General features: G+C 64.2%; 105 protein-coding genes, 2 pseudogenes and 1 riboswitch (2 of these 108 cut by a window edge). Of the genes and pseudogenes, 44 read left to right on the forward strand and 63 right to left on the reverse strand.

From position 1 onward, the window contains the following. The 5 genes in view from narI to QAZ47_RS28230 are tightly spaced (at most 14 nt apart) and all read right to left on the reverse strand, a layout consistent with a single transcriptional unit that may run on beyond the window. Positions 1-675, reverse strand: the 5' portion of a protein-coding gene (gene narI / locus QAZ47_RS28210; RefSeq protein WP_278204181.1) for a respiratory nitrate reductase subunit gamma. Its footprint begins 105 nt before the window's first position; the window shows 675 of its 780 coding nt (coding positions 1-675); its start codon is at positions 673-675; the stop codon falls past the left edge of the window. A 12-nt stretch (positions 676-687) separates the two neighbouring features. Next, positions 688-1,389, reverse strand: a complete 702-nt coding sequence (gene narJ / locus QAZ47_RS28215) for a nitrate reductase molybdenum cofactor assembly chaperone (protein WP_278231548.1) — start codon at positions 1,387-1,389, stop codon at positions 688-690. Continuing rightward, positions 1,389-2,915: a nitrate reductase subunit beta gene (gene narH, locus QAZ47_RS28220; protein WP_278231549.1), complete on the reverse strand. Its 1,527-nt coding sequence runs from the start codon at positions 2,913-2,915 to the stop codon at positions 1,389-1,391. Before narH ends, narJ begins: the two co-directional genes overlap by 1 nt. After that, positions 2,912-6,652, reverse strand: a complete 3,741-nt coding sequence (locus tag QAZ47_RS28225; RefSeq protein ID WP_278231550.1) for a nitrate reductase subunit alpha — start codon at positions 6,650-6,652, stop codon at positions 2,912-2,914. The genes narH and QAZ47_RS28225 overlap by 4 nt, the downstream gene beginning before the upstream one ends. Positions 6,653-6,666: 14 nt before the next feature. Next, positions 6,667-9,408 carry an MFS transporter gene (locus tag QAZ47_RS28230; RefSeq protein ID WP_278231551.1) on the reverse strand — a complete coding sequence of 914 codons (2,742 nt, stop codon included), beginning with the start codon at positions 9,406-9,408 and terminating at the stop codon, positions 6,667-6,669. Positions 9,409-9,561: 153 nt separating this feature from the next. On the opposite strand from QAZ47_RS28230, the gene QAZ47_RS28235 reads away from it, so the two are divergent. The 5 genes from QAZ47_RS28235 to QAZ47_RS28255 all read left to right on the forward strand — a co-directional run bounded on the left by QAZ47_RS28235 (position 9,562) and on the right by QAZ47_RS28255 (position 13,777). Continuing rightward, positions 9,562-10,287 carry a helix-turn-helix domain-containing protein gene (locus QAZ47_RS28235; protein ID WP_278231552.1) on the forward strand — a complete coding sequence of 242 codons (726 nt, stop codon included), beginning with the start codon at positions 9,562-9,564 and terminating at the stop codon, positions 10,285-10,287. Positions 10,288-10,551: 264 nt separating this feature from the next. Then, positions 10,552-11,097 carry an iron transporter gene (locus tag QAZ47_RS28240; RefSeq protein ID WP_278231553.1) on the forward strand — a complete coding sequence of 182 codons (546 nt, stop codon included), beginning with the start codon at positions 10,552-10,554 and terminating at the stop codon, positions 11,095-11,097. A gap of 66 nt (positions 11,098-11,163) precedes the next feature. Beyond that, entirely contained in the window at positions 11,164-11,520 is a 357-nt protein-coding gene (locus QAZ47_RS28245) for a cupredoxin domain-containing protein (RefSeq protein ID WP_278233899.1), read from the forward strand. Further along, positions 11,517-12,365, forward strand: a complete 849-nt coding sequence (locus QAZ47_RS28250) for an FTR1 family protein (protein ID WP_278231554.1) — start codon at positions 11,517-11,519, stop codon at positions 12,363-12,365. Before QAZ47_RS28245 ends, QAZ47_RS28250 begins: the two co-directional genes overlap by 4 nt. After that, positions 12,362-13,777 carry a 4Fe-4S binding protein gene (locus QAZ47_RS28255; RefSeq protein ID WP_278233900.1) on the forward strand — a complete coding sequence of 472 codons (1,416 nt, stop codon included), beginning with the start codon at positions 12,362-12,364 and terminating at the stop codon, positions 13,775-13,777. The genes QAZ47_RS28250 and QAZ47_RS28255 overlap by 4 nt, the downstream gene beginning before the upstream one ends. Position 13,778: 1 nt before the next feature. On the opposite strand, the gene QAZ47_RS28260 is transcribed toward QAZ47_RS28255, so the two are convergent. After that, positions 13,779-14,942, reverse strand: coding sequence for an NnrS family protein (locus QAZ47_RS28260; RefSeq protein WP_278231555.1), 1,164 nt, complete (start codon positions 14,940-14,942; stop codon positions 13,779-13,781). Between the two features lie 277 nt (positions 14,943-15,219). Between QAZ47_RS28260 and QAZ47_RS28265 the strand changes: the two genes are divergently transcribed. Further along, on the forward strand, positions 15,220-15,597 hold the full coding sequence (locus QAZ47_RS28265; RefSeq protein ID WP_278204197.1) for a hypothetical protein: 378 nt from the start codon (positions 15,220-15,222) through the stop codon (positions 15,595-15,597). Positions 15,598-15,618: 21 nt separating this feature from the next. Here QAZ47_RS28265 and QAZ47_RS28270 read toward each other — a convergent pair whose 3' ends face one another. Genes QAZ47_RS28270 through QAZ47_RS28280 form a run of 3 tightly spaced genes read right to left on the reverse strand, consistent with a single transcriptional unit; the run spans position 15,619 to position 17,998 of the window. Beyond that, positions 15,619-15,891, reverse strand: a complete 273-nt coding sequence (locus tag QAZ47_RS28270; RefSeq protein ID WP_278231556.1) for a DUF2249 domain-containing protein — start codon at positions 15,889-15,891, stop codon at positions 15,619-15,621. Between the two features lie 11 nt (positions 15,892-15,902). After that, entirely contained in the window at positions 15,903-16,496 is a 594-nt protein-coding gene (locus QAZ47_RS28275; protein WP_278231557.1) for a UbiX family flavin prenyltransferase, read from the reverse strand. Continuing rightward, complete coding sequence (locus QAZ47_RS28280) at positions 16,493-17,998, reverse strand: UbiD family decarboxylase (RefSeq protein WP_278231558.1); 1,506 nt, start codon at positions 17,996-17,998, stop codon at positions 16,493-16,495. The genes QAZ47_RS28275 and QAZ47_RS28280 overlap by 4 nt, the downstream gene beginning before the upstream one ends. 300 nt (positions 17,999-18,298) lie before the next feature. Here QAZ47_RS28280 and QAZ47_RS28285 point away from each other — a divergent pair, with 300 nt between their 5' ends. The 5 genes from QAZ47_RS28285 (at position 18,299) to mog (ending at position 21,588) form a co-directional block, all read left to right on the forward strand. After that, entirely contained in the window at positions 18,299-18,592 is a 294-nt protein-coding gene (locus QAZ47_RS28285) for a hypothetical protein (RefSeq protein WP_278231559.1), read from the forward strand. 73 nt (positions 18,593-18,665) lie between these two features. Beyond that, complete coding sequence (locus tag QAZ47_RS28290; protein WP_278231560.1) at positions 18,666-19,187, forward strand: SCP2 sterol-binding domain-containing protein; 522 nt, start codon at positions 18,666-18,668, stop codon at positions 19,185-19,187. Beyond that, complete coding sequence (locus QAZ47_RS28295) at positions 19,184-20,182, forward strand: peptidase U32 family protein (RefSeq protein WP_278231561.1); 999 nt, start codon at positions 19,184-19,186, stop codon at positions 20,180-20,182. Before QAZ47_RS28290 ends, QAZ47_RS28295 begins: the two co-directional genes overlap by 4 nt. Before the next feature lie 3 nt (positions 20,183-20,185). Further along, entirely contained in the window at positions 20,186-21,085 is a 900-nt protein-coding gene (locus tag QAZ47_RS28300) for a U32 family peptidase (RefSeq protein ID WP_278231562.1), read from the forward strand. A 5-nt stretch (positions 21,086-21,090) separates the two neighbouring features. Then, the gene (gene mog, locus QAZ47_RS28305; RefSeq protein ID WP_278231563.1) at positions 21,091-21,588 is read left to right on the forward strand and encodes a molybdopterin adenylyltransferase; all 498 of its coding nucleotides are present in this window, start codon (positions 21,091-21,093) and stop codon (positions 21,586-21,588) included. 135 nt (positions 21,589-21,723) lie between these two features. Here the strand turns inward: mog and QAZ47_RS28310 are convergent, their stop codons facing one another. The 5 genes from QAZ47_RS28310 to QAZ47_RS28330 form a co-directional block, all read right to left on the reverse strand. Next, positions 21,724-23,970, reverse strand: coding sequence for a molybdopterin cofactor-binding domain-containing protein (locus tag QAZ47_RS28310; protein ID WP_278231564.1), 2,247 nt, complete (start codon positions 23,968-23,970; stop codon positions 21,724-21,726). Beyond that, positions 23,967-24,836, reverse strand: a complete 870-nt coding sequence (locus tag QAZ47_RS28315; protein WP_278231565.1) for an FAD binding domain-containing protein — start codon at positions 24,834-24,836, stop codon at positions 23,967-23,969. The genes QAZ47_RS28310 and QAZ47_RS28315 overlap by 4 nt, the downstream gene beginning before the upstream one ends. Continuing rightward, positions 24,836-25,285 carry a (2Fe-2S)-binding protein gene (locus tag QAZ47_RS28320; RefSeq protein ID WP_278231566.1) on the reverse strand — a complete coding sequence of 150 codons (450 nt, stop codon included), beginning with the start codon at positions 25,283-25,285 and terminating at the stop codon, positions 24,836-24,838. The genes QAZ47_RS28315 and QAZ47_RS28320 overlap by 1 nt, the downstream gene beginning before the upstream one ends. Positions 25,286-25,453: 168 nt before the next feature. After that, entirely contained in the window at positions 25,454-25,729 is a 276-nt protein-coding gene (locus tag QAZ47_RS28325) for a DUF2249 domain-containing protein (protein WP_278231567.1), read from the reverse strand. Between the two features lie 278 nt (positions 25,730-26,007). Next, the gene (locus QAZ47_RS28330) at positions 26,008-26,517 is read right to left on the reverse strand and encodes an anthrone oxygenase family protein (RefSeq protein WP_278204216.1); all 510 of its coding nucleotides are present in this window, start codon (positions 26,515-26,517) and stop codon (positions 26,008-26,010) included. A 308-nt stretch (positions 26,518-26,825) separates the two neighbouring features. Between QAZ47_RS28330 and QAZ47_RS28335 the strand changes: the two genes are divergently transcribed. Beyond that, positions 26,826-28,538 carry an HAD family hydrolase gene (locus QAZ47_RS28335; RefSeq protein ID WP_278204218.1) on the forward strand — a complete coding sequence of 571 codons (1,713 nt, stop codon included), beginning with the start codon at positions 26,826-26,828 and terminating at the stop codon, positions 28,536-28,538. Positions 28,539-28,565: 27 nt separating this feature from the next. On the opposite strand, the gene smc is transcribed toward QAZ47_RS28335, so the two are convergent. The 3 genes from smc to QAZ47_RS28350 all read right to left on the reverse strand — a co-directional run bounded on the left by smc (position 28,566) and on the right by QAZ47_RS28350 (position 33,526). Next, complete coding sequence (smc, locus tag QAZ47_RS28340) at positions 28,566-32,024, reverse strand: chromosome segregation protein SMC (RefSeq protein ID WP_278231568.1); 3,459 nt, start codon at positions 32,022-32,024, stop codon at positions 28,566-28,568. 60 nt (positions 32,025-32,084) lie between these two features. Next, positions 32,085-32,828: a DsbA family protein gene (locus QAZ47_RS28345; RefSeq protein WP_278231569.1), complete on the reverse strand. Its 744-nt coding sequence runs from the start codon at positions 32,826-32,828 to the stop codon at positions 32,085-32,087. 197 nt (positions 32,829-33,025) lie between these two features. After that, positions 33,026-33,526, reverse strand: coding sequence for a DUF721 domain-containing protein (locus tag QAZ47_RS28350; RefSeq protein WP_278231570.1), 501 nt, complete (start codon positions 33,524-33,526; stop codon positions 33,026-33,028). A 32-nt stretch (positions 33,527-33,558) separates the two neighbouring features. On the opposite strand from QAZ47_RS28350, the gene mutY reads away from it, so the two are divergent. Beyond that, a complete protein-coding gene (gene mutY / locus QAZ47_RS28355) occupies positions 33,559-34,686 on the forward strand; it encodes an A/G-specific adenine glycosylase (protein WP_278231571.1) in 1,128 nt (375 codons plus the stop codon). A 10-nt stretch (positions 34,687-34,696) separates the two neighbouring features. After that, complete coding sequence (locus tag QAZ47_RS28360) at positions 34,697-35,308, forward strand: HAD family phosphatase (RefSeq protein ID WP_278231572.1); 612 nt, start codon at positions 34,697-34,699, stop codon at positions 35,306-35,308. Positions 35,309-35,353: 45 nt separating this feature from the next. Here QAZ47_RS28360 and QAZ47_RS28365 read toward each other — a convergent pair whose 3' ends face one another. Beyond that, positions 35,354-36,487, reverse strand: a complete 1,134-nt coding sequence (locus QAZ47_RS28365) for a site-specific DNA-methyltransferase (RefSeq protein ID WP_278231573.1) — start codon at positions 36,485-36,487, stop codon at positions 35,354-35,356. Positions 36,488-36,660: 173 nt separating this feature from the next. Between QAZ47_RS28365 and QAZ47_RS28370 the strand changes: the two genes are divergently transcribed. Further along, the gene (locus tag QAZ47_RS28370; RefSeq protein ID WP_278231574.1) at positions 36,661-37,350 is read left to right on the forward strand and encodes an HAD family phosphatase; all 690 of its coding nucleotides are present in this window, start codon (positions 36,661-36,663) and stop codon (positions 37,348-37,350) included. A gap of 32 nt (positions 37,351-37,382) precedes the next feature. On the opposite strand, the gene QAZ47_RS28375 is transcribed toward QAZ47_RS28370, so the two are convergent. Further along, a complete protein-coding gene (locus QAZ47_RS28375) occupies positions 37,383-38,126 on the reverse strand; it encodes a hypothetical protein (RefSeq protein ID WP_278231575.1) in 744 nt (247 codons plus the stop codon). A gap of 128 nt (positions 38,127-38,254) precedes the next feature. On the opposite strand from QAZ47_RS28375, the gene thrC reads away from it, so the two are divergent. The 4 genes from thrC to QAZ47_RS28395 all read left to right on the forward strand — a co-directional run bounded on the left by thrC (position 38,255) and on the right by QAZ47_RS28395 (position 44,566). Then, the gene (gene thrC / locus QAZ47_RS28380) at positions 38,255-39,652 is read left to right on the forward strand and encodes a threonine synthase (protein WP_278231576.1); all 1,398 of its coding nucleotides are present in this window, start codon (positions 38,255-38,257) and stop codon (positions 39,650-39,652) included. A gap of 14 nt (positions 39,653-39,666) precedes the next feature. Then, positions 39,667-40,959, forward strand: coding sequence for a pitrilysin family protein (locus QAZ47_RS28385; protein WP_278204235.1), 1,293 nt, complete (start codon positions 39,667-39,669; stop codon positions 40,957-40,959). A gap of 118 nt (positions 40,960-41,077) precedes the next feature. Next, positions 41,078-41,674 carry a GNAT family protein gene (locus tag QAZ47_RS28390; RefSeq protein WP_278204237.1) on the forward strand — a complete coding sequence of 199 codons (597 nt, stop codon included), beginning with the start codon at positions 41,078-41,080 and terminating at the stop codon, positions 41,672-41,674. Positions 41,675-41,677: 3 nt separating this feature from the next. Then, entirely contained in the window at positions 41,678-44,566 is a 2,889-nt protein-coding gene (locus QAZ47_RS28395) for an EAL domain-containing protein (RefSeq protein WP_278231577.1), read from the forward strand. A 238-nt stretch (positions 44,567-44,804) separates the two neighbouring features. Here the strand turns inward: QAZ47_RS28395 and QAZ47_RS28400 are convergent, their stop codons facing one another. Further along, positions 44,805-45,413 carry a YqgE/AlgH family protein gene (locus QAZ47_RS28400; protein WP_278233901.1) on the reverse strand — a complete coding sequence of 203 codons (609 nt, stop codon included), beginning with the start codon at positions 45,411-45,413 and terminating at the stop codon, positions 44,805-44,807. Positions 45,414-45,540: 127 nt separating this feature from the next. Here QAZ47_RS28400 and QAZ47_RS28405 point away from each other — a divergent pair, with 127 nt between their 5' ends. From QAZ47_RS28405 to QAZ47_RS28415, 3 genes are all read left to right on the forward strand, one after another. Then, positions 45,541-46,347 carry a protein-disulfide reductase DsbD domain-containing protein gene (locus tag QAZ47_RS28405; RefSeq protein ID WP_278231578.1) on the forward strand — a complete coding sequence of 269 codons (807 nt, stop codon included), beginning with the start codon at positions 45,541-45,543 and terminating at the stop codon, positions 46,345-46,347. Positions 46,348-46,430: 83 nt separating this feature from the next. Beyond that, positions 46,431-46,913 (forward strand): peroxiredoxin, encoded by a 483-nt coding sequence (locus tag QAZ47_RS28410; RefSeq protein WP_278073290.1) that lies wholly within the window; start codon positions 46,431-46,433, stop codon positions 46,911-46,913. Next, entirely contained in the window at positions 46,913-47,389 is a 477-nt protein-coding gene (locus QAZ47_RS28415) for a DUF2938 domain-containing protein (RefSeq protein ID WP_278231579.1), read from the forward strand. The genes QAZ47_RS28410 and QAZ47_RS28415 overlap by 1 nt, the downstream gene beginning before the upstream one ends. Before the next feature lie 12 nt (positions 47,390-47,401). On the opposite strand, the gene QAZ47_RS28420 is transcribed toward QAZ47_RS28415, so the two are convergent. The 12 genes from QAZ47_RS28420 to coxB all read right to left on the reverse strand — a co-directional run bounded on the left by QAZ47_RS28420 (position 47,402) and on the right by coxB (position 57,115). Continuing rightward, the gene (locus tag QAZ47_RS28420) at positions 47,402-47,995 is read right to left on the reverse strand and encodes a histidine phosphatase family protein (protein ID WP_278204246.1); all 594 of its coding nucleotides are present in this window, start codon (positions 47,993-47,995) and stop codon (positions 47,402-47,404) included. A 33-nt stretch (positions 47,996-48,028) separates the two neighbouring features. Beyond that, complete coding sequence (gene rnhA / locus QAZ47_RS28425; RefSeq protein ID WP_278204248.1) at positions 48,029-48,559, reverse strand: ribonuclease HI; 531 nt, start codon at positions 48,557-48,559, stop codon at positions 48,029-48,031. Then, entirely contained in the window at positions 48,556-49,518 is a 963-nt protein-coding gene (locus QAZ47_RS28430) for a homoserine kinase (protein ID WP_278231580.1), read from the reverse strand. The genes rnhA and QAZ47_RS28430 overlap by 4 nt, the downstream gene beginning before the upstream one ends. After that, on the reverse strand, positions 49,519-50,523 hold the full coding sequence (ispH, locus tag QAZ47_RS28435) for a 4-hydroxy-3-methylbut-2-enyl diphosphate reductase (RefSeq protein WP_278204252.1): 1,005 nt from the start codon (positions 50,521-50,523) through the stop codon (positions 49,519-49,521). 75 nt (positions 50,524-50,598) lie between these two features. Then, complete coding sequence (locus QAZ47_RS28440) at positions 50,599-51,354, reverse strand: SURF1 family protein (protein WP_278231581.1); 756 nt, start codon at positions 51,352-51,354, stop codon at positions 50,599-50,601. Then, complete coding sequence (locus QAZ47_RS28445; RefSeq protein ID WP_278073297.1) at positions 51,351-51,737, reverse strand: DUF983 domain-containing protein; 387 nt, start codon at positions 51,735-51,737, stop codon at positions 51,351-51,353. The genes QAZ47_RS28440 and QAZ47_RS28445 overlap by 4 nt, the downstream gene beginning before the upstream one ends. An 85-nt stretch (positions 51,738-51,822) precedes the next feature. Beyond that, complete coding sequence (locus QAZ47_RS28450) at positions 51,823-52,704, reverse strand: cytochrome c oxidase subunit 3 (protein ID WP_278231582.1); 882 nt, start codon at positions 52,702-52,704, stop codon at positions 51,823-51,825. Position 52,705: 1 nt separating this feature from the next. Continuing rightward, positions 52,706-53,338 (reverse strand): cytochrome c oxidase assembly protein, encoded by a 633-nt coding sequence (locus QAZ47_RS28455; protein ID WP_126101448.1) that lies wholly within the window; start codon positions 53,336-53,338, stop codon positions 52,706-52,708. A gap of 7 nt (positions 53,339-53,345) precedes the next feature. Further along, positions 53,346-53,528, reverse strand: a complete 183-nt coding sequence (locus QAZ47_RS28460; protein ID WP_278231583.1) for a hypothetical protein — start codon at positions 53,526-53,528, stop codon at positions 53,346-53,348. After that, positions 53,525-54,469, reverse strand: coding sequence for a heme o synthase (locus QAZ47_RS28465; protein WP_278204263.1), 945 nt, complete (start codon positions 54,467-54,469; stop codon positions 53,525-53,527). The genes QAZ47_RS28460 and QAZ47_RS28465 overlap by 4 nt, the downstream gene beginning before the upstream one ends. Positions 54,470-54,542: 73 nt before the next feature. Further along, on the reverse strand, positions 54,543-56,192 hold the full coding sequence (ctaD, locus tag QAZ47_RS28470; protein ID WP_278204265.1) for a cytochrome c oxidase subunit I: 1,650 nt from the start codon (positions 56,190-56,192) through the stop codon (positions 54,543-54,545). Positions 56,193-56,230: 38 nt separating this feature from the next. After that, the gene (gene coxB / locus QAZ47_RS28475) at positions 56,231-57,115 is read right to left on the reverse strand and encodes a cytochrome c oxidase subunit II (RefSeq protein WP_278204267.1); all 885 of its coding nucleotides are present in this window, start codon (positions 57,113-57,115) and stop codon (positions 56,231-56,233) included. Positions 57,116-57,443: 328 nt separating this feature from the next. Between coxB and QAZ47_RS28480 the strand changes: the two genes are divergently transcribed. The 4 genes from QAZ47_RS28480 to QAZ47_RS28495 all read left to right on the forward strand — a co-directional run bounded on the left by QAZ47_RS28480 (position 57,444) and on the right by QAZ47_RS28495 (position 60,638). Continuing rightward, complete coding sequence (locus tag QAZ47_RS28480; RefSeq protein ID WP_278073304.1) at positions 57,444-57,986, forward strand: invasion associated locus B family protein; 543 nt, start codon at positions 57,444-57,446, stop codon at positions 57,984-57,986. Between the two features lie 127 nt (positions 57,987-58,113). Further along, a complete protein-coding gene (gene tldD / locus QAZ47_RS28485) occupies positions 58,114-59,526 on the forward strand; it encodes a metalloprotease TldD (RefSeq protein WP_278231584.1) in 1,413 nt (470 codons plus the stop codon). Between the two features lie 33 nt (positions 59,527-59,559). Beyond that, complete coding sequence (locus QAZ47_RS28490) at positions 59,560-59,835, forward strand: AbrB/MazE/SpoVT family DNA-binding domain-containing protein (protein ID WP_278231585.1); 276 nt, start codon at positions 59,560-59,562, stop codon at positions 59,833-59,835. A 65-nt stretch (positions 59,836-59,900) separates the two neighbouring features. Then, the gene (locus tag QAZ47_RS28495) at positions 59,901-60,638 is read left to right on the forward strand and encodes a transglutaminase-like cysteine peptidase (RefSeq protein WP_278231586.1); all 738 of its coding nucleotides are present in this window, start codon (positions 59,901-59,903) and stop codon (positions 60,636-60,638) included. A 135-nt stretch (positions 60,639-60,773) separates the two neighbouring features. Here QAZ47_RS28495 and QAZ47_RS28500 read toward each other — a convergent pair whose 3' ends face one another. The 3 genes from QAZ47_RS28500 to QAZ47_RS28510 form a co-directional block, all read right to left on the reverse strand. Next, positions 60,774-63,482 (reverse strand): caspase domain-containing protein, encoded by a 2,709-nt coding sequence (locus tag QAZ47_RS28500; RefSeq protein ID WP_278231587.1) that lies wholly within the window; start codon positions 63,480-63,482, stop codon positions 60,774-60,776. 170 nt (positions 63,483-63,652) lie between these two features. After that, complete coding sequence (locus QAZ47_RS28505) at positions 63,653-64,894, reverse strand: class I SAM-dependent RNA methyltransferase (protein ID WP_278231588.1); 1,242 nt, start codon at positions 64,892-64,894, stop codon at positions 63,653-63,655. Beyond that, positions 64,891-65,664, reverse strand: a complete 774-nt coding sequence (locus QAZ47_RS28510; protein ID WP_278231589.1) for a TlyA family RNA methyltransferase — start codon at positions 65,662-65,664, stop codon at positions 64,891-64,893. The genes QAZ47_RS28505 and QAZ47_RS28510 overlap by 4 nt, the downstream gene beginning before the upstream one ends. Positions 65,665-65,778: 114 nt before the next feature. On the opposite strand from QAZ47_RS28510, the gene QAZ47_RS28515 reads away from it, so the two are divergent. After that, complete coding sequence (locus QAZ47_RS28515; RefSeq protein WP_278231590.1) at positions 65,779-66,174, forward strand: GFA family protein; 396 nt, start codon at positions 65,779-65,781, stop codon at positions 66,172-66,174. A gap of 58 nt (positions 66,175-66,232) precedes the next feature. On the opposite strand, the gene QAZ47_RS28520 is transcribed toward QAZ47_RS28515, so the two are convergent. The 6 genes from QAZ47_RS28520 to QAZ47_RS28545 all read right to left on the reverse strand — a co-directional run bounded on the left by QAZ47_RS28520 (position 66,233) and on the right by QAZ47_RS28545 (position 71,226). After that, positions 66,233-66,508, reverse strand: a complete 276-nt coding sequence (locus tag QAZ47_RS28520) for a hypothetical protein (protein ID WP_278231591.1) — start codon at positions 66,506-66,508, stop codon at positions 66,233-66,235. A 150-nt stretch (positions 66,509-66,658) separates the two neighbouring features. Then, entirely contained in the window at positions 66,659-68,572 is a 1,914-nt protein-coding gene (dxs, locus tag QAZ47_RS28525) for a 1-deoxy-D-xylulose-5-phosphate synthase (protein ID WP_278231592.1), read from the reverse strand. 231 nt (positions 68,573-68,803) lie between these two features. Further along, positions 68,804-69,724, reverse strand: coding sequence for a pirin family protein (locus QAZ47_RS28530; protein ID WP_278231593.1), 921 nt, complete (start codon positions 69,722-69,724; stop codon positions 68,804-68,806). 9 nt (positions 69,725-69,733) lie between these two features. Beyond that, complete coding sequence (locus QAZ47_RS28535; RefSeq protein ID WP_127426349.1) at positions 69,734-70,000, reverse strand: DUF2277 domain-containing protein; 267 nt, start codon at positions 69,998-70,000, stop codon at positions 69,734-69,736. Between the two features lie 44 nt (positions 70,001-70,044). Continuing rightward, complete coding sequence (locus QAZ47_RS28540) at positions 70,045-70,296, reverse strand: exodeoxyribonuclease VII small subunit (RefSeq protein WP_278204284.1); 252 nt, start codon at positions 70,294-70,296, stop codon at positions 70,045-70,047. 3 nt (positions 70,297-70,299) lie between these two features. Beyond that, complete coding sequence (locus tag QAZ47_RS28545) at positions 70,300-71,226, reverse strand: histone deacetylase family protein (RefSeq protein ID WP_278073315.1); 927 nt, start codon at positions 71,224-71,226, stop codon at positions 70,300-70,302. A 115-nt stretch (positions 71,227-71,341) separates the two neighbouring features. Then, a riboswitch (cobalamin riboswitch) is annotated at positions 71,342-71,520 on the forward strand. A 42-nt stretch (positions 71,521-71,562) separates the two neighbouring features. Between QAZ47_RS28545 and bluB the strand changes: the two genes are divergently transcribed. Next, a complete protein-coding gene (bluB, locus tag QAZ47_RS28550; protein ID WP_278231594.1) occupies positions 71,563-72,300 on the forward strand; it encodes a 5,6-dimethylbenzimidazole synthase in 738 nt (245 codons plus the stop codon). A gap of 27 nt (positions 72,301-72,327) precedes the next feature. Here the strand turns inward: bluB and QAZ47_RS28555 are convergent, their stop codons facing one another. Further along, the gene (locus QAZ47_RS28555; protein ID WP_278231595.1) at positions 72,328-73,308 is read right to left on the reverse strand and encodes a hypothetical protein; all 981 of its coding nucleotides are present in this window, start codon (positions 73,306-73,308) and stop codon (positions 72,328-72,330) included. A 218-nt stretch (positions 73,309-73,526) separates the two neighbouring features. Beyond that, positions 73,527-73,796: pseudogene (locus QAZ47_RS32160) on the reverse strand (TetR/AcrR family transcriptional regulator); the annotation flags it as partial. A 1-nt stretch (position 73,797) separates the two neighbouring features. Between QAZ47_RS32160 and QAZ47_RS32165 the strand changes: the two are divergent. Next, positions 73,798-74,122: pseudogene (locus QAZ47_RS32165) on the forward strand (MFS transporter); the annotation flags it as partial. A 1-nt stretch (position 74,123) separates the two neighbouring features. Here the strand turns inward: QAZ47_RS32165 and QAZ47_RS28565 are convergent. The 3 genes from QAZ47_RS28565 to aroC all read right to left on the reverse strand — a co-directional run bounded on the left by QAZ47_RS28565 (position 74,124) and on the right by aroC (position 76,880). Further along, entirely contained in the window at positions 74,124-74,546 is a 423-nt protein-coding gene (locus tag QAZ47_RS28565) for a hypothetical protein (protein WP_278231597.1), read from the reverse strand. Positions 74,547-74,562: 16 nt separating this feature from the next. Further along, positions 74,563-75,663 (reverse strand): 3,4-dihydroxy-2-butanone-4-phosphate synthase, encoded by a 1,101-nt coding sequence (gene ribB / locus QAZ47_RS28570; RefSeq protein ID WP_278231598.1) that lies wholly within the window; start codon positions 75,661-75,663, stop codon positions 74,563-74,565. Between the two features lie 107 nt (positions 75,664-75,770). Further along, entirely contained in the window at positions 75,771-76,880 is a 1,110-nt protein-coding gene (aroC, locus tag QAZ47_RS28575) for a chorismate synthase (RefSeq protein WP_278231599.1), read from the reverse strand. Between the two features lie 215 nt (positions 76,881-77,095). On the opposite strand from aroC, the gene QAZ47_RS28580 reads away from it, so the two are divergent. Next, on the forward strand, positions 77,096-77,356 hold the full coding sequence (locus QAZ47_RS28580) for a DUF1344 domain-containing protein (protein ID WP_278204289.1): 261 nt from the start codon (positions 77,096-77,098) through the stop codon (positions 77,354-77,356). Positions 77,357-77,608: 252 nt separating this feature from the next. Here the strand turns inward: QAZ47_RS28580 and QAZ47_RS28585 are convergent, their stop codons facing one another. The 4 genes from QAZ47_RS28585 to QAZ47_RS28600 all read right to left on the reverse strand — a co-directional run bounded on the left by QAZ47_RS28585 (position 77,609) and on the right by QAZ47_RS28600 (position 80,689). Further along, positions 77,609-78,196 (reverse strand): histidine phosphatase family protein, encoded by a 588-nt coding sequence (locus QAZ47_RS28585; protein WP_278231600.1) that lies wholly within the window; start codon positions 78,194-78,196, stop codon positions 77,609-77,611. 53 nt (positions 78,197-78,249) lie between these two features. Next, positions 78,250-79,068 (reverse strand): enoyl-ACP reductase FabI, encoded by an 819-nt coding sequence (fabI, locus tag QAZ47_RS28590; protein ID WP_278073325.1) that lies wholly within the window; start codon positions 79,066-79,068, stop codon positions 78,250-78,252. Between the two features lie 108 nt (positions 79,069-79,176). Next, entirely contained in the window at positions 79,177-80,106 is a 930-nt protein-coding gene (locus QAZ47_RS28595; RefSeq protein ID WP_278204291.1) for a J domain-containing protein, read from the reverse strand. 118 nt (positions 80,107-80,224) lie between these two features. Then, positions 80,225-80,689: an RT0821/Lpp0805 family surface protein gene (locus QAZ47_RS28600; protein ID WP_278231601.1), complete on the reverse strand. Its 465-nt coding sequence runs from the start codon at positions 80,687-80,689 to the stop codon at positions 80,225-80,227. Positions 80,690-80,729: 40 nt separating this feature from the next. On the opposite strand from QAZ47_RS28600, the gene pdxH reads away from it, so the two are divergent. Beyond that, positions 80,730-81,347, forward strand: a complete 618-nt coding sequence (pdxH, locus tag QAZ47_RS28605; RefSeq protein WP_278231602.1) for a pyridoxamine 5'-phosphate oxidase — start codon at positions 80,730-80,732, stop codon at positions 81,345-81,347. A gap of 51 nt (positions 81,348-81,398) precedes the next feature. Continuing rightward, a complete protein-coding gene (locus QAZ47_RS28610; protein ID WP_278231603.1) occupies positions 81,399-82,031 on the forward strand; it encodes a LysE family translocator in 633 nt (210 codons plus the stop codon). 48 nt (positions 82,032-82,079) lie between these two features. On the opposite strand, the gene QAZ47_RS28615 is transcribed toward QAZ47_RS28610, so the two are convergent. Both QAZ47_RS28615 and QAZ47_RS28620 read right to left on the reverse strand, forming a co-directional pair. Then, on the reverse strand, positions 82,080-82,829 hold the full coding sequence (locus QAZ47_RS28615) for a crotonase/enoyl-CoA hydratase family protein (RefSeq protein WP_278231604.1): 750 nt from the start codon (positions 82,827-82,829) through the stop codon (positions 82,080-82,082). A gap of 26 nt (positions 82,830-82,855) precedes the next feature. Next, positions 82,856-84,625, reverse strand: a complete 1,770-nt coding sequence (locus QAZ47_RS28620; RefSeq protein WP_278231605.1) for an acyl-CoA dehydrogenase — start codon at positions 84,623-84,625, stop codon at positions 82,856-82,858. Positions 84,626-85,060: 435 nt separating this feature from the next. Here QAZ47_RS28620 and QAZ47_RS28625 point away from each other — a divergent pair, with 435 nt between their 5' ends. Continuing rightward, positions 85,061-85,297: a hypothetical protein gene (locus QAZ47_RS28625; RefSeq protein WP_278231606.1), complete on the forward strand. Its 237-nt coding sequence runs from the start codon at positions 85,061-85,063 to the stop codon at positions 85,295-85,297. Positions 85,298-85,425: 128 nt separating this feature from the next. Then, complete coding sequence (locus QAZ47_RS28630) at positions 85,426-86,535, forward strand: glycoside hydrolase family 25 protein (protein WP_278233902.1); 1,110 nt, start codon at positions 85,426-85,428, stop codon at positions 86,533-86,535. Here the strand turns inward: QAZ47_RS28630 and QAZ47_RS28635 are convergent, their stop codons facing one another. Further along, positions 86,536-87,378, reverse strand: a complete 843-nt coding sequence (locus QAZ47_RS28635; protein WP_278231607.1) for an AraC family transcriptional regulator — start codon at positions 87,376-87,378, stop codon at positions 86,536-86,538. A 250-nt stretch (positions 87,379-87,628) separates the two neighbouring features. Between QAZ47_RS28635 and QAZ47_RS28640 the strand changes: the two genes are divergently transcribed. From QAZ47_RS28640 to QAZ47_RS28665, 6 genes are all read left to right on the forward strand, one after another. Then, complete coding sequence (locus tag QAZ47_RS28640) at positions 87,629-89,095, forward strand: alpha-glucosidase/alpha-galactosidase (RefSeq protein WP_278231608.1); 1,467 nt, start codon at positions 87,629-87,631, stop codon at positions 89,093-89,095. A gap of 103 nt (positions 89,096-89,198) precedes the next feature. Then, positions 89,199-91,283, forward strand: coding sequence for an ABC transporter substrate-binding protein (locus QAZ47_RS28645; protein WP_278231609.1), 2,085 nt, complete (start codon positions 89,199-89,201; stop codon positions 91,281-91,283). A gap of 114 nt (positions 91,284-91,397) precedes the next feature. Then, on the forward strand, positions 91,398-92,405 hold the full coding sequence (locus tag QAZ47_RS28650; RefSeq protein WP_278073336.1) for an ABC transporter permease: 1,008 nt from the start codon (positions 91,398-91,400) through the stop codon (positions 92,403-92,405). Between the two features lies 1 nt (position 92,406). After that, a complete protein-coding gene (locus QAZ47_RS28655; protein WP_278231610.1) occupies positions 92,407-93,555 on the forward strand; it encodes an ABC transporter permease in 1,149 nt (382 codons plus the stop codon). A gap of 9 nt (positions 93,556-93,564) precedes the next feature. After that, positions 93,565-95,235, forward strand: a complete 1,671-nt coding sequence (locus tag QAZ47_RS28660; RefSeq protein WP_278231611.1) for an ABC transporter ATP-binding protein — start codon at positions 93,565-93,567, stop codon at positions 95,233-95,235. 20 nt (positions 95,236-95,255) lie between these two features. Continuing rightward, positions 95,256-96,626 carry an alpha-glucosidase/alpha-galactosidase gene (locus QAZ47_RS28665; protein ID WP_278231612.1) on the forward strand — a complete coding sequence of 457 codons (1,371 nt, stop codon included), beginning with the start codon at positions 95,256-95,258 and terminating at the stop codon, positions 96,624-96,626. Between the two features lie 47 nt (positions 96,627-96,673). Here the strand turns inward: QAZ47_RS28665 and purD are convergent, their stop codons facing one another. Together purD and QAZ47_RS28675 are read right to left on the reverse strand one after the other, a co-directional pair. Continuing rightward, positions 96,674-97,954, reverse strand: a complete 1,281-nt coding sequence (gene purD, locus QAZ47_RS28670) for a phosphoribosylamine--glycine ligase (RefSeq protein ID WP_278231613.1) — start codon at positions 97,952-97,954, stop codon at positions 96,674-96,676. Positions 97,955-98,132: 178 nt separating this feature from the next. Next, positions 98,133-98,927: a phytanoyl-CoA dioxygenase family protein gene (locus tag QAZ47_RS28675; RefSeq protein ID WP_278231614.1), complete on the reverse strand. Its 795-nt coding sequence runs from the start codon at positions 98,925-98,927 to the stop codon at positions 98,133-98,135. Positions 98,928-99,017: 90 nt separating this feature from the next. On the opposite strand from QAZ47_RS28675, the gene QAZ47_RS28680 reads away from it, so the two are divergent. Next, on the forward strand, positions 99,018-99,929 hold the full coding sequence (locus QAZ47_RS28680; protein WP_278231615.1) for a LysR family transcriptional regulator: 912 nt from the start codon (positions 99,018-99,020) through the stop codon (positions 99,927-99,929). 51 nt (positions 99,930-99,980) lie between these two features. Then, positions 99,981-100,964, forward strand: coding sequence for a 4-hydroxybenzoate octaprenyltransferase (gene ubiA / locus QAZ47_RS28685; protein ID WP_278233903.1), 984 nt, complete (start codon positions 99,981-99,983; stop codon positions 100,962-100,964). A gap of 164 nt (positions 100,965-101,128) precedes the next feature. Here the strand turns inward: ubiA and QAZ47_RS28690 are convergent, their stop codons facing one another. The 3 genes from QAZ47_RS28690 to QAZ47_RS28700 form a co-directional block, all read right to left on the reverse strand. Further along, positions 101,129-101,695 carry a DUF6101 family protein gene (locus QAZ47_RS28690; protein ID WP_278204309.1) on the reverse strand — a complete coding sequence of 189 codons (567 nt, stop codon included), beginning with the start codon at positions 101,693-101,695 and terminating at the stop codon, positions 101,129-101,131. A gap of 184 nt (positions 101,696-101,879) precedes the next feature. Beyond that, positions 101,880-103,322 (reverse strand): FAD-binding oxidoreductase, encoded by a 1,443-nt coding sequence (locus QAZ47_RS28695; RefSeq protein ID WP_278231616.1) that lies wholly within the window; start codon positions 103,320-103,322, stop codon positions 101,880-101,882. 19 nt (positions 103,323-103,341) lie between these two features. Then, positions 103,342-104,304, reverse strand: coding sequence for an L-threonylcarbamoyladenylate synthase (locus QAZ47_RS28700; protein ID WP_278233904.1), 963 nt, complete (start codon positions 104,302-104,304; stop codon positions 103,342-103,344). A 287-nt stretch (positions 104,305-104,591) separates the two neighbouring features. On the opposite strand from QAZ47_RS28700, the gene QAZ47_RS28705 reads away from it, so the two are divergent. Further along, positions 104,592-105,053, forward strand: coding sequence for a hypothetical protein (locus QAZ47_RS28705; RefSeq protein ID WP_278231617.1), 462 nt, complete (start codon positions 104,592-104,594; stop codon positions 105,051-105,053). Positions 105,054-105,147: 94 nt separating this feature from the next. Here QAZ47_RS28705 and QAZ47_RS28710 read toward each other — a convergent pair whose 3' ends face one another. The 4 genes from QAZ47_RS28710 to QAZ47_RS28725 all read right to left on the reverse strand — a co-directional run bounded on the left by QAZ47_RS28710 (position 105,148) and on the right by QAZ47_RS28725 (position 110,134). Further along, positions 105,148-105,456 (reverse strand): ATPase, encoded by a 309-nt coding sequence (locus QAZ47_RS28710; RefSeq protein WP_278231618.1) that lies wholly within the window; start codon positions 105,454-105,456, stop codon positions 105,148-105,150. Between the two features lie 268 nt (positions 105,457-105,724). Beyond that, positions 105,725-108,181, reverse strand: coding sequence for a glycine--tRNA ligase subunit beta (glyS, locus tag QAZ47_RS28715; protein WP_278231619.1), 2,457 nt, complete (start codon positions 108,179-108,181; stop codon positions 105,725-105,727). Between the two features lie 68 nt (positions 108,182-108,249). Continuing rightward, positions 108,250-108,651 carry a DUF559 domain-containing protein gene (locus QAZ47_RS28720; RefSeq protein WP_278231620.1) on the reverse strand — a complete coding sequence of 134 codons (402 nt, stop codon included), beginning with the start codon at positions 108,649-108,651 and terminating at the stop codon, positions 108,250-108,252. A 430-nt stretch (positions 108,652-109,081) separates the two neighbouring features. Beyond that, positions 109,082-110,134 carry a glycine--tRNA ligase subunit alpha gene (locus QAZ47_RS28725; protein WP_278231621.1) on the reverse strand — a complete coding sequence of 351 codons (1,053 nt, stop codon included), beginning with the start codon at positions 110,132-110,134 and terminating at the stop codon, positions 109,082-109,084. Between the two features lie 168 nt (positions 110,135-110,302). Between QAZ47_RS28725 and QAZ47_RS28730 the strand changes: the two genes are divergently transcribed. Further along, positions 110,303-110,764, forward strand: a complete 462-nt coding sequence (locus tag QAZ47_RS28730; RefSeq protein WP_278231622.1) for a GNAT family N-acetyltransferase — start codon at positions 110,303-110,305, stop codon at positions 110,762-110,764. A gap of 486 nt (positions 110,765-111,250) precedes the next feature. Here the strand turns inward: QAZ47_RS28730 and QAZ47_RS28735 are convergent, their stop codons facing one another. Next, positions 111,251-111,814, reverse strand: partial view of a tetratricopeptide repeat protein gene (locus tag QAZ47_RS28735; protein ID WP_278231623.1) — the final stretch only. Its footprint extends 1,212 nt past the window's final position; 564 of the gene's 1,776 nt are visible here — the last part of the coding sequence; its start codon lies beyond the right edge, outside the window — the gene reads right to left on this strand; it ends in the stop codon at positions 111,251-111,253.

Genomic DNA, 111,814 nt, shown 5'->3' on the forward strand with positions numbered 1-111,814 from the left:
GCGCACGACCTGGTAACCTGGGCGGCCGAGATACCAGACCGGCGCGCTCCAGACATGAACCAGCCTGGTGAACGGGAAGACCAGGAAGATCGTCATGCCGAGCAGGAGATGCGCCTTGAAGATCGGGTTGACGTCGGCGACATAGGCCGCGGCCGCCGGCTGCAAGGTGAGAATGCCCTGCGCCCAGTTCATGAATTTCACCATCTCGTGGCCGTCCATGTGACCGAGCGAGACGAAGATGGTTGAAAGGCCAAGCGTGAGCTGCAGCCAGAGCAACAACAAAATCGCGATGTCGCCGGGCGCCGAGGTGTTGCGGATGCGCGGATCGAACAGCCGGCGATGGGCAAGAAGCGATATGCCGATGAAGCAGGCAACACCGGCGATTCCGCCGGCGGTGATGGCAAGACCCTGCTTGAAGCTGTGGGAAACGCCGAGCGCATCGAAGACCCAGATAGGCGTCAGCAGGCCGACGAAATGACCGCCGAAGATCACCAGTATGCCCACGTGGAAGAGATTGGAGCCCCAGCGGAGCTGGCGCCGCCGCAGCAGCTGGGAGGAGCCCGTCTTCCAGGTGTACTGCTCGCGATCGAAGCGGATCAGGCTGCCGAGCAGGAAGATGGTCAGGCAGAAATAGGGATACCAGCCAAAGAGCGCGTCGTTGATTGTGTCGGACATAGCTTCCCTCCGTCAGGCCGCATTGTTGCGCGCATCGCGATTGGCGGCACGCATCTGGATTCTCAGCCGGTCGACGGAACAGCCGTCGGTCGCATTTCCGGGACCGAATGCGACGGCGGTCTCTTCCCAGGCGGCATCGATGGTCGCCAGGTCGTCGGGCTCGTCGATTTCGGCGGCGGCGGCGACCACGGCAGGCACGCTGGCAATCGAGCGTAGCGCCGTGAACACGGCGGCATAGCCTGCGTTGCGCTTAGCGAGCCGCTCTTCCAGCAGCGAGAAGATGTGAGCGGTTTCATCGAGCAGGCCGCGCGCCTCCTCAAAGGGACGGGCGGAGAGGAACTCGAGGAAAAGCGGGATGAAGTCGGGCAATTCGTTTGCCGCGACGAGAAGCCCGCCACGCCGGTAATGTTCGACCAGATCGACCATCGCCTGGCCGCGATCGCGGCTCTCGCCATGGATGTGCTCGAAGAGGTGCAGCGAGTGACGGCGCGTCTTGTCGAACAACTCGACGTAACGCTCCTGCAGATCGTAAAGGTCGAGCGTGGCCAGATCGGCAAGCAGGAGCTGCAGGTGCTTGCCTGCTTCGTCCGATACCAATCCCTCGGCCGCGATCGCCGCGGCGATTTCCGGGATCGCCGCGCAAAGCTCCTCGGTCGGATAGGAAAGGAGGGCCGAGAGCGCCTTGAAGGTCCTGTTCGAGAGCGGCGCCACCATCACGCGATCTCCATCGGGTTTGTCGGCCGCTTGGTCTGCTTGGTGCCGAAGAGGTTGGTCTCCGTGGAACCGCCCGAGCAGCCATTGCCGAAGGAGAAGCCGCAGGAGCCGCGCATATCCTGGGCGTCCTCGCTCCATTCGCGGTGCGACGTCGGGATGACGAAACGATCCTCGTAATTGGCGATCGCCATCACCTTGTACATTTCGTCGATGGCCGAGCCGGTCAGGCCGACCCGCGCCGCGATCGATTCGTCGAGGCGGCCGTCGATCGTCTTTGCCCGCATATAGCTTCGCATCGCCAGCATGCGTTCGAGCGCGAGCGCCACAGGCTCCTCATTGCCTGCCGTCAGCAGATTGGCGAGATACTGGAGCGGGATGCGCAGGCTACGCACGTCGGGCATGTCGCCGTCCAGCCCCATCTTGCCGGCGGCGGCCGCCGACTGGATGGGCGAGAGCGGCGGAACGTACCAGACCATCGGCAGGGTGCGGTACTCAGGGTGCAGCGGAAAGGCGATTTTCCACTCCATCGCCATCTTCCAGACCGGCGACAATTTGGCCGCCTCCAGCCAGTTGTCGGGAATCCCGTCGGCACGGGCCTGGGCGATGACGGCCGGATCGTTCGGATCGAGGAAGACGTCGAGCTGCGCCTGATAGAGGTCTTCCTCACGCGGCATGCTGGCGGCCGCCTCGATGCGGTCGGCGTCGTAGAGGATCACGCCGAGATAGCGGATGCGCCCGACGCAGGTTTCCGAACAAACGGTCGGCTGGCCCGCCTCGATGCGCGGGAAGCAGAAGATGCACTTCTCCGATTTGCCCGACGACCAGTTGTAGTAGATCTTCTTGTAGGGGCAGCCGGAGACGCACATGCGCCAGCCGCGGCACTTGTCCTGATCGATCAGGACGATGCCGTCCTCCTCGCGTTTATAGATGGCTCCCGACGGGCACACCGCCGCGCAAGCCGGGTTGAGGCAGTGCTCGCAAAGCCTCGGCAGGTACATCATGAAGGTGTTTTCGAACTGGCCGTAGATGTCCTTCTGGACGCCCTCGAAGTTCACGTCCTTCGACCGCTTCTCGAACTCGCCGCCGAGGATCTCCTCCCAGTTCGGACCCCATTCGATCTTTTCCATCCGCTCGCCGGTGATGGCCGAGCGTGGGCGGGCCGTGGGGAAAGCCTTCGATTCCTTCGCCGTGTGCAGGTGTTCGTAGTCGAAAGTGAACGGCTCGTAATAGTCGTCGATCTCGGGCAAATCAGGGTTCGCGAAGATGTTGGCAAGGATGCGCCACTTGGCGCCCATCTTCGGCTCGATCTTGCCATTCTTCTTGCGGCGCCAGCCGCCGTTCCATTTCTGCTGGTTCTCCCACTCCTTGGGATAGCCGACGCCCGGCTTGGTCTCGACATTGTTGAACCATGCGTATTCGACGCCTTCCCGGTTGGTCCAGACGTTCTTGCAGGTAACCGAGCAGGTGTGACACCCGATGCATTTGTCGAGGTTCAGCACCATCGCGATCTGAGCGCGGATCTTCATTCTGCTGCCTCCCTGGGAGCATTGGCTTGCAAGGGTTCCTCGAGCCAGTCGACGGCCGCCATCTTGCGGACCACGATGAACTCGTCGCGGTTGGAGCCCACGGTTCCGTAGTAGTTGAAGCCGTAGGACTGGTGGACATAGCCGCCGATCATGTGCGTCGGCTTGAGCACCGTGCGCGTCACCGAATTGTGGATGCCGCCGCGGTTGCCGGTCAGTTCGGAGCCCGGCGTGTTCACGATCTTCTCCTGCGCGTGATACATCAGCATCATGCCCTGCTTGACACGCTGGGAGACGACGGCGCGGGCCGTAAGCGCCCCGTTGGCGTTGAAGACCTCGACCCAGTCGTTGTCGACTATGTCCGCGGCCTTGGCGTCGGTCTCCGAAATCCACACGACCGGACCGCCGCGATTGAGCGTCAGCATCAGGAGATTGTCGCTGTAGGTGGAGTGGATGCCCCATTTCTGGTGGGGCGTGATGAAGTTGAGGACGATTTCCTTGTTGCCGTTGGGCCTCAGTCCCTTGACGGCGGGAATCGTCTTGAGGTCGACCGGCGGCTTCCACGTGATGAAGCCTTCGCCGAAGGCCCGCATCCACAGATGATCCTGATAGAGCTGCTGGCGCCCGGTCAGGGTGCGCCACGGGATCAGTTCGTGGACGTTCGTGTAGCCGGCATTGTAGCAGACCTTCTCGCTCTCGATGCCGGACCAGGTCGGCGAGGAGATGATCTTGCGCGGCTGGGCCTGAACGTCGCGGAAACGGATCTTCTCGTCTTCCTTCGGGATGGCGAGATGGGCGTGGTCGCGGCCGGTCGCCTTGGAGAGCGCCTCCCAGGCCTTGACCGCGACCTCGCCATTGGTTTCGGGCGCGAGCATCAGGATGACTTCGGTGGCGTCGATGTCCGTCTCGATCCTCGGCAGCCCCTTGGCGGAGCCGGCGGCCTGGACGCCGTTGAGCGCGCCGAGCGCCTCGACCTCATGCGCCGTGTCCCAGCCGATGCCCTTGCCGCCATTGCCGATCTCGGTCATCAGCGGGCCGAGCGCGGTAAAGCGGGCGTAGAGGTTCGGATAGTCGCGCGTGACGACGCTGACGGCCGGCATCGTCTTGCCGGGGAGCGGTTCGATCTCGCCGCGCTTCCAGTCGGCGACATCGAAGGGCTGGGCGATCTCGCCGGGTGTGTCGTGCTGGATGGGAGTGAGGACGACGTCCTTCTCCACGCCCAGCACCTCCGGCGCGACCTTGGAAAAGGCCCTGGCAAGGCCCTTGTAGATATCCCAGTCCGAGCGCGCTTCCCAGGCAGGGTCCACCGCCGCCGACAGCGGATGGATGAAGGGATGCATGTCGGAGGTGTTGAGATCGTTCTTCTCGTACCAGGTCGCGGTCGGCAGCACGATGTCGGAGTAGACGCAGGTCGTCGACATGCGGAAGTCGAGCGTGACCAGAAGATCGAGCTTTCCCTGCGGCGCCTCGTCGTGCCAGACGACCTCCTTGTTGCGCACCTTGCCTTCGGCGCCGAGATCCTTACCCATGACGCCGTGCCTGGTGCCGAGCAGGTGCTTGAGGAAGTATTCGTGGCCCTTGCCGGAGGAGCCGAGGATGTTGGAGCGCCACACGAACATGTTGCGCGGCCAATTGGCCGGATCGTCCGGGTCCTCGCAGGCGAGGTCGAGCTCGCCCGACTTCAGCGCTTTCGCCACATAGTCCTTGACCTCGAGGCCAGCCGCCGAGGCGCGCTTGGCGATGTCGAGCGGATTCTGCTTCAACTGCGGCGCGGAAGGCAGCCAGCCCATGCGCTCGGCGCGAACATTGTAGTCGATGAAGCTCTGGTTCCAGTCCCCTTCGGGCGCTGTCGGCGACAGGATCTCCGCCGCCGTCAGGGTCTCGTATCGCCATTGGTCCGTGTGCGCGTAGAAGAAGGACGTCGAGTTCTGGTGGCGCGGGGGGCGCGCCCAGTCGAGCGCGAAGGCGAGCGGCGTCCAGCCGGTCTGCGGGCGCAGCTTTTCCTGGCCGACATAATGCGACCAGCCACCGCCGGACTGGCCGATGGCGCCGCAGAACACCAGGAGGTTGATGATCCCCCGGTAATTCATGTCCATGTGGTACCAGTGGTTGAGGCCAGCCCCCAGGATCACCATCGAGCGCCCGTTGGTCTTTTCGGCATTGGTGGCGAACTCGCGCGCCACGGTGACGATGGCGTCGCGCTTGACCCCGGTGATGCGCTCGGCCCAGGCGGGCGTGAACGGCACGTCGTCGTCATAGGAAGATGCGACATTGGCGCCGCCGAAGCCGCGGTCGAGGCCATAGTTGGCCATCAGCAGGTCGTAGACCGTGGCGACCTTCACCGGCCCATCGATGGTCTTTACCGTGCGGACCGGGATGTTGCGGGTCAGGATCTCGCCGTGCTCGGTGGCCACGAAATGCTCGCTCGCGCGGCCGCCGAAATACGGAAAATCGACGGCCGCGATGTCGGCGCCGTCGCCGGCAAGGGTGAGCTTCAGCCGAACATCCCGCCCCTTGCCGTCCTTTTCCTCGAGATTCCACTTTCCGTGCTCGCCCCAGCGGTAGCCGGCCGATCCGAGAGGCGCCACCAACGCGTCCTTCGCCTCGTCGATGGCGACCGTCTTCCATTGCGGATTGTTCTTTTCGCCGAGGGCTCCCCTGATCTCGGAGGCGCGCAGCAGGCGCTCGGGGACGAACCTGCCGTCGCGCTCCGCAAGCCGCACCAGGAAGGGCATGTCGGTGTAGCGTCGGGCATAGTCGTCGAAATAGGCGACGCTGCGTTCGAGGTGGTATTCGCGCAGGATGACGTGGCCCATGGCGAGCGCCAGCGCGGCGTCGGTTCCCTGCTTCGGATTGAGCCAGATATCGGCGAACTTCGTCGCCTCGGCATAGTCCGGCGAGACGACGGCGCTCTTGGTGCCCTTGTAGCGCACTTCGGTATAGAAATGCGCGTCAGGCGTGCGCGTCTGCGGCACGTTGGATCCCCAGACGATGATGAAGCCGGCATTGTACCAGTCGGCGCTTTCAGGAACGTCGGTCTGCTCGCCCCAGGTCTGCGGGCTTGCCGGCGGCAGGTCGCAGTACCAGTCGTAGAACGACATGCACACGCCGCCGAGCAGCGACAGATAGCGCGAGCCGGCCGCATAGGACACCATCGACATGGCCGGGATCGGCGAGAAGCCGATAATGCGGTCCGGGCCGTGCTTGCGGGCGGTGTAGGCATTGGCGGCTGCAACGAGCTCGTTCACCTCGTCCCAGGTGGCGCGCACGAAGCCGCCATGGCCGCGGATCGAGATGTAGGACTGGCGCTTGTTCGCATCCTCCACGATCGAGGCCCAGGCCGCGACGGGCGTCATCTTGGCGCGGGCGGCCCGCCACAACTTCAACAGCCGGCCGCGGATCATCGGGTATTTCACCCGGGCGCCGGAATATAGATACCAGCTGTAGGAGGCGCCGCGCGCGCAGCCGCGAGGCTCGTGATTGGGCAGATCGGGCCGCGTGCGCGGATAGTCGGTCTGCTGCGTCTCCCAAGTGACGATGCCGCCCTTGACGTAGATCTTCCACGAGCAGGAGCCGGTGCAATTCACACCATGGGTGGAGCGCACGATCTTGTCGTGCTGCCAGCGCTTGCGGTAGCCGTCTTCCCAGGAGCGATCCTCATTGGTCACGATCCCGTGGCCGTCGGAGAAACTGTCGACGGTCTTGCGAAAGAAGGTTAGCCGGTCGAGAAAATGCGACATTGCTTTGTCCCTGGTTATTCGGCTGCGGCCGGATGGACGGGCGCGCCGCGCTTGGCGCGCTCGATGTCATGGAGAAGGCCGCCCTTGCGGGTATAGACAGCCCAGGTGATGGCCAGACAGCTCACGTAGAACAGAAGGAAGGCCCATAACGCGGCGTTCGGCGAGCCCGTGAGCGCGATCGAGGTGCCGTAGCTCTTCGGGATGAAGAACGCACCGAAGGCCGCGATCGCCGAGGTGAAGCCGGTAATGGCTGCGGACTCCTTCTCCGCCTGCTGGCGACGCACTTCGGCGTTGGCCTTGGGCAACAAGCGGCCCATCTCCTTGGCCATGATCACCGGGATCATCTGGAAGGTGGAGGCGTTGCCGACGCCGGTGGCGAAGAACAGGAGCAGGAAGGCCGCGAAGAAGCCGAAGAACGCGCCCGGCTGATCCTTGATGCCGATGAACCACAAGACTCCAGCGACGCCTGCGATCATCAGCACGAAGGCCGAGAAGGTGACGCGCGCGCCGCCGTATTTATCCGCAAGCCAGCCGGAACCTGAACGCGAGAGGGCGCCGACGAGCGGGCCGAGGAAGGCGAACTGGAGCGCGTTGACGTCCGGAAACAGCATCTTGGTGAGCAGCGGGAAGCCGGCCGAATACCCGATGAAGGATCCGAAGGTGCCCGTGTACAGCCAGCACATGATCCAGTTGTGACGGCGCTGGAAGATCACGGCCTGCTCGCTGAAGGATGCCTTGGCCGAAGCGATGTCGTTCATGCCGAACCAGCTCGCGAAGGCCGAGACTATGATGAACGGGACGAAGACGAAGCCGGCATTCTGCAGCCAGAGCGGCGCATCGCCGGTCGGCCCCTTGACCATGGCCGGATCGCCGCCGAGCCAGCCGAATATCCCTGTGGTGATCGCCAGCGGCACGACGAACTGGACGACGCTGACACCGAGATTGCCGAGGCCGGCGTTGAGCGCGAGAGCATTTCCCTTCTCCGCCTTCGGGAAGAAGAAGGAGATGTTGGCCATGGAGGAGGCGAAGTTGCCGCCGCCGAAGCCGCAGAGCAGCGCCAGGATCAACAGCACGACATAAGGCGTGTCGGGGTTCTGCACCGCATAGCCGATGCCGACAGCCGGTATGATGAGCGACCAGGTCGTCAGCGTCGTCCAGAGCCTGCCGCCGAAGATCGGCACCATGAAGGAATAGAAGATGCGCAGCGTCGCCCCGGAGATTCCGGGCAGAGCGGCGAGCCAGAAGAGCTGATCGGTGGTGAAGGTGAAACCGACGAGCGGAAGCTTGGCGACGACGACCGACCACACCTGCCAGATGGCGAAGGAAAGCAGCAGCGCCGGGATCGAAAGCCACAGGTTGCGCTTCGCGATGCGGCGGCCGGTTTCGGCCCAGAAGGTCTTATCCTCCGGACGCCAGTCGGTAAGGGCGCCGCCCGTCCGGGTCTTTGCCACAGGCTCCGGCATTTGCTGCATTTCGGGGAAAGGCGGCAGCTTGGCGAGAGCCTCGCCGACAGTTCCACGTTCCATCTGGCGGATGGCCATATGCATCCAGAGCAGCGCGCCGGAGACCAGCAGGAAGAGCGCCATGAAGCAGCTCGTCCAGAGGCCGGTCAGGTCGAGCAGCAAGCCGAACAGGATCGGCAGCACGAAGCCGCCCAGGCCGCCGATCATGCCGACAAGCCCGCCGACCGAACCGACATGGTCGGGATAGTAGACCGGGATGTGCTTGTAGACGGCGGCCTTGCCGAGCGCCATGAAGAAGCCGAGCACGAAGATCGTGACGATGAAGCCGAAAAGGCCCATCTCGATGTGGAAGGAGGTCGTCGTGCCGTTGACGCCGTGGACGATGTAGTCGGTCGGCGGATAGGATAGAATGAAGGTCGCCACGACCGAGACGAAGAAGGTCCAGTAGAGCACGCGGCGCGCGCCGAAGCTGTCCGAAAGGTGTCCGCCATAGGCGCGAAATAGGCTCGCCGGCACCGAGAAGAAGGCCGCAATCATGCCGGCGGTCTTGATGTCGAGGCCGTAGACATTGATGAGATATTGCGGCAGCCAGAGCGCGAGCGCGACAAAGGCGCCGAACACGAAGAAATAGTAGAGCGCGAAACGCCAGATCTGGACGTTCTTCAGAGGCTCGAGCTCGAGCCAGGCGCTTTTCGGCTTGATGCCTGAGCGCCGGCGTTCGACGATGACCGGATCATCGTCCGTCGTGAGCCAGAAGATGACGGTCATGACGACGAGGGCCGCTGCCCAGACCTGCGCCACGGCCTGCCATCCGAAGGCGACGAGCACGAAGGGGGCGAGAAATTTGGTGACCGCGGCACCGACATTGCCCGCGCCAAAGATGCCGAGCGCCGTACCTTGTCTTTGCGGCGGAAACCAGCGTGACACATAGGCGACACCGACCGAAAAGGAACCGCCGGCGATGCCGACGCCGAGGGCGGCGACCAGCATTTGCGGATAGGTGTGGGCATAGGACAGAAGGAAAGTCGCGACCGCGGCCGCCAGCATGTTCACCGTGAAGACGATCCGGCCGCCGTAGCGATCGGTCCAGATGCCAAGCGCGACCCTGATCAGGGAGCCCGTCAGGATCGGCGTGCCGACGAGCAGGCCGAACTGCGTCTCGCTCAGGCCGAGTTCCTGGCGAATGCGAATGCCAATAATGGAGAAGATGGTCCAGACCGCGAAGCATACCGTAAATGCGGCCGTGCTCGCGCCCAGGATTTGACCGGACTTCTCATTCACGGTCGTTTTCATTGTCGGCAGCCCCTTTGACAGTTGGCCTCAAGATCGGAGGCCAACATGGCTAAGCCGGCACCGCGCAGCATTGATCCAAATCAAGGCGCGGCGTGACATTTGTCACAGATGATGCGGGCGGTGATGGAAACGCCGCTAATCGGAGAAGAGTCCTTGTTGGATGAAATGACGCATGAGGGCGTGGCGCCGGAAGAACTGCCGCTGTTTCGGGGGCTGCCGGCATCCCGCCGGAGCGAACTGCTGCGGCATGCCATGGTGCACAGCGTTTCCCCAGGCACCGTCCTGTTCGAACAAGGCGACGTGCCGAACTTCCAACTGATCGTGCTGGCTGGATCCGCGCAATTGTTCGGACGATCGGCCGAGGGCCGTGAAGTCTTGATCGAGGCTGTCCGGGCCCCGGATCTCGTCATCCCCGCCGCCGTCCTGACCGGTGCGCCTTATCTCATGCAGGCCCGGGTGCCCGAACCTTCGCGATTTTTGTTGATTCACGCGGCAGCGTTTCGAGCGGCCGTCGACGAGGATCCTTTGCTGGCGCACGCCGTGATCGGAAGCCTCGCGCACCAATTTCGACGCATGGTCCGTCAGATCAAGAACCTCAAGTTGAGAACCGCGACCCAGCGTGTCGGATGCTATCTCCTGGCCCTGTCGAAGCGGCAAGGCACGCCGGACCGAGCCGTTCTGCCATTCGAGAAGACGCTCATAGCCTCCGAGCTCGGCATTACCCGCGAGTCATTTTCGCGCGCATTGTCGAGCCTGGGAACGTCGGGCATCCGCGTCGACGGCCAGACGATCGAAATTCTCGATGCATCCCGCCTTGCCGCCGAATGCAGGCCCGACCCGCTCATTGACGGAGCGGACGCCGAGGACTTTCTGGTCTAGAGATCAGACGATTTCGGCCGCCTGCATCCGATCCAAATCACTGCCTTCCTTTCCTCGGTCACTGGTTTCGAAAATGCGACGCCCAGAAAACGTCGCGCTCTTTGCGCTGGCGCAAAGAGCCGATCGATCCGGCGAATAAGTAGACAAACAGGATCATGTTATCGATCTGTCGATCCGGAGCAGGTCGAGATCCGTTTTTCAATGCCAATCCGGAGATACCCTCTGAAGGCACAGGTCCGTGCCATCGGCAGCAAGGAGGCCGGCATGTCACGTCAGTCGATTTTGTTCTCATCCGTCGTGGGCCTGCTGGCCGGCGCCTCGGGCGTTTGCGCGATGGAATATCCCATCGGCAAGCCTCAGCTCACGAACGGCATGGAAATCGGCGCCGTGTACCTGCAGCCGATCGAGATGGAACCGGCCGACATGATGAAGCCGGCGGCCGATTCCGACATTCACCTCGAGGCCGATATCCACGCAGCGCGCGGCAATGCCAACGGCTTCGCCGAGGGCGATTGGATCCCCAACCTCAAAATCGAATATGTGCTGACCAAGCTCGGTGATAATCGGCAAACCGGCGGCGTTTTGATGCCCATGGTCGCCAGCGACGGCCCCCACTATGGCGACAACGTGAAGCTGATGGGGCCGGGCAAATACAGCCTGAACTACACGATTTCCTTTGGCGCATCTGGCGGCCACGCGCAGTTCGGGAGGCATGTCGACAAGGAGACGGGCGTGGCGGCGTGGCCCGCGCCCTTCCGCGTCGACTATGAATTCACCTTTGCCGGCGTGGGCAAGAAGGGCGGCTACTAGCGAGGCGGAACCCGCATCACACAGATCCCTCGTCTCGTGTCGGCCCCGAAACGCAAAGGAAATTCGATGGATAGCGCTTCTACCGGTCTGGCGGCGATTGTTGTCGGAGCCTGCCTGCTGGCGACCGCCGCGATCGCGGACGAAAGCCCCACCTTCGTGGTCGACCTCAAGGACGGGGTGATCACGCCGCCGTCCCTCGAAGTGCCAGCCAACTCCCAGTTCAGATTGGAGCTTCGCAATAGCGGATCCAACCCCGTGGAATTCGAGAGCATCGAGTTGCGCAAGGAGAAGGTGCTGGGGCCTGGGGCGGCTTCGTTCGTCGTGATCCGACGCCTCGATCCCGGCGAATATCGCTTCTTCGACGATTTTCATCCCGGCATGCCGCCTGCCACGCTTGTCGCCAAGGAACCGGCGGTTCAATGACTGCTCTGTTCGGACAGATCGCCTTCGTGGTCTGGCGGGAAAGCACCGAAGCAATCCTGGTTGTCGGTATCCTGCAAGGATGGCTGGCGCATCACGCGGGCGCCAAAGCCGCGACAGCGCGGTCTTTCCTGTGGACCGGCGTCGCCGCGGGACTTGGCGGAGCCTTTCTCCTGGCCGGGATCATCCTGTTCCTGGAGAGTCTGCTCGACGGAGAGCGGGCGGACTATTTTCAGATCGGCATGGCCGCGCTCGCCGCCTTGCTCATACTGCAGATGGTGGTCTGGATGCACCGGCAAGGCAGAGGGCTCAAACGAGATCTCGAGCACGGCGCCGAGCGGGCCCTGATCGCCGGCAATTGGGTGGGACTGTTCCTGTTGGCGGCAGTCGCCGTGATGCGGGAAGGAAGCGAAACCGTCATATTCCTCTACGGCCTCCTGGCATCCGCCAGGCAAACGACGCTTCCCGGAACGCTGGCCGCCGTCGCCGCCGGGTTTGCCTTCGCCGCTATATCCTACTGGCTGATCCACATTGCCGCCAAACGCTTTCCCTGGGTCGTTTTCTTCCAGGTGAGCGAATTTCTTCTGCTGTTCCTGGCGGGATCGCTTTTGATGACCGCGCTCGACCGCGCCATCGGGTTGGAGCTGGTCCCGCCGCTGTCCAGGGCAGTTTGGGACACGTCCTGGCTGCTGGACGATACAGGCAGGCTGGGCGGCCTGGTTGCGACCATGACGGGCTATCGTGCCCGTCCCGACCTCGCAACCATCCTGGCCTATGCGATCTACTGGATAGCCGTGCTTGGGCTGCTGCGTTCACCGCGCCCGCATCGCACGCAACCATGTCCATGACGACAACGATCGTTCCTCGGCACGCCCCTTCAGTTCGACCCGATCAATCCGACGACGTCTGGCGGAAGGCCGGCGATTGGCTCCAACGCCATCAGGCAACGATCCGGATGGTGCAATGGACGATGGTGCTCGTGTACGCCGTTCTCCTGATCGTGCCTGTCTTTCTGCCGCTTCCGGACAACGCGGCCTATCTGTGGTCCAACTTCACGCGCTTCGCGCAATTCGTGTTCTGGGGCGTCTGGTGGCCGCTCGTGCTCCTGGGCACCGCGCTGGTCGGTCGGATATGGTGCGGCATCTTCTGCCCTGAAGGAGCGATAAGCGAATTTGCCAGCGGACGCGGGCGCGGCAGGGCTATACCGCGCTGGATGACATGGCCCGGCTGGCCGACCGCCGCCTTCGCCTGCACGACGCTCTACGGCCAGATGACGAGCGTCTACCAGTACCCCGCTCCGACGCTCCTGATCCTCGGCGGCTCGACCCTGGCGGCCGCGCTGATCGGCTTTCTCTACGGGCGCAACAAGCGCGTGTGGTGCCGCTATCTCTGTCCGGTCAGCGGCGTCTTCGGCCTGCTGGCAAAGCTCGCCCCGCTGCATTTCCGCGTCGAGCCGCCGCTCTGGCAGCTTTCGCAGCTCTCGGGAACCAAGCCAAAGGCGATCAACTGCGCACCGCTCGTGCCGATCCGGACCATGCGTGGCGCCAGCGACTGCCACATGTGCGGGCGCTGCAGCGGCTTTCGCGGGGCAGTTCGTCTGGCTCGCCGCTCGCCAAATCACGAAATCGTCCATGTTGCAGGCGCCGTCGCCAAGCCTTGGGAAACGATCCTGATCGTGACGGGGCTAATGGGTCTCGCCGCAGGCGCGTTTCAATGGTCGGTCAGCCCGTGGTTCGTGCAGGCGAAGACATGGGCGGCTGAACGGCTGATCGAATATGGGGTGACGTGGCCGCTCGAAGCCACGGCACCGTGGTGGATCCTGACGAATTACCCTGGCGACGTGATGACGCTTCTCGACGGAGCGTTGCTCGTCGCCTATGTGCTCGCGGCTGCCATCGCCAGCGGCGCGTCGACGTTTTCCTCGCTGGCTTTGGCCGCGCGCTGCCTTGGCCCCTGGCGAACGCGGAGGCTTCACCATCTTGCCCAGTCGCTCATTCCTTTGGCGGGCGCCGGAGTCTTGCTCGGCCTTTCCGGCCTCACCGTCAGCCAATTGCGGTCGGATGGAATCGTGCTGCCGTTCGTCGACCCGCTGCGCGCTGCTGTCCTGACGATGGCGACCTTCTGGTCCGGGGTTCTGTGCTGGCAGGTGACGGGAATCTACAGCCGGCAACCGGTCCGACGAATGCTCGCTCTATTCCTGGTCGGGCTGGCGATGATGCCAGCCGTGGCGGGGTGGGTCCTGCTTTTCTGGATCTGGTAGCCTATTTCATGCCAACTCCGAGCAAGGCCCCGCGATAGGCAGTTAGAAACAGGCCAAACGAGATGATCCATAAAGTTCCTGAAAAGCTTGCCAGCGGGCCGACATAGCCGGGCAGCACTTCGATCAGGAGGCGGGACAGGCAGCAGGCGGTCATCGCCGCGAGCGCCCCGGTCGCAGGAGCCGAGGGCACAAAGGCGAGACGGCTATGCTTGCGGATCATGCTCGCCATAATGGCCAGGACCATGGTTCCGATAGTGCCGATGGTCCATGCATGAACAGCGGTCGCCTGGCCCAGCATCGCTGGCGCAAAGATATGGATCGCCAGGAATGCAAAACCCGCAACGATCCATCCGTAGCCTATGTGAAGGCCAAGCACCGTCGGCGACGACAGGCTGCGCCAGCCTTGCCATTGGGCGGCCCGGATCGCTTGGCTAAAGGCGGCAAGAGCGCAGGCAAGGCCGCTGAGCTGCGTCTCCGGCGCCGCAACCCACAAACACAATGCACACATTGTCAGCAGCGCTGCCGCGTGCTCCCTGGAAGCGGAGCGGCGCACGACAATTCGGCCGCCGGCGCTCTCGATATAGGCCACGGTCAAGGCCGGCACGACACGCCCTCCGATGATGATGACGAGGCCGATGATCGAGGCGAGCGCCAGTCTCAATGCAAATTCGACCTCGCAGGATACCGCGACAAGTACATTGCTGCCGAAAAAGGCGGCCAGGAGAAGCAGTATCTTGAGATTGCGGCGATCCCGACCGGCGATCACCACTCTGGCCGCGATCAACAAAAGCGCGAGAATCCAGATCGCCGAACACGCAAGTCCGAAGGACGGTGGCAGCAACAGGAAGGCTAACCGGCCGCAGGCCCACAAGACAATGAGCAGGCATGTCGTGCGCGGCAGCACTGCCTGACGTCCAGTCCAGCGCGGCAGCGCGGTCAGCAGGAAGCCAGTCAGTACTGCCGGGACCATCCCGAACAGGAGCAAGTCGCGATGCCAATCGCCGGCAGAGATCGCGGTTGCGCCGAAGGCTTGTGTTCCCAGCACTGACGGCAACCAGCCACCGGCGCCCAACATGGCGTCGACCGCGGCCGCGAGAAAAAACGGCCGAAACGGCAAATGCGCCGGCTTCGTTTTGAAGGCGTTGAAGTTGCCGTCGGCGCTCATGCGACCCGTCCTCCGGAATGGCGATACATCTCCTGCGGCGTCGCCCGACCGGCAAGAAGGACAAGTATGGCGCAATAGGCGCGAGGATCGGTTTGGTGTTTGCTCCAGCGCAAACATCCTTCAGAAGTATCGACTATCTTGAGGATTGTTCTTGAAGCAGTTCAGCGATCTGGTTCCCGGCATGGGACGGTCTCGTTCTTCTCGGCCAGGCTGCTCAGGGCGCAGGTCAACTGCACAGCGCCTCCAGGCGGCCTGTCTGCGACGGGAGAAGAAGAAGATGAAGCACGGCCTTCCCGAAAACAGCGCCGCGGAAATGGCGATCACCGTTGCCCGGCTGGCAGGGCTGATCGACGAGGCGGGGTTGGATTGCCGGTGCCGCTCCAAGCTTGACGAGACGTTGTCCCGTTTCGCCCGTTTGGAGATAGGGCCGGCGGCCCGCGGGCATCTCACCAACGCGCGCCATCAACGCGCGCATATCGAGGCCATTCTATTGTTTTTGCAGGATCTCGACGAGATAGGAGAGGCCGAACGGGATAGCAGTGTCTACCACGACTTCGCCCTTCTCTTTGACGACATCGCGACGATCGCAAGGGATGGCGCGCTTTCGATGCGACAGCTCGGTCAATTTGCCGCTCTCACCGCAATTGTACGCTAGTTGAGACCTTGAGCCGGGCGGTCATTGAGCTGGTTTTCTTTTCCCGATTTCGATCAGCCATTCCGGTGGCCCAATCTCGAGACAAACCCAGACGAAGTCGCCGGCGAAGGACGACTCGAGCTGACGCTTCAATCGGCGGGGATCGAAGTCCAGGATCACCGAGAACGCCTGCCCCGGCTCGAGGCTGTCGAACATCGACATGACGGCCGACTGTTTCCTCGCCGGATGAAGCCGCCTCACGTCAAATGGCTCGGCCTTCTGCTCCGGAAGATTCGTCCGGGCCTTTCCTCTCATTGAACGCTCCATCAGAGTGATCGACGGGTTGCGGCGTTGTCTTCGCCCCATCTCGTCAACTTGTCGCCAGGGTCCACGCCCGCCCAGTTGACGAGTCGAGCGGCCATCTCGACGACCATCGCCTCGATCGAAGCCGGCTTGACATAGAATGGCGGCACCGGCGGCGCGATGATCGCTCCCATCCGCGTCAACCTCAGCATCGCATCGAGATGCCCTTCATGCAGAGGTGCTTCACGCGGCACAACCACCAGCCGGCGCCGTTCCTTCAGGACGACGTCGGCCGCCCGGGTAAGAAGGTTGTCGCCCAGGCCGTGCGCCATCGCCGCCAAGGTCCGCATCGAGCATGGAACGACGATCATGCCGTCCGTCCTGAAGGAGCCGCTGGCAATGGGCGCGGCCAAGTCCTGGTGGGAGTGAGCATGGTTGGCGAGCGATGTAAGCTGAGACAGTCCGTCGGCGCCGATCTCGTAGGCAATGGTCATTCGCGCGCTCTTTGAGGTGACGAGATGGGTTTCCACCCCACCTCTGACCAGTTGGCGTATGGTCTCGAGAGCCAGCACGGAACCAGATGCGCCGGTAACCCCTACTATTATGCGTTTGGTCATTTCTGCGCCGAACCGGTTGGTTGCGGAAAAAGCTCGGCCCAACGCCCCGAAACTCTTTCGACGATCTGCGATGACATCTTCAGCTCCTTCCCCCATTCGCGAGACGTCTCGGATCCGATCTTGCGCGTCGCGTCGAATCCGATTTTCCCTCCAAGCCCTTCCAGTGGCGACGCGAAGTCGAGGGAGTCGATAGGGGTCCGATCCAGCTTCATCAGATCGCGCGAGACATCCATGCGCGTGGCCACCGCCCACATCACGTCCGACCACGACCGGATGTCGATGTCTTCGTCCACCACGACGACCATCTTGGTCATCGAGAACTGCGGCAGCAGCGACCAGAATCCCATCATCACGCGCCGCGCCTGTCCGGCATATTTCTTGACGATCGATATGACCGCAATTCTGTAGGAGCAGGCTTCCGGCGGCAGCCAGACGTCGAGAATTTCCGGTATCTGCTGTCGCAGCAGCGGCTTGTAGACGTCGAGCAGCGCCTCGGCGAGGACGGACGGCTCGTCGGGCGCGCGCCCGGTGAACGTCGTGAGATAATTCGCGCCGTCCTTCACGCGAATGCGCTTCAGCTTGAAGACGGGAAAATGCTCCACGCCGTTATAGTATCCGGTGTGGTCGCCGAAGGGACCTTCCTGCGCCGTTTCGTTGGGTGAAACGGTGCCCTCGAGCACGATCTCGGAACTGGCGGGAACATGGAGCTCTATGCTCTTGCATGGAGACAATCCGACCCGTCGATCGTTGATCATCCCAGACAGCGACAGTTCCGATACGCCCTCGGGCGCCGGCATCACCGCCGCTATCAAGGTCGCGGGGTCCGCGCCGATGACGACGGCGACGGGCATCTCGAGCCCCCTCGCCTGCCACATGCGATGGTGGGCCGCACCGCCTCGCATGGGCAGCCATCTTATGATCGCCCGGTCCCGGGCGATTACCTGCATCCGGTATATGCCCAGATTGTACTTGCCGGGATCGTCGTCGCCCGGCGGCCGGGTGACGACCACCGGCCATGTGATGAGAGGACCGGCGTCCTCCGGCCAGCAGGTCTGGATGGGAAGGATCGCGAAATCCGGCTCCGCATCCCTCCATATCCTTGACGAAACGATCTTCGGGCGCGCCGCCAACGCGCCGCGCGCAGCGGAGAACATGTGGCGGGCCTGACGCAAGTTCTGCGGAACTTGGGGGGACCTCATCCATGCCAGCAGGGCGCCGAGAGTCTCGAGTCCGCGAATGTCCGTGCCCAGCCCCCACGCGACGCGCTCCCGCGTCCCAAAGATGTTTGCCACGACCGGAAAGCGCGAACGACCTCCCTGGTCATCCACCGGCATGGCCATGCGCAGCGCCGGCCCCTGCTCCGCAATCACCCTCTTGTGTATCTCCGTCAATTCGAACCGGGTCGACACCGGGGCGCGGATTTCTCGCAGTTGGCCCTTCGCGTCCAGGTACGAAAGAAAGGAGCCGAGGTCGGAGAATTGGGGAAGAAGGCGATAATGCATGGCGAAATCCGGCACGACCGGTCCGTCGGCTACGCCGTTCTCTCACGGCGGCCGCTCGAAAACATTGCGCTAGGTCAAAGAGCGGGCTGTTTGCGCGCTGTACGTTAAAGCCAACGGTCCGCCCGCCTCAGGGGCAGGCCGGCATCGAGGCAGTGTCGGGGAGACGTTCAGATGGCCAGCAACCTAATCAACGACACTTTTGAAGCATGCCGGTCCGCGATCGCCGTTTTCAAGGATCGTAGGCGGAGCAGGACCGCGAGAAGGGAGTTCTGGGCGCTTGGGCCAGAGGAATGCAGGGGCATGCTGAACGACATCGGCATGTCGGCCAACGAATTCGATGACGCCATGCATCTGCCTTATGCAGCACAGGATTTCCTCACGTTGGCGATGCTTTCGGTCGGGATCGATCCCGACGACTTTCATACGCTGGAGTTCGCGCATGACCACTTCATGTCCCGGACCTGCATCACCTGTCCGCATCGCCGCATATGTTACGATCATATGCAGGCCTTCGATTTCGAAAGCCACTATCGGGATTTCTGCCCCAACAGGGATAATTTTTCGAAGCTGCTCGGCAAAAGATGCGATGCCTAGCCGGCCGTAAAATCTTCATGATCGAACGCAGACCGGACAGCGCTTGAAAATGCGGCCTCAAAACGCCGAGCCAATGTTGCCAGGATTTGTTCGCCACCTGTTTCCGACGGTCGCAGGGCTGCCGGCCGGCCCGTTGCTGACATTGTCCTTGCGCTCGCTTGCCAGGCGGCGTCCCGGCCTTTTCGAGCGCCTGGGCGAATACCGGTCGGCCTGCTTCGGCATCGATCCCGTGGATCTCGCATTCGCATTTCGCGTGGTCCCGGACGGACTGAGATCGAGCGTCCGCGTCGTGAGCAAGGATGGGGCCGCCGGGTCGGACGTGCTGATCAGGGGACCGCTTTTGACCCTGTTGAGCCTGCTTGACGGCACGCTTGACGGCGATGCGATGTTCTTCAGCCGCATCATCTCGATAAGTGGGCGCACGGAAGCGGTGCTCGCCTTGAGGAACACGATAGAGGATGCCGAGCTTCGTCCGTCGGACCTGCTCGGACTGCACGGCATCCTGGCTCGTTGTGTCGATACGGGTGTCCTCGGCGCCCTGGGCGCCGCACGGCGATTGGCCGACAACAGCCCAAGCGAGGCGCGGAAAGCATGACCACGACACGCATGGAACTTGTCTGTCCGGCGGGAACTCCGGCGACGCTGAGGGCAGCCGTCCAGGCGGGAGCGGACGCGGTCTATTGCGGATTTCGCGATGAAACCAACGCCCGTAATTTCCCCGGGCTCAACTTCTCCCGGGACGAACTCGCCGAGGGCGTGCGCTTCGCCCACGACCACGGCAGCAAGGTTCTGGTCGCGATCAATACATTCGCGCGCGTCGACGATGTCGATATCTGGAAGAAGGCAGCGGACATGGCGGCGGAAAGCGGCGCGGATGCCATCATAGCCGCGGACTTCGCCGTGCTCGACCATGTGGCAAGGAACCACAAGCAAATCCGCCTTCATCTGTCGGTGCAGGCCGCCGCGGCGACGCCGGAAGCGATCGGATTCTACGCGGCTCGGTTCGGCATCCGGCGCGTGGTGCTTCCAAGGGTTCTGTCGCTCCAGGAGATCGCCGCGCTGAACCGTGCGATCGACGTGGAAACCGAAGCCTTCGTTTTCGGCGGCCTTTGCGTGATGATCGAGGGACGCTGCTATCTCTCTTCATACGCGACGGGGAAATCGCCCAATCTCAACGGCGTCTGCTCGCCACCCGAAATGGTGAGCTACGACGAAGAGCCGAGCGGCACGGCGGCACGGCTGTCGGGCTTCACGATCGACCGGTATGGGCGCGGCCAGCCGGTGGGATATCCCACCCTGTGCAAGGGCAGATTCAAAGCCGGCGGCAAGACCTCTCATCTGTTTGAGGATCCCGTCAGCCTGAATGCCGGCGGGATGATTTCGGGCCTGAAGGCCGCCGGGGTGACTGCGTTGAAAATCGAGGGACGCCAGCGCGGCAAGGGCTATGTAAGCGAGGTCGTGCGCGCCTTCAGGAAAGCCGTCGATGCGGTCGAAAAGGGCGGCGAGGCCGTTGACATCGACCGGCTTCTCGCCGGCCAGTCGGAAGGGGCTCGGCAGACGTCCGGCGCTTACGAGAAGAAATGGAGATAGCCGGTGTCCGAAATCGCACTGACGCTTGGACCGGTCTTCTTCCACTGGTCTCCCGACCGTCTCCTCGATTTTTACCGCAGGATAGCGGACGAGGCCCCGCTCGACCGGGTTCACGTCGGTGAAGTCGTCTGCGGAAAACGCATGCCGTTTTCGGACCCCGTCTGGCCGGCGGTCATCGAAAGGCTGGAACGCGGCGGCAAACAGGTGGTGCTGTCCACGCTGGCGGCGCCGGCGACCGTTCGGGAACGCAGAAGCGTCGGGGATCTTTGCGGGGACGAGAGGATGGTGGAGATCAACGATGTCTCCGGCCTGCCGTCACGTTCCGGCAAATCCTTCGTCGCGGGTCCGTTTGTGAATGTTTACAACGAGGCTTCGGCAAAGTTCCTGATCCAACTCGGCGCGCAAACGATCTGCCCGCCCGTGGAATTGTCGTTTGCCGCGATCGGCGCCATGTCCGTGAAGTGTCCGGAGGCTGAGTTCGAGATTTTCGCTTTCGGTCGGCTGCCGCTCGCCCTCTCCGGACGGTGTTATCATGCGCGGATCCATGGCCTTCACAAGGATTCGTGCCAGTTCACATGCGAAAAGGATCCCGACGGTCTCTCGGTCGATACGCTCGACGACCAGCAGTTTCTTGCGGTCAACGGCGTGCAGACCCTTTCCAACCAGGTTCAGGCCTTCTGCCCCGCGCCTGACGCACTCGCCGCAAAGGGCGTCAGACGCCTCCGTTTGTCCCCCCAGACATGCGACATGGTCGAGGTGGCGAGGATCTACAGACGACTTGCCGACGCCAAAGAGGAACCCGAAGATGCCCGCTTCGCCCTGTCGTGCCTCGATCTGCCCGGCACGCTGGTCGACGGCTACGTCCACGCCAAGCCCGGATGGCAGGTAACCGCCCCGGTCTGACGGAAATGACCCAGATTGCAATCGTGACCATTTCCGATCGCGCGAGCCGCGGCGAGTATGAGGATCTTGGCGGACCGGCGATCGAGCGCTGGCTCAGTAGTGTCCTGGCGGAGCCGTGTGGTTTTGTCCGTCGCATCGTTCCCGACGGCCTGGAGAGCGTCCGTGACGTGCTCATCGAGCTTTGCGACCAGGCGGGCGCCGACCTGATCCTTACGACGGGCGGAACCGGCCCCTCCCCGAGGGACCTCACTCCGGAAGCCATGCGGCAGGTCATCACCAAGGAGTTGCCCGGTTTCGGCGAACTCATGCGGCAAGCGAGCTTGCAGCAGGTGCGAACGGCCATCCTCTCCCGTCAGACTGCCGGGGTGCGCGGCCGATCGCTGATCATAAACCTGCCCGGAAAACCGTCTTCCATCGACGTGTGCCTCAGCGCTGTCTTCCCCGCCGTGCCTTACTGCCTCGAGCTCATCGGCGCGGGCTCGATCGTGGTCAATTCCTCTTAAAGCGCGTCGCGCTGAAACGGATTCAGGCGACGCGCTTTAAGCCTTGTTTGATGCATGTCGTTGTCCCAGAACCGCTGCACACTTCTGGGCGACATGCATGATCCGCCGAGCAAGCCGGCGCAGTCGCTTGCTTTCTCAGTCTATCGCCGCAAGGACGCGCTCGGGCGAAAGCGGCAGTTCCGTGAGCTCAGTGCCCAAAGCGCTGTTGACGGCGTTGACCACCGCCGCCGCCACCGGAATCGTCGCAATCTCCCCAACGGCCTTGGCGCCGAATGGGCCGGTGGGCTCACCCTCTTCGACGAGCAGCACGCGTATCGGCGGCATCTCGGGCGCATTGGCCAGCGTGTAGCGGCTGAAACTGTCACCGCGCATCCGGCCCGTGGCGCGATCGATTGCAACGTCCTCATACAGCGCGTAGCCGATGCCGATCTGGATCCCCCCGTGGATCTGGCCCTCCACCAGCATCGGGTTGATCGCCCGCCCGACGTCATGAACGGCGAGATAGTCGGTCACCTTCACGCGACCGGTGAGCCTGTCGACCTCGACCTCCGCGAAATGCGCCGCATACGAGCCTGGATTGGCCTGGGCGCGATAGGTTTCGGTCGCCGCCGGCAGTCCGATCCCGCGGCTGACCAAGCGGGCAGCGAGGTCCGCGAGCGCGATGCCGGCGTCATCCCGACAAAGTACCGTGCAGGCTTCCAGGCGCAAATCATCGGCCGGCATGTTCAGTTCCAAACCGGCGGCTGCGCGGATCGACTTTGCAAGGCCGACGCCGGCGCGACGGATGGCTTCCCCGCAGATATAGGTCATGCGGCTGGCCCGTGTGCCGAGGTCGTAGGGACAGGTGTCGGTATCGGCGGGAGCGATGACGATGTCGCGCGTCCTTAACCCCAGCGTCTCGGCCGCGATCTGCGCCAGCGTGGTGTCGGCCCCGCAACCGAGATCGTGCAGCGCGCAGACGAGCTCGGCCCGCCCGTCCGGCAACAGCCTCAACGAGGCCGTGGTTTCTTCATGGAACCCGGGATAGCAGCCATTGATGTGAGTAGCCGAGGCGACCCCGACTCCCCGGCGCCACCGCCCCCGCTCAACGCCCTTCTGGCGGCGCCCGGCCCAGCCGAACGCCTCGGCGCCACGCGCCAAACACTCTCTTGCGCGGGCGTTGCCAAGGTCGAGCCCCTGCCAAGGTTCAATCGCGCCAGGGCCGACGAGGTTTCTCTGGCGCAAGGCCACCGGATCCATTCCCATCCGGCGGGCTGCTATATCCAGCGAGATTTCCGCTATCGTGTGAATTTGCGGCGAGCCATAGCCGCGGAAAGCGCCTGCCGGCACGGTGTTCGTATAGACGGCGCGGCCGCTATAACGCTCCGCCGGAACGTCATAGAGCCGCACCAGCCGCTGAAGCATCGAACCGGGCAGATAGTTGCCGCCGGTGCAGTAGGCGCCAATGTCGACGAGCGTCTCGGTTTCGCGCGCCAGCATGCGGCCGTCGGACCTGAATGCGATCCGCATCCGCCCCGTGACGCTGGAACGCGTACGGGTTGCGGTGAATGTCTCATTCCGGTCGTAGCGAATGATGACCGGCCGGCCGAGCTTCAGGGCGAAGAAAGCGCACAGAGGGTCGAGGATCGGCTCCGCCTTTCCTCCGAACGAGCCGCCTATCGGGGTTTTTTGCACCCTTATCTTCTCGGAAGGCAGGCCGAGCGCCTGGCCGACGACCGCCTGAACGGCAAAGACGCTCTGGCACGGCGACAGGATCAGGATGCGACCGTCCGGCTCGGGCCTGGCGATACAGGCATGGGTCTCCACCGCACAATGATGACTGCGCGGGGTCGTGACGCGGGTTTCGACGATCAGATCCGCGGCGGCGAAGCCAGCCTCCGGATCGCCGTGCACGAAAGTCTCACCGGCTACGGGATTCAAGAACGTCGGGGTATCGTCCTCGCGCAACGGCAGTCCGGCGTGACCGAGCGCGACTTCGGGATCGAAGATGGCAGGAAGGTCCACATAGTCGACCTCGATCAGCCGCGCGGCATGGCGCGCGGTTTCTTCCGTATCCGCAACGACCGCCGCCACTCGATCGCCCACGTGGCGAACGATTTGCGGAAACATCTGCTCGTCCGCCAGCGCCTTCTGCCCGGAAAACCATATCGAGCTGTTATAGAAATGAGCCGGCGTGTTGCCATGCCAAAACACCTCATGCACCCCTTCGACCGCCAGCGCGGCCGTGGTGTCGACGCGAGAGACTCGAGCATGGGCACGCGTGCTCAGCACGAGCGCGCCGTGCAGCAGGTTTTCGATATCGAGGTCGGCGGTGAAGCGCAAAGCGCCCGTGACTTTCGCGACGCCGTCAACCAGCGGCACGCGGCGGGATAGCTGGTTCATTCGGCTGCGTCCTCGAAAAGCTGCCCGCGCGGGTTCAGCCCCAGCGCTTGCGCGACCAGGTCGAGCCCCAGCCCCGCGATCGCGCGACGCTTGTAGGCTTGCGAATTGCGACCCGGGATCGCCGCATCGACCTCGCCGGCCAAAGCCGAAAGAAACGCGCGCAGCGCGGCATGTTCCAGTTTGCTGCCGGCGAGTGCCGCTTCGGCGAGAGGTAGGCGCAGCGGTCGAGGACCCAGCGCTCCGGCGGCGATTCGCACATCGCCAAAACGACCATCCTGAAACTCGGCCAGCAGCGCGATGTTGAGACGCGAGATGCTCAAGGCCCGCCGGGGTCCGAGTTTGACAAAAGCACTGCATGGAAGGAGGCCGTCGCCCGGCAGTATCACTTCCGCGATCAGGTATCCGCGGTCAGGTGCATAATCGCAAATTGCGAGCTCGCGCGACGCGCCATCACGGCCGATGCATCCCAGGCGGGCTTTTGCTGCGACCAGCACGGGCACAAGATCGGCGGCCGGGGCGGCATTTGCGATGTTGCCGCCGATGGTGGCCCGGTTGCGGATCTGAACGGACCCGCATTGCGCGGCGGCCTCGGCAAGGGCAGGCAGCCGCATTGCGAGCCCACGATGGGCGGCAATCGCGGCGACAGTCGTGGCGCCTCCGATGCGGATACCGCCGTCGTCGGCGGAGATGAAGGCCATGCCTGCCATGCGTGAGAGATCAATGAGCAGGCCGCCGGTTGGCATCGTACGGCCCGCGATCAACATGTCCGTCCCGCCGCCGATGAAATTTACCGGTCCCGCCGCCGCGGACAACAACGTCCGCAACTCCATCGTGTCGATCGGCGTGGCCACTGACAGCTCGCCCATCAACGAGCCACCTCACGAGCGGCAGCATGGGCGGCAACAGCTTGAATGATGATCTCGAAGCCCGTGCAGCGGCAGACATTGCCCGCCAGCGCGTGGCGGATTTCGACTTCGAGCGGGTTGGGGCTGGCGCGCAAGAGACCCTCGGCAGCCATCAAGATGCCCGGCGTGCAATAACCGCATTGCACCGCGCCCAATTGCAGGAACGCATCTTGCAGGCCGCTGCTTTCGCCGAGTCCCTCGACGGTGATAATTTTGTGCCCCGCGGCCTGGAACGTCAGCATCAGGCAGGAGTTGACCGGCTTCCCATCCAGCAGCACGGTGCAGGATCCGCACTCCCCTTCGCAACAGCCTTCCTTGACACCTGTCAGGCCAAGGACATCGCGAAGAAACCTGCTCAGCCGCGAGACGGCCGAAGCCTCTGCCTCGACCGCCTGACCGTTGACTTCCAAAGAAATTCTCATGGCGAGGAATGCTCTCGCATCCGATGTCTAGATGGCCTGCTCTAACTATTTGTTTTTACGCAATTCCGGACGGAAAACCGTTCACACTTTTCCTGGAATTGCTCTAAGTGGCGGCTCATACCAGCAGGTCGTGCCGTCGAGCATTGATCTCGATCATCAGCCGCCGCAGCAACAATCGCAGCCGGACTGCAATCTCTTGATCTCAACGCGCCAAATGTCCGGCCCTTGCTGCAGGTATTCCCAATCGAACAGGCCAGGATACCTGGCTTCCATCTGATAGCGTAAAGGTCGCGGATCGTGATCGTTCACAATGACGAAGGATTGGCCCTCGGCTAGTGCCTGGACAATCCCGAAGATCCGAGGGTGGCGCTCCACAGGCGGGATGGCGCGCACGTCCAGTTGGGGCTGGGATACGACTTCGGTTTCAGACATGTTCAACAAATTCCCGACTGCTGCCACAAAGTGACTCCGGGCCGGCGCGCCCGGCTCAAAGATTTATCGCGGTCCGGGCCGGCTTATTTGTCGAAGCGCAAACAACTCGCGGAATGTGCTGCGGCCGGCAGGGGTCGACGCCACGATATCCGGCCGTGTGGGCAAGGACCGAAACTTATGATTGCCGGCGCTGCCAAACGAAGGCCAATCTCAACGAGACGATCGGCCACCCCCTCTCTTGAAGCCTCCTTTGGGTAGATCGGAAAGCCTGCCGGACATCAGGCACTGCGGATGGCGATTGCCATGGTCAGCAGGATCAGGCTCAGCATCGCCAACACCGCGCGGAGAACATGCGAGAGTTCCCAGCGGTTACGAAGCGCCGTCCACTCTTCCGCTGACGGGAGCGGGGTTCCGTCATTGCCCTCGGTTGCGAAGAAGCGCTTAGCCGGAGAGCTCAATTCCACCTCTTGCAGCCAGTGTTTGTTGACCGGCTGGGTCATGACCCAGAAAACAAGCTGCATGATGAGGAGCGCAGCCAACGCGCCGGCGATCAGCCGGAAATGGACAGGGCCGCCCGAGGTCAGCATCAACGCAAACGTCGCAATGATCCCGCCGATTTCGGCGATGCCGCCTCCGACCGTAAAGCCCGGATAGTAGATGCGTTGGACGACAAAATACTCCTCTCTGCCAAGCCGCAATTTGCCCGGCAACTCCAGCGCATGGGCGAGCGCCATGGCCATCGCGCTTGCCACCAGGATGACGGTCAGGACTTCCAGGAAAACATACATCGGATGGGCCTCTCACTCGGCTGAGCGCTTCCGCGGAAGCAGCCTCGACGATTTCGAGCGACGCTCCAGATCGAACGCGGCCGACCTGACCGGGTTCCGTCGAGCAGGAAAGGCCTGCTAGCGAGCAATGGTGGAAGGGCCTTGCCACGGGTTTCCCGCATCGGTCACGCATGGCGCGCTGGATGCGTCGTGAGCTCGGCCAAACGCCCCGATCGTTGCGAGGCAAGACGCCGGGCTAAACCTTTTCCGCCGACAGACGTTGTTCGTTCGAGAGGACCGAGCGAACCGCCAGCGGAGAGGATCACCCGATGTATTTCATGGCATTGGCCACCGATTACGATGGCACGCTGGCGCATAACGGCCTGGTTGCCGCAAGCACGCTCTCGGCGCTGGAAAAGCTGAAGCGGTCCGGCCGTAAGCTCATCCTGGTCACCGGCCGCGAACTGTCCGATCTGAAGGAATCGTTTCGCGAGATCGGCCTGTTCGACAAGGTCGTCGCCGAAAATGGCGCGCTGATCTACACGCCGGCGAGCGAAGAAGAGCGCACCATTTCTCCCTCCCCTTCCACCGACCTGGTCAACAGGCTGAAGAAACGCGGCGTCAAGCCGCTCTCGGTCGGCCGCTCGATCGTCGCCACCTGGGAACCGCACCAGGCCACTGTGCTCGACGTCATCAAGAAGCTCGGGCTGGAGCTGGAAATCATCTTCAACAAGGGCGCGGTGATGATCCTGCCCTCGGGCATCAACAAGGCGACCGGGCTCGCGGCGGCGCTAGCCGATCTCAGGCTGTCGCCGAACAATGTGGTGGCTGTCGGCGACGCCGAAAACGACCACGCCTTCCTCAGGGCGGCGGGCTTGAGCGTGGCAGTCGCCAATGCCTTGCCGTCGGTGAAGGAGACAGCCGACCTCGTCACGAAAGGCGCGCGCGGCAAGGGCGTCGAGGACCTGATCCGCAAGCTGATCAAGCTCGACCATCTGATCGTGCGCAAACGCTCGCGCGGCATCCTTTTGGGAACCGCCCACGGCAAGAAGGTTTATCTGTCGCCCGTCGCGACGGTTCTGATCGCCGGAAGCTCCGGCATCGGAAAATCCACATTGGCCACGGCGCTGACCGAGCGGCTTGTCGAAAAAGGTCTGCAATTCTGCATCTTCGATCCGGAAGGCGACTATGACGGACTGCAGGGCGCGGTGCCTCTCGGCGATGCTTCAAGCCCGCCGAGCAAGGACCAATTGCTGGAGCTGATCGACAAGCCGGGCACCAATATCGTGGTCAACGGGCTAGCGCTGCAGGTCGACGAGCGGCCCGATTTCTTTGCCGAATTGCTGCCCGGCCTCGGCAACGTCCGCTATCGCACGGCAAGGCCGAACTGGCTGATCATCGACGAGGCGCATCACCTCTTGCCGAAGAAGCGTGAGGATACGCGCGCAGTGCTTTCGCTGGAGCTGCCCGGCACGGTGCTGATCACCGTGCATCCGGAGGCGATCTCGACGGGTGTCCTGCGGCTGGTGACGGTAGTCATCGCGCTCGGTCCGAAGGCGAAGGGCGTCATCAAGACCTTCTGCAAAGAGGCCGGGCTGGAGGTGCCCAGGAGCATCCCCACACCCAAGGGCGATCGGGTGCTGCTGTGGCGGCCGCGGGACGACAAGAAGCCCTTCACCGTCAAGCCGATCGAACCCGACCAATCGCTGAAGCGGCACAGCCGCAAATATGCCGAAGGCGAGCTCGACGAGGCGGGCAGCTTCTATTTCACCGGGCCGAAAAAGGCGATGAATCTCAGAGCCCACAATCTGATCATCTTCGCCCAAATGGCGGAAGGCATCGACGACGAGACCTGGGAATACCACCTGCGCGCAGGCGACTACTCCAAATGGTTCCGCCAACAAATCAGGGACAAGGACCTGGCGCGCGAGACGGCCGAGGCCGAGAAGGACAAGCGTCTGTCGCCCGAGGAGAGCCGCAAGCTGGTGCTTGAGGCGGTGCGCCGTCGCTACACCGCGCCGGCGACCGCGCCGGAAAAGTAGTTTGGTCGATACGGGCGGCCAGCTGCCTCAGCTCGCCTCGCGCATCGCTTCGGCCGCCTGCAGGTCGACCGAAACCAGCTGGCTGACGCCCTGCTCGGCCATGGTGACGCCGAACAGCCGGTCCATGCGCGCCATGGTGATCGGGTTGTGGGTGATGATGACGAAGCGCGTCTCAGTGGTCTTCGCCATCTCTTCCATCAGATTGCAGAAGCGCTCGACATTGTGGTCGTCGAGCGGCGCGTCGACCTCGTCGAGCACGCAGATCGGCGCAGGATTGGTGAGGAACACTGCAAAGATCAGCGACATCGCCGTCAGCGCCTGCTCGCCGCCGGAAAGCAGCGTCATGGTCTGCGGCTTCTTGCCGGGCGGGCGGGCGAGGATTTCGAGCCCCGCCTCCAGCGGATCTTCCGATTCGATCAGCTGCAGTTCGGCGGTGCCGCCGCCGAACAGATGCGAGAACAGCCGCTGGAAATGGCCGTTGACGACCTCGAAGGCCGAAAGCAGCCGCTCGCGGCCCTCGCGGTTGAGGTTCTGGATCGCCTGGCGCAGCTTGCGGATGGCCTCGATGATGTCCTCGCGCTCGGAAACGATGGTTTCCAGACGCTCGGACAGCTCCCTCTGCTCTTCCTCGGCGCGCAGATTGACGGCGCCGAGCCGCTCGCGCTCGATCTTCAGCCGGTCGAGCTGGCGCTCGACCTCGGCCATGTCGGGCATCGGATCGTCGGCCTCGAGCCCGGTATGCTTGATGACGAGATGCGGCGGCGTGTTCAGCGCTTCCTGGATGCGCGCCTCGACCTCGGCGCGCCGCTCGTCGGCCGCGGTCAGCCGCTCCTCGGCGCGGACGCGGGTCTCGCGCGCCTCGGCAAGCGACTGGATGGCGGCGGTCGCCGCCTTGTCGAGCTCGGCCTGCTTGGTCTCCGCCTCCTGCAGGCGGTCGCCGGCCGCCTGGCGCAGCGCCTCGGCTTCGGAAAGCTGCGTCAAGAGCGCGCGGCGCTTGGCGTCGATCTCGTCCGGAGCGTCGGCCAGCCTCTCGCGCTCGGCCTCGGCTTCCGCCTTGCGCTCGCCGAGAGCGGCGATCTGCGTCGAGGCGTTTTCGGCCCGCTCCAGCCAGTTCTTGCGCTCGAGCCCGATGGCGTCGAGCCGGCGCATGCGCGCTTCGGCCTCGCGCCGCAACCCTTCATGCACGGCGCGCGCGTCGGCGAGCGTGGCACGGTCGCGCGCGACATTAGCGGAAGCCTGTTCGAGCTGCAGCTGCAGGTCGCCGAGGTCGGGCGCGTCCTTCAGCATCTCCTCGGCTTCGAGGAAAGCGGCTTGCGTTTCCTCATGGCTGTCGACGATGCGCGCGCGCGCCTCGTCGAGTGCGGCGCGGCGGCTTGCCAGCTCGCCGCCGGCCTTCTCGGCCCCGGCCAGCGCGTTGCGGGCGGCATCCAATCCGTGCTGTGCGTCACGGCCGGCCTGGCGCGCGTTGCGCTCGGCCTCGCTTGTCTGGCGCATCGCCTGCTCGGCGCGCGCCAGCGCCTCTTCGGCCTCGCGCACGACGCGGGTCGCCTGCACTGCCTCGGCATCGAGCTCGGCCAGGCGGTTTTTCTGCGCCAGTCGCTGCGCGGCGGCGGTCGGGGCGTCGGCGCTGGCCGTCAATCCGTCCCAACGCCAGAGCGCGCCGTCACGGCTGACCAGCCGCTGGCCGGGCGCGAGCAGCGCCTGGAAACGGCGGCCGTCGGCGGCATCGACGATGCCGATCTGCGCCAGGCGGCGGGCAAGCTGCGCCGGCGCGCGCACCACACTCGCCAGGCTCTTCACGCCCTCCGGCAATGCCGCATCGGCGGGCTGGATCGCGCTCTCGCCCCAGTGCACCGGGGCGCTGCGGTCGAGCGGCACGTCGAGGTCCTCGCCGAGCGCGGCGCCCAATGCCGTCTCGTAGCCGCGCTCGACGCTGATCTGCTCCAGCACCGAAGGGAAGAGGTCGCCGCTCGCGGCGTTGAGGATCTTGGCCAGCGTGCGCGCTTCCGTCTCGATGCGCTGCAATTCCGCCTTGGCATCCTGCAACGGCGGCCGCGCGGCGCTTTCGGCGGCGCGGGCCTCGGCGACCGCCTGCTCGGCGGCGATGGCGCCTTGCTCGCTCTCTTCGAGACGGGCGAGCGCATCCTCGACCAGCAGCCGCTTCTCGGCCGGATCGGGCAGGCCGGAAATGCGCGCGACGATGTCGGAAAGCTCGCGGTCGACCTCGGCGAGCTGGCGAGCGAAGCGGTCGCGGCGCTCGGCGGTCTCGCGCAGCGTGCGCTCGATCTGATGGCGCGAGGCGGCGGCCTCGGCACGCTCGGCGGTCAGCGCGGCAAGCCTCGCTTCGCTTTGCGACAGCGTCGCGCCGGCCTGCTCGAAGGCGGCGCGCGTCGTGGCCTCGCGCTCGGCGGCGCCCGCATTTTCCGAATTGAGCTCGGCTTCCTCGGTGCGCAGACGCTCCAGGATGTCGGCGTTGTCGCGCACCATCCGCTCCTCGCGGGCGATGTCGGCGTCGAGCTGCTGCAGCCGGCGTTCGAGCTCCGCCTGGCGCGAGCGGATGCGGCCGGCTTCCTCCTCGATCTGCGTCTTGGCGATCGACAGGCGCTGGAAGGCGGCCGCCGCGGCGGCTTCGGCGTCGCGCAGGTCGGGCAGCCGGTGTGCGGCGATGCCCTGCTCCCTGGCAGCCGCCATCTGGGCGGCGGCGCGATCGCCGACCAGCGTGGTGGCTACGGCAAGGGCCGAACGCGCCTCGCCTTCCTGGGTCTTGGCCAGCGTCCAGCGCAGATGCAAGAGCGTCGCCTCGGCCTTGCGGATATCGGCCGACAGGTTCTTGAAGCGGGAAGCCTGCCGCGCCTGGCGCTTCAGGCTTTCGATCTGGCTTTCCAGCTCGCCGACGACGTCGTCCAGCCGTTCGAGGTTCTGCTCGGCTGCCTTCAGTCTGAGCTCGGCCTCGTGCCGGCGCGTGTGCAGGCCGGAAATGCCGGCAGCCTCTTCGAGAAGGGCGCGGCGGGCCTGGGGCTTGGCCTGGATCAGTTCGCCGATGCGGCCCTGCCCGACCATGGAGGGCGAGCGCGCGCCGGTCGACTGGTCGGCGAAGAGCAGCTGCACGTCCTTGGCGCGGGCTTCCTTGCCGTTGATGCGGTAGAGCGAGCCGGCCTCGCGCTCGATGCGGCGCGACACCTGCAGTTCGTCGGCATCGTTGAAGGCGGCGGGCGCGGTACGGTCGCTGTTGTCGAGGAAAAGCGTGACTTCGGCGGTGTTGCGCGCTGGCCGTGCGCCGGAGCCGGAAAAGATCACGTCGTCCATGCCGGACGCGCGCATGTTCTTGTAGGAGCTTTCGCCCATCACCCAGCGCAGCGCCTCGACAAGGTTCGACTTGCCGCAGCCGTTCGGCCCGACGATGCCGGTCAGCCCGCGTTCGATGACGAACTCGCCGGGCTCGACGAAGGACTTGAAACCGAGGAGGCGAAGGCGCGAAAATTTCATTCGCGCCGCCCCGCAGAGCCTAGAACGCCGAGGCGCGATTGCTTCGGCGCGGCCTGGACGTCAGAGCAGAGGGTCGATGATGGCCGACATTTCCTCAATCGACATCGCCCCTTTGTAGGTCTTTCCGTTGATGAAGAAGGTCGGCGTCGAGTCGACCTTGAACTCGTCCGCTCCGCGTTTCTGGACAGCTCTCACATCGTCCAGAAGTTTCTGGTCCGTCAAGCAGGCCTCAAAGGACTCCTGTGTAAAACCGGCGAGCTTGGAGATCTGCAGCAGCGCTTCCTTGGTATTGCTGACGCCGACCCAGCTCGGCTGCTGCTTGAACAGCACGTCGACCATGGCGAAGTAGTTGTCCTTGGCGCAGCGCGCCAGCATGAAGCCGGCTTCGGCGCTCGGGTCGAAGGGGAATTCGCGCAGGATGTAGCGCACCTTGCCCGTGTCGATATATTTCGACTTCAACTGAGGGAAGGTGGCATCGTTGAAATGCGCGCAATGCGGGCAGGTCATCGACGCATATTCGACGATGGTGACCTTGGCGTCGTCCTTGCCAAGCTGCTTTTCCGGCAAAGCGCCGGGCTTGAGCAGTTCCGCCATGTCGACCGTGCCCTGCGCTTCCGGCACCTGCGCGGCCGCCGGCGTTGCCGGCTTGGCAGGCGTCGACGGGTCGGCGGGTTTCACATTGGCCGCCTTCGCCTCCTCGCCCGAGTCGCTGCATGCGGCAAGCAGCGCCACAGCCGGAATGGCAGCCAGCGTGGTCAGAAGGTTCCTGCGGGACAAGCTTTTGCCAAAAGGGGCACGGTTCATGCGAATCACCTGATATCGGTTGGATTTTGCAATGCAAGGGCTAGAAAAGGCGAGAGTTGGCGCGAATTAAGGCATCGCCGTCCCCAATCCAATCGCCAATTTTTCGGGCGCGATCACGAATACGCGACATTGACGACAATTTTGCAGCACGCTGCATGTCTCTTCCCGAGACCGTTGCGCATGTTTGGGAGACATGCTCAAGGCCTTTTTTGTCCTATGATGGTTGCTCCAAGCCGCTCGAGCGAAGCGCGCAGGCCATCGTCCTCGATCTTGCCGACCGTGCGCGCCAGCTTCGATTTCTCGGCCTCGCTGAGCGGCCTCGGCGCCGGTTTCGGACGGGCTTGTGCCGAAAGGACCGGCTTCTGCAGGATCTTGATGCGGCCGATGGCGTTGAAGCCCAGAAAAGCGTTGACACGGTTGATGACCTCGCCGGCCTCATGCTGCAGATGCAGCGCCGCCATGCCTTCGCAGGCGACGATCAGCACCGCCGGCTCGAACGGATCGTCTTCGTGTAAGCGGCGCGGCCACTGGATTTTTTCCGGGCGCGAGTGGCTGGCCAGTCGCGGCCCGGCGATCTCCTCCCAGGATTGCACCAGCCCGATCGAGATACCGGCGCGCTTCCTCAGCACCGGATCGAGGATCTCGGTCGCGAGATCGCTCACCGGAACGGGATTGCCGAAGGGCTTTTTCCCTGCCATGTGCGTTCTCCGATCCCCAGCTCACCCGATCAATGGCACCGCAAGACCAGACCCGCAAGGCCGTGAAGGTCGCATCCGGAGATAGCAGCATCGCCGCCCGCCTGCTTGCCTGGTATGACGCGCATCACCGCGACCTGCCCTGGCGCGTGACGCCGGACGCGTTCGCGCGCGGGACAAGGCCCGACCCGTATCGCATCTGGCTCTCCGAGGTCATGCTGCAGCAGACCACGGTCGAGGCGGTGAAGGCCTATTTCCGGACTTTCACGGAGAAATGGCCGACCGTCGAGGCGCTGGCCGCCGCGCCCGCCGAAGACGTCATGAAGGCCTGGGCCGGGCTCGGCTACTATTCCAGGGCGCGCAATCTCAAAGCCTGTGCCGATCTCGTGGCGCGGCAGGGCGGCCGCTTTCCCGACGCCGAGGCCGGCCTGAAGGCATTGCCGGGTATCGGCGCCTACACGGCGGCGGCCATCGCGGCGATCGCCTTCGACCAGCCGGCGGCCGTCGTCGACGGCAATGTCGAGCGCGTCATCTCGCGGCTCTATTCGATCGAGACGCCGCTCAGCGAGGCCAAGCCCGAGATCCGCACGCTGGTCGAGAAACTGGTGCCGCAGGCGAGGCCCGGCGACTTTGCGCAGGCCATGATGGACCTTGGCGCGACGATCTGCACGCCGCGCCGGCCGCGCTGCATGCTGTGCCCGGTACGCGAGGATTGCAGCGCCATTCTCGCTGGCGATCCTGAACGCTTCCCCGTCCGGCTGCCAAAGGACGACAAGCCGCTCCGGCGAGGCGCTGCCTTCGTCGCCGAGCGCGACGACGGCGCCATCCTGCTGCGCAAGCGGCCGGACAAGGGCCTGCTCGGCGGCATGACCGAGGTGCCGACGACGGCCTGGACGGCTCGGGTCGATGGGGCGACCACGGAAGATGCCGCACCTTTCCCGGCGGACTGGCGACGCGCCGGGCGGATCGGCCATGTCTTCACGCATTTCGCGCTCGAACTCGAAGTCTTTCATGCCCACATCGAAGGTGACGCGCCTAACGGGCATTTCTGGTCGCTGGCCCATGAAATTTCCGGGGAGGCGCTGCCCACCGTCATGAAAAAGGTAATCGAGGCGGCGATACCGGGCGCGACCAAAAAGCAACGCCCGCAGCGCCCGCATTGAAAGGACCGCAATGACCGAAATCCGCCACATCGTGTTCGACATCGGCAGAGTTCTGATCCACTACGATCCGAACCTTGCGTTCAGCCGCCTCATCCCCGATGCGGACGAACGGAAATGGTTCTTCGACCATGTCTGCACCAGCGAGTGGAACATCGAGCAGGACCGCGGGCGGACATGGGAAGAGGCCGAGGCGCTCTTGATCGCCGAGCATCCCGATCACGCCGAGAACATCCGCAATTTCCGCCGCCACTGGCACGACATGGTGCCGCATGCCTATGACGACAGTGTCGCCATCATGGTCGGCCTGATCGAAAGCGGCCGCGACGTGACGATGCTGACCAATTTCGCCGCCGACACTTTCACGGAGGCCCGCCAGCGTTTCGGTTTCCTCGACCGCCCGCGTGGCGTCACCGTCTCGGGCGAGATCGGCCTGATCAAGCCCGATCAGGCCATCTACGACCATCACGTCGCATCGTTTGACCTGGAGCCGGCCGCCACGCTGTTCATCGACGACAGCCAGAAGAATGTCGACGGCGCCAAGGCCGCCGGCTGGCAGGCAGTGCTGTTCACCGATGCCAAGACGCTTCAAGCAGACCTTGAGCGGCTTGGGATTGCGGCTTGATCTGAATCGCTTGCGGCGATCCGCTGAAGTCTTGATTCAAGCGGATCAGCCCCCTGCCCGCTCCATGCCGAGGCGTGCGATGCGGCGCAGCTCATCGATCGGGGTGAGGCCGCCGCTGCGCTCATAGTGCCAAAAGGTCCAGCCATTGCAGGCATCGAGCCCCTGCACCTCGGCGCCGATCTTGTGGATGGAGCCGGCGCTGTCGCCGATGGCCAGCGTGCCGTCGGCGCGCACCTTGGCAGCCCAGCGCTTCTTGGCGTCGTAGAGCGTGGCGCCCGGCGCCACCAGGCCTGTGTCGAGCAGGCTTATGAAGGCGACGCGCGGCTCGGCGCGCTTGCCGGAAAGCACGGTGAGGTCGGCGCCATCGAGCGGGCTAACGGCCGCGATGCGCTCGTTGGCGGCGTCGATATAGGCCTGCTCGCGCTCGATGCCGACGAAGTGACGGCCGAGCCGCTTGGCGACGGCGCCGGTGGTGCCCGAGCCGAAGAAGGGGTCGAGCACGACGTCGCCCGGCTTGGTCGAGGCCATCATGATGCGGGCAAGCAGCGCTTCGGGCTTCTGCGTCGGATGCAATTTGTTGCCGTTGTCGTCCTTCAGGCGTTCGGCGCCGGTGCAGATCGGGAACAGCCAGTCGGAGCGCATCTGCAAATCGTCGTTCGAGGCCTTCAGCGCTTCGTAGTTGAAGGTGTAGCCCTTGGCCTTCTGGTCGCGCGAGGCCCAGATCATCGTCTCGTGCGCGTTCTGGAAGCGGCGGCCGCGGAAGTTCGGCATCGGGTTGGTCTTGCGCCAGACGACGTCGTTCAGGATCCAGAAACCGAGATCCTGCATGCGGGCGCCGACGCGGAAGATATTGTGGTAGGAGCCGATGACCCAGATGGTGCCGTTGGGCTTCAGCACCCGGCGCGCCGCCAGCAGCCAGGCGCGGGTGAAGGCATCGTAGGCCTCAAAGCTCTCGAACTGGTCCCAGTCGTCGTCGACGGCGTCGACCTTGGACTGGTCGGGCCGGTGCAGGTCGCCGTCGAGCTGCAGATTGTAGGGCGGGTCGGCGAAGATGACGTCGATCGACTTTTCCGGCAGCCGGTCGAGGGCGGCGACGCAGTCGCCCTTCAGGATCGTGTCCAGCCATTCGGACTTAAGGGGAGTGTGGGAAAGCTCGTCGAGAAGACGCACGGCAGACATCAAAACACCCAAGGCACGCGTTACGGTTTACTGGCCGTTATGGTTACCGATCAGCGTAAACATTCGGTGAAGGCCGGGCGAGCCCGCCCCGGCGGTTTGCGAAGACCGGCCCATTGGTGTATGCCGCGCCGCCTGAGGCCAGCCAGGCCATTCCTTTCACGCTTCGGATTGCCATGCCACAGCCAGACCTTGTCATCTTCGATTGCGACGGCGTGCTCGTCGATTCCGAAATCGTCGCCGCGCGCGTCGAGGCCGAGCTTCTGACGTCGGCCGGGTTCGAGATCTCGGCGGAGGAGATTTTCGAGACCTATGCCGGGCTGACCTTCAAGGACATCATGCTGCGGCTCGAAGAGAAGTCCCACATCCCGTTCCAGGCCTCGCTGATCGACCGCGCCGAGGAGCTCGTCGACCGCAAGCTGCGCAGCGACGTGCGCGTCATCGACGGCGCCCGCGAGGCGGTGGCTGCCGTCACCGCGCCGCGGGCCGTCTGCTCGAATTCGCGCAAGGAACGGATCGAGTTCATGCTCGACAAGGTGCGCCTGCTGCCCTTCTTCGCCGGCCGCATCTTTTCGGGCCTCGACATCCCGAGCAAGAAGACCAAGCCGGCGCCGGACGTGTTCCTCTTCGCAGCCGAACAGCTCGGCGCGAACCCGAAGAACACCTTCGTCATCGAGGATTCCGTGCACGGCGTCACCGGCGCCCGGGCGGCAGGCATGCGCGTCATCGGCTTCACCGGCGCCGGGCACAGCTATCCCGGCCACGCCGACGCGCTGACCGAGGCCGGCGCCGAAACGGTCATCCGCCGCTTCGCGGAACTCGGCAGCACGATTGCGGCGCTGTCAGAGTGGTCGGAAGACGCCTAGGGTTCGCTGGAAACTCTAGCCAACACCCTTGGCTAGTTCGTCGCAGCCGCGGCGACGCGCTTCTTCCGCTTGCCTTTCGACTTGTCCGCCGCGGCAGGCGCGTTTTCGTCGTAGCCGGCATAGGCCTGATAGTCGGTCGCACTGGGCTCCGGCACCACGACATTGGCGTCGGTGAAGACGAACTGCGTGGCGGCCGAAGGATCGGTGACCTGCACCTGATACTGATGAAGCTGCGAATAGAGCACGTCGGGCCCGTGCTGGACCGCGACGCGGATCGGCATGGTGACGGTACCGGGCGCAAACAGCGGCCCCGGCACGACCTTGCCGGCGACCGCGATCTTCATCGTCAGCTGGCCGTTTTCGTGCGTGCAGTCGCGCGTCACGTCGGTGATCGAGGCCTGGTAGATGATCTTGGCGGGATCGCGATTGGGGTCGACCGGCTGACCGTCGGGGCTGGTCTGCGCCGCCGCGGCGGCCGCAGCCTCGGCATCCGCCGCGGCGTCAGCCTTCTTTTTCTTCGGCTTGGCGGCCGTGCCTTTGGCGTAGGTGTTGAAGAAGGCGGTGCCGTCGCGCAGCGTCACCTTCGGGCAGTAGGCGCGCAGCTGGCTGGCAAGCACTTTCGGGTCCTGCGGCGGTGGCGGCGCCGTCGGGTCCTTCTTGCCGAGACCGAAGTTCAGAATGCCATTGTCGCTCGATTGGCAGCCTGCGGCGGCAAGCATAAAGCCGGTTAGCGCCAGACCCGCGACAAGACGACGGTTGACCGAATAAAACGCCATGAACTGCACTTCCCTCTCACAAAGCCGGTGACGTATATCAACGCCGCGGCGAAAATGCGACTGAGCCGGCTCGGAAAATTAACCAATTTGCCGTGGATGATGCGGCCGGCAGCTATGGGCTTTTGACGATGCAATATGTGAGTACCCGCGGGGATGCGCCCGTGCTTGGATTTTCCGACGCGGTGCTGGCCGGGCTGGCACGCGACGGCGGGCTTTACGTGCCGCGCGAATGGCCGCGGTTCTCGGCCGCCGACATCCGCGCCATGCGCGGCCTTGCCTATCCCGATCTTGCCATCCGCGTCTTGACGCCCTTCCTCGGCGGCGAGATCGCCGCGCCCGTCTTCGAACGGCTGGTGCGCGAAGCCTATGCGACTTTCCGCCACGAGGCGGTCTGCCCGTTGGTGCAGACCGGCACCAACAGCTTCGTCCTCGAACTCTTCCACGGCCCGACGCTCGCCTTCAAGGACGTGGCGATGCAGCTGCTCGCGCGGCTGATGGACCATGTGCTTGCCGAGCGGGGCAAGCGCGCCACCATCGTCGGCGCGACCTCGGGCGATACCGGCGGGGCTGCGATAGACGCTTTTGCCGGCCGCGACCGCACCGACATCTTCGTCCTTTTCCCGCACGGCAAGGTCTCGCCGGTGCAGCAGCGGCAGATGACGACCTCCAGGGCCGCCAATGTCCATGCGCTGTCGATCGAAGGCAATTTCGACGATTGCCAGGGCCTGGTGAAGGACATGTTCAACGACCACGGCTTCCGCGACCGTGTGTCGCTGTCGGGCGTCAATTCGATCAACTGGGCCCGCATCATGGCCCAGATCGTCTATTATTTCTCGTCGGCGCTGTCGCTCGGCGCGCCCGACCGGCCGGTGTCCTTCACCGTGCCGACCGGCAATTTCGGCGATATTTTCGCAGGCTACGCCGCCAAGCGCATGGGGCTGCCGGTCGAGCGGCTGATCATCGCCACCAACGACAACGACATTCTGGCGCGCACATTATCGAGCGGCGAATACCGCACCATGGGCGTGTTCGCCACCACTTCGCCGTCGATGGACATCCAGGTGTCGTCGAACTTCGAGCGCCTGCTGTTCGAGGCAGCAGACCGCGATGCCGCGACGGTCAGGCGCTACATGAACGGGCTGAAGCAATCCGGCGCATTCACCATCGAAGCGGACGAACTGGCGCGCATCCGCGCCGAATTCGACGCCGGCCGCGCCAGCGTCGAGGAGGTCGCCGCGACCATCCGCAAGACGCTTGAGCGGAGCAGCTATCTCATCGATCCGCACACGGCCGCCGCCGCGCATGTGGCGGCAGCCCACGCCTCGGGCGCCGTGCCGATGGTGGTGCTCGGCACCGCGCATCCGGCGAAGTTCCCGGCGGCGGTCCAGGCCGCCAGCGGCGTTACCCCGGCGCTTCCCTCGTGGCTGGGTGACTTGATGACAGCCGACGAAAAGTACACCATACTTCCATCCGAGCTGAAAATGGTGGAAGATTACGTGAGCCGCCACACGCGGGCGGCCCGTTAGGGAGTAGTTGCCATATGGGTGTTGAGGTAAGCCGTCTGTCGAACGGCCTGACGGTCGCCACCGAAACCCTTCCAAGCCTCGAATCCGTTGCCCTTGGCGCCTGGGTGAAGTCGGGCGCCCGCAATGAACGCGATGAAGAGCATGGCATGGCCCATCTGCTCGAGCACATGGCGTTCAAGGGAACCAAGCGGCGCAGCGCCTTCCAGATCGCCTCGGAAATCGAGAATGTCGGCGGCGAGATCAATGCCGCCACCAGCGTCGAGACGACGTCCTACTATGCCAGGGTGCTCTCCGACGACGTGCCGCTGGCGGTCGATATCCTGGCCGACATCCTGCAGGAGTCTGAATTCGACCCCGAGGAGTTGGAGCGCGAGCAGCATGTGATCCTGCAGGAGATCGGCGCCGCGCACGACACGCCCGACGACATCGTCTTCGACCGTTTCACCGAAACCGCCTTCCGCCACCAGACCATCGGCCGCTCGATCCTCGGCACGCCGGAGACGGTCAAATCCTTCACCTCCAGGCAGTTGCACGACTTCATCGAACGGCAGTATGGAGCCGAGCGCATGGTGATCGTGGCCGCCGGCGACATCAAGCACGACAATTTCGTGCGCGAGGTGGAAAAACAGCTCGGCGGCTTCCGCGCCAAGGCTACCAGCAACATCCCGCAATATGCGCAATATGTCGGCGGCGACTTCCGCGAGGACCGCGACCTGATGGACGCGCAGATCGTGCTCGGCTTCGAGGGCCGCGCCTACCACGTGCGCGACTTCTACGCCTCGCAGGTGCTGTCGATGATCCTGGGCGGCGGCATGTCGTCGAGGCTGTTCCAGGAAGTGCGCGAGAAGCGCGGCCTGTGCTATTCGGTCTATGCCTTCCATTGGGGCTTCTCAGACACCGGTATTTTCGGCGTGCACGCCGCGACCGGGCAGAGCGACATCGCCAAGCTGGTGCCGGTCATCATCGACGAGCTGCAGAAAGCCGGCGAGAGCATCCAGCAGGATGAGCTCGACCGCGCACGTGCGCAATATCGCGCCGGCCTCATCATGTCGGCGGAAAGCCCGGCAAGCCGCGCCTCGCAGATCGCCAGGCAGTTGCTCCTGTTCGGCCGACCGATCGCCAAGGAGGAGCTGATGGAGCGGCTGGCGGCGCTGACCGTCGAGCGGCTGACCGACCTCTCCTCGCGGCTGTTCTCGACCAAGCCGACGCTGACGGCGGTCGGCCCCGTGGGCACGCTGGCGCCCTACGAGGCGATCCTCGAATCGCTTGCTGGCCCGCAGACGACGGCCCGCAGGCTCGCCGTCTAACCCTAAGCAGGTTTCGCAAAAGTGTCCCACGGTTTTGCGATCAAAACCTGCGAGAAACCAGGGAATCTAAGCAGATATTCGTGGGGCATCCCACGAATATCTGCTTAGTTCCAGAGCCGTGTTCGCGCTCCCTTTCTTTCGCCGCGACCTGCCGGCACTGAAGGGCGAAAAGGTCACGTTGCGCGTGCCGCTGACCAACGACTACCGCGAGTGGTCGGCGCTGCGCGGCGAAAGCCGCGCCTTCCTGGAGCCATGGGAGCCGCGCTGGCAGCCGGACGAGCTCGACCGCACCGCCTGGCGGATGCGCATCAGCCGCTACCGCGAGGACTATGCGCAAGGCACGGCCATCGCCTTCTTCATCTTCGAGAAGTCGAGCGGCAAGCTCGCCGGCGGCATCACGCTCGGCAACATCCGCCACGGCGTCGCGCAAAGCGGCCATATCGGCTACTGGATCGGCGAGCGCTTCGGCGGCCGCGGCCTGATGACCGACGCGGTCAAGCTGGTGTCGCGTTTTGCCTTCGATACGCTGAGGTTGCACCGGATCGAGGCTGCCTGTATTCCCGACAACGCCCGGTCGATCCGCGTGCTTGAAAAAGCCGGATTCCGGCGCGAAGGACTTCTGCGATCCTATCTCAGGATCAACGGCATCTGGCAGGATCACTACCTCTACGCCCGGATAGCGGACGATCCGCCGGGCGATGGAACGAAGGGCTGATATGTGACGAATTTTCCGCGAATCGCGTCGCTGTTCGCCCTCATCCTGGCGATCTTCGTCGCGCTCTCGGCAGCCGCGCCCGCGCTCGCCGTCGAGCCGATCAAGATCGCCCGCGACGACAAGGCGCTCGACCTTTCGGGCGCCGTCGAGATCTACCGGAACCAGGGCGACAATTTCCAGGTCTCGACCGCGCCCGGCCCCGACGGCATCGTGCGGCGCATCGAGGTCGAGGCCAAGGACGCGCGCTCGACCGGCGACTGGGCGGTGTTCGCGCTCGCCAATACCACCGACCAGCAGCTCGACCGGCTGATCGTCGCGCCGCATTTCCGGCTGGTGAATTCCGGCATCTTCTGGCCGGACCTCGGCTCCACCCGCATCGCCGCGATCACGCCCAGCGAAGGCTTCGCGCTCGACCGCCAGACCAGCCCGGACGCCGACGTTTTCCGGGTGACGCTGAACCCCGGAACGGTCGTCACATTCGTGGCCGAGCTCGCCTCGCCGAAGCTGCCCCAGGTCTATCTGTGGGAACCTGAATCCTACAAGGACTCGGTCAATTCCTACACGCTGTTCCGCGGCATCGTCATCGGCATCGCCGGGCTTCTGGCACTGTTCCTGACCATCCTGTTCGTGGTCAAGGGAACCTCGATGTTCCCGGCCACGGCCGCTCTCGCCTGGGCGGTGCTCGCTTATATCTGCGTCGATTTCGGCTTCCTCAACAAGGTCATCGAGATCTCGCCCGGCAACGAGCAGATGTGGCGGGCGGGCACGGAAGTGGCGCTGGCGGCGACCTTCGTGGTGTTCCTGTTCGCCTATCTCAACCTCAACCGATGGCATGGCCATTTCAGCTATGGCGCCCTGGTCTGGATCCTCGGGCTGCTCTTGATTGCCGGTGTGGCCATCGTCGATCCGGCGGTCGCCGCCGGCATCGCCCGCATCTCGTTCGCCGCCACCGCGCTCACCGGTCTCGGCCTCATCATCTTCCTCGGCATTCGCGGTTATGACCGCGCGATCATGCTGGTGCCGAGCTGGGTGATGGTGCTGCTATGGCTATGCGGATCGTGGATGGCGATCACCGGCATGCTGGACAACGACATCGCCCAGCCGGCGTTGGGCGGCGGCCTGATCCTGATCATCCTCCTGATCGGCTTTACCGTCATGCAGCACGCCTTTGCCGGCGGCGCGCTGCACCAGGGCCTGTTCTCCGATCTCGAGCGCCAGGCGCTCGCGGTCGCCGGATCGGGCGACACAGTGTGGGACTGGGACGTGCTGCGCGACCGCGTCGTGACCAAGCCCGACATCAGCCTGCAGCTCGGCCTTGCCCCCAACAGCCTGTCGGGTGCCGCGCGCAACTGGCTGCCGGTGCTGCATGCCGACGACCGCGACACTTTTCGCACCACGCTCGACGTGGTGCTGGAACACCGGCGCGGCCGGGTGGCCCAGAATTTCCGCCTGCGCGGCGCCGACGGGCACTATCACTGGTTCTCGCTGCGCGCCCGTCCGGTGATCGGATCGGACGGCGAGGTGATCCGCTGCGTCGGCACGATGGTCGACGTGACCGAGCAGAAGAAGTCCGAGGAAAGGCTGCTGCACGACGCCGTGCACGACAACCTCACCGGCCTGCCCAACCGCGAGCTGTTCATGAACCGGCTGGAGGCGATCATCTCGATCGCCCGCACCGAGGACAAGGTGCGCCCGACCGTCTTCGTCATCGACATCGACCGCTTCAAGCAGGTCAATGACGGTCTCGGCATCTCGGCCGGCGACACTATCCTGCTGACGATCGCGCGCCGGCTGCACAGACTGCTGAAGCCAAAGGATTCGCTGTCGCGCTTTGCCGGCGACCAGTTCGCGCTGATGCTGCTCTCCGAGCAGGATCCGGCGCGCATCGCCGCCATGGCCGATGCCATCAAACACGCGATCAACAACCCGATCACCTTCGCCAAGCGCGAGATCGTGCTCACTGCCTCGATCGGCTTGATCACCTGGACGACGGCGCAGACCTCGTCCGAGGACATGGTCAAGGACGCCGAGCTTGCCATGCACCAGGCCAAGCGTTTCGGCGGCGACAGGATCGAGCCGTTCCGGCCGGCCTTCCGCACCGTCGGCACCGACCGGCTGCAGTTCGAATCCGACCTCCGGAGGGCCATCGAGCGGCGCGAGTTCACGCTTGCCTACCAGCCGATCGTGCGGCTGGAGGACGGCAGCGTCGCCGGCTTCGAGGCGCTGCTGCGCTGGGATCACCCGCGGCGCGGCATGATCCCGCCAGGGGATTTCATCCCGGTGGCCGAGAATTGCGGGCTGATCGTTCAGCTCGGCCTGTTCGCCATGCAGCAGGCGGCCGAAGATCTGGCGACGTGGCAGAAGCAGATCGGCGACGCGCCGCTGTCGGTCTCGGTCAACCTATCGAGCCGGCAGCTCATCCGCCGCGATCTGGTCAGCGATGTCCGCTCCGTCATCGCTCGAGCCAACCTGAAGCCGCGCTGCTTCCGGCTGGAGCTCACCGAGTCGCTGGTGATGGACAATCCCGAGCAGACCGCGCATGTGCTGACCAAGCTGAAGCAGCTCGGCATCGGGCTGTCGCTCGACGATTTCGGCACCGGCTATTCCTCGCTCTCCTATCTGACGCGCTTCCCGTTCGACACGATCAAGATCGACAAGAGCTTCGTCGACGACGCCACGCCGAAGCGGGCGGTGCTGCTCAAATCCATGGTCAACATGGCGCATGAGCTCGGTCTGTCGGTCGTCGCCGAAGGCATCTCCGACGAAAGCGACGCGCTGGAATTGCGCCAGATGGGCTGCGAATATGTCCAGAGCTTCATGTTCGGCGCGCCGATGCCCGGCGACCAGGTGCTGAAGACGTTGAGGGAGCAGTATCCGCTTACACAGGCTTAGTCAGGTACGTCTGATGCGGCCTGTTCCGGTGGAGTAGCGAGGCCCTCTGCGATTGGCCGTGACATCCATCGCATCGTCATCCTCGGGCTTGACCCGAGGATCCATTCCGTGACGTTAAGGCGTTGGAAGCGTTTCAGAATTCTGCACCGTTGCATTCCATGGTCGATGTAACGGCATGGATCCTAGGGTCTGCGCGCGTCGCTTCGCTCCTTGCTCCGCCCTAGGATGACGACAGCGCCTATGCATGCCCCGCGGCGGCGCTGAGATGGGCGAGATCGATGCCGATCGAGGCGAGGATGCGGTCGTATTTGCGCTCGATGTCGGCGTCGAACAACAGCTCGGTCGTCGCCGGGCAAGTCAGCCAGCCGTTCTCGGCGATCTCGCTTTCGAGCTGGCCGGCGCCCCAGCCGGAATAGCCGAGCGCCATCAACGCGTGACGCGGCCCGCGGCCTGTCGAGATGGCCCGCAGAATGTCGACCGTGGCGGTAAGGCAGATGTCGTCGGAGACGTTGAGCGAGGATTCCACGCGATAGTCGCCGGAATGCAGCACAAAGCCGCGGCTGCGATCGACCGGCCCGCCATTGCGCACGACGAAATCGCGGGCGTGCGCCGGCAGGCGGATCGCCTCCTGCTCGTTCATGATGCCAAGCTGCACCAGGAGATCCGGAAACAGCATCTGCTGTGTCTGGTTGATGATCAGGCCCATCGCGCCCTCGTCGCTGTGGGCGCAGATATAGATGACCGAGCGCGTGAAACGATCGTCCTTCATGCCCGGCATGGCAATCAGGAACTGATCATCGAGAAAGCCGCGCCCGGCGGCCTTCTTTTTGTGGCGCAACAAGTCCATGAGATTGAGCGTAACGCGTTTCCGCCGCGCCGAAAAGATGGTGAGGCTGCCGGATGTCACGCAAATATGATACCGGCGGGAACATGAAATCATTGCGCGGCCAAGAACGGGCGATCAAATCACCGCCATGCGATACCTGAACATTGTGGCGCTCGGCGCCGTCATCGGCCTTGGAGCAGGCCTGCCGGCCGAGGCTTCGTCCTCGGCCTGGTACAACAGCGAAGGCGGCAAGGTGCGGCTGGTGACCAGCGGCAAGCCAGACGAGGCCGGCAAAATCCATGGCGTGCTCGACATTGCGCTGAAGCCCGGCTGGAAAACCTATTGGCGCGACCCGGGCGATTCCGGTGTGCCGCCGCAACTCGACGTCTCGGCCAGCACCAACATCGCCAATGCGCGGCTGTCGTTTCCGCCGCCGCGGCGCCACGACGACGGCTACGGCAAATGGGCGGGCTATGACCGCCCGGTGTCGCTGCCGGTGACCTTCACGCTGTCATCGCCCGACCAGCCGGCGACCATCGATGCCAACATCTTCCTCGGCATCTGCGAGACGATCTGCATTCCGGTGCAGACGCGGCTCAGCGTCGATCCCGCCTCCGATCCGGACAATGCAGCGGACGCGGCGCTGGTCAAGACGGCGCTTGCAACGCTCCCCTCGCCGGCGCGGCCCGATTTCGGCATCCACGTGCTGGCCGGCGATCACGAGACCCTCGTCGTCGAGGCGCAGTCGCCAGGCGATCCGGATTCGGTCGATTTCTTCATCGCCGGCGATCGCGACTACATGTTCGGCGCACCGTTGCGCGGCGAGCGGAACGGCAAGCTGGTGTTCACGGTGCCGATCCTCGACCGGCCGTCGGCGACGCCCACGGACGGCGGGCTTTACTATACGCTGACCGGCGCCGATGGTTCGGTCGACGGATTGTTGCCTTTCCCTTGATCCAGATTTGGTGGGCGGTTGCGGGAAGCCGCTCAGTCCGGTATCGCACAGATCCTTCCCAATCTCCCCAAAGCGAGGACCCCATGACCATTTCGGTTGGCGAAAAACTGCCCGAGGCGACCTTCAAGGTGATGACCGACGACGGCGCCAAGCCCATGACCGGCGCCGAGATCTTCGCCGGCAAGAAGGTCGTGCTGTTCGGCGTTCCCGGCGCCTTCACGCCTACCTGCAGCAACAACCATCTGCCGGGCTATCTCGAGAACCATGACGCCATCCTGGCGCGCGGCGTCGACACCATCGCGGTGGTCTCGGTCAACGACGTCCATGTCATGGGCGCCTGGGCGCGCTTCACCGGCGGCGAAGGCAAGATCCTGTATCTCGCCGATGGCAGCGGCGACTTCGCCAAGTCGGTCGGACTCGACAACGATCTCTCTGCGAACGGCATGGGACTACGCTCGAAGCGCTTTTCGATGATCGTCGACGACGGCAAGGTCGTGGCGCTCAATGTCGAAACCAAGCCGGGTGTCGACGAGAGCGGCGCGGCGAAGATCCTCGAGCAGCTCTGATGCTCGACATCGTCTGGCGCGCCGTTGCGATCGGCATCGGCGCTACGGTCTTCATGGATGTCTGGGCGATCGTGCTCAAAAAGGCGTTCGGCCTGCCGCGGCCGAATTGGGGACTGGTCGGCCGCTGGGTGCGGCACCTGCCCGAGAAGGTGTTCTACGACGACATCGGGAAAGCCATACCGTATGCGTATGAGAAGGCGCTGGGCTGGGCGTTCCACTATCTCGTCGGTATCCTTTACGGCATCATCCTGGTCGTGCTTGCGGGAGCGCGCTGGCTTGCCGCGCCGACCTTCCTGCCGGCCTTCATCCTCGGTATCGTGACCGTCGGCGCCGGCTGGTTCCTGCTGGCGCCCGGCATGGGTGCCGGCTGGGCGGCGTCCAAACTGCCCAACCCGATGCTGGTCCGCGCGCTCAACCTCGTGTCGCACACGGTGTTCGCTCTCGGCCTGTTCTCCACGGCACTGCTGATCCGCTGATTCAGCGGATAATTAGATGCCGTTGTGCGGTGCCATCCTGTCGATCGGCAGCCATCCGTGGATGACGCGTCGCGCAACCAAATCATAGGCGAAAAAATTGCCGCCGCCTGCCGGCTGATCCGCTTCGCGGCTGATCTCGCGTCCGCTGAGATGAAGCAGCAAGAGCGTTCCCACCCCTCCGTGGCCGACGAAAGCGATGTCATCGCCTCGGCTGGTTCCGAGCACGAGTTCGACTTCGCCCACGATACGACTTTGGGCATCGACAGCTCGCTCCCATCCGCGAACGCTGACGTGCGGATTGGCGAAGAACCGGTCCGCGACCGCTTCGAATTCGGGCGGCGGCAGGAAACCGGTTGCCGACCGGTCATTCTCATGCATGCGTTGCCTGACCTCGACCGCAAGACGGAGATGCTTTGCCAGGATTTCGGCTGTCTCGATCGCCTTGCGTTCACCCGACGACACGATGCGGCGGATCGACCCGACCCAGGGCTGATCGAGCATCGCAAAGGCTCTCGCTCTGCCGGTGTCGGAAAGCCCCCACTCCGGCACAGGAATGCTGGCGTCGATCTGAACCTGGGGATGCGCGATGTAGTAGGCGATCGGCACGACAAAGACTCCCCGTTCAGAGAGCTGCGGAGATCAATAGCTCTGGGTCGAGCGCCGCGCCTTTGCGACCGACGGCTGCTTTGCACGCGCAACCGGCTGCGAAGCAGCAACAGGCTTGACCGGCCCTTTCTTGAACGGCGCCATGCCTTGCCTCGCCAGCTCGTCGGCGCGCTCGTTCTCCGGGTGGCCGGCATGGCCCTTCACCCAATGCCAAGTGACCTTGTGACGCCTGTTGGCCTCATCGAGCGCCTGCCAGAGCTCACCGTTCTTGACGGGCTTCTTGTCGCCGGTCTTCCAGCCGTTCTTCTTCCAGCCATGGATCCATTTGGAAATGCCGTCCATGACGTATTTGCTGTCGGTGTAGAGGTCGACCGTGCAGGGTTCCTTCAGCGCATTGAGCGCGGTAATGGCGGCAAGCAGCTCCATGCGGTTGTTGGTGGTCTCGGCCTCGCCGCCCGACAGCTCCTTTGTCGCACCATTGTAGCGCAGCACGGCGCCCCAGCCGCCGGGCCCGGGATTGCCGGAGCAGGCGCCGTCGGTGAAGATCTCGACTTGCTTGCTCATATCAGTCCGTATTCTGAGGGGGATTTGATCGCGCGGTGGAAACGCATGCGGCGGATATATTCGGTCGGATCGCGCTTCATCACCAGCCCGCCGTCAGGAATGGTGAGCCAGTCATAGAGCCTGGTCAGCATGAAGCGCAGCGCCGAGCCGCGCGCCAGGATGGGCAGCGCCGCCTTCTCGTCTGCCTGCAGCGGCCGCACCGACTGGTAGCCGGCAAGCAGCGCTGCGCCCTTGGTGAGGTTGAAGGAAAAGTCCTTCTCGAAGCACCAGGCGTTGAGGCAGGTGGCGACATCATAGGCAAAGAGGTCGTCACAGGCGAAATAGAAGTCGATCAGGCCGGAAAGCTTCTCGCCGAGGAAGAAGACATTGTCCGGGAAGAGATCGGCATGGATGATGCCTTGCGGCAGGCCGGCAGGCCAGTTGCGCTCGAAGTCGAGGAAGTCTGCATCGACCTCGGCCGCCAGCCCCGGTTCGACCTCGTCGGCGCGGTCACGCGAGGCGGCCCAGAGCTTGCGCCAGCCGTCTATGGCAAGCGCGTTCGGCCGCTTCATCGGAAAATCCTGGCCGGCGAGATGGAGCGCGGCCAGCGCCTTGCCGACCTCGCCGCAATGCGCGGCTGTCGGGCGCCTGAGCGACAGGCCCTCGAGGAAGGTGATGATGACGGCAGGGCGGCCGGCAAGCGTGCCGATGACTGTGCCGTCATGGGCGGTGACGGGAAGCGGGCAGGAAATGCCCTTTCGCGCCAGATGGCCCATCAGGCCGAGGAAAAAGGGCAGATCGGCCTTGTCGACGCGCCTCTCGTAGAGCGTCAGGATATAGGAACCCGTGGAAGCGTGGACCAGGAAGTTCGAATTCTCGGTGCCCTCGGCGATGCCCTTGTAGGACAGAAGCTCGCCTACCGGATAGGCTTTCAGGAAGGTGGTGAGCTCGCCTTCGGTGACGTCGGTGTAGACGGCCATTCACGCGGCCCCGTTGACGAAGGCCATGTCGGCCGCCGTCAGTTCGACATCGCGCAACACCCGCATCACCGGAAAATCCTCCGTTTCCGTGGCCGTTATGGCCAGATCGATGGTGACGTCGAAGCGCTGCCGGAACGCGTCGATGATCTCGTCGACGATGATTTCCGGCGCCGAAGCGCCGGCCGACAGGCCTAGCGTCGAAATCTCGCCGATCTCATCCCACGGAATTTCGGCGGCCCGCTGTACGAGAAGCGACATCGCGGCACCCGCGCGTTCCGCCACTTCGACAAGGCGCCGCGAGTTGGACGAATTCGGCGCGCCGACGACGAGGAAGAGATCGGCGCCTGCCGCCGTTTCCTTCACCGCCTCCTGGCGGTTGGTGGTGGCATAGCAGATCGATTCGGCAGCCGGCGCGTGAAGCTCGGGGAAGCGCTCCTGAAGCGCGCGGATGATGCCGGCGGTGTCCTCCACCGACAACGTCGTCTGGGTGACGAAGCCAAGCGCTGCCGGATCGGCCGGCACGAAGCGCGCCGCATCTGCCTCGGTCTCGATCAGGGTCACGGCTCCCTCCGGCAGCTGGCCCATCGTGCCGATCACTTCCGGGTGGCCGGCGTGACCGATCAAAAGCACGTGCCGGCCGAGCCGCTGGTGGCGCATCGCCTGCTTGTGCACCTTGGACACCAGCGGACAGGTGGCGTCGAGATAGAAGAGATTGCGCGCCTCGGCGTCGGCCGGCACCGATTTCGGCACGCCATGCGCTGAAAAGACGACCGGCGACTTCCGATGCTCGGGCGGGATCTCGGAGAGCTCCTCGATGAACACCGCGCCCAGGCTCTGCAGCCCCTCGACGACATAACGGTTGTGCACGATCTCGTGGCGGACATAAACCGGCGCGCCGTATTTCTTCAGCGCCAGCACGACGATCTGGATGGCACGGTCGACGCCCGCGCAAAAGCCGCGCGGCTGGCAGAGCCTGATCGTCAGCGGTGGCTTTTTCTCAATCATCGAAACGGGCCGGTTCAATCGAAAGCTGGAGGCGAAATGAGGCGTGCACCCCTGCCCTGTCAAGAGCAGCCGCGTTCACCCCTCCTTCGCCGGGCGGCGGAGCCTGAGGATCAGCATGGCGGCAAGGGCGGCCGCCAGGCCGTACCAGGTGACGGCATATTGCAGATGGTTGTTCGGCAGATCGATGATGGTGACGCCGCCGACCGGCAGGCCGCCGGGATTCGGCGTCTTGTCGGCATCGATGAAGAACGGCACCAGCACGGCGCCTGCCGGAACGCCGGCGGTCGAGGCCATGACGTCGCGATCCTTCCAGTAGAAGATGTTCTTGGCGATATCGTTGTTGGGCAGCATCATCGAAGGCTTCCCCGGCAGCGGATTGCGGGCAAGCCCGGTCACCGTCACCTTGCCGGCGACCTCGCCCTGCCGGCGCTTGGCCGGGTCCTTGAGGTCGTAAGGCACGAAGCCGCGATTGACGAGCACGAAGCGGCCGTCCTCGAGCCGCAGGGGCGTGTAGACGTTGAAGCCGGTATCGCCTTCCCAGGTGGAGAAGAAATGCCGCTCGCCCTGGTGCAGGAAGGTGCCGGTGACCGTCACCGGCGTGTAGTCGACATCATGAGAGGCGCTGAATTCCTTTTCGACGTCAGCCAGCGGCAGCGGCGCCGCATGGGTGCGCCTGTCGATGGTCTCGAGCAGTCCTTCCTTCCAGTGCAGGCGCTGGACCTGCCAGGTGCCGAGACCGAGGAGAACGGCGAACAGGACAAGGCCGAGCCCAAGCAGCAATGCGTTGCGCGACCGCGAACGGCCGGCAGGCGAACCGGTCGCGTCGCTCATTGGCCGCTGTCCAGCCTGCCTTCCGCGGCCTTCTTCGAATATTGCAGGGTGATCAGGACACCCTTGATGAGGCGCAGCGCCGTCAGGCACAGCACCAGCGCCAGCGGTATCCACAATATGAAATGCAGCCAGAGCGGCGGGCTCAGCGTCACTTCCATCCACAGCGCCAAGCCGACGACGATGAAGCCGATGATCAGGATGACGAAGACAGCCGGCCCGTCGCCGGCATCGGCGAAGGAATAGTCGAGGCCGCAATTGTGGCAACGCTTGCCGACGGTGAGGAAGCTGGAGAACAGCTTGCCTTCGCCGCAGCGCGGGCACCGGCCGTGCAGGCCTGCCGAAACCGGGTCGATGGGAGGCCAGATAGCCTTGTCTTCGCTCATGTCTGCACCCTAGACCCTTTCGCTCAAAAAGATAAGGCGGCCACGTCGCCGCAGCCGCCCGTTTGGTCTCCGAAAACTGTTGGTTTTAGTGGGCTTCGATCATCGCGCCGCTCGATGCCCAGACATAGATGCAGCTGAACAGGAACAGCCAGACCACGTCGACGAAATGCCAGTACCAGGCGGCCGCCTCGAAGCCGAAATGCTGCTTCGGGGTGAAGTCGCCGCGTATCGCGCGCACCAGGCAGACGAGCAGGAAGATGGTGCCGATGATGACGTGGAAACCGTGGAAACCGGTCGCCATGAAGAAGGTGGCGCCGTAGATCGAATCCTTGAACGCGAAGGGCGCGTGCATGTACTCGTAGGCCTGCACCATCGTGAACAGCATGCCGAGGCCGACGGTCAGCACCAGGCCGTTGATCAGGCCCTTGCGGTCGCCATGCAGCAGCGCGTGGTGGGCCCAGGTCACGGTCGTGCCCGACGTGAGCAGGATGATGGTGTTATAGAGCGGCAGGTGGAAGGGATCGAGAACCTCCAGGCCCTTCGGCGGCCATACGCCGCCGGTGAAGGTGGCGCGTGCATATTGCGCGGCCTCGCCCGGGAACAGGCTGGCGTCGAAGAAGGCCCAGAACCAGGCGACGAAGAACATCACCTCGGAGGCGATGAACATGATCATGCCATAGCGCAGGTGCAGCGACACGACGCGCGTGTGATAGCCCTCATGCGCCTCCTTGATGGTGTCCGACCACCAGGCGAACATCGTGTAGAGCACGATGACGAGGCCGATGAAGAACAGCCACGGATTGGCGATGTTGTGACCGAAGACCGGGAAGGTGTCGGCCCTGAGATACCGCATCAGGCAGACGCCGCCGACGGCGGTCACCAGCGCCCCGATCGAGCCCAGGAAAGGCCAGGGGCTCGGATTGACGAGATGGTAGTCGTGGTTCGGTTTTGCGTGCGCGTCTGCCATATCAACCCCCGAGGCTTGCTTCGGAATCTGGAACTTTGTTGCTGCTGCCAGCAGCCGGCGCGGACGACGCGACCGGCTGTTTCTTCTCGACCGGGAACATCGTGTAGGACAAGGTGATGGTCTTCAGGTCCTTCAGTTCCGGCACGTTGACGATGTCTGGATCGACATAGAACACGACCGGCATGTCCAGCGTCTCGCCGGGCTTCAGCGTCGTGTCGGTGAAGCAGAAGCACTCCACCTTGTTGAAATAGGCGCCGGCCATTTCCGGCTGCACGTTGAAGGAGGCGCGGCCGGTGATCGGGCGGTCGAATTTGTTGGTCGCGCTGTAATGCGCCTGCGTGGTCTCGCCGATCTTGATCGTCACCGAGCGGGCTACGGGCTCGAACTGCCACGGAATGCCGTTGGTGTTGGCATCGAAGCGGATGGTGATGTCGCGGTCGAGCACGCGACCGGCATATTGCTTCTCGGCGCGCTGCGTCGTGCCGCCATAGCCGGTGGCCTGGCAGAACATCTTGTAAAGCGGCACCGCCGCGTAAGCCATGCCGACCATGCCGGTGAAGAAGGCCAGGCAGACCGCCACGACGACGCGGTTGCTGTTCTTCCTGACGGGCCTGGTGGTGATCTCGCCGCTCATCGCCGCTTCACATCAAGTTCGTAGGCGTGAGGCCGGAAGCATTGTGGCCGAACTTCACGATGGTCGCGACGTAGAAGATGACGACGAGCGCGGCCAGCGCCACGCCGATGGCGAGGGAGCGATTGCGCCGCGCCTTCCGCTGGCGCTCTGTCAAGGTCACCAGTTCGAGGTTCTTGTCGGCCACGATCATGCTCCCCCCGTCATGAGCGCGCGCCCGACCACGCTGTCGACGAGATAGGCGGCGAAGACAGCGAAAAGATAGAGCAGCGAATAGCCAAACAGCGCCTTGGCCGGCTTCATCGCGCGGTCGGTGTCGCTCATGCCCAGCACCTTCCAGGCATACCAGACGAAGCCCGCGCCCAGCGCGGCAGAGACGGCGCCATAGGCAGCGGTGGTGTAGCCGAGGAACCAGGGCAGCACACCGACCGGCGCGAGGATCAGCGCATAGGCAAATATCTGGCGACGCGTGGACGCAGGTCCGGCCACGTTCGGCATCATCGGGATGCCGGCGCGGGCGTAATCATCGGACTTGAATAGCGCCAGCGCCCAGAAATGCGGCGGCGTCCACAGGAAGATGATGAGGAACAGGATCAGACTTTCGAGGCTGACCGATCCGGTGACGGCCGCCCAGCCGATCACCGGCGGGATGGCGCCGGCGGCGCCACCGATGACGATATTCTGCGGCGTCCAGCGCTTCAGCCACATCGTGTAGACGACGGCGTAGAAGAAGATGGTGAAGGCAAGAAGCGCCGCAGACAGCCAGTTGACCAGCACGCCAAGCGTCATCACCGACAGAACGGAGAGCACCAGGCCGAAGCTCAGCGCCTCGCCGGGTGTGACGCGGCCCGCGGGCACCGGGCGGCCGGCGGTCCTGGTCATCACCGCGTCGATGTCGGCGTCGTACCACATGTTGAGCGCGCCCGAGGCGCCGGCACCGATGGCGATTGCCAGGATGGCGATCACCGCCAGCAGCGGATTGACGGCCACCGGCGCCGCAACCATGCCGACAAAGGCCGTGAAGACGACCAGCGACATGACGCGCGGCTTCAGGAGGGCGAAGAAATCGCCCGCGGTTGCTTCCGACATGCGAAAGCCCGCTTCCTCCATCAATTTGTGGTCGGCAAGGGCCATGCGTACTTAAAGTCCATCATTCCGTTGGCCAAGACCGCCGGCTCACCGGCGGCCTCGTATTTCGGGCAGTTGCTTACTTGATTTTCGGCAGCTGTTCCCACTGGTGGAACGGCGGCGGCGAAGGCAGCTGCCATTCGAGCGTGGTGGCACCCTCGCCCCACGGATTGGCGCCGGCGACGCGCTTCTTCTGAAAGGCCTCGAACACGCCGTAGAGGAAGATCGCCACACCGACAGCAGCGATGTAGGAGCCGTAGGACGAAACCATGTTCCAGCCGGCAAACGCATCCGGATAGTCGACGGTACGGCGCGGCATGCCGGCGAGGCCGAGGAAGTGCTGCGGGAAGAAGATCAGGTTGACGCCGACGAAGGTGACCCAGAAGTGGGTGTTGGCGATCACAGGCGAGTACATGTAGCCGGTCATCTTCGGGAACCAGTAGTACCAGCCTGCGAAGATGGCGAACACCGCGCCCAGAGACAGCACGTAATGGAAGTGGGCGATCACGAAATAGGTGTCGTGCAGCGAGCGGTCGAGGCCGGCATTGGCGAGTTGAACGCCGGTGACGCCACCGATCGTGAACAGGAAGATGAAGCCCAGCGCCCACAGCATCGGCGGCTTGAAGCTGATCGAGCCGCCCCACATCGTGGCGATCCAGGAGAAGATCTTCACCCCGGTCGGCACCGCGATGACCATGGTGGCGAACACGAAATAGCGCTGCGTGTCGAGCGACAGGCCGGTCGTGTACATGTGGTGCGCCCAGACGATGAAGCCGACGGCGCCGATCGCGACCATGGCGTAGGCCATGCCGAGATAGCCGAAGACGGGCTTCCTCGAGAAGGTCGAGACGATGTGGCTGATGATGCCGAAGCCCGGCAGGATCAGGATGTACACCTCGGGGTGGCCGAAGAACCAGAACAGGTGCTGGAAGAGCAGCGGATCACCGCCATTGTCCGGCACGAAGAAGGACGTGCCGAAGTTGCGGTCGGTGAGCAGCATGGTGATGCCGCCAGCCAGAACCGGCAGCGACAAGAGCAGCAGGAAGGCCGTGATCAGCACCGCCCAGGCGAACAGCGGCATCTTGTGCATCGTCATGCCCGGCGCGCGCATGTTGAAGATGGTGGTGATGAAATTGATCGCGCCGAGGATCGACGAAGCGCCGGCGATGTGGAGCGCGAGAATCGCAAGGTCCATCGCAGGGCCTGGTGATCCGGCCGTCGAGAGCGGCGGATAGATCGTCCAGCCGCCGCCGGGGCCGAAGGCGCCGGGCGAGCTCGGCACGAACATCGAGCTGAGCAGCAGGATGAAGGCCGGCGGCAGCAGCCAGAAGGAGATGTTGTTCATGCGCGGGAAGGCCATATCGGGCGCGCCGATCATGATCGGCACCATCCAATTGGCGAAACCGCCGATCAGAGCCGGCATGACCATGAAGAAGATCATGATCAGGCCGTGCGCGGCGCCGAAGGCATTGTACATGCTCTTGCCGCCGTCGATGGCGGCATCGCCCTGCATGCCGTAGACCATCTGCGCCAGACCGCTGAAGATCTGGATGCCCGGCTCCTGCAGCTCCATGCGGATGGCGACCGAAAGCGCACCGCCGATAATGCCGGCGATGATCGCGAAGATCAGGTAGAGCGTGCCGATGTCCTTGTGGTTGGTCGAGTACACCCACCGGACCCAGCCATGCGGCCTGTGGTCGTGGTGGTCGTGAGCTGCAGCCTCTGCCATATTCCGCTCCGTTCCCTAAATCTTGCTAACCCGCGGCGTCAGTTGCCAGCGGCCGCTACCTTGTTGGTACCATCGATCTCGGCCATCAGCGCCTTGTTGGCGGCCGGCACGTCGGTCTTGGCCGTCTCCAGCCAGGTCTTGAACTGCGCGTCGGACACGACGCGAACCGCGATCGGCATGAAGGCGTGATCCTTGCCGCAAAGCTGCGAGCACTGACCGTAATAGAGGCCTTCCTTCTCCGCCTTGAACCAGGTCTCGTTGGTGCGGCCGGGCACGGCGTCCATCTTGATGCCGAAGGACGGCACGGCGAAGGAGTGGATGACGTCGGTGGCCGTGATCAGCACGCGGGTCATGGTGTTGACCGGCACCACCAGCTCGTTGTCGACGGCGAGCAGGCGCGGATAGAGACTGCGGTCTTCCTTGCCGGCCTTGGCGCGATCGGCATCCTGAAGCACAGCCGAGTTGAAGGAGAAACTCTTGTCGACCTGGTACTCGTAGTCCCAGTTCCACTGGTTGCCGGTCGCCTTGACGGTGAGCTTGGCTTCTTCCGGCGGCGTGTACTGCGCGGTGAGCAGTTGGAAGGAGGGAATTGCGATGAGCAGCAGCACGACGACCGGCCCGACCGTCCAGATCACCTCGATCAGCGTGTTGTGGCTCGTCCTCGACGGCACCGGGTTGGCGCTCGCGCGGAACCGCAGGATGCAGTAGGCGAGCAGGACCAGCACCAGAAGGGTGATCACCACGATGAAGGCGAAGGTGTAGTTCCCGAACCATTCGATCTGCCGCATCATGTCGGTCGCGGGCGCCTGGAAACTGGTCTCCCATGGCTTGGGCTGATCCGCATAGGCGGATGCGCTGGAGAGGAGCGCGCCTGCGGCCGCAGCACCTGCCAGAAGTCTGGCGCTTGCCATGAATTTTCTCATCGCCCTCTCGTCTCCCACTTCCTGCGATCGGATCGCACCAATAACGAACGACGCCGGGATTGGGAATCCCGGTCTGTCCCTAAGGTGGTTCAAACCATACTCTATTTCCCTCCGCAAGGAAGGAGCGGACGAAACCGTGCGGCATTTTTGCGCGCAACCCAAAGGGCATCCCCGGCCATCGCCGCGCCGCGCGCCGGACGGTCGCAATTCGGGCGAATTTGCTCTGGAAAAGCGTGTAATTGCCGGTATCTGGGCGGGCCGGCGACGGTCTCGTCCTTTACTTGGCCTTGGCGCAGCTTAAAGTGCCGTGATTCGCAATGGAGCCGTCATGACTTCCTGGCTTTCGAGACCCCTGGCGAAGGTCGTCTTCCTTGCCGTTCTGCTTGGCGCCAGCCTGACCAGCGCAGCGAGCGCGGCCCCACCTCAGACCGCCGCACCGCCCAGCGGCACGGTCAAGTCGACGCATGGCGCGTGGTCGATCATCTGCGACACGCCCGCCGGCGCGACCTCCGAGCAATGCGTGATGATGCAGAACGTCGTCGCCGAGGACCGCCCGGAGATGGGGCTTTCCGTCGTGGTGCTGCGCACCGCCGACAACAAGGCCGAAATCCTGCGGGTACTGGCGCCGCTCGGCGTGCTCTTACCCAACGGGCTTGGCCTCAACGTCGATGGCAAGGACATCGGCCGCGCCTATTTCGTGCGCTGCTTCCAGGACGGCTGCTATGCGGAAGTGATCCTCGAGAAGCCGCTGCTCGACACGCTGAAGAACGGCACCTCGGCCACCTTCATCGTCTTCCAGACGCCGGAGGAAGGCATCGGCATTCCCGTCGACCTCAAGGGATTCGCGGAAGGTTTCGCCGCGCTCCCCTGACCCGATGGGGCAGCAGGGCCGTCTCTTGTCCGCGGCGATGACAATCCCGTGTGAACACCGCCGATTGTCTTGACCTCACTTCGCCCCTACATCGGGGAAAGACAAAACCGCCAGCGGACGCCCTGCCATGAACAGCCTGATCGGCCAATTCGACATTTCCGACGATCGTGTCAAAGAGATCGTCGCCGACACCATCAAGGGCGCCGACGACGGCGAGCTGTTCCTCGAATACAGCGAAAACGAAGCGCTGATGTTCGACAATGGCCGGCTGAAGACGGCCAATTTCAACACCGATCAGGGTTTCGGCTTGCGCGCCGTCGCCGGCGAGGCCAGTGGCTATGCGCATTCGAACGACCTTTCGGAAGCCTCGCTGCGGCGCGCCGCCGACGCCGTCTCGGCGGTCAAGGGCGGCTATTCGGGCCAGCTTGCCGCAGCGCCCGCCCGCACCAATCGTCACCTCTATGGCGACGAGAACCCGATCCCCTCGCCCAGCTTCGAGGCGAAGGCGAAGCTGCTGCAGGAGATCGACGCCTGGCTGCGCGCCGCCGACCCGCGCGTGCGCCAGGTGACGGCCTCGCTCGCCGCCTCCTGGCAGCATGTCGAAATCGTGCGCGCCGACGGCCAGGTGGTGCGCGACATCCGCCCACTGGTCAGGGTCAACGTCTCCGTGGTGGTCGGCGATGGCGACCGTCAGGAGAGCGGCTCCTATGGCATGGGCGGCCGCAAGAGCTTTGGCGAATTCCTCACCGAGGAGAGCTGGAAGCATGCCGCGCGCGAGGCGCTGCGACAGGCGCTGGTCAATCTCGAGGCCGTCCCGGCGCCGGCGGGCACCTTCGACATCGTGCTGTCCAGCGGATGGCCGGGCGTGATGCTGCACGAAGCGGTCGGCCATGGCCTGGAAGGTGACTTCAACCGCAAGAAGACATCGGCCTTCGCCGGCCTGATGGGCCAGCAGGTCGCGGCAAAGGGCGTCACCGTGGTCGATGACGGCACGGTTGCCGAGCGTCGCGGCTCGCTCACCGTCGACGACGAAGGCACGCCTTCGGCGCGCAACGTCTTGATCGAGGACGGCAAGCTGGTCGGCTACATGCAGGACCGCCAGAACGCGCGCCTGATGGGGATGAAGGCGACCGGCAACGGCCGGCGCGAGGGCTACGCGCACCAACCGATGCCGCGCATGACCAACACCTACATGACCTCGGGCGACATGAGCCCGGAGGAGATCATCGCCTCGGTCAAGAAGGGCATCTATGCCGTCTCCTTCGGCGGCGGCCAGGTCGACATCACCTCGGGAAAATTCGTGTTCGGCTGCACCGAGGCCTACATGATCGAGGACGGCAAGGTGACGCAGCCGATCAAGGGCGCGATGCTGATCGGCAACGGGCCTGATGCCATGCACCGCGTAACCATGGTCGGCAACGACATGAAGCTCGACAACGGCATCGGCATGTGCGGCAAGGCCGGACAAGGCGTGCCCGTCGGCGTCGGCCAGCCGCATCTGAGGATGAACCAGATGACGGTCGGCGGCACCAGGGTTTGAGGCACCGGAACTTTCCGGTAATATCAAGTCCCAATGACCAGTTCTGAAAAACTCACGACGACCGTCTCGAAAAAGGGACAGGTGACCTTGCCCAGCGCGATCCGAAAACGGCGGGACTGGGATGCCGGCACCCGCTTGCAGGTCGAAGATGTACCAGAAGGCGTCCTGCTGAAGCGGGCGCTGGCTTTTGCCCCGACGCAGCCGAAGGAGGTGTTTGGCATCCTGGCGCATAGCGGCATGCCAAGAACGCTGCAGGACATGGACGCCGGGGTCCTTGCCGAAACGCAGCGCCGCCATGCTCGCGATTGATGCCAATCTGCAGAAGCGTAGCGACCCCGCCGGACGCGAACACGATCGTGTTAGCAAATTATTAATTGTTCAATTGCCTTGGCCGGCGTTTCCGCATTAACTCGTCGCCAGTCTTCTCGTTGCGGTGGTGTCTGGCATTGTTGCGTTCCCCTGGCGTCCTGACCTCTTCGTTCCTCGTTGGCCTTGTTTCGTTGATCGGCGCGACATCGCTGTGCGTCGATACGGCGACGGCGCAGTCGACATTGTTCAAGCGGCCATCGACGCAACCTTCTGCCGATGTTTTACACTCCGCCTCGGTTGGAGGACGCACCAGCGTTCCCTACGGCTGGCTGGATTTCTGCCACCGCCGGCCGAAAGAGTGCAAAGTGCCTGCCCTGCCGGCCACGAACGTCAAGCTGACCACGCAGAACCTGCACACCCTCAAGCGGATAAACCAGAAGGCGAACCGCGCCATCAAGCCCGTCAGCAACTACGATCACTGGGGCACGATGATGGACCACTGGGACTATCCGGTGGACGGCAAGGGCGACTGCAAGATCTACGCGCTCTACAAGCGCAAGCTTCTCATGGAAGCGGGATTCCCCCGCCAGGCGCTGCTGATGACGGTGGTGCGCGACCTGAACAATGAAGGTCACACCATTCTGACCGTGAAGACCGACAAGGGCGATTTCGTCCTCGACAATCTGGTCGACGAAGTCCGGCCCTGGAACGCGACCGGCTATTATTTCCTGAAACGGCAGTCGCAGCAGAATCCCAACATCTGGGTGTCGATCAACCAGCGCGGCGGCACGCCGAGAACCTGACGAATGCCGCCGAACTGGTAGACTGAGCGGCCCGCATCGTCGGAGCGGACCGGCCTTTACGGGCCTGTGCATAGGTACCACCGCCTTGCAAGCTCACGGGCCGGAAAGTCCGGCCCATGAGTAGCTTTCGACCGCCTACTGCTGGCAAGCCGGTTCGCCCTCCTGTCCGCAAGACGGCCTCTTCTTGAACTGCTGCTTGAACTGCTGCTGCGGCTGCTCCTGCGGGACACGCCGCTCTTGCATCTGCGGTCTCGGCTCGGCGCGGAATTCCGGCTTCGGCTCCGATCTCTGCGGCCGGAGCACCTGCTCGGCCGGCCTTTCCTGCCTGAACTGGCGCTGCGCATTCTCGTTCGGCCTATTGACCCTGAAATTGCGCTGAACGTCGACTTCCGGGCCGCCGGCCCCTTCTTCGTTCTGCAGCCTGCGGAACTTCCTGCCCCCGCCGCCGGCTGCGCCCTGAGTCTGATCGGAGAACACGGACGGATTGTTCCTCCTGAACCGCTTCTGCATGCTCGGCTCGTTGTCGGTCGGCTCACCGTTGACGGTCGGCAGTCTGCGGAACTTCCTGCCCCTGTCGTTCCCGCTGGGCGCGCCCTGATTTTCGCCGGAGAACTCGTCCGGATTGTTGTTCCTCAGCCGCTCCCGCACGCTCGGCCGATTTTCGGCCGGCTGACCGTTGACTGTCGGCAGCTTGCGGAACTTCCTGCCCTTCTCGTTTCCGCTGACCGGGCCCTGATTATCCGGTTCGACCACGGACTGGCCGGCGGACAAATCCCTGCGCCTCAGCTTTTTCGGTTTGCCGGTGCTTTGATCGGAGAAAGCGTTGGGATTGTTCTTCCTGAACCTCTCCTGGGCGCTCAGCTCGTTGTCGGCCGGCGCACCGTTGACGGTCGGCAGCTTGCGGAACTTCCTGCCCTTCCGCTGATCCGTGCCCTGCTCTCCGGTCACGGCGGCGCCGGCATTTCCCGTCGCTTCCTGGTTGCCGCCCGCGATGCCTTGCTTTCCGAGCTGCTTCCTGGACCTGTTGCCCGGCAAATTCTGTTCGTTGGGCGCCGGCTTGCCGTTGACGAGCGGCAGCTTTTTGCCGTCGGCTCCGGGCAAGGCGTGGTCGCGCGACAGCTTGCCGGTCGCGGACTGGGTCTCCGGCTGCGCGGTCGCGGCGCCTGGCTGCTGACCCTGGATAACACGCTGGCCGGGCTTCGGTGGCAAGCCCACCTGTTGCCTGGACTGGGCCTGACCGGATATGGCCGCCCGCTTCTTCAGCAGCGGCGGCAGCGCAACCTTGGCCGCCAGCGCATCCGCGCGGGCGCCAACGGCGCCTCCGACCGTCTTTTGGCTCGTGGTGACGCCACCCTGAGTATTGCCGCTCGGCTGCGCGGCCTGATTGATGGTCTCGTTTCTGATCGTCGTGTTGATGTTGTTGATGACGGTCGTGTTGTGGATGTTGTTGAAGATGATGTCGTTCGGCGGCGGCACGATGTGGCGCGGCGGGTTGACGAACACGGGTATCGGCACGAACACCGGCGTCGGCAGGATGTAGACGTCAACCGGCGGTGGCGGCGGCTCAAGCACGACGAAATCCGGCGGCGGCGGCGGCAGGAAGACCACCGTGATCGGCGGCGGCGGCTCGAAATCGAAATCGGGATCGTCGAAATAGAGCACCGGCCGGTCGATATAGATGATTTCCTCTTCCGGCGGCGGCGGCACGTCATAGACGATGACGGTGAAGCTCGCCGGCGGCTCCAGATCGGCATCGAAATGCTCCAGGCGGCGGCGCGCGTCCCAGGCATGCGGGCCGTGCGGATAGCGCTCCAGATAGGACCAGTAGGCTTCAGGCGTGTCCGTCATCCAGGTCTCACGCCAGGTGATCGCCTCGCGCCGGGCCGCGAGGATGGCGCGCACACGCTTGGCCATCGGATCGTGCGGATAGACGTCGAGGAAATCCTCGTAGCCGCGCATCGTGTCGCGCTCGAGGGCGGCAACATAGGCGTCATGCGCGCTGAAGTCGCGAATCGGCCTGGTGCGCATCGCGCGGGTCTCCGCGGCCGAAACCTTGGGCGGGGGAGCTTCCGCGCTGCGTTCGAAGAAAACGAAAGGCGCGGTGATCTTCGAAGCGCTCCATGGCAGTTCCCCGCCCTGCGTGACTTCGCTGACACGCAGCCGCGTGCGGTCGAACACGTCCTGCAGCGACAGGCCGCCTTCGCGCATCATCTCGGCCAGCGCCTGGGCGTAGGCTCCGTAGGGGCCTTTGCCCTCCGGCGCGACCGTTCCGGGAGCGGCGTTGAAGGCAATCAGCATGTTCGGATCGGGATCGACCAATGCAAGGCCACCGGCCAGCGGCTCTTTCGACTGCGGAAACGGATTTGGCCGCGCCGCGTCGAGCACAACGATATTGACCTTGGTCGGCAGCCCGGACAGCGACCTGGTGACGTCTGAGATCCGCATCGCCTGAAGCGGGACATCGGCCGGATTGGCGATCTGGGCATCGACCGGAAGGAAGTAGTTCTCGCCCTCGAACTGCACGCCATGCCCAGCGAGATAGATGAAAACGACGGCGTCGGGACCGGCGGCCGATACCTTGCCAATGAAATCGCGGAACGCGCCGCGCAGCGAGTCCTGGTCCACGTCGCGCGCGCCGACCACATCGAACCCGGCGGCCTGCAATGTCTGTGCGATTAGGCCGGCGTCATTGGCGGCCGTTGCGAGTTCGCCGGTCTTGTAGGAGCCATTGCCGATGACGAAGGCCAGACGCTTTTCGCCTTGCGCCAATGCCCCGGTTGCGGCGCTGACCGCGAAAAAGATGAGAATGACGACGAGGCCGAGGAATTTCTGAAGCGCCTGCATGGCAATCCGCTATCCTTATCCGCCATCCCTCCATAACATTAACGCCGGAGAGGCAGGAATGTTTCCCTAACAGCGCAAAATTAAGAGCCCGCATAAAGGCGGCTTTAGGGCGCAATTTCGTCGGAAGAACAGAGGCTTCACAAAATTTCCTGCGAACCAGCGGTTGCGGATTACCGCCGCCGCTTCGGCTTCTCCAGCAGCGCGACCGCCTCGACATGCGGCGACCACAGGAACTGGTCGATCGGCGTCACGCTCTTCAGCTGATAGCCGCCGTCGAGGAGGATGCGCAGGTCCCGTGCCAGCGTCACCGGATTGCAGGACACGGCCGCGACAAGCGGCACGTCCGAGCGGGCGATCTGCTTCGACTGGTCCTCGGCGCCGGCGCGCGGCGGATCGAAGACGAGGCCGTCAAAGCCGTTCAGTTCCTTAAAAGTCAGAGGCCGGCGGAAGAGGTCGCGACGCTCGCTTATCACCCGCTTCAGGCCGCCGGCGAAACGAAAGGCGCGGTCGAGCGCCGCAAGGGCCGGCGCATCTCCCTCGACGGCATGAACCTCCGACTTCGCCGCAAGCCTGAGCGCGAAGCTGCCGCAGCCTGCAAAAAGGTCAGCGACTTTCTTGGCGCGCGACAGATGCCGCCCGACGAGACCAGCCATCGTCTGCTCGGCGGCCTCCGTCGCCTGCAGGAAGGCACCGGGCGGCACTGCGACGGCGACCGACCCGAACTGCACCACCGGCTTTTTCGGCTCGACGATCACCTCGCCGTCGATGGAAAGCCTCGCCAGGCCCTCGGCCATCACGAAATTCGAGGCGATGCGGCGCTGGTTTTCGCCGAGCTTGCCCGCATCCTGGACGGCAACATCGAGGCCGGACGCCGTGACCGTGACCGTCATGTGGAAGGGTTTCGGCGTGGCGCAAACCAGATTGGCCAGCCTCCGCAAGCGGTCGAGCGACCCTACGATCGCCGGCAGCGAGATCGGGCATTCCTCGATCGGGATGATCTCGGAGGAGAGTGCGCGCACGAAGCCGAGCAGCATGCCGGCCTCGGTGCGCCTTGCGCTGAAGACGACGCGGCGGCGCGTCTGCGGCGCGCAAGGCACCAGCGCATCGATCTCGCCGGCGATGCCCTTGGCCTTCAGCGCCTGCACGACCCGCTCGCGCTTCCACTGTCGATAGGCCTCGGCCTCGAAATGCTGCAGCGCACAGCCGCCGCATTCGGTGAAATGGCGGCAGGGCGGATCGACCCGGAGCGGCGAGGCTTGCAGCACCGACATCAGCGTCGCGCGATCCTTCTGGCGCGCGGCGGTGACCGTCTCGCCCGGCAGCGTGAACGGGATGAAAACCTCGCCGCTATCGGCGCTGGCGACGCCGTCGCCTTGCGAACCGAGCCTGGAGATGGTGAAGCGCGCGCTCATTGCGATGCACCGTCCTTGACGGCGGCGAGCAGGAACTCGCGATTGCCGTCGCCGCCTTCGATCGGCGACGGGTGTAGCCCAAGCACGCGCCAGCCCGGCACGGCGGCAAGCCAGTCGCGCAATTCTGTGGCGACGCGCTCGGCATCGCCTGGATCCTTGAGCAGTCCGCCCTTGCCGATCGCTTCGCGGCCGGCTTCGAATTGCGGCTTGACGAGAAGCAGCGCCCTGGCGCCCTCGCCGGCCAGCGCAAGCGCCGGCGGCAGCGCCATTTTCAGCGAAATGAAGCTGACGTCGCAAACGAGGAAATCCGGAACGCGGCCGCCGAGATCGGCGGCCGTCAGGTCACGTGCGTTGACACCCTCGATCACCGTCACGCGCGGGTCGCCGGCAATATCCGGATGGATCTGGCCGTGGCCAACATCGATCGCCGTGACATGGGCGGCGCCACGTTCGAGCAGCACCTGGGTGAAACCGCCGGTCGAGGCGCCGATGTCGAGCGCCTCGCTTCGCGAAGGATCGAGGCCGAAACGGTCGAGGCCGGAAATAAGCTTCAGCGCCGCGCGCGACACATAGGCTTGCGCGGGATCGTCGATGGCGATCAGGCAGTCCGACGCAACGGATTGACCAGGCTTGCGGGCAACGCTGCCCTCAACGGTCACCGTGCCGCGCTCGATCGCATCGCGAGCGCGCGAACGGCTGGCGAACAGGCCGCGCGCAACGAGCAGGTCGTCGAGCCTTGGGCGCGTTCTGGCTGGCACAGGAGAACTCATCGGCCTTCATTGGCGAAAGCCGAACGCGAAGGCAATGGCAGCGTGTTGAATATAACGTGGAGCGCGGCAGAATGCAGATACCGAAAGTTCGCTCACCCAGCCGAGGAGGAGGCTATGCTGAAGGGAACCTGCCATTGCGGCGCCGCCCACTGGACCCTGGAAGGCGATCCAGGATCGATCACGGCCTGCAACTGCACGCTCTGCCGCCGCTACGGCACGCTCTGGGCCTACGACTATCTCGACGAGCGTATCCGCATCGCAGGACCAATGAGTTCATACACACGGGCCGAAGTGGCCGAGCCGGCGCTCGAGATCCTGTTCTGCCCGACATGCGCCTGCGTGCTCGCCTGGCGCGGTCTGCGCTCAGGCGGCCGCATTCGGATCGCTGTCAATGTCCGGCTGGCGCCGCCGGAGGCCGTCGCCGACCTGCCGATCGACCATTTCGACGGTCTCGACAGTTTCGACGACCTGCCGCGCGACGGCCGCTGCGTGCGCGATCTCTGGTTCTGATTTTTGTTTGATGCATGTCGTTGTCCCAAAACCGCGGGACACTTTTGGGCGACATACATCAGAAGACTGTCCGCGAAACCGGACGCTCGACGGCCGGCATCAGCCCGTCGTCGTTGGAAGCCTGGCTGCGCGGCTCAGCCGCAACCGGTTCGCCCCCCGTCAGCACCACCATTTGAGGAACCTGCTTATAGGAGAAGCCGCCGCGGATGTTGCCCATCTTGCTGGCGACGATGTCCATCACCGCCTTTTCGAGATTGCGGTCGTAACGCGTTTCGGCTGCCACCGGCGCGGCCATGGCCATCACAAGGGCCATGCCGCTCAGGAACGATTTCATTGTTCTTATCCCCTGCCTAGGACCAAGGTCTTAGCAGGGCGCCGTTGAAAATCGGCCAAGAGAGAAGGTAACCGAACCGCCAAACGAAAGCGTTAACAAATACTTACAGCCGGAAGCCGGCAAAGGGATTCAGCACGTTGAGATTTCGATTCAGGCGCGCTGCGCCTGCACGCCGTGGCCGAGCGCGGCAAAGACCGTGCGCACGATGCCAGCCGTATCGAGGCCCGCGTCGGCATACATCTTCTCGGGCTTGGCATGATCGATGAATTCGTCCGGCAGCACCAGCGGGCGCACCTTGAGTCCGTTTTCCAGCAGTCCTTCATGGGCGAGGAAATGCAACACCTGGCTGGCAAAACCGCCGACCGCGCCCTCTTCCACAGTCACCAGAACCTCATGCGAGCGGGCAAGGCGGCGGATGAGGTCCTCGTCCAGCGGCTTGGCGAAGCGGGCGTCGGCAACGGTGGTGGAAAGACCTGCCGCGCCGAGCTCCTCCGCGGCCAGCAGGCAATCCTGCAGCCGGGTGCCGAAGGACAGAAGCGCCACCTTGGTGCCTTCCTTCAGGATACGGCCCTTGCCGATCTCGAGCACCGAGCCGCGCTCCGGCATGTCGACGCCAACGCCATTGCCGCGCGGATAGCGGAAGGCGATCGGGCCGCCGTCATAGTCGGCCGCGGTGCGCACCATGTGGCGAAGTTCCGCCTCGTCGGCAGCGGCCATGACGACGAAGCCGGGCAGCGAGGCCAGGAAGGTCGTGTCGAAAGCGCCGCAATGGGTGGCGCCGTCGGCACCGACGAAGCCGGCCCGGTCGATCGGGAAGCGCACCGGCAGCTTCTGGATCGCCACGTCATGTACGACCTGGTCGTAGGCGCGCTGCAGGAAGGTCGAATAGATGGCGGCGAACGGCTTGTAGCCTTCGGTGGCGAGGCCGGCGGCGAAGGTCACCGCGTGCTGCTCGGCAATGCCGACATCGAAGGTCCTTGTCGGGAACGCCTCGCCGAACAGGTCGAGGCCGGTGCCGCTCGGCATCGCGGCGGTGATCGCCACGATGCGGTCGTCCTCGCGCGCTTCCTGGATCAGGCTCTCGGCGAAGACCTTGGTGTAGCTCGGCGCATTGGCCGGCGCCTTGGCCTGCGCGCCGGTGATGACGTCGAACTTGTTGACGCCGTGATATTTGTCGGCCGCCGCTTCCGCCGGCGCGTAGCCCTTGCCCTTCTGGGTCACGACATGGATCAGCACCGGGCCGTCGGCATTGTCGCGGACGTTCCTCAGCACCGGGATCAGGTGCTCGAGATTGTGTCCGTCGATCGGGCCGATGTGATAGAAGCCCATTTCCTCGAACAGCGTGCCGCCGGTGACGTAGCCTCGCGCATGCTCGACCGCGCGCGTGATGGCGCGGTCGGCGCGCTTGCCGAGATAGGACGACAGCTTCTTGCCGAAATCGCGCAAGCCCAGGTAGGCCTTGCCGGATGCGAGCCTGGCCAGATAGGCGCTCATGGCACCGGTCGGCGGGGCGATCGACATGTCGTTGTCGTTGAGGATGACGATCAGGCGGGCGTCGAGCGCGCCGGCATTGTTCATTGCCTCATAGGCCATGCCGGCGGACATGGCGCCGTCGCCGATGACAGCGATGACGTTGTTGCGACCGCCAGCGAGCTCGCGTCCCATGGCCATGCCGAGGCCGGCGGAAATCGAGGTCGACGAGTGGGCTGCGCCGAATGGGTCGTATTCGCTCTCTGCCCGCCGGGTGAATCCGGAGAGACCACCCTCCTGGCGGAGCGTGCGGATGCGGTCGCGGCGGCCGGTCAGGATCTTGTGCGGATAGGCCTGGTGGCCGACATCCCAGATCAGCCGGTCTTCCGGCGTGTTGAAGACATAGTGCAGCGCAACCGTCAGCTCGACGACGCCGAGGCCCGCGCCGAGATGGCCGCCGGTGTGCGACACGGCATCGATCAGCTCGGCGCGAAGTTCCGTCGCCAGCTGCGGCAGCTCGCTTTCCTCAAGCGCCCGCAAATCCGCGGGGATGCGGACCTTGTCGAGGAGCGGCGTATCGGGCTTCGGGTTCACTCTGGTGCGGCCTGCTGAAATCTTAACGTTGCATCAGAGCGGTTAACCGTTTCACCGCACCGCTCTGTCTTTTCTGTTTCACGCAATTCCGGACGGAAAACCGCTTCACACTTTTCCCGGAATTGCTCCAACCTTCACAATATGCGCCTTGATCATGCGCGAAATATGCCGCCGGCGAGCGAATGTAAATGCGTGTCAGTGACGCGGTTGGCGCAGGATGTCCATCCAGCTCTAACCTTCCGGCAGCGGAATGAATTCTTCCTCATCACCAGGAACGATATCGAAGCGGCCTGTCTTCCATTCTTCCTTGGCCTGCTCGATGCGTTCCTTCGAGGACGAAACGAAGTTCCACCATATATAACGCTTGGAGCCCAGCGACGCTCCGCCGAACAGCATGAAATGCGCGCCGCGCTCCGACGAAACGACGATCTCCTCGCCCGGTTTGAACACCAGAAGCCGCTCGGCCGGGAAGCGGTCGCCGGCAATCGAAACCTCGCCCTCCATCGTGTAGATGGCGCGCTCCTCGGCATCGGCCGGGATCTTCACGCTGGCGCCCGCCGCGAGCCGCAGATCGGCGTAGAGCGTTTCCGAAGCGGTCGCGACCGGCGAGCGCAGGCCGGAAAATTCACCGATGACGACGCGGCCGCCGACGCCCTCGGCGTCGATCTCGGGCAGGCGGATCACCGACGTGTTGGCGAACACCGGGGCGATTTCTTCCTGGTCGTCCGGCAGCGCAAGCCAGGTCTGCAGGCCGGAGATCGACATCGGCGCGCCGCGCAGCTCCTCCGGCGTGCGTTCCGAATGGACGATGCCGCGGCCGGCGGTCATCAGGTTCACATCGCCCGGCGCGATCACCATCTCGGTGCCGAGCGAATCGCGATGCCTGATCTTGCCGTCGAACAGATAGGTGACGGTGGAGAGCCCGATATGCGGATGCGGACGCACGTCGATCGCATGGCCGGCGCGCAGGATGGCCGGACCCATGCGGTCGAAGAAGATGAACGGTCCGACCAGCCTGCGTTTCGCGGTCGGCAAGGCGCGGCGAACCTCGAAGCCGCCAATGTCCTTGGCGTTGGGGATGACCATCAATTCGATCTGGTCGCAGGCGAAGGCATCGCCGGCCTCAGGATCGTTACCCGGGAAGAAGCTCATGTCACGACCTCAGGCGAAGCGGAGCGCGGACCTGGCTTTCGCCTTGGCGGCCTCTTCCTCGCGATTGCGCGGATGCTGGGTGGTTTCGAGGCTGTCGAGCAGCTCGCGCGCGGCGGCCGCGATCGCCTCGACGGCGTGGTGGAAGGCATGCTCGTTGCGCTTGGACGGCTTGGTCGAGCCACTCAGCTTGCGCACGAACTGCAAGGCCGCGTCATGGACCTCGTCGTCGGTCGCCGGCGGATCGAAATTGAACAGGGTCTTGATGTTTCGGCACATGCTTGGACTCCTTGCCTGTTTCTCTCTCCCCCACCGCTTCCGTTCTATTCGGCGTCGAGCGGCTCCGTTCCCACCGGCTTGCCGTCGCGCGACAGTCTGATCTTCTCGACCTTGTCCTCGGCGGCCTTGAGCAGCCGGTCGCAGTGGGCCTTCAGCGCCTCGCCGCGTTCGTAGATCCTGATCGACTGGTCGAGCGGGACATCGCCGCGCTCCAGATCATCGACGATCTTCTCCAGCGCGTCGAGCGCCTGTTCGAAACTCATCGCCTTGACGTCTTCGTTAGCTTCATCAGCCATAATTCATCCCTTCATCAGCCGCCCGACATGGGCGGCGACCGAAAATGCCAGTCCTTGCAGATCGTAGCCGCCCTCCAGCAGGCTGACGAGCCGGTTGCCGCTGTGGCGCCCGGCGCGATCCATCAGCTGGCCGGTCGCCCAGTCGAAATCATCCTCGGTCAGGTTGATCTCGGCCAGCGGATCGCGATGGTGCGCATCGAACCCGGCGGAAATGATGATCAGGTCCGGCTTGAATGCATCGATCGACGGCAGCACGCGCGACAGGAAGGCGTCGCGGAACGTGTCGCTGCCGGTGCTCGGCGCAAGCGGCGCGTTGACGATGTTGCCTGCGCCGGTTTCGCTTTTGGCACCGCTGCCAGGATAAAGCGGCATCTGGTGCGTCGAGCAATAGAGCACCGACGGATCGTCCCAGAAAATGTCCTGCGTGCCGTTGCCGTGGTGGACGTCCCAGTCCACGATGGCGACACGCTCGGCCTGATGCTTCTTCTGCGCATGACGAGCGGCGATCGCCGCAGTGTTGAACAGGCAAAAACCCATCGCGGTGGTCTTTTCGGCGTGATGGCCGGGCGGGCGGGCGGCAACGAAGACATTGGCGGCGCGGCCTTCGAAGACATCGTCTATCGCTGCATTGGCGGCGCCGATCGCCGTCACCGCGGCCTGCCAGCTTTTCGGACTGGCGCTGGTGTCGGCATCGATCGAGACAATACCGCTCGCGGGAATGGCCGCGCGGATGCGGGCAACAAAATCCTCCGGATGCGCGTAGAGGATCGTCGCCTCGTCGCCTTCCGGCGCCTTGACACGGTCGAGGGCCGAAAAAGCCTCGTCGTCCAGCACGCGTTCGATGGCGCGCAAACGGTCCGGCCGCTCGGGATGGCCGGGCGGCGTGAGGTGTTCCAGAAATACCGGATGGGTGTAGAGACGGGTAGCCATGGCCCCTAATCTAGGCACCTGCCGCCCGGATAGCCATGTTCCAGCACCGAATGATTGGGGAAAATCGCGCCGTGCCGTGTCGCTGGCGGCATTGGCGCGGCTTCCGCTTCACGATAAGGTCCCATCGCTGCCTGGTGCCCGCGACGCGGGAGAATCGGGAACACGGTTGAATTCCGTGGCGTGCCCAACGCTGTGAGGGGGACCGCGCCGGCAAAAGCCACTGTCCTAGACGGGAAGGCGCCGGATGCGGGTCGATCCCGAGCCAGAAGACCGGCCCGGCAGACATGGTCGTCCGCATGGTCAGGCGGAAGACTGCTTATCGCAAGGGGACAAGCGATGCAGGCACGAACGGCCGCCACGAGCGGCGACGACTTTGACCAATTGGCGCGCGACGCCGTCTACCGGGCAATGTTCACAAGACGGGACGTGCGCAGCCATTTTGTTTCGGACGATCTCGACGATTGCGTGCTTGCGCGGCTGCTGACGGCCGCCCATCACGCGCCATCGGTCGGCTACATGCAGCCGTGGAACTTCATCGTCATCCGCGATGCGGCAAGGCGACGACAGGTGCGCGACCTGTTTCTGGCCGCGCGCGAGCAGGAACTGCCGGCGATCGAGGCGGAGCGGCAGGCGCTCTACCGCAAGCTGAAGCTCGAGGGCATCTGCGAAAGCGCGCTCAACCTTTGCATCACCTGCGACCGACAGCGCTCGAAGAATTCGCCGCTCGGGCGCTGGCACAATCCGGAGATGGACCTCTACAGCACCGTCTGCGCGGTACAGAATTTCTGGCTGGCGGCGCGCGCCGAAGGCGTCGGCGTCGGTTGGGTGAGCATCATCGAAACCGAGGCGTTGAAGCGGCTCTTGTCGATCCCCGAGCATGTCACGCCGATCGCCTATCTCTGCGTCGGCCGCGTCTCGGCATTCGCGCCGAAGCCGGACCTCGAAGCGCATGGCTGGGGCAAGCGGCTGCCGCTGCCCGAGCTGGTGATGAGCGAAACCTTTTGCGGTGCCGGCGAGGCACAGCTCAAGTCGGCGATCGCCCGCCTTGGTTCGGAGGAACGAGCGAAGCCGTGATCAGGCTGCCCTCGTAGGGGCCGCCGATCAAGCAGCCCGGGGCGAATCCCAGCGCGAGCCGCCGAAGGAGCCGAGCGCCTTGTCGCGAAGCTCCCTGAATTTCGACGAGGCCTCGGCCAGCCGCCGATCCCAGTCGGGATTCGGAACCTGGCCCTCGATGGTGTCGAAATAGACCTGCATCAGCGAAGCGATGGCGAAGGGCTCGATGAAGGCAGCCTTGAAAGCCCAGGCGAAGACGATGGCGAGCACGAAGGCCCAGCCGGCAAGCTGCCCCGGCATCACCCAGAGGATGGCGGCTGCCGGGGCCAGCATCAGCAGGAAGATGACGAAGGACACACCCCACATGATCACCGCCAGCCAGACGGCGTTCTTGACCATATGCTTGCCGTTCTGCGCGTAGAGCACGACGCCTTGCCTGGCGGTCTCGAACGGCGAGTTCGAATTGATGCGGATGTTGTAGCCGAGGATGATCTCGTCGACATAGGTCAGCGACAGGCGGACGACCGTGTTGATGAAGCTGACGATGCCGCTCAAGCCGGGAATGGGCAGGAACGCAGCGATACCGCCGATAAGGCCAGTGATGGCGCGGATGGCGCCTTTGACCAGCTGGTCGACGACGAAAAGGATGTTGGCCTCGGCGAAACGCTGGGTCACCACTTCCTTCGCATAGGCGATCTGGCCCTGGCCGTCGGGAACGTCGCGGCCATCGATCAGATGGACCATGACGGCGATGTGGCCGGCCTTGAGAACGTAGAGGATATATTCGCGGATCCAGTAGACGGCGATCGAGACGACGCCGAAGCCGACCACGCCGCCCCATAGGGCAAACGACATCGGTCCGTCCGGATCGGTGGAGATATGGCCTACGCCGTAGCCGACGCTGGCGCCGGTGCCGGTCGCCACGATGTAGGCCACCGTGATGCCGAAATAGACGATCATGCGAAAGACGATGAACGGCCATGTCCGCATCATGATGGACACCGACCGGCCGATGCTGAAGTCCCACATGGCCCCGACTCTCCCGCCCCGCGCATGACCTCGAAAATCGGAACCGATTTTCGGAAAGGATCATGCGCAAACATCAAAAGTGTTACAGCATCCTTTGCGCGTTCAAGGAACGCGCTGCGCTGTAAGAGAATGGCCGGAGAGGATGCGCTCAGGTCTGCGATTGTCAATTGCGGCGGCGCCGTGACCGCCTCAAAACGGTGCACAACCCGGCGATATCGTTACCCGATCGTGCGGTCGGGGCTTTTGCGCAGGCCTTCGAGCAGTTGCTTGAATGCCGCTATCGCCTTCTTCGACGTCGCTTCGGGGTCCCTGGAGTTGGCGATGCGCTGCGAGGCCTGGCTGCTGGCGCCGTTGATGAGCCGCGCCGCGGTTTCGGGGTCGAGATCGGGAACGACCACCCCCTCTTCCTGCAGCGCAGTCAGGTGATCGGTCATTGAAGCCGTGCAGGCGTTGGCATTCGGCCATTGCGCCGGATCGCCGAGCACCGACACGGTGCCGACGCTGGCGCTGGCCGTCTTCGTCAGCGGCGTCGCGATCTCGCCGACCTTCATCACCGCCTTTGGCCTGATCGAGCGCCACGTGCCGATGCTGACCGAAGCGTCACCTGGGTGACGACCGGAATCGGCATCGGCATGGCGCTGGGTTTCCTTCGCCGCCGGCTGGACGGTAGACACTTTTGGACCGCAGAACGGCTTCTGGGTATCGGTCACAGCAGGCGCGATTGCCCTGGCCACAGTGCTTGCCGGTCAATGTCGGCTGGCGACGGGGGAATTGCGACGCGGATCGGGGTGAAGCGGTTATCGCGGCTGGGTGACCTATGAATTCCCCAGCCGGTCACTGATCTCCGTACCGCTTAAGACAACGAGCGGTTCGCCAAGAGTTTCGATCATATCCTGATTCAAATGGGGTATGGTCTCAGCACGAGCGACCAGGGGCGGGCAATCCCCAGGGAAATAGACACAAGAATTGGTGCCGCGTAGAATCTTCAACAGCGAGTCGTACAACAAGGTGTTTGTTGTAGGGCGCACTACTGTTAATCCGGAACATTGCGCGTAGTCTTCTGGATTGAGATTCATATAGAGCTCAGTTTGATCCAAAGGAGCGTCTCTATAGGTAACCGTCCAAACGTCACCATCGCGGCTGGTGATGAAAGGCGCGAAAGCTTCATCTACGACAGCCGTCGGGAAATACCCCTCCTGCCCGTCCTCGAAGCAGGCAAGATACGCTTCAAAGCTCATTCTCAAGTCTCCAAAGCTACAGAATCTCGGTCTTGGCGATGTGGATGCCGAACCCCTCAAGACCGACATAGTGGCGCTCCCGCGAGGCGATCAGGTTGATCGAGGAGATGCCGAGATCCCTGAGAATCTGGGCGCCAAGGCCGATCTCGCGCCACTCGCTCTCGCGCCGGCGCGCCTCCTCATGGTCCTCGCGCTCGCCGCTCATCGGGCGCCTGCGCTCCTGGTGGGCGACGCCGACCGAGCCTTCGCGCAGATAGACGATGACGCCGCGCTTGCGCTCGCCCATTGCCTTCATGATGTGATCCAGGCGGTGGCCGGTGCCGAAGACGTCGGTCACGACGTCCTCCGAATGCAGGCGCACCGGCACCTCCTCGCCGTCGCGGATGTCGCCGAAGACGACCGCGACATGATGCATGGAATCCCAAGGCAGCGTGTAGGTGAAGACCTGCGCCTTGCCGCCCGGCGTTTCGATGTCGGAGCAGGCGACGCGCTCGACCAGCGTTTCCTTGCGCTGGCGGTAGGCGATGAGGTCGGCGACCGAAACCTGCTTCAGGCCATGCTGTTCCGCGAAAGCCTGAACCTCGGGGCCGCGCTTGACCGTGCCGTCGTCGTTGACCAGTTCGGAAATGACGCCGACCGGCGGCAGGCCGGCGAGCTTGCAGAGGTCGACCGCGGCCTCGGTATGGCCGGAACGCATCAGGACACCGCCTTCGCGCGCGATCAGCGGGAAGATGTGGCCGGGGCGTACGAAATCGGTCGGCCCGACATTGCCGTTGGCGAGGTTGCGAACGGTGAGCGTGCGGTCATCGGCGGAAATGCCGGTCGTGGTGCCGTGCTTGAAATCGACGCTGACGGTGAAAGCGGTGGTGTGGGCGGAATCGTTGTCGGCCACCATCGGCGCCAGGTTCAACCGCCGTGCCTCCTCGCGCGGCATCGGCGTGCAGACGATGCCGGAGGTATTGCGGACGATGAAGGCCATCTTTTCCGGCGTGCAGTGCACCGCGGCGACGATCAGATCGCCCTCGTTCTCGCGCCCGTCATCGTCCATGACGACGACGATCTCGCCGCGCTCGAAAGCACGGATCGCTTCGACGATCTTCTTCTGGTCGTAAGGCATACGTGCTCGCTTCGCTCGCAAGGGAGTAGGGGAATAGGGCAGTAAGGGAGTAGGGAAAAGCAAAAAGTTTGGGGTCAGGGCGCGACGTAGCCCACGGCCCTACTGCCTTACTCCCCTACTCCCTTCCCTGTCTGTCCTCTGTGCCGCAGATAATGATCCGCTATCGCGCAGGCAACCATGGCCTCGCCGATCGGAACGGCGCGGATGCCGACGCACGGATCGTGGCGGCCCTTGGTCATCACCTCGACGTCCTTGCCGTCCTTGTCGATGGACTTGCGCGGGGTCAGGATCGATGAGGTCGGCTTGACGGCGAAGCGGGCGACGATCGCCTGGCCGGTCGAGATGCCGCCAAGGATGCCGCCGGCATTGTTGGACAAAAACACCGGCTTGCCGTCATTGCCGATGCGCATCTCGTCGGCGTTCTGCTCGCCGGTGATGCGGGCGGCCTCGAAGCCGTTGCCGATCTCGACGCCCTTGACCGCGTTGATCGACATCAGGCCCGACGCGATGTCCTGGTCGAGCTTGGCGTAGATCGGCGCGCCGAGGCCCGCCGGCACGCCCTCGGCAACGATCTCGATCACCGCGCCGACGGAGGAGCCGGCCTTGCGGATGCCGTCGAGATAGGCCGCGAAGACCGGGACCGAGGCCGGATCGGGGGTGAAAAACGGGTTCTCGGCATCACCGACGAAATTCCAGTTCCAGTTGGCGCGGTCGATCGACTTTTCGCCCATCGAGACCAGCGCGCCGCGCACCACCATGCCCGGCACCACCTTGCGCGCCAGCGCGCCGGCCGCCACCCGCGCCGCCGTCTCGCGCGCCGAGGAACGGCCGCCGCCGCGATGGTCGCGCAGGCCGTATTTGACCTCATAGGTGTAGTCGGCATGGCCCGGCCGGTACTGGCGAGCGATCTCGCCATAATCCTTGGAGCGCTGGTCGACATTCTCGATCAGCATCGACACCGGCGTGCCGGTGGTGATCATGGTCTCGCCGTCCTCGTCGAGGATGAAGCCTGAGAGGATCTTCACCTCGTCCGGCTCGCGGCGCTGGGTGACGAAACGCGACTGGCCGGGGCGGCGACGGTCGAGCTCGGCCTGGATATCCTCGCGCTTGAAGCGGATGCCGGGCGGGCAGCCGTCGACCACGCAGCCGAGCGCGGTGCCGTGGCTTTCACCCCAGGTGGTGACGCGGAACAGATGGCCGAAGGTGTTGTGAGACATGGAAAAAACGCCCTGCCCGGCGGCGGAGCCCGGTTCGCCGTTTCAAGGCTGCCTTCTATTGGCGTTTTCCACAGCGGTCAAACGGTGATCGGATGCATCAATCTGTGATCTGGCCGATTTAGTTTTGACACATTCGGTTGGTTTCTGCTCTCTTCCATCCGCCGTTGAGGATCCGCCGTTGCTCATGCCGGCGCAATGACCAAAAGAGGACGACGATGCGTACCCTGATTGGCGCCGTTGGCACCATGCTCATGATTTCCACCGCCGCATTCGCCGGCCAGACCGAGGGCCTGATCAAGAAAGTCGACAAGGACACGCTGACCCTGACGCTCGACGACGGAAAGTCCTACAAGCTCAACGCCGAGACCGACCTCGACGCATTGAAGCCCGGCATGGACATCGTCATTGCCTACGACGTGACCAACGGCGAGAATGTCGTGACGGATATGCAGCTGCCTGACAGCGATCAGAATTAGCTTTCTGGAGCGTCCGTGTTTCGTCATTCTAGGGCGAAGCGAGGAGCGTAGCGACGCGCGCAGACCCTAGAATCCATGCCGTAACGTCTGAGCGCCGCTACGGTGTAGAACGACCTCAGTTCTGCACGGTTTTTAATGGTCGGCTAAGGTCACGGCATGGATCCTTGGATCTTCGCTCCGCTTCGCGTCGCTACGCCCAAGGATGACGACTTCACGGGCTTCGTCCGCCCCCTTGCGGGCTTCGAGGCTGCCTCACAACCACTCCAGGCTCCGGCCCTGCAGCCGGAGCAGACGATCCTGCGGGATCTCCAGGCTGGCCGCTTCCTTCTTGGACATGCCTTCGACGAAGCGGAACAGGCAGCGCATCACCCCGCCATGGGTGACGCAGACAGTCCGCTGCTCAAGCGCGTCGAACCACGGCTTGACCCGTTCAAGCAGCATCTCATAGCTTTCCGCGCCTTGGCCCGGCGGCTGGTAATCCCATTTGGCGGCGCGGCGGCCTTGCGTCGATCCGGGATGCCGGGCCTCAAGCTCGGCGAAAGTAAAGCCCTGCCAGTCGCCGAAACTCAATTCCACCAGACGCGGGTCGGTGCGATAGGCAAGCGGATCGAGCCCCATCGCCGCGCGCATGAGCTCCATCGTCTCGCGGGTGCGCCGCATCGGGCTGGCGACAAAGTCGAAACCCTCACCCTTGCCGATCATCGCGGCCAGGCGCCGGCCGTTGCCAGTCGCCTGCTGGCGGCCAAGCTCATTGATGTCGGTGTCGGCCTGGCCCTGCAGGCGACGCTGGGTGTTCCACTCAGTCTGGCCATGGCGCGCGATGTAGACGAGCGGATACATCAGGTCTTCCGGAGGTCGGGTCAGGGCCTGGGCGGAGGGGTATGCGAGAGGATTCAGTCCTTGACGGTCGAGATATCCGGCGCGTCGACCGCCTTCATGCCGACGACGTGGTAGCCCGAATCGACGTGATGGACCTCTCCGGTCACGCCGCGCGACAGGTCCGACAGGAAATAGACGCCGGAATCGCCGACCTCTTCCTGCGTCACCGTCTGCTTCAGCGGCGCATTGTACTCGTTCCACTTGAGAATGTAGCGGAAATCGCCAATGCCGGAGGCGGCGAGCGTCTTGATCGGGCCGGCCGAGATCGCGTTGACGCGGATCTTCTTGGCGCCGAGGTCGACGGCGAGATAGCGGACGCTTGCTTCGAGCGCCGCCTTGGCGACGCCCATGACGTTGTAGTGCGGCATCACCTTCTCGGCGCCGTAATAGGTCAGCGTCAGCAGCGAGCCGCCTTCCGCCATCAGCGGCTCGGCGCGCTTGGCGATGGTGGTGAAGGAGAATACCGAAATGTCCATGGTGCGCAGGAAATTGTCGCGCGTCGTCTCGACATAGCGGCCGGTGAGCTCGTCCTTGTCCGAGAAGGCGATCGCATGGACGAGGAAGTCGAGCTTGCCCCAGTGCTTGGCGATGTCGGCAAAGACTGCGTCGAGGCTTTCCGGATCGGTCACGTCGCAATGACCGGCGACATGCGCGTTGAGTTCCGCCGCCAGCGGCTCGACGCGCTTCTTGAACGCCTCGCCCTGATAGGTCAGCGCGATCTCGGCACCGTGATCGACGCAAGCCTTGGCGATGCCGAAAGCGATCGACCGATTGTTCGCGACGCCGAGAATAAGGCCTCGCTTACCGGCCATCAGGCCCTGTCCACCCGCCATGTGCACGTTCTCCGCAAGAGATGTCAGCTTTTGTGGAGCCCTATCGCACAGGCACACAGCCCCTTCAAGCGCCGAAAACGGACTGGCTCGAGGAGAAAACCGCCTCGATCAGCCTTTTCGGTTGCGCATCAGGGCTTCGAGATCGGCATCTCCGCCCTCCGGCAGCATCAGCCGCACATGCGCATAAAGGTCGCCGTGGCCACCGGCTTTTTCCGGCAAACCCCTGCCCTTCAGGCGCAATACTTTGTCCGAGCTCGACCATGCCGGAACGTTGACCGCGAGTTTGCCGGTCGGCGTCTCGACCGCCACCTTGGCGCCGAGCACCGCGTCGGCCAGATCGACTGGCAGGTCGACATGCAGGTCGCGGCCCTCGATGCGATAGCGCGGATGGCGGCGGATGTGGATCTTGACCAGCGCGTCGCCCGGCTGCCCGGGCCCTTGCTCGCCCTGGCCTTTGAGGCGGATGGTCTGGCCTTCCTCGACGTAAGTTGGAAGCTTGACCGCCATCTTGCGCCCGTCGGGGAACATCGCCGTCACCTTCTCGGCGGTGGCGGCCTCCTCGACGGTGATGTCCAGCGTGACGTTCAGGTCAGCCGCCTGAACCGGCTGGCGACGGTCGCCACGGCCAGCACCGCGCGCGCCCGAAAAGGCATCGCCGAAGATCTGGCTGAAAATGTCGCTGTTGCCGTCGAACGGATCGCCGCCCGGACGGCCGGTGCGGAATTCGAAATGCGCGCCGCCGGGACCCTGCTGGCGACGGAACCCGGCGAACGGATCGCCACCGCCGGCCGCGCCCTCGAAGCCCTGGAACCTCGGCTTGCCGTCGGCGTCGATCTCACCGCGATCGTAAGCGGCGCGCGTCTTCTCGTCGCCGACGATCTCGTAGGCTTGGTTGGCGGCGGCAAAACGCTCCTTCGCCTTCGGATCATTCGGATTCTGGTCCGGATGATGCTGCTTGGCGAGCTTGCGGTACGCCGATTTTATTTCCTTGGCCGATGCGTTCCTGGCAACGCCCAGCACCTCATAGGGGTCGCGCATGCTTCCTGCCTGTAAGAGAAGATGAATCCACGGTGCCTCCTATATGCGCTCGGATAGGAAGAAATTCCAGTAGCGCAAGAGGGATCGGCTAGCGAAAATCAAAGCACCCCGAACCGGATCAGAGCGCCTTGAACTCCTGCATGCGCCAGCCGCCGGCGCCGGCCATGCAGAGCTCGCCTTTGTACAGGGCGACGCCGTCGAAACTCTCCCGCGTGGCCGTGAAGCGGCGGCAGTTGAGGCCGCCATCCTTGAGCTCCACCAGTTCGGTGATCGCACCGCGCGAACCGGTGCCGGCATTGGCCCATGGCACGGCCTGGCCGCCGAGCTCCTGGATGTCGGCGGAGGAGACCGCATTGCCGATCGTGGTCTGGTCCGAATCGTTGTCGCTGGTTGCCGGCTGGGCAGGCGCGGAAGGGGCGCTGGAGGTGATGATCGAGCGGTCGACCTCGGCCTTCTCGAGGCTGAAGCCGCCGGCACCACAGGCCGTGAGTGGAAGCGCCAATATCAGCAGCGCAGCCTTGGCACTGGCCGAAGCAATAACGCTCCATTGCCCGCTGTCAAAAGCTTGCGCGATACGCGACAATCGGCGAACTCCTCCCGCAACGTTAAAAATTTGGAAAACTATGAACGAAACCGAGTTAACAAGCAGTGACTTCACCGATGCGGCGGAGCCGTTCCGGCTTTTTGCCGCATGGCTGGAAGACGCCACCAAAAGCGAGATCAACGATCCCAACGGCGTTGCGCTGGCGACCGTCGATGCCGACGGCATGCCGGATGTGCGGATGGTGCTGCTCAAGGGGTTCGACGAAAAGGGATTTGTCTTCTACACGAATTTCGAGAGCGCCAAGGGCCGCGAGATTCTCGGCAACATGAAGGCGGCGATGTGCTTCCACTGGAAATCGCTGCGCCGTCAGGTGCGCGTGCGTGGGCCGGTGGAGATCGTCAGCGACGCCGAGGCCGACGCCTATTATGCGACGCGGCCGCGCGGCAGCCGCATCGGCGCCTGGGCCTCCAAACAGTCGCGGCCGCTGGAAAGCCGCTTCGCGTTGGAGAAGGCCGTGGCCGAATACACGGCGCGCTACGCGATCGGCGACATCCCCAGGCCGAAACACTGGTCCGGCTTCCGCATCCTGCCGCAGACGATCGAGTTCTGGCACGACCGTCCGTTCCGGCTGCATGACCGTGTCGTCTTTTCGCGCAATGCCCAGGGCGGCTGGGACAAGACCAGGCTTTATCCCTGAGGTTGTGAGGATGGCGCTCGCAGCTGCCTTGGCCGCAAAGAGGAGAGACGCATGAGCCTGTTCCTGGCCTTTCTCGGTGTCTCGTTCATCGTGCTTGCCACGCCTGGACCCGACACCGCCATCACCATTCGCAACACGCTGCTTGGCGGGCGCATGGCGGGCGTGTTCACCGCGCTCGGCATCTCCAGCGGCCAGACGATCTGGGCGTTGGCCACCAGCGCAGGCATCGTCGCGCTGCTCGTGGCATCGGAGCCGCTGTTTCTTGCCGTCAAATATGCGGGCGCCGCCTATCTCGTCTATCTCGGCTTCAAGGCGCTGCAGGAAGCGCTGCGGCCGTCCCACGGGCAGGACATGGCGACCGTCGCCAGGCCGGCGCGGCGGCTGACGGCGGCAAGCGCCTATCGCCAGGGGCTGATCAGCGACCTCGGCAATCCGAAAATGGCGGTGTTCTTCGCGAGCCTGCTGCCGCAGTTCGTGCCGCCCGGCGGAGAAAGTTTCTCGGCGCTGCTCGGCCTCGGCGCGGTCTTCGCCGTCATGACCTTCACCTGGCTCGCGCTCTACGCGACCGTGGTCGCCAAAGCAGGGGATTTCCTGCGCCGCCCGTCGATCCGCCGCGCCATCGAGGGCGTGACCGGGATGGTGCTGATCGGCCTCGGCATCCGCATCGCGACCGAGCACCGGTAAGCGGATTTTCTACCCTGCCGGCGTTCGACCCACCCGGCCCAGCGCGACCTATTTCTTGCGGGTCATGAAAGCCGTCAGCGCGGCGCGCGCTTCGTCCGACGTCAACCGCTCGCGGAAATGCTCGCTTTCGATCTCGATGCGGGCGACGAGTTCCTCGCGGGAGCCGCGCATCAGGTCGCGGGCGATCTTCAGCGCCTGCGGCGGCTTGGCGGCAATCTCGGCTGCCGCGGCCAGCACCGCGCCCTCGAGCGCGTCTTCCGCGACCATGTCGTAGATCAAGCCGGCGGCCCTGGCGCGCTCGGCCGAAAAGCCTTCGCCGAGACCGAGCAGCGCGAAGGCGCCCTGCCGGCCGAGGATCCGCGGCGCGAGCAGGCTGGAACCCGCCTCCGGCACCAGGCCGAGATCGACGAAGGGCGTGCGGAAGAGCGTGCGCGGCGTGGCGAAGGTCAGGTCGCAATGCAGGTTGAGCGTAGTGCCGATGCCTACGGCGATGCCGTCGACGCCCGACACCATCGGCTTCTCCGTCTTGGCCAGCGCCATCAGGAAATCCCATACCTCGTTGCCGCCCTCCCCGCCCGTGGCGATCACCAGGAAGTCGGCAAGATCGTTGCCGGAGGAAAAGGCGCCGGGCACGCCGAGGAAGACGTGCACGCGAACCGCCGGATCGGCGTCGCCCTCGGCAAGGGCAGCCGACATCTTCGCGTACATGGCGCGCGTCAGCGCGTTCTTCTTGTCCGGCCGGTTCATGCGGATGATCTGCACGGCGCCCCGGCGCTCGATGAGGATATGGTCGGTCACGGTCGGTCCTTTGAATGTCGGAATGCTCAAGCGGAGATCAGCGCCTGGGCGGCTGCAGCAAGGCTCTCGGCGCCGTCGACGACGCGCTCCTTCAGTGCGCGCGTTTCGCCGAGCAGGTTTTCGGCGAAGAAACGGCAGAGCGCGATGCGGCCGCGGTCGGCCAGCCCACCTTGCGCCAGATAGGCGCCGCCGGCGGCGAGCGAGATCAGGCGCAGATAGGGCGTGGCGCCGGCCATGGCGGCATCGGCCTTGCCGTCGTCCATCAGTTTTTGCAGGAAGCGCGTCGCCTCGTCGAGATCGGCAAGCGCGCGGTCGAGATTGTCTGCGGTGTGGCCGAAGCCCGCAATGTTGGACGTACGCACGCCATCGGCCACCGCTTTCAACTCGCCGATGTAGCGATGTACATGCTCGCCACCGCCGAGCGGCAGTTTTCGCGAGACGAGGTCGATCGCCTGGATGCCGTTGGTGCCTTCGTAGATCGGCGCGATGCGGGCGTCGCGATAAAGCGCTGCCGCGCCGGTCTCCTCGATGAAGCCCATGCCGCCATGCACCTGCAGCCCAAGCGAAGCGACCTCGACGCCGACATCGGTCGAAAAGGCTTTGGCTAGCGGCGTCAAAAGGTTGGCGCGGTCGCGCCAATTGGCGGCGGCCTCGCCTTCGCTGACGCGCGCGCGGTCGATGGCGTGCGCGCAGGAATAGCTGATGGCGCGCGCGATCTGGGTCAGCGCCCGCATGGTCAAGAGATTGCGCTGCACGTCCGGGTGATGGACGATCGGGGCCATGCCGGATCCGGAATAGTCCGACGCCCTGCCTTGGCGGCGCTCATTGGCATAGGCGATTGCCTTCTGCGTCGCGGTCTCGGCAACGGCCACGCCCTGCATGCCGACGGCAAGGCGGGCATTGTTCATCATCGTGAACATGCAGGCGAGACCCTTGTTCTCTTCGCCGATCAGCCAGCCGATGGCGCCTGGCGTCGTGCCCTGAAAGCCGTCGCCGTAAATCATGGTGCAGGTCGGCGAGGCATGGATGCCGAGCTTGTGCTCGAGGCCAGAACAGAAGACGTCGTTGCGGGCGCCGAGCGAGCCGTCGTCGTCGACCAGGAATTTCGGCACCAGGAACAGCGAGATGCCGCGCGTGCCGGCTGGTGCGTCGGGCAGCCGCGCCAGCACCAGATGCACGATGTTGTCGGTGAAATCGTGCTCGCCATAGGTGATGAAAATCTTCTGGCCGAAGATGCGGTAGGTACCGTCGCCGGCGGGCTCGGCACGCGTGCGCAGCGCCGCGAGGTCGGAACCCGCCTGCGGCTCTGTCAGGTTCATCGTGCCCATCCACTCGCCGGAGACGAGCTTGGCAAGATATTTTGCCTTCAGCGTTTCGGAGGCATGCTTGTCCAGCGCCTCGACCGCGCCCATGGTGAGCGTCGGGCCGATGCCGAAGGCCATGGCGGCCGAATTCCACATTTCGAGCGCGGCTACGGCAAGCATGGTGGGCAGGCCCTGGCCGCCGAATTCCTCCGGCCCCGACAGCGCGTTCCAGCCGCCGTCGATCCAACGCCGGTAAAGCTCCTTCCAGCCGGGCGGCGTGGTGACTGCGGCGTCCTTGAGCACCGCGCCATGCTCGTCGCCGATCTTGTAGAGCGGCGCGACCTCCTCGCCGGCGAAACGGCCGGCCTCGGCCAGGATCGCGTCGACCAGGTCTTCGCCGAGATCGCCGAAGGTGCCGGCATCCAGCGCAGGCTTCAGCCCGGCCACATGCTTCAGCGTGAAGGCGATGTCTTCGACCGGCGCGCGATACATGTCTGCTGCTCCTCCTCCATTCCGGCCATTCGATCGTAGGACCTCAGCCGCGGCGAAACCATCCACCTTTGGGTCGGCTCGCCGCTTCCTTTTTACGTAAACGTCAAACTTTGTCACGCGGATTTTGCAAGCGTAGACTTCGTCATCCACGGGCGGAGCGGGAGCGCAGCGGACGCGTAGACCCGAGGATCCATTCCGTAACCTCGCGCGAGGGGCTCGGCGGAGCGGAATTCTGGACCATGGAAGCGCCTCAACGTCACGGAATGGATTCTATGGTCTGCGCGCGTCGCTTCGCTCCTTGCTCCGCCATAGAATGATGAAATCGCGAAGGCCATGGCCAACGTTCTAGGCTGCAATACCGCTCAAAATTTCTACGACGAATTGCACTCGGCTGGTATGATCCGCCGATTGCAGACCAAAGCGAACCGGAACTCCATGCTTGCCAGACCTGACGCCTATCGCTGCATCGAATGTGGCCTCCCCTACCGGGCCGCGGGCTTCTGGTATCATGAGGGCAAGATGGAGCATGGACCGGCCTACTGGACGGACCGCGGCATATTGTGCTCGCCGCAATGCTCGCTGGCGCATCACAAGAAGCGCGCCGCCGAAGGCACGCTGCCGCGGGAGCCGGCGCCCGATCCGTTCGAGATCCAGTCGCTGTTCCGGCGCTGAGCGCCCCCTCGGCTTTGAAAGCACTTCCTTAACCATAGCGGTTCAGGATCATCCCCTGGTCAGTGGGGACACCCTGATTGAAAAAGCCGGCGCGCCCTCTTCGCCGCCTGGCGCTTCTCGCGGCTGCGATGGTGCTGGGCACGGCGGCAAAGGCCTCGGATTTCTCCGAGCCCTGGAAGCATGCCGACCGCGCGCTGGTCATCGACGCCTACGAATACAATTCCATCGACTGGGCCGAGCTTGCCACCGACAAGCGCATCGTCGGTTTCATCAACAAGGCCTCCGACGGGCTGCCGCCGCCCTATTTCTGCTTCGGCGGCGAGACCGACGTCAAACTCTGCAAGGCGTTGTGGAAGCGCTACGCCGTGACGCGCGAGCTTTTTCAGACTCGCAAGGTGGTGGCCAAGGCACTCGGCCTGAAATGGGGCGCCTATCACCTCGCCCGTCCCGGCAATCCGGTCGAGCAGGCCAACAATTTCGTCGATTTCGCCGAGCCGGCGCCGGACGACCTTATAGCCCTCGACATCGAGGGCATCGATTCGACGCAATGGATGTCGCTCGAGGACGCGGAAGAATTCGTGCGCCAGGTGCACCGACGCCTCGGCCGCTTCCCGGTGCTCTACTCGAACGGCAGGACCGCCCAGTATATCGCCGACAACCGTTATACCTACCGGCTGCTGTCCAGGTTGCCGCTCTGGTACGCGCGCTACAAGCCGGACATCGACGTGCATTTCCCGATGGGCAACTGGCAAGGCTACGCGCTCTGGCAGTTCTCGGCGAAGGCCAATTGCGGTCGCTCCAGCTGCCCCTATCGCGTGCCGGGCACGCCCAACGACATCGATGTAAACGTCGCGCCGATGAAAGCCGATGAATTGCGCCAGCAGTGGGCCTTCGGCGGTCTGATCGACGTGCCGCCCGATTACCTCGCCTCGATCCCGGTGCCGATAACGCGCGAAGCGGGCCTCGCAGGCAAGGTTACCATCACCTACGCCGATGTGGCGACGCCGCCGACCTTCGAGGAACTGGTGGCGGTGCTTGGCGCGCGCTGGGAGAAATTCCGCGACGGGTTCCGCATGCCGGTGGTGAAGACCGTGCCGCAGCGCCCGAGCTTCGGCATCGTCCAATATGTCGCCTGGATGCGGGCCGCACGGCGCACGCCTGAACAGCTCGACGCCGCCTTCGCCGCAGCCGACCCCGTCAACACCGCATCGACGGCGCTCGACCACCGCAGGCAGTAGTCAGCGATGATTGCCCAGGCTGGCATACATGCCGGTGGTGCGGAACTGCGTCGGCGTGATGCCGTAGCAGTGGCGAAAGACTTTGGAGAAGTAATTCGCATCCTCGAAGCCGCACAGCACGGCGACCTCCTTGACCGGCAGGAAATCCGCTTTGGTCAGCAGTTTGGCGGCGCGCTGCAGCCTTTGCTGCAGGACGAATTCGGCGGGCGGCAATCCTTCGCTCTCGGCGAAGCAACGCGAGAAATGGGCGCGGCTGAGGCCGCTGATCCCGACCAGCTCCGCCACCGGCAGCGGCTTGTCGAGATTGGCGTTGATGTGATCGATCACCGGCTGCATCGCGCTCTGCTTCTCGGCGAAGGAGTGCGAGCCGAAGACATCGTCATAGAGCGCCATCGCCGCCTCATAGGCGATCGCCGACGCCGCGCCCGGCGAGGCGGCGCCCTTGATGAGGCGCAGGCTGCAATCGGCGAGGTGATCGACAGTCGCCGGCTGCAGCCGGAGGACGGGGCCTGAGACGCTGAGGATCGATTTGTGGATGCGCAGCGCCTCCTCGCCGTTCATCGATATCCAGAAATATTCCCAGCGGTCGCCTCTGGCCAGCCAGTAGCGATGGTTGTGCGGCACCAGCACCAGCAGCGTGTCGTTCGCCTGCAGTCGGTAGTTGCGGCTCTCGTAGCGCAGCTGCCCGGTGCCGCTGATCGTATGCTGGAGCACCGTGAACGGGGTCTGGCCGCGCTTGCGCCCGTCCCAATCGTAGGTCTCGTCCTCGCGCACCTCGTAGCCGGTGCTGGTCGGCATGGCATGCAGGCGCTGGCGTCCGCGCGGCAGCGAGATCGTCCGCATCAACTTTCCGTTCGCGATCAGGTCCTGCAGCACAAAATTACCCTCGAAAGCATAATCCTTCTCTGGCCGCGCCTTCGAATAAGCGCATAATCCGGCTCCTCAAGAACGGGAAAGACCCGCGGTCGAGGAGCGGGCGGGAGGAGAAAGAGCCGGATTTCCGGCTCGAAATGGCGAGCACGCATGCTGGCGTGCGGCCATGTCCTCCCTTGTTGCTCCTTGCCTAGCATTCGATTGGATCGAGGTGAAGGTGATGAGCTTCAAAATCGCTATTATCGGCGCCGGCAGCGTCGGATTCACCAAGAAGCTGTTCACCGACATTCTGTGCGTGCCCGAATTCAAGGACATCGAATTCGCGCTGACCGACATCAGCGAGCACAATCTCGGGATGATCAAGGCGATCCTCGACCGGATCGTCGAGGCGAACAAACTGCCGACCAAGGTGACGGCGACGACCGACCGCCGCAAGGCGCTGGAGGGCGCGCGCTACGTCATCAGCTGCGTGCGCGTCGGCGGCCTCGAGGCCTATGCCGACGACATCCGCATTCCGCTGAAATATGGCATCGACCAGTGCGTCGGCGACACGATCTGCGCCGGCGGCATCCTCTATGGCCAGCGCAACATCCCGGTGATCCTCGATTTCTGCAAGGACATCCGCGAGGTCGCCGACACCGGTGCCAAGTTCCTCAACTACGCCAACCCGATGGCGATGAACACCTGGGCCGCGATCGAATACGGCAAGGTCGACACGGTCGGTCTCTGCCATGGCGTGCAGCACGGCGCCGAGCAGATCGCCGAGGTCCTCGGCGCGAAATCGCCCGGGGAACTCGACTATGTCTGTTCGGGCATCAACCACCAGACCTGGTTCATCGAACTGCGGCTGAACGGCCGGCCGATCGGCAAGGACGAGCTGGTCGCCGCCTTCGAGGCGCATCCGGTCTATTCGAAGCAGGAAAAGCTGCGCATCGACGTGTTGAAGCGCTTCGGCGTCTATTCGACCGAAAGCAACGGCCATCTGTCGGAATATCTGCCCTGGTACCGCAAGCGCCCCGACGAGATCACGCGCTGGATCGACATGTCGGACTGGATCCACGGCGAGACCGGCGGCTACCTTCGCTACTCGACCGAGACCCGCAATTGGTTCGAGACGGAATATCCGCAGTTCCTCGAAGCGGCGTCGAAGCCGATCGACCCCGCAAAACGCTCCAACGAACATGCCAGCCACATTCTGGAGGCGCTGGAGACCAACCGCGTCTATCGCGGCCATTTCAACGTCAAGAACAACGGCGTGATCGCCAACCTGCCGCAGGATGCCATCATCGAATCGCCCGGCTTCGTCGACCGCTTCGGCATCAACATGGCCGCCGGCATCACGCTGCCCGAAGCCTGCGCCGCCACCTGCATGGCTTCGATCAACGTCCAGCGCATGTCGGTGCATGCGGCGATCGCCGGCGACATCGACCTACTGAAGCTCGCGGTGCTGCACGACCCGCTGGTCGGCGCGGTGTCGACGCCGGAGGAGGTCTGGCAGATGGTCGACGAGATGGTCGTCGCCGAAGCCGCCTGGCTGCCGCAATACGCGCATGCCGTTCCGGCGGCGAAGGAGCGGCTTGCGAAATCGAAGGTCAAGACCCGCGAATGGGCGGGTGCGGCGCGGCGAAGCGTGCGCTCGATCGAGGAACTGCGCGCCGAAAAGGCGGCGCTGAAACAGGCCGGCTGAAAACTCGGCGCGGGTCGCGCGCACAGGAGGCACGTCCGACCGCTTCAGCCGTCCCGAAACAAGAGGCGGGCAGCAACAGACGTCCAACAACTGGGAGGAGACAATGAGGACCTTACGCAGAATTGGCATTGCCGCCGGACTGACGCTCGGCGTTTCGGTTCTAGCACTCAACGCTTTCGCATCCGAGCCGACGATCCCGCCCGAGCCGGCGACGTTTCCGGCCGAAGGCAAGATCCATTATGTGCCGCGCGACTCCATCCTGGAGTTCAAGGCGCTGCCCGAATATCACGAGCCGGACTGGGTGACGGAGAAATACGTCAAGACCGGCAAGCTGCCGCCGGTCAAGGACAGGCTGCCGAAGGAACCGCTGGTCTTCAAGACCGGCAACATGCCGGATGGCATCGGCGTCTATGGCGACACGATGCGCCATGTCATCGGCGGCAGGCCGGAAGGCTGGAACTACGGCGCCGGCCAGACGCAAGGCTGGGGCGGCATCGACATCGGCCTCTCCGAATGCCTGACGCGCACGGCGCCGCTGTTCCAGGTCGAAGCGAAGGACACCGAGCCGCTGCCGAACCTCGCCAGGAGCTGGGAGTGGTCGAAGGACGGCCACAACCTCACCATGCATCTGATCGAGGGCGCCAAATGGTCGGACGGGGTGCCCTTCAACGCCGACGACGTCATGTTCTACTGGGACGACGAGGTCGTCGACCCGAACGTTTCGCCGTTGAACGGCGCGACGCCGGAAACCTTCGGCGTTGGCACGACGCTGAAGAAGATCGACGACTACACCGTCGAATGGACCTTCAAGGAAGCGTTCCCGAAGCAGTATCTCTATGCGATGGCCTACGGCACCTTCTGCCCAGGTCCCGCGCACATATTGAAGCCGCAGCACCCGAAATATTCGAAGAACACCTACGACCAGTTCAAGAACGCCTTCCCGCCGGAATTCATGAACATGCCGGTGATGGGCGCCTGGGTGCCGGTCGAATACCGGCCGGACGACATCATCGTCATGCGGCGCAATCCCTACTATTGGAAAGTCGACGAGAAGGGTAACCAGCTGCCCTATCTCAACGAGCTGCAATACAAGCTCTCGACCTGGGCCGACCGTGACGTACAGGCGGTGGCAGGCTCCGGCGACTTCTCCAACCTCGAGCAGCCGGAAAACTTCGTCGCCTCGCTGAAGCGCGCCGCCGAGAAGAACGCGCCGGCGCGGCTCGCCTTCGGTCCGCGCCTCATCGGCTACAATCTGCGCTTCAACTTCTCCGCCAATGGCTGGGGCAATCCGGACGAGCGCGGCCAGGCGCTGCGCGAGCTCAACCGCAACGAGGATTTCCGCAAGGCCGTCACCATGGCGCTCAACCGCAAGGCGCTGGGCGACTCGCTGGTCAAGGGGCCGTTCACCGCCATCTATCCGGGCGGCTTTTCGTCCGGCACCAGCTTCTATGACCGCAAGTCGACCGTCTACTATCCGTTCGACCTCGAAGGCGCCAAGGCCGAGCTCGCCAAGGCCGGCCTCAAGGATACCGACGGCGACGGCTTCGTGAACTTCCCGGCCGGCACAGCCGGCGGCAAGAATGTCGAGATCGTGATGCTGGTCAACAACGACTACACCACCGACAAGAGCCTTGCCGAAGGCGTCGTCGCGCAGATGGAGAAGCTTGGACTGAGGATTGTGCTCAACGGGGTCAACGGCACGCAGCGCGACGCCGCCGAATATTCCGGCCGCTTCGACTGGCTGATCCGGCGCAACGACACCGAGCTCACTTCCGTGGTGCAGAACACCGAGCAGCTCGCCCCTGTCGGTCCGAAGACCAGCTGGAACCACCGCGCGCCGGAAAGCGGCGAGGTCGACCTGATGCCCTTCGAGAAGGACCTTGTCGACATCGTCAACAAATTCGTCTCGACGCAGGACAATGACCGGCGCGCCAGCCTGATGAAAGACTTCCAGAAGATCTCGACCGTGCATGTCTACAATGTCGGCCTGACCGAATATCCGGGCGCGTTGATCATCAACAAGCGCTTCTCGAACATTCCGCAGGGAACGCCGATCTTCATGTTCAACTGGGCCGAAGATTCGATCGTCCGCGAACGCGTCTTCGTCGCGGCCGACAAGCAGGCCAAGTATGAGCTCTTTCCCCAGGAACTTCCGGGCAAGCCTGGAGAGAAGGGACCGATGGATTAAGCTTTACCTCCCTGACGAAGACAGTCCGGCCGCGTTGCGGCGCGGCCGGACAAACGGAACCTCCGAACGCACCCCGAGGGAGCGACCGGCCCAGAAGAAGGAAGCGGACCGTCCATGCTGCGATTCCTGCTCATGCGCATAGCGTCGGCGATTCCTGTCCTCGCCATTTTGAGCCTCGTCACCTTCGCCATCATCCAGGCACCGCCCGGCGACTATGCCGACTACATCAAATCGCAGCTCATCAACCAGGGCGGGGCCTCCTACGCCGAGGCCGACGCGCAGGCCCAGGCCTACCGGAAAGAACACGGCCTCGATAAGCCGCTGCCCGTCCAGTATCTCAACTGGATCGGCGGCATCGTCACCCGCGGCGATTTCGGCTACAGCCTCTATTACAACAAGCCGGTCGCCGATGTGGTGGGCGAGCGCCTGCCGCGCACGCTGCTCCTGGCGCTGGTCTGCCATCTGCTCGCGTCGGTGCTGGGCATCAGCTTCGGCATATGGGCGGCGACCCGGCAATATTCCTGGATCGATTCGACACTCTCGGCCATCTCCTTCCTCGGCATGACGGTGCCGCGCTTCCTGATGGCGCTGATCATCGTCTATCTCTTGGTCTTCCAGTTCAACGTGTCGGAGATCGGCTCGTTCTTCTCGCCGCAATATGGCGGCGCACCATGGTCGTGGGCGAAGTTCGTCGACCTCGTCAAGCATGTCTGGCCGGTTGTGGCGATCGCTACCTTCGGCGGGCTCGCCTACAACATGCGCGTCATGCGCGGCAATCTGCTCGACACGCTCAACGCGCAATATGTCGAGACGGCGAAAGCCAAGGGATTGACCGGCGGCGCCGTCGTCATGCGCCACGCGGTGCCCAATGCGCTGCATCCCTTGGTCATGTATCAGGGGGTGGTGCTGCCCTACATGCTGACCGGAGAGATCGAGACGGCGATCATCTTCGCGCTGCCCACCGTCGGGCCGGCGATCGTCGGCTCTATGGCGGTGGGCGACGTCTATGTGACGGCGACCTTCATGATGGTGCTGTCGGCGACGCTGATCGTCGGCAACATCATCGCCGACATGCTGCTCGCGCTGCTCGACCCGCGCGTGCGCCAGTTCGGGGAGCACTGAGATGCTGGCGCGCGACCCTTCACCCCCGCCACCGCCGGCCGAAGGCGCCGTCAGCCAGCCCGCGCGTGGCCCCGCGCGTGGCAATGAGAGCTACATCGCGCTGGTCTGGCGCCGGCTGAGGCGCTCCTGGACCGGCATGGCCGGACTTTGCCTGGTCGTGCTCCTGCTGCTGATGGCGGTCTTCGCCGAATTCCTGGCGCCTCTGGACCCGAAAGCCACCGATATCGCCTTCGCGCCGCCGCAGGTGGCTAGCTTCCACGACAAGGACGGCAATTTCGTCGCGCGGCCGAGGATCTATGCGCTGGCCGAGTCGGCCGATCTCGACCCGGTCACCTTCCAGCCGATCGTCGGGCCGGACTACGACCATCCGCGACTGCTCGGCTTCTTCGTCGAAGGCGCACCCTACAAGCTCCTCGGCTTCATCCCGGCAAACCGGCACTTCTTCGGCTCGATGGACGGCCAGCCGGTGCATTTCCTCGGCACCGACAAGTTCGGTCGCGATGTGCTGTCGCGCGCCATCCACGGTTCGCGCGTCTCGCTGATGATCGCGCTCACCGTCGTCTTCATCGTTACCGTCATCGGCACCACCGTCGGCATGGTTTCCGGCTATTTTGGCGGCAAGTTCGACGTCTGGATGCAGCGCTTCGTCGAACTGGTGCTCGCCTTTCCGCAGCTGCCGCTCTATCTCGCGCTGACGACGCTGATCCCGGTCACCGCGCCGACCAATGTCTTCCTCGCCTTCGTCATCGTCGTGATGTCGGCGCTGGGCTGGGCGCAGATGTCGCGCGAGGTGCGCGGCAAGACGCTGGCGCTGGCGCGCATCGACTATGTGCGCGCCGCCATGGCGGTCGGCGCCACCGACCGGCGCATCATCATGCAGCACATCTTTCCCAATGTGATGAGCCATGTGATCGTCGCCGTGACGCTGGCGATCCCGACGGTGGTGCTTCTGGAATCCTTCCTCGGCTTCCTCGGCTTCGCGGTGAAGCCGCCGCTGATCTCCTGGGGACTGATGCTGCAGGACACCGCGGCCTATTCGGTCATCGGCACCTACCCCTGGATCCTGTCGCCGGTCGGCTTCGTGCTGATCACCGTCTTTGCCTTCAACGCGCTGGGCGACGGCCTGCGCGATGCCGTCGATCCCTATTGAGGTGCAGAGATGACGACGATCGCGCTTGCCGAATCCTTCGCACCCGCCGTCCGGCTCGACCATGGTGGGCGCCATGACCAGCCCGTCATCGACGCCCGCAACATCGAGGTTGCCTTCAAGGTCGAACACGGCATCGTCGACGCGGTCAAGGACGTCTCGTTCCAGCTCTATCGCGGCGAGACGATCGCGATCGTCGGTGAATCCGGCTCCGGCAAGTCGGTGACGGCGCGCACCGTCATGGGCTTGCTGTCGCGGCGGGCGACCGTGTCATCGCGGTCGAGCGTCGAATATCTCGGGCAAAACATCCTGAAATTCCCGGAGCGCGCCCGGCGCAAGCTGCGCGGCAACCGCATCTCGATGATCTTCCAGGAGCCTATGAGCTCGCTCAATCCGATCTATACGGTCGGCAGCCAGATCGTCGAAGCGATCAGGGTGCATCGCAAGGTGAACCGCAGGGAGGCCTGGGCGCGGGCGCTCGAGCTTCTCAAGCATGTGCAGATCCCCGAGCCCGAGGCGCGGCTCAAACAATATCCGCATCAGCTTTCCGGTGGCCAGCGGCAACGCGTGATGATCGCCATGGCTTTGGCCAACGATCCCGACGTGCTGATCGCCGACGAGCCTACCACCGCGCTCGACGTCACGGTGCAGGCGCAGATCCTGAACCTGATCCGCAACCTGCAGAAAGAGCTGCGGATGGCGGTGATCCTGATCACCCATGACCTCACCGTGGTGCGCAAGTTCTCCGACTACGTCTATGTCATGCAGCATGGCGAGATGCGCGAGCACAACGTCACCGAACGGCTTTTCGCCGACCCGCAGCATCCTTACACGAAGCGGCTGCTTGCCTCCGAGCCGCACGGACGGCCGAAGCCGCTGCCCGACAAATCCGGCACCATTCTCGACGCCGACGGCGTGCGCGTCTGCTTCACGCTGCGCCACGGCACGTTTCTCAAGCCCGACTGGCGCGAGCTGGTCGCGGTCGACGACCTCGGCCTCAAGCTCTGCCGCCATGAAACCCTTGGGCTGGTCGGCGAATCCGGATCCGGCAAGACCACCTTCGGCCAGGCGCTGCTTCGGCTGCTGGACGCCAAGCGCGGCGAGATTCGCTTCGACGGCCAGCCGATCCAGAACCTGTCGCGCGCCGAGATGCGGCCGCTGCGTTCGCGCATGCAGATCGTTTTCCAGGATCCGTTCTCCTCGCTCAATCCGCGCATGACGATCGGTCAGATCATCGAGGAAGGGCTGGTCGTCAACAGGATCGGTGCGACGCGGCGCGAGCGGGTCGAACGGGTGCGCGAGGCGCTGGTCAGCGCCGGCATGCCCGGCGATATCCTGTCGCGCTTTCCGCACGAATTCTCCGGCGGCCAGCGGCAGCGCATCGCCATCGCGCGGGCGATTGCGCTGGAGCCCGAATTCATCCTGCTCGATGAGCCGACATCGGCGCTCGACCTGTCGGTGCAAGCGCAGATCATCGACCTTTTGCGCAAGCTGCAGGACGAGCGCGGCCTGAGCTATCTCTTCATCTCGCACGACCTCAAGGTGGTGCGGGCGCTGTGCCACCGCGTCATCGTCATGCAGCACGGCAAGATCGTCGAACAGGGACCCGTCGACGAGGTCCTCACCAATCCCAAGACCGCCTACACCGAACGGCTCGTCAGAGCCGCTTTCGACGTGGCGTGAGCATATGCCGGAGGTTCATAGTGGCTAGAAATCCCAAGATCACCTTCATCGGCGCCGGCTCGACGGTGTTCATGAAGAACATCGTCGGCGACGTGCTGCAGCGGCCGGCGCTTTCGGGCGCGACGATCGCGCTGATGGACATCAATCCGCAGCGGCTGGAAGAAAGCGCCGTCGTCGTCAACAAGCTGATCGCGACGCTCGGCGTGAAGGCGAAGGCCGAAACCTATTCCGACCAGCGCAAGGCGCTCGCCGGCGCCGACTTCGTCGTCGTCGCCTTCCAGATCGGCGGCTATGAGCCCTGCACAGTCACCGACTTCGAGGTGCCGAAGAAATACGGCCTGCGCCAGACGATCGCCGACACGCTAGGCGTCGGCGGCGTCATGCGCGGCTTGAGGACCGTGCCGCATCTATGGAAGATCTGCGAGGACACGCTGGCGGTCTGCCCTGAGGCGATCATGCTGCAATATGTCAACCCGATGGCGATCAACACCTGGGCGATCGCGGAGAAGTACCCTCAGATCAAGCAGGTTGGGCTCTGCCATTCGGTGCAGGGCACGGCGATGGAACTCGCGCACGATCTCGACCTCCCCTACGAGGAGATCCGCTACCGCGCAGCCGGCATCAACCATATGGCCTTCTATCTCAAGTTCGAGCACCGCCAGCCGGACGGCTCCTATCGCGATCTCTATCCCGACCTGGTGCGGGCCTATCGCGAAGGCCGCGCGCCGAAGCCGGGCTGGAACCCGCGCTGCCCGAACAAGGTGCGCTACGAGATGCTGACCCGGCTCGGCTATTTCGTCACCGAAAGCTCGGAGCATTTCGCCGAGTACACGCCCTATTTCATCAAGGACGGTCGCGCCGACCTGATCGAGAAATACGGCATTCCGCTCGACGAATATCCGAAGCGCTGCATCGAGCAGATCGAGCGCTGGAAAGGCCAGGCGGAGGCCTACCGCTCGGCCGACCGGATCGAGGTCGAGCAATCGAAGGAATACGCCTCCTCGATCATGAACTCGGTCTGGACCGGCGAGCCATCGGTGATCTACGGCAATGTCCGCAACAATGGCTGCATCACCTCGCTGCCTTTCGACTGCGCGGCGGAAGTGCCGTGCCTGGTCGACGCTTCCGGCATCCAGCCGACCTATATCGGCGAGCTGCCGCCGCAGCTGACGGCGCTGATCCGCACCAACATCAATGTGCAGGAGCTGACCGTGCGGGCGCTGATGAGCGAGAACCGCGACCACATCTACCATGCAGCGATGATGGATCCGCACACCGCGGCCGAGCTCGACCTCGACCAGATCTGGTCACTGGTCGACGATCTGATCGCCGCCCACGGCAACTGGCTGCCGGCCTGGGCACGCAAGGGCGGCAGGAGCAAAGCTGCCTGATCACTTTTGTTTTGAGCAATTCCGGACGGAAAACGTTACGGAATTGCTCAGGCGCCAGCCTTCTCGCGTTCGACGGCGCGCCAGCCGATGTCGTGGCGGTAAAAGCCCTGCGGCCAGTCAATTTGGTCGATCGCCGCGTAGGCCTTAGCCTGCGCTTCGCCGACGGTCTTGCCGAGCGCCGTGACGTTGAGCACGCGGCCGCCATTGGCGACCAGCGCGCCGCCATTGATGGCGGTGCCGGCGTGGAAGATCTCGGCGCGGTCATCCGCGGCCTCGTCGAGACCGCGGATGACCGAGCCCTTTTCCGGCGTGCCGGGATAGCCCCTCGCCGCCATCACCACGGTCAGCGCCGCCTCGTCGCTCCAGCGCGCCGACATATGCGCGAGCTGGCCGTCGACGGCGGCGTTGAGCAGGACGAGCAGGTCGTCCTTCAGGCGCATCATCAGCACCTGGCATTCGGGATCGCCGAAGCGGGTGTTGTATTCGATCAGCTTTGGCCCGCTGTCCGTGATCATCAGGCCGGCGAACAGGATGCCGGCGAAGGGCGAGCCGAGATTGGCCATGCCGCGCATGGTCGGCTCGATGATCTCGCGCATGGTGCGCTCGGTCATTTCGGGCGTCATCACCGGGGCCGGCGAATAGGCGCCCATGCCGCCGGTGTTCGGGCCGGTATCGCCGTCGCCGACGCGCTTGTGGTCCTGCGCGGTGCCGAAGGGCAGCGCGGTGGCGCCGTCGCAGAGGCAGAAGAAGCTCGCTTCCTCGCCGGTCAGATATTCCTCGACGACGACCTCGGTACCTGCGGCGCCAAAAGCACCCTCGAAACAGGCCTCGAGCGCGGCCATCGCCTCCTCCTGCGTCATGGCGATGGTGACGCCCTTGCCGGCGGCAAGCCCGTCGGCCTTGATGACGATCGGCGCGCCGGTCTTCTCGACATAGGCCTTGGCCGAGGCGAGGTCGCCGAAGCGGCCATAGGCGGCCGTCGGGATGTTGAACTTCGCGCAAAGATCCTTGGTGAAACCCTTCGAGCCTTCGAGCCGCGCCGCCGCCTTGGACGGACCGAAGACGCGGACCCCCCAGGCGCGCAGGTCGTCGGCGATGCCGGCCACCAATGGCGCTTCCGGACCGACCACGACGAGGTCGATCTTTTTCTCCTGGCAGAAGGCGGCGACCGCGGAATGGTCGGCGATGTCCAGCTTGACCAAATCGGCAAGGCGGCCAATGCCGGGATTACCGGGCGAGGCATAGAGCCTCGTGAGCAGCGGCGACGCGGCGATCTTCCAGGCAAGCGCGTGCTCGCGGCCGCCCGAACCGAGAAGAAGAACGTTCATGGCCACCTCTTGCTGCCGATCGTCTCTGCCCTGAACCCGCTATTGGTCCAAGGGCGACGGGTCAAGGCGTGTCGGCAATTTGGAGGCAATTGCGCACGGGAACATGGCCCTCATCGAGACGTGATGAGGCCGGCCCGTGCCCGACAGCGATCCGGCCGATCAGCCTTTGGAGAATGATTCAGCTCTGGAAGATGATCGGGAACCAGTCCTCGCGCAATTTCTGGCCGGGCTTCATGTCGTGGCCCGGATAGGGCGGCGAAGTGCGGCCCGGCCGCTCGACATAGTGCGCATCGTCGCCGACCCAGCGCAACGACAGCGCCCTGCGTCGGGCCGAGGTCATGTTGCCGCGCGCGCCATGGGCGGTGCGGAAATCGAACAGGATGGCGTCGCCCGGCTCCATCTCCCATTCGAGCACCTTCATCGACGGGTCGTTGTCGGGATCGGGTACCGGCAGGTAATCGCCCTCGCCGGCATAGAAATTTGCGTCGTTCAGCCAGCGCACCGGCAGGACCATCTTTTCCCATTTGTGCGAGCCGGCGATCAGCCTGAGCGTCGCCTCCTTCACCGGATCGATCGGGATCCAGAAGCTCACCGTCTGGCTGCCGTCGACAAAATAGTAGGGAATGTCCTGGTGCCAAGGCGTCGGCTTCTGAGTGCCGGGCTCCTTGACCAGAACGTGATCGTGGAAGAACTGCGCGCTGCGTGACTGCATGACCGCCGCCGCGAGCTCTGCCGCCGGCGATTCGCGCACGATCCTGACGAATTCCGGGATGCGTTCCCAGTTGCAGTAATCGTCGAAGAAGCTGCCCTTGCCCCCGGCGATGTCGGACGCTGTAGCGCTGCGGTTTTGCATGTTGCGCTCGATGCCGTCGGCAATGACATCGACCCAATCCTTGAAGGCGCCGCGGATGCAGACCGCACCATCGCGCTGATAGTCGGCAATCGTCGCGGCATCGATCTTGGCGGTGGCCATGGGCAATCTCCTTGTCGGGCAGACCGACTATCGCAAGAGCGTCACATCGCGTAAAATAATAACTTGTCATCTCGCTTATAGCTTTTGTCTATGAAACCAACGCTTGTGCAATTGCACTACGTCATCGCCGTGGCCCGCTATGGCAGCGTGACCGCCGCGGCCGCGGCGCTCAATGTTTCTCAGCCTTCGATTTCGGTCGCGATCGACAATGTCGAGGAAGCGCTCGGCCAAAAACTCTTCGTGCGTCAGCGCGGCAGCGGCGTGGCGCTGACCTCCTTTGGCCGCCAGGCCGTCGCCAAGGCAAGGCAGGTGCTGGCCGAGGCGGATGAGTTGGCCGCGCTCGGATCGCGCGAGGCCGATGTCGGCGGCGAGCTGGCGCTCGGCTGTTTCGAGGATCTGGCGCCCTATTTCGCGCCGGCGCTGATGCGCTCCTTTGCGGAGCGCTGCCCGGCAGTCACGGTCGTGATCCGCGACGAAACCTTCGAGACGCTGGGGCGGCGTCTGGCCGACAGCGCGATCGATCTCGGCCTGACCTACGATCTCGGCCTGCCGGCGCATTTCAAGCGCGTGCTTCTGCATGAGCTTCGGCCACACGCGCTGCTGCCGGCCGGCCATGTGCTGGCCGACAAGCGTGCCGTCAGCCTGGCGGAGTTGGCCGTGCATCCGCTGATCACCACCGAGCAGCCGCACAGCTGGCAGCACATGCTCGACCTCTTCCTCAGCCGCGGCCTGTCGCCCGCCGCCCAGTCGTCGACAAGCTCGTTCGAGCTGCAGCGCAGCATGGTGGCCAACGGCTTCGGCGTGGCGGTGAGCTACACCAGGCCGCGTGGCGACAGGAGCTATGACGGCCTGCCGCTGGTCTGCAAGCCGATTTCCGACCCGCTTCCCATGCAGCGCATCATCCTCGCCCACGACACGCGCCTGCGCCTACCGAAGGCGGCGCTCGCCTTCATCGAGACGGCGAAAGCGTGGTTCGCCGGTCACGATGTTTTCACCGGCTGAGCGACAATGCGGCCGCTTGACGGCGCCAGCCGCTGCTGCCACTCCAGCGCAATGGAAACCATTCAGTCGAAAGCCACCCAGGGCCGCGTCGCGGACGCGCCGAGCGGCCATTGGGTCTACAGGGTGCTGCCGCGCTGGCTGTGGCCCTATGCGCAGCTCGCGCGCTGGGACCGGCCGATCGGCTGGCAATTGCTGCTCTGGCCCTGCTGGTGGTCGGCGGCCCTTGCGGCCAGCGCCTATCCGCGCCCGACCGATCCGCTGCTGACGCTGTTGCCGGCGCCCTGGTATCTATTGCTGTTCTTCGTCGGCGCCGTCGCCATGCGCGGCGCCGGCTGCACCTATAACGACATCGTCGACGAGGACATCGACAACCAGGTCGAGCGCACCCGCTCGCGGCCGCTGCCTGCCGGCAAGGTGACAAAGCGCCAGGCCTGGGCATTCCTGATCATCCAGGCATTGGTCGGGCTTGCGGTGCTGCTTCAATTCAACAGCTTCGCCATTCCGCTCGGCATCGCCTCGCTGGCCATCGTCGCCGTCTATCCGTTCATGAAGCGCATCACCAATTGGCCGCAATTCGTGCTGGGGCTGGCCTTCTCCTGGGGCGCGCTGATGGGCTGGGCGGTCGAGTTCGGCGATCTCGATGGGCCGGCCATCATGCTCTATATCGGCTCGATCCTGTGGGTGATCGGCTACGACACGATCTACGCGCATCAGGACAAGGAAGACGACGCCATCGTCGGCGTGCGCTCGACGGCGCGGCTGTTCGGCGACAACACCAAGATGTGGCTGGTGGGGCTCTACGGCGGCACCCTCGTCTGCTTCGCCATCGCCTTTGCTTCGGCACAGGTGCCGATGCCGGCGCTGGCCGGGCTGATCGCGGCCGGCGCGCATATGGCGCGCCAGATCGTCCGGCTCGACATCAACGATCCGGACCAGTGCCTGAAGCTGTTCAAGTCGAACAACCAGGTCGGCTGGCTGATCTTTCTGGGACTGATCGGCGGCGCGCTCTGGGTGGCGCTGAAGCCGCTGGTGTAGCGCCACTTTTCCTTCTCCCCTTGTGGGAGAAGGTGGATCGGCGCGCAGCGCCGAGACGGATGAGGGGTGTTCCAGCGGAGTGATAGGTTGGCGTTCCTTGGAGCACCCCTCATCCGTCGCCTTCGGCGACACCTTCTCCCACAAGGGGAGAAGGGGGAACTGCGCTACTCCCGCGCGATGATCTCCTCGCCGCCGATGACGAGCCTCAGGCCGAGATTGCCGGTCCTGCGGCGGGCGAGGAAGCGCGGACGGCGCATGTTGGATACGCGGCCCTTGCGGCGTTCCTGCGGCGGCAGCGCCTTGATGGCGGCGCCGAGCGATTCTTCCAGCGTGCGGGCGATGCCGTCGGCCTCGATCAACAGCATCGGCAGGCGATAGGCATCGGCCCAGGCGCGCCAGTCGGCGGCGACGTCGTCGAGATCGTCGGCGACCAGAAGCGGCACCGACAGCATCGGATCATTGTGCAAAAGTTCCAGCGTCACGGTGACGTTGCCGTCCGGATCTTCCATGGCGCGGGCGGCGACGCCGCGGAACGCATTGGCTGGCAGCGCGATGATCGCCGGCAGGCCGCTCATCTCCAGCATGCGCCGGATGACGGCGCCACGCTGATCGATCGTGAAGGTAACATCGCCATAGTCGTCGCGCGTGGCATAGCTCACCATCTGCGGCAGGCGAAACGGGTCGAGACGCATGTTGCGCCCCGCCCAGACTGGCTTCAGTCCAGTGTTCATCGAGTGCCTTCCTGTTTCTCCTGAGGGCCGTTTTCCGGTTCTCTCCGGGCCGGTTTTCCCGGCCTCGTTATGGGAGAAACATTAGCGCTCGCTTCTTACCGCCTCGCTTAAGAAAGTCAGTTAAATTTTGCTGATCGGGGCCGATGGTTATCGGAATGCAACCAGCCACAAGATGTTGGAAGAATTAGATAACCTTACCGGGATTCATGATGCCGGCCGGATCGAAGGCGGCTTTCACCCGGCGCATCAGATCGATCGCCATCGGCGGCGCCGTGGCGGCCAGTTCGTCGCGCTTCAGCTGGCCGATGCCATGCTCGGCCGAGATGGAGCCGTGGAAGGAGCGGACGACGTCGTGCACGGCCTTGTTCATCGGGCGGTAGAGACCGAGGAACGCTTCGTCATCGCCGCCTTCGGGGCGGGAAATGTTATAGTGCAGATTGCCGTCGCCCATGTGACCGAAGCAGACGACGCGCGCGCCGGGGCTGACGGAGGCGACGGCGCCGGCGGCCGTCTCGATGAAGTCCGGGATCGAGGCGATCGGCACCGAGATGTCATGCTTGATCGAAGCGCCTTCCGGCTTCTGGCACTCTGGCAGCACCTCGCGGAAGTTCCAGAAGGCATCGCCCTGGGCCAGGCTGGCCGCGACCACCGCGTCGCCGACGATACCTGTCTCGAGGCCGGCCGCCAGCACTTCCTCTATCAGCGCTCTGCCATCCTCTTCCGAGCGCCCGGACGAAATCTGCATCAGCACATACCACGGCCAGTCGTCGGCCAGCGGCCGCGTCACGCCCTGCGCATGCAGAAGTGTAAAATCGTAAGGCCGTTTGCCGATCAGCTCGAAAGCGGTGAGCGACTGACCTGCCTGATCCATCGCCAGGGTGAACAGCGACAGCGCGTCTCTCGCCGAAGACAGGCCGACGAAGGCAACCTCCCTGCCCTTCGGCTTGGGAAACAGCTTGAGCACGGCGGCGGTGATGACGCCAAGCGTGCCCTCGGCGCCGACGAAAAGGTTCTTCAGATCGTAGCCGGTGTTGTCCTTCTTCAGCTTGCGCAGATCGTCGAATACTTCGCCGGTCGGCAGCACCACTTCGACGCCGAGGCAAAGCTCGCGCGCATTGCCATAGGCAAGCACGCCGGTGCCGCCGGCGTTCGAAGAAAGATTGCCGCCGATCTGGCAGGAGCCTTGGGCCGCGAGCGACAGCGGAAACAGCCGGTCGGCGGCGTCGGCCGCATCCTGCAGCGTCTGCAGGATGACGCCAGCCTCGGCGGTGACCGTGTTCGACAATATGTCGATCTCGCGGATGCGGTTCAGCCGCGACAGCGACAGCACGATGTCGCGGCCGGATTTGTCCGGCACCTGGGCGCCGACCAGGCCGGTGTTGCCGCTCTGCGGCACGACCGGCGTTCCGGTCTCGGTCGCCAGACGCATGATGCGGCTCACTTCCTCGACGCTGCCCGGCCTGAGCACCAGCGATGTTCGGCCATGCCACAGGCCGCGCCGCTCGGTGATGTAGGGAGCGATGTCGGCCTGGTCGCGCAGCGCATATTTGTCGCCGACGATGGCCGCAAAACGGTCGATGAGGGCGGGATCGAGGTCGAAGGGCTGATCGTCGGTCTGATCGTTCATGGAGCCCAAACTATGACGCTCAGTCGATCTTGTCACGCGGGGCGGCGGCGCGGGCGAGCCGGTCGTTGATCGCCTCGCCCAGGCCGTCGAGCGGGATCGGCTCGACGGCGATGGTAGCGGCGCCGCTGCGGTCGAGCGCCTGCATATAGGCGAACAGATTGGCGGCTGCCTCGCGCAGATCGCCCGCTTCGGAAAGATTGCGCACTGCCACCGCGCCGCGCCAGCCCTCGGCACGATCGCGGCCGAAGGCCAGCAGCGCCTCGCCGCCGGCCACCCTATCGGCATTGAGACGCACCGAGGCGCCCGGAGCGTAATGCGAGGCGAGCATGCCGGGCGCCTGGATGCCGGCAGCGCCGCGGACAATCTTTGCGCCGGCAATGGCTTCGATCTCACGGGCGGCAATGCCGCCCGGCCTCAGCAGCCTCAGCTTGTCGTCCTCGATCTTGACGATGGTCGATTCCAGGCCGACGGGTGTCGCGCCGCCGTCGACCACCAGCTTGATCTTACCGCCGAGATCGGCCTCCACAGCTTGCGCCGTCGTGGCGCTGATCTTGCCGGAGGAGTTGGCGCTGGGAGCGGCGAGCGGGCGGCCAAGCCGCGCGATCAATTCGCCGCCAAAACCCCTCGGCATGCGCAGCGCGATGGTGTCCAGCCCCGCGGTGACCAGCGGATGCATGTTGTTTTCCGCGCGTTGCGGCAGCACCAGCGTCAGCGGACCGGGCCAGAAGGCCCTGGCCAGTTTCGTCGACAGCGGATCGAATTCTGCGATGCGGTTTGCCATGGCCAGGTCGGCGACATGAGCAATCAGCGGATTGAAGCGCGGCCGGCCCTTGGCCTCGAAGATACGCGCCACGGCGACGCCATTGGTGGCGTCGCCGGCGAGCCCGTAAACGGTCTCGGTCGGGATTGCGACGACATCGCCGGCTTCGAGCAGCGTCAGCGCCCGTTCCATCGCCTCGCCGACGGCAAGTATCTCAGCCAAATTCATCACCGATCCTGAACACGCCGGTCCCGTAATACGGCCGGCAATGCGGGGCAAGGCAGGCATTGGCGATTTATCAATCCCTAAAATGTTAAGTTTCCGCGCAAGCCGGCATCAATTCGCCGGCACTAGGGTGCTGGTTTCCGGTTGTTGGGCTCGGGGGAGTTGTTGTGATGCGCATGCTTTGCTTTGGCGCAATTCCGGACGGAAGGCTACGGCGAAGTCGCCGAGCCCAACCGTTATGCGCCTTTCCTGGAATTGTTCTGGGAGCGGTCTCAATCGGCCTTTTGGCGACGACCGGTCTGGCGCAGGCTTCGTCCATCGTCGTGCTCGGCGTTTCGACCTCGACGCCTTCCGTGATCAGGCTAGCCGCGATCGAACCAGGCAAGATCTCGACACCATCGATCGTGGCGCTCGGCGAACCGGTGCCAGCCGTCACCGACGAAAAGGTGGCCGCGATCCCGCAGAAATCGGAGCGGAGGCACGCGCAGACGCCGACGATCATCCGCGGCGGCATCGTCGGCGGCGCCTTCGCGACACCCGCGGCGGCCGCGGCTGCAAAATCCACGGAACCGGCAAACGGCACCGCGCCCGCCACGCCTGCCAACGGCGCCGCCGCGGCAGCTCCCGACGGCGACACCAAAGCGGCCAACAACAAGCCGGCCGCAAACGGATCGGGCGGCCAGGCGCAGCCGCAAGCCAAACCGCAGAACAGTTCGACATTGCAGCCGGTCGGCAAGGCCATGTAGGGCTACCCTCGCGGTCGCCGATCTCTAAGCTCAATTGAAAAAGGGCGACGTTTGCAAGCGCCGCCCTTCGTTTCTTCAAGCGACGAGAAACGGCTCAGGCCGCTTCTTCCTTGTCATCGTCCTCGGACTCGTCGTCCTCGTCGTCCTCATCCTCGTCGTCGTCCGACTCTTCGTCGCTCGAGGCAGTGGCTTCCTCATCAGAGTCTTCGTCTTCGTCTTCGTCGTCCTCGTCTTCGTCGTCGGCTTCTTCCTCGTCGCCTTCCTCTTCATCGTCTTCAGACGGATCGGCGGCTTCGATGGCCGCGGCGGCGGCATGGTCGAGAAGGTTTTCAGAAGCGGGCTCGATACCCTCGGCGGCGGCCGGGGTTTCTTCGGTCAATTCGATATCGTGAACGGAATTCATGGCATGCCTCCGTGGTTTGGGAACGTCTTAAGGCGCGTCGCTCTGAAACGAATTCAGGCGACGCGCCTCAAGTCTTTGTTTGATGCATGTCGTTGTCCCAGAACCGCTGAACACCTCTGGGCGACATGCATTGGTTCTCCCACGCGGAGGTCATTGCCATATGACTGTAAGCCGGCTCCGGCGCGTTAAATTTCGGGCTGTGAAATTGTCGAAGCGCACCGCGCCTTGTGGGGCGCAGGCAGCTTCGGATCGGCGATTTTTCAGGCCGTCAGCCGACGATTTTTGAAAAATCGGCGACCTGGTCGGTAGCGGCGCGGATGCGGGCAAGCAGCGCAAGGCGGTTGGCGCGCACGGCCTGGTCCTCATCATTCACGAGAACGCCTTCAAAGAATGAATCAACCGGTTCACGCAAAACGCTAAGCGCCAGCATGGCGGCGGAAAAATCTTCGTTTTGAATCGCTTGGCCGGCTTCCTTCTCGGCCTGATTCATCGCGGCATAGAGCTTCTTTTCCGCGTCCTCGCGGAACAGAGCCGGCTCAACGGTTTCGGCGATGAGCGTTTTCTTCTTCTCCTCGGCGGCCAGGATGTTGGCGGCGCGCTTGGTGCCGGCGAGCAGGTTCTTGCCGTCCTCGCTGTCGAGGAAGGAGCCCAGCGCCTCGACGCGGCGGACGATCTGCAGGAGGTCATCGTTCGGCGATTGGCCGATCTCCCCCCTTGTGGGGGAGATGCCCGGCAGGGCAGAGGGGGGCGCGACAGAATGAGGGGCCGGCGGGACAGCGCCCCCCTCTGTCGGCTTCGCCGACATCTCCCCCACAAGGGGGGAGATCGGGCGCGAGCCCGCCGACAGCACGGCATCGATCAAGTCATACCGTGCGCCGCTTTCACGCAGGTAGACCTTCAGGCGATCGTGGAAGAAGGCAAGGAGGTCCGACATCTGGTCGGCACCGCCCGTGAAGTTCGCAAAGGCCTTGGAGAAGATCGAGGTCAGCCCCATGCGAATGCGGTTCTCGATCAAAATCCTGACCACGCCAAGTGCCGCGCGCCGCAGCGCGAAGGGATCCTTGCTGCCGGTCGGCTTCTCGTCAATTGCCCAGAAGCCGCTCAACGTGTCGAACTTGTCGGCAAGCGCTACGGCAACCGACACGGGATCGGTTGGCACCCGGTCGGACGGGCCTTGCGGCTTGTAGTGCTCCTCGGCGGCCGCGGCCACGGATGGATGCTCACCCTGAAGCAACGCGTATTTGCGGCCCATGGCGCCCTGCAGCTCGGGGAACTCGCCGACCACCTCGGTCTGCAGGTCGGCCTTGGCGAGCACCGACGCGCGGACGACAAGCGCGGTAATCTCCCCTCTCGAGGGGGAGATGTCGCCGAAGGCGACAGAGGGGGTCGTCTCGCGTGAAGCGCCGACTTCCTCTTTCTTGCCAAGGCCAGAATGCGTCGCGCCAGCTGAAGCGACCCCCTCTGGCCTGCCGGCCATCTCCCCCTCGAGGGGGGAGATCGACCTCACCATCACCGGCGCCAACTCCTCAGCCAGCCGCTTGATGCGCGCAACCCGTGCGCCCTGCGTGCCGAGCTTGGCATGGAAGGTCACATTGAGGTGGTCGAGCCGCGCCATGCGTTGGTCGAGCGGCTTCTTCAGGTCCAGGTCGAACTTTGCCGCGGATTCTTGCAACTGGTCGAGGTCCGGCAGATCGCCCTGATCGGTCTTCCAGAAATAGAGCGCATCGGAGAGCCGCGCCCGCACCACCTTGCCGTTGCCGTAGGCGATCTCCTTGCCGCCATCGGTCGCCTCGATGTTGGCGACGAGGATGAAGCGGTTGGAGAGGTCCTCGGCGGCGCCGTGCAGCCGGGTGACGAAGCATTTCTGGTTGGCGCGGATGGTGAGGCGGATGACCTCGGCCGGAATGGTGAGAAAATCCTGCTCGAATTCGCCCATCAGCACGACCGGCCATTCGACCAGGCCGGAAACTTCCTCCAGCAGGCCTTCGTCCTCGACGAGGTCGAGACCGTTGGCAAAGGCGATGTTGCGCGCATCCGCCAGGATGATCTCCTTGCGACGGTCGGCATCGAGAACGACCTTGGCCGCCTCGAGCTTGGCCGAATAGTCGTCGAAGCGGCGAACGGTGATCGGGCCCGGCGCGTGGAAGCGGTGGCCATAGGTGACGTTGCCGGAACGGATGCCGTCGATCTCGAAATCGACCACCACCGGCTCTTCTGTCTCCGGCCCGAAGGTGCAGACGATCGACTGCAGCGGCCGCACCCAGCGCAGCGAGCCTGGCCTGGCCGAGGCCGGCCCCCAGCGCATCGATTTCGGCCAGGGGAAGTTCTTGATGATGCCCGGCACCAGCTCGGCGATGATCTCTTCGGCCGCCCGGCCCGGTTTCGAGATGTGGGCGACGTAAAAGTCGCCCTTCTTGGGATCCGAATGGACATGCGCCTCGGCGATCGAGGCGAGACCTGCCTTGCGCAGGAAACCCTGCACCGCCTGCTCGGGCGCCGTGGTCGACGGACCCTTGATCTCCTCGCGAATGTCCTTCGAGCGCGGCGTTAGCCCACGGATGTCGAGCGCCAGGCGCCGCGGCGTCCAGTATTCGCGCGCCGCCTCATAGGTAAGACCCGCCTCGACCAGACCGTCGGTCAGCATCTTCCTGAGATCGCCGGCTGCTTTGCGCTGCATGCGGGCGGGGATCTCTTCCGAGCGGAGTTCTAGGAGTAGGTCGGGCATAGTTAAGCTCCCACCCTCCCCTTGATGGGGAGGGTCGGCGCGTAGCGCCGGGGTGGGGTGGCGGCCTCTCAGCTGCCATTACCTTCGGCACCGTCGCGCAGATGCAGGTGTAATTTCCGTTCTTCCACCGCCGCATAGATTGTATCGAGGACGGAATCCAGTTCGTTTTTTATCTCGTGGTTCCAGAAACGGACAACGCGGTAGCCCTGGCTTTCAAACCACCGCGTCCGAACTTCATCATGGCGCAGCTGATCATCGGCACCATGGTGGAAGCCATCCACCTCAATAATCAGCTTCAGCCGATGTGAGATAAAGTCGGGATAGTAGCCACCAACCGATGCTTGCCGACGAAAGTGCGTGCCTTCGACTGGGATGCGCCAGAGGTGCTGCCACAACCTGCGTTCCTCGTCGGTCATCGCCGCGCGCAGCCTTCGCGCGGACTGCAACTTGAAGCGATCAAGTTTCGGCATAGGGAAGCGCCCGTCACCCCCACCCGCCGCTTCGCGGCGACCTCCCCCATCAAGGGGGAGGTAGAGGGCGCATAGCAACTCGGCTCGCCGCTGTCACCCTGCCTGCCGATCGCGAGATCGAGCTATTTCAGGAAATTTTCAGGTCTTTGTCGGGACGAAGCGGACCCGCCCGTCCTAAGAGCAAGAAATCCCATGAACCGAACACTGCACTGAAGCGACCAACGCTCAGGCGGAGAACTATTGGCTGAAAGACGATGAAAACGGCATCGAGAACCCTGCAGATCCTGGCACTGAGCGCCTGCTTCGCCGCCCAGATGCATGGCACGTTCTCGATGCCTGGCGTGAGGCAAGCGCTGCGCACAATCGAAAGCGCAAGCAGCCAGAGCGCGTTGACGCTGACCGCCGCTGAGATCGCGAAAGCTTTCTTGAGCTAAGCCGCCAGACCGCCCGCCCGCGTCTTCAGGAACGCCTCGCCGCAGGCCTTGGCCAGATTGCGCACGCGCAGGATGTAGCTCTGCCGCTCGGTGACGGAGATCACGCCGCGCGCGTCGAGCAGGTTGAAGACATGGCTTGCCTTGATGCACTGGTCGTAGGCCGGGAAGACCATGCGGTGGTACCCCTCCCCCTTGAGGGGAGGGTGGCCCGAATGGGTCGCCTGCGATGCGCTCGACGCCTTATTGGCGGTGCCTCCTGCGAGGACCCCCTCTGTCGGCTTCGCCGACATCTCCCCCTCGAGGGGGGAGATTGGCGCGCCGGCGGCAAGCAGCGCCCTGCACTCGGCCTCGGCGTCCTCGAAATGCCGAAGCAGCATCGCGGTGTTGGCGAATTCGAAATTGTGGCGCGAATATTCCTGCTCGGCCTGCAGGAAGACCTCGCCATAGGTGACCTTCTCGGCGCCCTCGCGGCCGTTGAAGTTCAAGTCGTAGACATTGTCGACGCCCTGCACATACATGGCGAGGCGCTCGAGCCCATAGGTGAGCTCGCCGGCCACCGGCGCGCATTCGATGCCGCAGACCTGCTGGAAATAGGTGAACTGCGACACTTCCATGCCGTCGCACCAGCACTCCCAGCCGAGGCCCCAGGCGCCCAGCGTCGGGCTTTCCCAATCGTCCTCGACGAAGCGGATGTCGTGCAGCAGCGGATCGACGCCGATAGCCTCGAGCGAACCGAGATAGAGTTCCTGCAGGTTGGGCGGGTTCGGCTTCAGGATCACCTGATACTGATAGTAATGCTGCAGCCGGTTCGGGTTCTCGCCGTAGCGGCCGTCCTTCGGGCGGCGCGACGGCTGCACGTAAGCCGCGTTCCAACGCAGCGGACCGAGCGCGCGCAAGGTGGTTGCCGGATGGAAGGTCCCGGCGCCGACTTCCATGTCGTAGGGCTGCAGGATGACGCAGCCGTAAGCCGCCCAGTAATTGTGCAAGGTCAGGATCAGCCCCTGGAAAGAGCGGCTGGGATGCATGTGGGCAGGAATTTCGACGGTCACGGCAGCCTCGGAAAGCGCTGGAATGGGCATTCCCTAGTTGGCGGGCCGGCGAGCGTCAAGGCAGGGCGCCGCATCACGGAGAGGTTGAACGCTTTGCCAGCGGCTGGCCCATTGCCGGGCGTCGCAGTTGGCCGTTTGCTCTCGCCGCTTCAATCTGAGGGATATGTCATGCCAAGCCAATGGATCGTCCGCCCCGTCACTCGGCAGGATTACGAACAATGGCTGCCGCTCTGGGATGGCTACAACGCATTCTACGGCCGATCGGGCGAAACGGCGCTTGCCGGCGAGATCACCCAGATGACCTGGTCGCGCTTCTTCGATGCCTACGAGCCGATGCATGCGCTGGTGGCCGAGCGCGACGGCAAGCTTCTCGGCCTGGTCCACTATCTCTACCACCGCTCGACCACCGCGATCGCGCCGAACTGCTACCTGCAGGATCTCTTCACGTCGCAGGCATCGCGCGGCCAAGGCGTCGGCAGGGCGCTGATCGAGGGCGTCTACGAGCGCGCCAAAGCCGCTGGCTCGGGCCGCGTCTACTGGCTGACGCACGAGACCAACCACACCGCCATGCAGCTCTACGACAAGATCGGCGAGCGCTCGGGGTTCGTCGTTTACCGGAAAATGTTTTAGGTCCTCGACACAGGGATTTTTGAAAGTCGCCATTGTCGACGAGTAAGATTTTCGCCGGTCATTTCCGTGAAATCGGCACGAACGCTGAGATTGGCTGAAGCCGCCCGAATCTCGTCATTCCAGGGCGGAGCAGCCGCGAAGCGGCGTCGCGGAGACCCTGGAATCCATTCCGTGACCCTGATCAAAGAGTGCAGCGGAGCAGAATTCTGCGCCGCAGCAGCGCTCATGCGTTACGGAATGGATCCTCGGGTCTGCGCGCGTCGCTTCGCTCCTTGCTCCGCCCGTGGATGACGATCACGATGGGCGTTTCGGCCAATCTCCAACGCATGCCGCCTGCCAACGCAAACAGCCTACAGGTCAAGATTTCTCCGCCAGGGAACTGGCGTTTGCCGATATTCAGTGAGGCCGGCCCGGGCTCGGCAGACGCCGAGCCGAAACGAAAACGGGGCTAGATGAGCCCCGTCGTCTTGAACGTTGGCGGAAGGGTCACCCCTTCGGCGGGGGCGGCGTGACCGGCTTGACCTTGGGGGTTTCCTGCGCCGTGTTGGATTCGATCGGCGGCAGCCCCTTGAGCAGCTTCTGCTGCAGGGCGGCAAGCACGTCCGGGTCCGGCTTAAGGTCGCGTGCCTGTGTCCACTGGAAGGTCGCTTCCAGCTTGCGGCCGACGCGCCAATAGGCATCGCCCAGATGGTCGTTGAGGACCGGATCCTCCGGCTTCAGCGACACGGCGCGCTCCATTTCGCGGACGGCGTCATCGAAGCGGCCGAGGCGGTAATAGGCCCATCCCAGCGAATCGACGATGTAGCCGTCGCTTGGCCTGAGATCCACGGCCTTCTGGATCATCGCCAGGCCTTCCTTGAGGTTGGTGTTCATATCGACCCAGGAATAGCCGAGATAGTTCAGAACCTGAGGCTGGTCGGGCTGCAACTCCAGCGCCTTGCGGAAATTGGGCTCTGCCTTCGGCCATTCCTTCAGTCGCTCATAGGCAATGCCGCGCTGGTAGAAGATGTTCCAGTTGGCGGCGGTCGGCGTCTTCAGCGCCTCGACCGC

Source organism: Mesorhizobium sp. WSM4904, assembly GCF_029674545.1.
Classification (GTDB): domain Bacteria; phylum Pseudomonadota; class Alphaproteobacteria; order Rhizobiales; family Rhizobiaceae; genus Mesorhizobium.

What these genes read in the sequence shown, in the direction of transcription:
- narJ (WP_278231548.1), bottom strand. Translation starts at nt 1,389, where the DNA reads ATGGTGGCGCCGCTCTCGAACAGGACCTTCAAGGCGCTCTCGGCCCTC.
- narH (WP_278231549.1), bottom strand. Translation starts at nt 2,915, where the DNA reads ATGAAGATCCGCGCTCAGATCGCGATGGTGCTGAACCTCGACAAATGC.
- QAZ47_RS28225 (WP_278231550.1), bottom strand. Translation starts at nt 6,652, where the DNA reads ATGTCGCATTTTCTCGACCGGCTAACCTTCTTTCGCAAGACCGTCGAC.
- QAZ47_RS28230 (WP_278231551.1), bottom strand. Translation starts at nt 9,408, where the DNA reads ATGAAAACGACCGTGAATGAGAAGTCCGGTCAAATCCTGGGCGCGAGC.
- QAZ47_RS28240 (WP_278231553.1), top strand. Translation starts at nt 10,552, where the DNA reads ATGTCACGTCAGTCGATTTTGTTCTCATCCGTCGTGGGCCTGCTGGCC.
- QAZ47_RS28245 (WP_278233899.1), top strand. Translation starts at nt 11,164, where the DNA reads ATGGATAGCGCTTCTACCGGTCTGGCGGCGATTGTTGTCGGAGCCTGC.
- QAZ47_RS28250 (WP_278231554.1), top strand. Translation starts at nt 11,517, where the DNA reads ATGACTGCTCTGTTCGGACAGATCGCCTTCGTGGTCTGGCGGGAAAGC.
- QAZ47_RS28255 (WP_278233900.1), top strand. Translation starts at nt 12,362, where the DNA reads ATGACGACAACGATCGTTCCTCGGCACGCCCCTTCAGTTCGACCCGAT.
- QAZ47_RS28260 (WP_278231555.1), bottom strand. Translation starts at nt 14,942, where the DNA reads ATGAGCGCCGACGGCAACTTCAACGCCTTCAAAACGAAGCCGGCGCAT.
- QAZ47_RS28265 (WP_278204197.1), top strand. Translation starts at nt 15,220, where the DNA reads ATGAAGCACGGCCTTCCCGAAAACAGCGCCGCGGAAATGGCGATCACC.
- QAZ47_RS28270 (WP_278231556.1), bottom strand. Translation starts at nt 15,891, where the DNA reads ATGAGAGGAAAGGCCCGGACGAATCTTCCGGAGCAGAAGGCCGAGCCA.
- QAZ47_RS28275 (WP_278231557.1), bottom strand. Translation starts at nt 16,496, where the DNA reads ATGACCAAACGCATAATAGTAGGGGTTACCGGCGCATCTGGTTCCGTG.
- QAZ47_RS28280 (WP_278231558.1), bottom strand. Translation starts at nt 17,998, where the DNA reads ATGCATTATCGCCTTCTTCCCCAATTCTCCGACCTCGGCTCCTTTCTT.
- QAZ47_RS28285 (WP_278231559.1), top strand. Translation starts at nt 18,299, where the DNA reads ATGCTGAACGACATCGGCATGTCGGCCAACGAATTCGATGACGCCATG.
- QAZ47_RS28290 (WP_278231560.1), top strand. Translation starts at nt 18,666, where the DNA reads ATGTTGCCAGGATTTGTTCGCCACCTGTTTCCGACGGTCGCAGGGCTG.
- QAZ47_RS28295 (WP_278231561.1), top strand. Translation starts at nt 19,184, where the DNA reads ATGACCACGACACGCATGGAACTTGTCTGTCCGGCGGGAACTCCGGCG.
- mog (WP_278231563.1), top strand. Translation starts at nt 21,091, where the DNA reads ATGACCCAGATTGCAATCGTGACCATTTCCGATCGCGCGAGCCGCGGC.
- QAZ47_RS28310 (WP_278231564.1), bottom strand. Translation starts at nt 23,970, where the DNA reads ATGAACCAGCTATCCCGCCGCGTGCCGCTGGTTGACGGCGTCGCGAAA.
- QAZ47_RS28315 (WP_278231565.1), bottom strand. Translation starts at nt 24,836, where the DNA reads ATGGGCGAGCTGTCAGTGGCCACGCCGATCGACACGATGGAGTTGCGG.
- QAZ47_RS28325 (WP_278231567.1), bottom strand. Translation starts at nt 25,729, where the DNA reads ATGTCTGAAACCGAAGTCGTATCCCAGCCCCAACTGGACGTGCGCGCC.
- QAZ47_RS28330 (WP_278204216.1), bottom strand. Translation starts at nt 26,517, where the DNA reads ATGTATGTTTTCCTGGAAGTCCTGACCGTCATCCTGGTGGCAAGCGCG.
- QAZ47_RS28335 (WP_278204218.1), top strand. Translation starts at nt 26,826, where the DNA reads ATGTATTTCATGGCATTGGCCACCGATTACGATGGCACGCTGGCGCAT.
- smc (WP_278231568.1), bottom strand. Translation starts at nt 32,024, where the DNA reads ATGAAATTTTCGCGCCTTCGCCTCCTCGGTTTCAAGTCCTTCGTCGAG.
- QAZ47_RS28345 (WP_278231569.1), bottom strand. Translation starts at nt 32,828, where the DNA reads ATGAACCGTGCCCCTTTTGGCAAAAGCTTGTCCCGCAGGAACCTTCTG.
- QAZ47_RS28350 (WP_278231570.1), bottom strand. Translation starts at nt 33,526, where the DNA reads ATGGCAGGGAAAAAGCCCTTCGGCAATCCCGTTCCGGTGAGCGATCTC.
- mutY (WP_278231571.1), top strand. Translation starts at nt 33,559, where the DNA reads ATGGCACCGCAAGACCAGACCCGCAAGGCCGTGAAGGTCGCATCCGGA.
- QAZ47_RS28360 (WP_278231572.1), top strand. Translation starts at nt 34,697, where the DNA reads ATGACCGAAATCCGCCACATCGTGTTCGACATCGGCAGAGTTCTGATC.
- QAZ47_RS28365 (WP_278231573.1), bottom strand. Translation starts at nt 36,487, where the DNA reads ATGTCTGCCGTGCGTCTTCTCGACGAGCTTTCCCACACTCCCCTTAAG.
- QAZ47_RS28370 (WP_278231574.1), top strand. Translation starts at nt 36,661, where the DNA reads ATGCCACAGCCAGACCTTGTCATCTTCGATTGCGACGGCGTGCTCGTC.
- QAZ47_RS28375 (WP_278231575.1), bottom strand. Translation starts at nt 38,126, where the DNA reads ATGGCGTTTTATTCGGTCAACCGTCGTCTTGTCGCGGGTCTGGCGCTA.
- thrC (WP_278231576.1), top strand. Translation starts at nt 38,255, where the DNA reads ATGCAATATGTGAGTACCCGCGGGGATGCGCCCGTGCTTGGATTTTCC.
- QAZ47_RS28385 (WP_278204235.1), top strand. Translation starts at nt 39,667, where the DNA reads ATGGGTGTTGAGGTAAGCCGTCTGTCGAACGGCCTGACGGTCGCCACC.
- QAZ47_RS28400 (WP_278233901.1), bottom strand. Translation starts at nt 45,413, where the DNA reads ATGGACTTGTTGCGCCACAAAAAGAAGGCCGCCGGGCGCGGCTTTCTC.
- QAZ47_RS28405 (WP_278231578.1), top strand. Translation starts at nt 45,541, where the DNA reads ATGCGATACCTGAACATTGTGGCGCTCGGCGCCGTCATCGGCCTTGGA.
- QAZ47_RS28410 (WP_278073290.1), top strand. Translation starts at nt 46,431, where the DNA reads ATGACCATTTCGGTTGGCGAAAAACTGCCCGAGGCGACCTTCAAGGTG.
- QAZ47_RS28415 (WP_278231579.1), top strand. Translation starts at nt 46,913, where the DNA reads ATGCTCGACATCGTCTGGCGCGCCGTTGCGATCGGCATCGGCGCTACG.
- rnhA (WP_278204248.1), bottom strand. Translation starts at nt 48,559, where the DNA reads ATGAGCAAGCAAGTCGAGATCTTCACCGACGGCGCCTGCTCCGGCAAT.
- QAZ47_RS28430 (WP_278231580.1), bottom strand. Translation starts at nt 49,518, where the DNA reads ATGGCCGTCTACACCGACGTCACCGAAGGCGAGCTCACCACCTTCCTG.
- ispH (WP_278204252.1), bottom strand. Translation starts at nt 50,523, where the DNA reads ATGATTGAGAAAAAGCCACCGCTGACGATCAGGCTCTGCCAGCCGCGC.
- QAZ47_RS28440 (WP_278231581.1), bottom strand. Translation starts at nt 51,354, where the DNA reads ATGAGCGACGCGACCGGTTCGCCTGCCGGCCGTTCGCGGTCGCGCAAC.
- QAZ47_RS28445 (WP_278073297.1), bottom strand. Translation starts at nt 51,737, where the DNA reads ATGAGCGAAGACAAGGCTATCTGGCCTCCCATCGACCCGGTTTCGGCA.
- QAZ47_RS28450 (WP_278231582.1), bottom strand. Translation starts at nt 52,704, where the DNA reads ATGGCAGACGCGCACGCAAAACCGAACCACGACTACCATCTCGTCAAT.
- QAZ47_RS28455 (WP_126101448.1), bottom strand. Translation starts at nt 53,338, where the DNA reads ATGAGCGGCGAGATCACCACCAGGCCCGTCAGGAAGAACAGCAACCGC.
- QAZ47_RS28460 (WP_278231583.1), bottom strand. Translation starts at nt 53,528, where the DNA reads ATGATCGTGGCCGACAAGAACCTCGAACTGGTGACCTTGACAGAGCGC.
- QAZ47_RS28465 (WP_278204263.1), bottom strand. Translation starts at nt 54,469, where the DNA reads ATGGCCCTTGCCGACCACAAATTGATGGAGGAAGCGGGCTTTCGCATG.
- ctaD (WP_278204265.1), bottom strand. Translation starts at nt 56,192, where the DNA reads ATGGCAGAGGCTGCAGCTCACGACCACCACGACCACAGGCCGCATGGC.
- coxB (WP_278204267.1), bottom strand. Translation starts at nt 57,115, where the DNA reads ATGAGAAAATTCATGGCAAGCGCCAGACTTCTGGCAGGTGCTGCGGCC.
- QAZ47_RS28480 (WP_278073304.1), top strand. Translation starts at nt 57,444, where the DNA reads ATGACTTCCTGGCTTTCGAGACCCCTGGCGAAGGTCGTCTTCCTTGCC.
- tldD (WP_278231584.1), top strand. Translation starts at nt 58,114, where the DNA reads ATGAACAGCCTGATCGGCCAATTCGACATTTCCGACGATCGTGTCAAA.
- QAZ47_RS28490 (WP_278231585.1), top strand. Translation starts at nt 59,560, where the DNA reads ATGACCAGTTCTGAAAAACTCACGACGACCGTCTCGAAAAAGGGACAG.
- QAZ47_RS28500 (WP_278231587.1), bottom strand. Translation starts at nt 63,482, where the DNA reads ATGCAGGCGCTTCAGAAATTCCTCGGCCTCGTCGTCATTCTCATCTTT.
- QAZ47_RS28505 (WP_278231588.1), bottom strand. Translation starts at nt 64,894, where the DNA reads ATGAGCGCGCGCTTCACCATCTCCAGGCTCGGTTCGCAAGGCGACGGC.
- QAZ47_RS28510 (WP_278231589.1), bottom strand. Translation starts at nt 65,664, where the DNA reads ATGAGTTCTCCTGTGCCAGCCAGAACGCGCCCAAGGCTCGACGACCTG.
- QAZ47_RS28515 (WP_278231590.1), top strand. Translation starts at nt 65,779, where the DNA reads ATGCTGAAGGGAACCTGCCATTGCGGCGCCGCCCACTGGACCCTGGAA.
- QAZ47_RS28520 (WP_278231591.1), bottom strand. Translation starts at nt 66,508, where the DNA reads ATGAAATCGTTCCTGAGCGGCATGGCCCTTGTGATGGCCATGGCCGCG.
- QAZ47_RS28530 (WP_278231593.1), bottom strand. Translation starts at nt 69,724, where the DNA reads ATGAGCTTCTTCCCGGGTAACGATCCTGAGGCCGGCGATGCCTTCGCC.
- QAZ47_RS28535 (WP_127426349.1), bottom strand. Translation starts at nt 70,000, where the DNA reads ATGTGCCGAAACATCAAGACCCTGTTCAATTTCGATCCGCCGGCGACC.
- QAZ47_RS28540 (WP_278204284.1), bottom strand. Translation starts at nt 70,296, where the DNA reads ATGGCTGATGAAGCTAACGAAGACGTCAAGGCGATGAGTTTCGAACAG.
- QAZ47_RS28545 (WP_278073315.1), bottom strand. Translation starts at nt 71,226, where the DNA reads ATGGCTACCCGTCTCTACACCCATCCGGTATTTCTGGAACACCTCACG.
- bluB (WP_278231594.1), top strand. Translation starts at nt 71,563, where the DNA reads ATGCAGGCACGAACGGCCGCCACGAGCGGCGACGACTTTGACCAATTG.
- QAZ47_RS28555 (WP_278231595.1), bottom strand. Translation starts at nt 73,308, where the DNA reads ATGTGGGACTTCAGCATCGGCCGGTCGGTGTCCATCATGATGCGGACA.
- QAZ47_RS28565 (WP_278231597.1), bottom strand. Translation starts at nt 74,546, where the DNA reads ATGAGCTTTGAAGCGTATCTTGCCTGCTTCGAGGACGGGCAGGAGGGG.
- ribB (WP_278231598.1), bottom strand. Translation starts at nt 75,663, where the DNA reads ATGCCTTACGACCAGAAGAAGATCGTCGAAGCGATCCGTGCTTTCGAG.
- aroC (WP_278231599.1), bottom strand. Translation starts at nt 76,880, where the DNA reads ATGTCTCACAACACCTTCGGCCATCTGTTCCGCGTCACCACCTGGGGT.
- QAZ47_RS28580 (WP_278204289.1), top strand. Translation starts at nt 77,096, where the DNA reads ATGCGTACCCTGATTGGCGCCGTTGGCACCATGCTCATGATTTCCACC.
- QAZ47_RS28585 (WP_278231600.1), bottom strand. Translation starts at nt 78,196, where the DNA reads ATGTATCCGCTCGTCTACATCGCGCGCCATGGCCAGACTGAGTGGAAC.
- fabI (WP_278073325.1), bottom strand. Translation starts at nt 79,068, where the DNA reads ATGGCGGGTGGACAGGGCCTGATGGCCGGTAAGCGAGGCCTTATTCTC.
- QAZ47_RS28595 (WP_278204291.1), bottom strand. Translation starts at nt 80,106, where the DNA reads ATGCGCGACCCCTATGAGGTGCTGGGCGTTGCCAGGAACGCATCGGCC.
- pdxH (WP_278231602.1), top strand. Translation starts at nt 80,730, where the DNA reads ATGAACGAAACCGAGTTAACAAGCAGTGACTTCACCGATGCGGCGGAG.
- QAZ47_RS28610 (WP_278231603.1), top strand. Translation starts at nt 81,399, where the DNA reads ATGAGCCTGTTCCTGGCCTTTCTCGGTGTCTCGTTCATCGTGCTTGCC.
- QAZ47_RS28620 (WP_278231605.1), bottom strand. Translation starts at nt 84,625, where the DNA reads ATGTATCGCGCGCCGGTCGAAGACATCGCCTTCACGCTGAAGCATGTG.
- QAZ47_RS28625 (WP_278231606.1), top strand. Translation starts at nt 85,061, where the DNA reads ATGCTTGCCAGACCTGACGCCTATCGCTGCATCGAATGTGGCCTCCCC.
- QAZ47_RS28630 (WP_278233902.1), top strand. Translation starts at nt 85,426, where the DNA reads ATGGTGCTGGGCACGGCGGCAAAGGCCTCGGATTTCTCCGAGCCCTGG.
- QAZ47_RS28635 (WP_278231607.1), bottom strand. Translation starts at nt 87,378, where the DNA reads ATGCGGACGATCTCGCTGCCGCGCGGACGCCAGCGCCTGCATGCCATG.
- QAZ47_RS28640 (WP_278231608.1), top strand. Translation starts at nt 87,629, where the DNA reads ATGAGCTTCAAAATCGCTATTATCGGCGCCGGCAGCGTCGGATTCACC.
- QAZ47_RS28645 (WP_278231609.1), top strand. Translation starts at nt 89,199, where the DNA reads ATGAGGACCTTACGCAGAATTGGCATTGCCGCCGGACTGACGCTCGGC.
- QAZ47_RS28650 (WP_278073336.1), top strand. Translation starts at nt 91,398, where the DNA reads ATGCTGCGATTCCTGCTCATGCGCATAGCGTCGGCGATTCCTGTCCTC.
- QAZ47_RS28655 (WP_278231610.1), top strand. Translation starts at nt 92,407, where the DNA reads ATGCTGGCGCGCGACCCTTCACCCCCGCCACCGCCGGCCGAAGGCGCC.
- QAZ47_RS28660 (WP_278231611.1), top strand. Translation starts at nt 93,565, where the DNA reads ATGACGACGATCGCGCTTGCCGAATCCTTCGCACCCGCCGTCCGGCTC.
- purD (WP_278231613.1), bottom strand. Translation starts at nt 97,954, where the DNA reads ATGAACGTTCTTCTTCTCGGTTCGGGCGGCCGCGAGCACGCGCTTGCC.
- QAZ47_RS28675 (WP_278231614.1), bottom strand. Translation starts at nt 98,927, where the DNA reads ATGGCCACCGCCAAGATCGATGCCGCGACGATTGCCGACTATCAGCGC.
- QAZ47_RS28680 (WP_278231615.1), top strand. Translation starts at nt 99,018, where the DNA reads ATGAAACCAACGCTTGTGCAATTGCACTACGTCATCGCCGTGGCCCGC.
- ubiA (WP_278233903.1), top strand. Translation starts at nt 99,981, where the DNA reads ATGGAAACCATTCAGTCGAAAGCCACCCAGGGCCGCGTCGCGGACGCG.
- QAZ47_RS28690 (WP_278204309.1), bottom strand. Translation starts at nt 101,695, where the DNA reads ATGAACACTGGACTGAAGCCAGTCTGGGCGGGGCGCAACATGCGTCTC.
- QAZ47_RS28695 (WP_278231616.1), bottom strand. Translation starts at nt 103,322, where the DNA reads ATGAACGATCAGACCGACGATCAGCCCTTCGACCTCGATCCCGCCCTC.
- QAZ47_RS28710 (WP_278231618.1), bottom strand. Translation starts at nt 105,456, where the DNA reads ATGAATTCCGTTCACGATATCGAATTGACCGAAGAAACCCCGGCCGCC.
- glyS (WP_278231619.1), bottom strand. Translation starts at nt 108,181, where the DNA reads ATGCCCGACCTACTCCTAGAACTCCGCTCGGAAGAGATCCCCGCCCGC.
- QAZ47_RS28720 (WP_278231620.1), bottom strand. Translation starts at nt 108,651, where the DNA reads ATGCCGAAACTTGATCGCTTCAAGTTGCAGTCCGCGCGAAGGCTGCGC.
- QAZ47_RS28730 (WP_278231622.1), top strand. Translation starts at nt 110,303, where the DNA reads ATGCCAAGCCAATGGATCGTCCGCCCCGTCACTCGGCAGGATTACGAA.